We start from the raw sequence: 107,646 nt of genomic DNA on the forward strand, positions 1-107,646 counted from the left end.
GTGCCCAAGGCGGCGGCCTCTCCGGGCCGGGACTGTGGCGGCGTTGCCAAGCAGCCTGCAGCTGCGGGGCTCAGTCCAGGCTGCGGGGCTTGAAGCGGCGATCCTCGTCGAACAAGAAACTCTCGGTGAAGCGCCAAGGCTCGGGCATGCGGCGCACGTCGCCGAAGGGCGCGGCGCGGTGCACGGCGTCGATGGCCATCTGCAGCGTCTCAGGCCCGAAGCGGGGCGGCCGCAGCACGTTGATCTTGCGCACGCTGCCGTCGGACTTGAGCTCCACGTCCAGCACGACGACGGTGAGCAGGTGCGAGGGCGCGGGCGTCATGTAGGTGCGCTCGGGGTTGGCCATGACGATGCGGTCGGCCGCCTGCCGACGCAGCTCCTCGTGCGTGCGCACGGCCTTGGGCGCTGGCAGACCCTTGGGCTTGTTCAGCGCCGCCGAGGGCTGCGGCGCGGCCGGCGCCACGGGCGCAGGTACAGGGCTGGCCACCGGCGCCGGTGGCGGCACCACGGCAGCGCCCGGGGCCGGCGCACGCGGCGCGGCCCCGCAGGCCGCCAGCAGCGGCGCGATCAGCCATGCGGTCGCACGTTGGCAGGCAGTGGCGAGCGTCATCACAGGTTCTCCGGTGGGGTCGGGGTGGCACCGCCCAGGCAGTGCGCGGTGGCTATCTTCGGCGAGTTCCAGTGCGCTGCCTGTCAGTGCAGCGCGCGGTAGATCTCTTCGGCCAGATCACGCGAGATGCCTTTCACGCTGCACAGCTCGTCGACGCTGGCGCCGGCCACGCCGCGCACACCGCCGAAGCGCTGCAGCAGCTGTGAACGCTTCTTGGGCCCGACACCCGGCACATCCTCCAGCCGCGAGCCGCCGGTGCGCGTGGCGGCACGCTTGGCGCGCATTCCGGTGATGGCGAAGCGGTGCGCCTCGTCGCGGATCTGCGCAATCAGCATCAGCGCCGCCGAGTCGCGGCCCAGGTAGACCTTCTCGCGACCGTCGGCAAACACCAGCTCTTCAAGCCCGACCTTGCGGCCTTCGCCCTTCTCGACGCCAGCGATGAGGCTCAGGTCAAGCCCCAGCTCCTCGAACACCTCGCGCGCCATGCTGACCTGGCCACGGCCACCGTCCACCAGCACGAGGTCGGGGAGGCGCCCGGTGCCCAGCTGCGCAGCCTCGGCCATCTTGGCGTAGCGGCGCGTCAGCACCTGACGCATGGCGGCGTAGTCATCGCCACCAGTCACGCCCTCGATGTTGTAGCGGCGGTACTGGCTGCTCTGCATCTGGTGCCCTTCGAAAACGACGCAACTGGCCATCGTCGCCTCGCCCGCCGTGTGGCTGATGTCGAAGCACTCGACGCGGAACTTGTCGATCTCGGTGACGGACAGTTCCAGCGCATCCACCAGTGCGCGCGTGCGCGCCTGCTGCGAGCCCTCTTCGGCCAGCAGCCGCGCCAGCGCCAGCTCACCGCCCTTCACACACATCTCCAGCCAGATGCGCCGCTGGCCGCGTGGCTGGGCCTGCACGGTGACACGGCTGCCGGCCTGGCTGCCCAGCACCTCGCCCAGACCGGCGTCGACCGGCTCGCTGACGATGACGAGGCCGGGCGCCGGCGAGGCCAGGTAGTGCTGGGCCATGAAAGCCTCCAGCACCTGCCGCTCAGGGGACACCGCCTCCTCGTCATCCAGGTGGATGGCCGTCGCGTCGTCAACATGCTTGGGGAAGAAGGCCCGGTCACCCAGGTGCCGGCCACCTCGAACCATGGCCAAGTTCACGCAGGCCTTGCCGCCCTGCACCTTGACGGCCAGGATGTCCACATCACGCTCGCCGCCCGTGGCGCTGCTCTCGTCGACCACCTGCTGCTGCAACACCTTGGCCAGCGCCTGGATCTGGTTGCGAACCTCGGCGGCCAGTTCGTATTCGAAGCGTTCGGCGTAGGCCGCCATCTGCTCCTGCAGTGAGGCCATGACCTCGTCGGTCTCGCCGCGCAGAAAGGCCTGGGCGCTCTTCACGTCACGCGCGTACTCGCCCGTCTGACCGGCCGGCACGCAGGGGCCGGAGCAGCGCTTGATCTGGTGCAGCAGGCAGGGCCGGCTGCGATTGTTGAAGACGCTGTCCTCGCAGGTGCGCAGCTTGAAGACCTTCTGCATCAGCTGGATGGACTCCTTCACCGCCCAGGCACTGGGAAAGGGGCCGAAGTACTGATGGCGCCTGTCCACCGCGCCGCGGTAGTAGGCCATGCGCGGGTAGTCGTGCGAGCTGATCTTCAGGTAGGGGTAACTCTTGTCGTCCCGGAACAGGATGTTGAAGCGCGGGTTCAACGTCTTGATCAGGTTGTTCTCGAGCAGCAGCGCCTCGGCCTCGGTGCGCACCACCGTGGTTTCCATGCGGGCAATGCGCGCCACCATCATGCCGATGCGCGTGCCGCCGTGGTTCTTCTGGAAGTAGCTGCTGACGCGCTTCTTCAAGTCCTTGGCCTTGCCGACGTAGAGCACCTCGTCCTTGGCGTCGAAGTAGCGGTACACGCCCGGCAGCGCCGGCAGCGCAGCCACCTCGACCAGCAGCTTGTCGCGCATCTCGCGGGCGGCCACCTCCATCTCGGCGGCGCGCTGCTTCTCAGCGGCTTCGATGGCGGCACGCTCGGCGCGGAACTGCTCGACGGGATCGGGGCTGGAGGGCGACGTGCTGGACATTGCCGGCATTCTGGCCTGGGACAATCGACCCATGAGCGAACCAATGCTTTGGGACATCTTCTGCCGCGTCATCGACAACCATGGCGACCTGGGCGTGTGCTGGCGGCTGGCGCGGGACATCGTCGCTCGTGGCCATCAGGCCAGGCTGTGGATTGATGACGCCTCGGCGCTGGCGTGGATGGCGCCCGAGCGGCCCGACCGGCGCCACGGCGTCGAGATCCGCGCCTGGCCCGAGACCGATGTGGAGACCCGCCCGGGCGATGTGGTCATCGAGGGTTTCGGGTGCGAACTGCCGGCCTTCTTCGTCGCCCGCATGGCCGCGCGGCAGCCCGCACCGCGCTGGATTAACCTCGAATACCTCAGCGCCGAGGACTACGTCGAGCGCAGCCATGGCCTGGCCTCGCCACAGTTCCACGGCCCCGGCGCGGGCCTGAGCAAGCATTTCTTCTATCCCGGCTTCACACCCCGCACCGGTGGCCTGCTGCGCGAGACGGGCCTGCTGGAGCGCATCGAGAATTTCGACGGCGCATCCTGGCTGGCGGCGCGCGGCTGGGCGCCCGAGGAGGGCGAGCGCGTCGTCAGCCTGTTCGCCTATGCCAACGAGCGCCTGCCCGCCCTGTTGGCCAGCCTGGCCGAACAACCCACGCTGGTGCTGGCCTGCCCCGGGCCGCTGCAGTCTCTGATCACCGCCCGCCCCGGACTGCGCAGCATCGCCCTGCCCTACCTGCCGCAGGACGACTTCGACCGGCTGCTGTGGGCCTGCGACCTGAACTTCGTGCGTGGCGAGGATTCGTTCGCGCGTGCGCAGTGGGCCGGCAAGCCCTTCGTATGGCACATCTACCCGCAGCCCGAAGACGACGCCCACCACGCGAAGCTCGAAGCCTTCATGGCCCGCGCCGGGCTGCCGCCGGCCTGGCAGGCGGTGTGGCGCGGCTGGAACGGCCTGGGCGCCCTGCCCACCTCGATCGCCAGTCTGGCGGAAGCTTCGGACCACGCCCGGCACTGGCGTGCGCAATTGGCAGCCCAGCCCGACCTGCTGACGCAGCTGCGGGGCTTCTTAGGGGTTTCCAGCTAGAATGTTGGGCTTTGCCGCGCCATACCGGATCAAATCCGTTGGAGTTCTGGTGCGCAGCTCCTGACTAATCCCGAGAGACCACCATGAAACTCGCTCAAGAAATCCGCGCCGGCAACGTGATCATGCACGGCAAGGATCCGATGGTCGTGCTGAAGACCGAATACAGCCGCGGCGGCCGGGGTGCCGCCACCGTGCGCATCAAGATGAAGAACCTGCTCAACGGCGCCGGCGCTGAACTCGTGTTCAAGGCCGACGACAAGATGGAGCAGATCATCCTCGACAAGAAGGAGTGCACCTACTCCTACTTCGCCGACCCGATGTACGTGTTCATGGACACCGAGTACAACCAGTACGAAGTCGAAGCCGAGAACATGGGCGACGGCATCTCCTACCTGGAAGACGGCATGGCCGCCGAAGTCACCTTCTACGACGGCAAGGCCATCTCCATCGAGCTGCCCACCAGCGTCGTGCGTGAGATCGAGACCGAGCCGGCCGCCAAGGGCGACACCTCGGGCAAGGTCATGAAGCCCGCCCGCATCGTTGGCACCGGCTTCGAGATCTCCGTGCCGGCGTTCGTCGAGAACGGCGACAAGATCGAAATCGATACCCGCACTCACGAGTACCGCAAGCGCGTCTGAGCGCCGGCAACCTCGCCAACAAAAACGCCCGCATTGCGGGCGTTTTTGCATTCAGAGTGCGTCGTCGGACAGGTCAGGCACCTCGGGCTCGGCGTCGATAGCGCGATCGAAGTCGGCCGCACCGCTGCGCAGCGGAATCCACGGGCGGTCCAGCGGCCGGTAGACGCGGCGCTGCAAACGGGCCAGGCGGTCGGAACGCTCGATGGCGGTCATCACCGCATCGGGCGAGATCAGCATCGCGAAGGGATCGGCCAGGTTCGGGGTGTTGGACAGCATGGTGGGCCTCGTGAGGAGTCGATGGCCTCACTGTAGGCAGCCAGCCCGGGCCGCAACAGTCGGCACAGCACGCTGCGGGCTGTCAGGTTTTTTCCTACACGGTCGCTGCGGCGCAGCGCTCAACGCCCGGCGTCTGCCGCGCGCTGGCGCTCAGCCATAGCGCGCCGCAACTCGACGGCCATCGCATCGCGCCCACCGCGCACCGCGAAGTCGGCCGCAGTCAGCTCCTGCTCGTTGGCCGCGCGCGGCTCGGCGCCGGCCTTCAGGAGCAGCGGCACCAAGTCGCCGCTGCCATAGCGGGCCGCCATCATCAGCGGCGTCGTGCCATTGTCGGAGCGCGCATTCAGCGCCGCGCCCTGCGCGATCAAGAAGGCGGCCACACCGTTGTCGGGCCCGCTGCAGGCGTAGTGCAGCGGCGTCCAGCCCTGGCGGTTGATGGCTGCGCCCCGCGTCACCAGCGCCTTCACGGCAGCGAGCTCACCGCGGATGGCGGCCAGCATCAGCGGCGTCTCGCCGTCGGCGTTGGCCGCATCGACCTGCAGCGCCGGCTCGGCTAGCAAGACCTGCAGCGCCTGCAGCGAACCCTCGCGCACGGCCGTAAACACAGCCGTGCGGCCGCGTGCATCGGCTTGGTTGGGGTTGACGCCTCGCACCAGCAGCGCCTTCACGGTGCGTGGGTCGTTCATCTCGGCCGCCTTGACGAAGTCGTCGATGGGCGCGGCCTGTGCCAGCAGCGTGCCGGCCAGGGCCAGGGCGGTCAGCGCGCGCTTCATGCTGCCTCCGGCAGCTGGAACAGGCGTCGCGTGTTGACCGCCGTGCAAGCCGCCAGCTCGGCCACCGGTAGGCCCACAGCGTCTGCCACCGCCTGGGCCACGTGAGGCACGTAAGCCGGCGTGTTGGTCTTGCCGCGGAAGGGCACGGGCGCCAGATACGGGCTGTCGGTCTCGATCAGCACGCGGTCCAGCGGCAGCAGCTTCAGCAGGTCGCGCAGGTCCTGCGCGTTCTTGAAGCTGACGATGCCAGAGAACGAGATGTAGTAGCCGCGCTCCACCGCCGCCAGCGCCACCTCGGCCGTCTCGGTGAAGCAGTGGAACACGCCGCCCGCCTGCTCGCCGCCCTCCTCGTCCAGCACGCGCAGCGTGTCGGCGGCGCTCGACCGGGTGTGGATGACCAGCGGCTTGCCCGCCTGCTTCGCCGCGCGGATGTGCGTGCGAAAGCGCTCGCGTTGCCATTCCATGTCGGCGATGCTGCGGCCGTTCAGCCGGTAGTAGTCCAGCCCTGTCTCGCCGATGGCGACCACCCTGGGCCGTGCGGCCAACGCCACCAGCTCGGCAACGTCGGGCTCGCGCATGTCCTCGGTGTCGGGGTGCACGCCGACGGTGGACCACAGTACGTCATGCGCCATGGCCAGCGCGTGCACGTCCTCGAACTCCTCCATCTGCGTGCAGATGCAGATGGCCTGCTCGACTTGCGCGTGACGCATGTCGGCAAGGATGTCGGGCAGGCGCTGGCGCAGCTCGGGGAAGCTCAGGTGGCAGTGGGAATCGATGAACATCGGTCACGGCGCCCGCGTGGCGCGGGCGAATCAGGTCAGAGCGTCTGCGTGGGCTTGCTGGAGGACACGGCCGTGCCCAACACTTCCTCGATGCGCACGCGGATCAGCCGGGTCTTCTCGTCGCCGGGGAAGCGCACGCCCACGCCCTGGGTGCGGCCGCCGGATGCATTGGCCGGCGTCAGCCAGGCCACCTTGCCGGCCACGGGGTAGCGCTGGTTGTCGTCCGGCAACGCCAGCAGCAGGTAGATGTCCTCGCCCAGCCGGTAGTCGCGCGTCGTCGGCACGAACAGGCCGCCTTCGGTGAAGGCCGGGATGTAGGCCGCATACAGCGCCGACTTCTCGCGGAACACCAGCTGGATGACGCTAGGCCGCGCGCCGGAACTGGCGCCGACACCACCCACGACGGGCAGCGGCAGCGCACCACCAAGCTGGCTGGGCTGGAACTGCAGGGAGGCCGGGCCCTGCTTGGAAGTGGCGTCGCTCATAGCCTGAGTGTATTCAGCGAACGGCCGCCACGATGGCTGCCTGGGCCTGCGCCACCAGCGACTCAATCCACAAGCTGGCGTTCAGCGGGTGGTCTGCATGCCGCGAGGCGCGGCGCAACTCGGCCTCCCAAGCCAGCAGCGGGCCGGCACGCTTGGGCGTGGGCAGCGACGCCGGCGCAAAGAACTGCCCCCGCTGGCCGTGGCTGCGGCGCACGAGGTCATGGCACAGACGCTGCAGCGCGTCGATGGCGCGCGGCGGCGCGAGCTCAGACAAGGCCTGCACCTCGCCCCGCGCCACGCGCTTGGGCAAGGCCTGCCAGGCGGCGTCGCTGAGGCCGCCGCGAGCCCAGTCCAGCGCCTGCTGCGGCCGGCCGCCAGTGGCGGCCAGCAGGCCTTCGGCGCCTTCCACGCCCTTGGACGCCAGCCAGGCCAGCGCCGCGTCGCGCTCGGGCAGCGGCAGCGGCAGCGGCTGGCAGCGGCTGCGAATGGTGGGCAGCAGGCTGGCGGGGTCGAAGCTGGCCAGCACGAAGCGCAGCACGCCCGAGGGCTCCTCCAGCGTCTTCAGCAGCGCATTGGCCGCCACGCCGTTCAGCGCCTCGGCCGGGAAGATGACCACCACCTTGGCCCTGCCACGCGCCGACGTCGCCTGCGCGAAGGACAGCAGGCCGCGCACGGCCTCGACTTTGATCTCGCGGCTAGGCTTGGCCTTGCCGGCCTTGACCTCGATTTCCTCGAACGGCAGGCCCAGCGACTCGCGCATGGGCGCGTCGAGCGCCTCAGGCAGCAGCAACTGGAAGTCGGGGTGCGTGCCGCTGGCGAACAGCTTGCAGCTGGCGCAGTGGTTGCACGCTGGCTCGCCCGGCGCGGTGGCCTCGCACAGCCAGCTCTGCGCCAGCTTGACGGCCAGCTCCAGTTGCCCGACGCCCGCCGGCCCCTGCACCAGCAGCGCATGCGAACGGGCCCGCGCCAGCGCCTCGGCAAGTGGCGCCTGCAGCCAGGGCAGATCGGCGTTCAGCATGCCGGATACCGCTGCGCGAGCACGGCCTCGACCTGCTGCCAGACGGCATCCGGGCTCAGGCTGGCGTCGATGCGCACGACGCGCTGCGGCGCCTGCGCAGCGCGCGCGGCGAAGCCGCCGCGGGCACGCTCGAAGAAGTCCAGCTGCTGGGCCTCGATACGGTCGGCCTCACGGGCGCCGGCACGGCGCGCGGCGGCCACGGCGGGCGGCAGGTCGAACCAGAAGGTCAGCTCGGGCTCGGTGCCGGCCTGCACCCAGTCGGCCAGCGGTTCCAGCATGCTCAGCGGCAGGCCGCGGCCGCCACCCTGGTAGGCGAAGCTGGAGTCAGTGAAGCGGTCGCACAGCACGGTCTTGCCAGCAGCCAGTGCGGGCTGGATCAGCGCCTGCAGATGATCGCGGCGGCCGGCAAACATCAGCAACAGCTCGGTCAGCGCATCCATGGGCTGGTTCAGCACCAGCGCGCGCAGTTGTTCGGCCAGCGGCGTGCCGCCGGGCTCGCGGGTCAGCACGACCTCGTCGCCACGCGCCCGAAACCAGCTGGCGATGGACGCGATCTGCGTGGACTTGCCGGCACCGTCGATGCCCTCGAATGAAATAAATCGCCCCGTCACTTGCCGCCGCGCTGGTATTGGTTGACCGCGCGATTGTGCGCGGCGAGGTCATCGCTGAACTGGCTGCTGCCGTCCCCGCGCGCCACGAAGTACAGCGCCTGCACCGGCGCCGGGTTCAGCGTGGCCTGCAGCGCGGCCGCGCCGGGCATGGCGATGGGCGTGGGCGGCAGGCCGCCGCGGGTGTAGGTGTTGAACGGTGTGTCCGTCTGCAGGTCGCGCTTGCGAAGGTTGCCGTCGAAAGCCTCGCCCAGGCCGTAGATGACGGTGGGATCGGTCTGAAGCGGCATGCCGATGCGCAGCCGGTTCACGAACACGGCGGCCACGCGGCTGCGATCCGCCGGCGCGCCGGTTTCCTTCTCGACGATAGAAGCCAGGATCAGCGCGTCTTCGGCCGACTTCAGTGGCAGACCCGGCTGGCGCTGCGCCCAGGCGGCGGCCAGGCGCCTGGTCATCGCCTCGTGCGCCCGGCGTAGCACGGTCAGATCGCTGACGCCACGGCTGTAGGCATAGGTGTCGGGGAAGAAACGGCCTTCGGGCGCCAGGCCGGGCGCGCCCAGCGCGGCCATCACATCCGCATCGCTCATGCCGGCCGTCCTGGGCTGCAGGTGCGGTGCGGCAGCGAGGGCCGCCCTCACCTGACGCCAGTTCCAGCCCTCGATGAGGCGCAACTGCTCCAGCACCTGGTCACCGCGCACCATCTTGTCCAGCAGCGCGCGCGGCGTGACGCCAGCATGCACCTCGTAGCTGCCGGCGCGGATCTGCCGCGCCTGACCCGACCACTTGAACCACTGATACAGCAGCCGCGCGTCCGTCTGCACGCCGGCCGCCACCCAGGCTCGCGCCACCTCGGCCGGGTTGCTGCCGGGTTCTACGGACAGCTCCACCGACGGCGCGGCCAGGCCTAGCGGGCTGCGCAGCCACTGCCAGGCCGCACCGGCCGCCAGGGCCACCATCAACAACAACGCGAGCAGCGCCCGCAACAACCATTTCATGCCCGATATACCCAGAGAGACGGCCCGGTGAAAAGGGCGCTGATGATAATTGCGCCCATGCCTGAAGCCTCCCACGCCTCCCAACTCCGCCTCCATGACTGGGGCGTGATCCGCGCCGCCGGCGCCGACGCCGCCAGCTTCCTGCACAGCCAGCTGACCCAGGACTTCGCGCTGCTAGGCCGCGACCACGCGCGCCTGGCCGGCTTCTGCACGGCCAAGGGCCGGTTGCTGGCCACGCTGGTCGGCTGGAAGCAGGCGGATGACGAGATCCTGCTCGCGCTACCGGCCGAGACGCTGGCCGCCACGCTAAAGCGGCTGTCCATGTTCGTGCTGCGCGCCAAGTGCAAGCTCAGCGATGCGAGTGCGGAGTTCGCCGTCTACGGACTGCTGGGCACGCCCGCCGCCGAGGCCTGGACGCTGGCGCGCGACGGCGATGCCGTGCAGATCGCGCTGCCCGGCACCACCCGAGCGCTGCGCGTGCAGCCGCTGGCCGCGCCCGCGCCGGCCGGCGCCGACATCACCCCCGACGCCTGGGCGGGTGCCGAGGCCGAGGCCGGCATGGCTTGGGTGCGCGGCGCCACCGTCGAGGCCTTCGTGCCGCAGATGATCAACTTCGAGGTGCTGGGCGGCGTGAGCTTCAAGAAGGGCTGCTACCCCGGCCAGGAGATCGTGGCGCGCAGCCAGTACCGCGGAACGCTGAAGCGCCGGCTGCAGGTGTTCGAGACCGATGCCGCCGCCAACGTGGGCCAGGAGATCTTCCACAGCGCCGACCCCGAGCAGCCGGCCGGTGTCGTGGCCGGCTGCGGATCGCGCGACGGCCGCACCGTCATCGCCGCCGAAATCAAGCTCGCCACGCTGGAAGACGGCAGCCTGCACCTGGGACAAGCCAGCGGCGCGGTGCTCACGCCCCGCACCCTGCCCTACGACATCCCGCCGCAAGATTGATGCAGCTCTACGTCTACTACAAGGTCGCGGCCGACAACACCGACACGGCCCTTGTCGCCTTCCGCAAGGCGCGCGTCGAGGCGCCCATCGAGCTGCTGCAGCGCCCCGAGCCCGACGCCGAAGGCCGCTGGACCTGGATGGAGATCTATCCCGAGGGCTGGACGCACCGCGAGCCGCAGGTGGCGGCCGCAATGGCGTCGTGGATCGACGGCGAACGCCGGGTCGAACGCTTCGAGATGCTCGGTTAGAGCGCCCGCACCATCTCGACGTGGCCGATGCCGGCCTCCTCGAACGGATCGCCCCGGCGCTGGAAGCCGGCGCGCAGGTAAAAGTTCTCGGCCGACAACTGCGCGTGCAGCAGCACTTCGCGGTAGCCCTGCTGCCTGGCCTCAGCCATCAGCGCATCCAGCACCAGGCGGCCGATCTGCGCGCCGCGCATGGAGCGCCGCACGGCCATGCGGCCGATCTTGGCCACACCCGGCACGTGCTCCAGCAAGCGGCCGGTGGCCAGCGGCAGGCCGAAGCGGTTGCGTGCCAGCGCATGCAGGCAAGTGGCATCGGCGCTGTCCCATTCCAGGTCGGCCGGGATGTGCTGCTCCTGAACGAACACCTCGCGGCGGATGGCCGTGGCTGCTGCGCCATGCTCGGCCCAGCTGCCCAGGCTCACGTCCACCACGGGGCGACCGGCCTCGAAGTCGTGGATCAGGCCGCGCAGCGCGTCAGGCACCGGCAGCGGCGACTGTGTGGCCGGGTCGGCGAACACGTAGACCATCTCCGCCTGCACCAGCATGTGCTCGCCGTGGAAGACGGCGCCGTCCACCTTCATGGAGCTGTTGCCGAACTCGCGGACGCGGATGCCGATGTCCAGCCGGTCGTCGTAGCGGGCCGAGCCACGGTAGTCCAGAGTGGCGCGACGCACGTAGAGGTCGCCGCCCAGGCCCTTCATGGTCTCGGCATAGGGCATGGCCAGCGCGCGCCAGTAGCCGCTGACGGCGGTGTCCAGGTAGGTAAGGTAATGGCCGTTGAAAACGATGCCCTGGGCATCGATCTCGGCCCAGCGCACGCGTAGGGGTTCGTGGTGACGGAACTCGGTCTTCTTCATGTCGTCTCCCTGAGATGGTCGGCAATGGCGGCCGCGCAGAAGTCAAGCGCGGCAAGCGCCTCGGGCAAGCTGCGGCCCATTTTGATGAAGTCGTGCGTGACGCCACGCGCCAGCTCCAGCTGCACCGGCACGCCGGCCGCGCGCAGCGTGTCGGCATAGGCCAGACCCTCGTCCACCAACGGGTCGGCCTCGGCCAGCAGCACGGCGGCCGGAGCCAGGCCGGCGTGGTCCTCGGCCAGCAGCGGCGCAAAGCGCCAGTCAGTGCGCTGGCCGGGGTCAATGTAGTGGCCGAAGAACCACTCGATGCCCTTGGCGTCCAGCAGAAAGCCTTCGGCGAAACGGCGATGGGAGTCGTGGCTCGCATGGGCGTCGGTGCCAGGCGTGATGAGCAGCTGCCCCTTCAGCGGCAGGCCGCGATCGCGGGCGAAAAAGGCACAGCCCGCCGCCAACGTGCCGCCAGCGCTGTCGCCACCCACAGCCAACCGGCTGCCGTCCAGCCCCAGCGCATCGGCGTGCTCGTGCAGCCAGGCCAGCGCGGCCCAGCTGTCCTCCACCGCCGCCGGGAATCGGTGCTCGGGCGCCAGCCGGTAGTCCAGCGACAGCACGGCCGCGCCACTGCGCAGACTGAGCTGTCGGCACAGGCTGTCGTGGGTCTCCAGGTCGCCGATGGTGAAGCCGCCGCCGTGCAGATAGAGCAGCACCGGCAGCCGCGCATCGCTCGGCGCGTACAGCCGCGCCGGCAGGCCGGCGGCAGTCAGGTCCTGCACGCGAGGCAGCGGCGCACGCGGCAGGTCCAGGATCTCGGCACCCATGCGATAGGCGATGCGCGCCTCTCGCGGCGTGAGGGTGTGAAAGGCCGGGCGCTTGGCACGCTGGATGCGTGCCAGCAGCTCGGCCATGCGGGGAGACAGCGGATGGGTCATTGAGGCCGGATTGTCCGGCCAGCGGCGTTGCCAAGCGAGTCGCCCGCACGACGCGCGGGCCGGGGCTGCCGCAATACCATCGCCCCGACACGGCGGAGACCACGCATGGCCCAGATCCTCTACCTGACCCGCATCGAACTCGAGTTCGGCGCCAGCCGGCTGCTGCCCGCGGAATGCGAGCGCGTCGGCATGCGCCGGCCGTTGGTGGTGACCGACGCGGGCGTGCGCGCTGCTGGCGTGCTGGACCAGGCGCTGGCCGCCTTCGCCACACCGCCCGCGGTGTTCGACCGCACGCCACCCAACCCCACCGAGGCCGCCGTGCGCCTGGCTGTTGAGCAGTTGCGCGAGATGGGCTGCGACGGCCTGATCGCCGTCGGCGGCGGCTCCAGCATCGACCTCGCCAAGGGCGTGGCCCTCGCCGCCACCCACGAGGGGCCGCTCAAGCGCTGGGCCACTATCGAGGGCGGCGCCGTCGACATCACGTCCAAGGTGCTACCCGTCATCGCCGTGCCGACGACGGCCGGCACCGGCAGCGAGGTGGCGCGCGGCGCCATCCTCATCGTCGACGACGGCCGCAAGCTGGGTTTCCACAACTGGGAGCTGTGCCCCAAGGCCGCCATCTGCGACCCCGAACTGACGCTGGCGCTGCCGCCGCATTTGACGGCTGCCACCGGCATGGACGCCATCGCACACTGCATCGAGACCTTCCTCGCGCCGGCCCTCAACCCGCCGGCCGACGGCATCGCGCTGGAGGGGCTGCGGCGTGGCTGGCAGAGCATCGAACGCGCCACGCGGGACGGCCAGGACCGCGACGCGCGGCTGGACATGATGTGCGCCAGCGTGCACGGCGCGCTGGCCTTCCAGAAGGGCCTGGGCGCCGTGCATTCGCTGAGCCACGCGTTGGGTGGCCTGGCGCCACGGCTGCACCATGGCACGCTGAACGCGGTGTTCCTGCCGGCCGTCATCCGCTTCAACGCCGAGGCCGCCAGCGTGCAGCGCGAGGGCCGCATCGCCCGGCTGGCGCAGGCCATGGGCCTGGCGGTCGGCAGTGCCGACGCCGTGGCCAACGCCATCACCGCGCTGAACGCTCGGCTGGGCCTGCCCGTCGGCCTGGACGCCATGGGCGTGGCGCCCGCGCTGGACGACGCCATCATCGACCGCGCACTGCTGGACCACTGCCACAAGACCAACCCACGCCTCGCCAGCGCCGACGACTACCGCGCACTGCTCGCCGCCTCGCGCTGATGGCGTGGCACCGGCGCGAGCTGCTGGCGCGCCCGCTGGCGCTGGCAGATGCGGCCTACCCGGAGGCCGCCGGCCTGCGCCGGCTGAAGGCTGAGGTCGACCCGCAGGGCCGCTTCTCTAACGAGATGTGGCGCCGCTACTTGCTGGCGTAGCGCCCCGCCACGACATCGTTTTCATCGCGGCAAGCGTGATCGAAGTCCCGCTTTGGCGCTGACGACTGGGCGGCTGCGGCCCTAGCATGCTCCGTTGCTCCGCGTGCACGAGGTACCGGGGGCTTGAAGACAAGAAGACAAGGGGCACATTTCATGATCAAGCTATCCATCGGCCAGCGGTTGGCGGCGGGCTTTGCACTGGTGCTGGCACTCGCTGCCTGCGTGATCGCGGTGGCGTCATGGCGGCTGGCGTCCACGGCCGCGGCCACGCAGCAAATGATGGCCGAGCCGCTCGCCAAGGAACGGCTCATCTCGGACTGGAGTCGCAACATCAACGCTGGTGTGCGCCGCACGATGGCCATCGCCAAGAGCTCCGACGCGTCGCTGGTGGAACTGTTCAAGGACGAGGCGGCGCAGTCCACCAAGGCCTCCGGCGAGATGCAGGAAAAGCTCAAGGCCCTCGTGCGCTCGCCCGACGAGCAGCAGCTGTTCGACGCCGTGGGCGAGGCACGCAAGGTCTACCTGGCCTCACGCGACAAGATCACCCAGCTGAAGAAGGACGGCGACGCCGAGGGCGCCGACAAGCTGCTGACCGAGGTGTTCGTGCCGGGCTCCAAGGTCTACCTGCAACGCATGCAGGAGTTCCTGGACCATCAGCGCGAGAGCATCGACCAGACCGCCGCCGGCATCAACGATGCCAATGGCAACAGCCGCGTGCTGCTGATCGCGCTCGGCCTGGCCATGCTGGCGCTGGGCGTCGTGGCAGCGTGGGTCATCACGCGCAGCATCACCCTGCCGCTGGCGGCCGCCAACGAGCTGGCCGAGCGCGTCGCCAACGGCGACCTGACGCGCTCGGGCAAGGGCATGAAGGCCGGCTCCGACGAGATCGGCCAGCTGCAGATGACGCTGCGCCGCATGCGCGATTCGCTGTCGTCCACCATCACCGGCATCCGCGACACGGCCGAGTCCATCGGCAATGCGTCCGCTGAGATCGCCAGCGGCAACCAGGACCTCAGCGCCCGGACGGAGAAGGCAGCGTCCAGCCTGGAGGAGACCGCCAGCGCGATGGAACAGCTGACGGGCACCGTACAGCAATCCGCCGCGTCGGCCGGCCAGGCCAATCAGCTGGCGCAGTCGGCCGCCAACGTCGCGCAGCGCGGCGGCGAGGTGGTGGCCCAGGTGGTGCACACCATGGACGAGATCAACGGCAGCTCGCGCAAGATCGCCGACATCATCGGCGTCATCGACGGCATTGCGTTCCAGACCAACATCTTGGCGCTGAACGCGGCGGTGGAAGCCGCGCGCGCCGGCGAGCAGGGCCGCGGCTTCGCGGTGGTCGCGGGCGAGGTGCGCTCACTGGCCGGCCGCTCGGCCGATGCCGCCAAGGAGATCAAGAGCCTGATCGGCAGCAGCGTGGAGCGCGTGGAAGCCGGCTCGCGGCTGGTGGCCGAGGCGGGCAAGACCATGGACGAGCTCGTCGGCGCCGTGCAGCGCGTCAAGGACATCATGGGTGAGATCACGACCGCCACGGCCGAGCAGTCTGACGGCATCGCGCAGGTCAACATCGCCATCGGCCAGCTGGACCAGGTCACGCAGCAGAACGCCGCCCTGGTGGAAGAGTCCACCGCGGCGGCCGAGAGCCTGCGCGAGCAGGCCATGACGCTGAACAGCGCCGTGGGCACCTTCCAGGTCGCCGGCCGCTGACACGGCCGCACGGGGCACACAGATAAAAAAAGGCCCGCATCTGCGGGCCCAAAGCTCGGGGAGTTGACTTTCCCTGATCTGATTAACGGTCTCGGTGTGCTCAACCGTGTTTGGCGTCGAAGAACTGTTCGTCTTCGGTCGAGCCCTTCAGCGCCGCGGTAGAGGCCTGGGCTTCGATGGTGGTGGTGACGGCGTCGAAGTAGCCCGTGCCGACCTCGCGCTGGTGCTTGACGGCGGTGAAGCCCTTCTCGGCGGCGGCGAACTCCTTCTCCTGCAACTGGACGAAGGCGCTCATCTGTTGACGCGCATAGCCGTGGGCCAGCTCGAACATCGAGTAGTTCAGGCTGTGGAAGCCGGCCAGCGTGATGAACTGGAACTTGTAGCCCATCGCGCCCAGCTCGCGCTGGAACTTGGCGATGGTGGCGTCGTCCAGGTTCTTCTTCCAGTTGAACGACGGCGAGCAGTTGTAGGCCAGCAGCTTGCCGGGGAACTTGGCATGGATGGCGTCCGCGAAGGCCTTAGCGAAGGCCAGGTCGGGCTTGCCGGTCTCGCACCAGATCAGGTCGGCGTAGGGCGCGTAGGCCAGGCCGCGGCTGATGGCCTGGTCCAGACCGTTGCGGGTGCGGTAGAAGCCTTCGACGGTGCGCTCGCCGGTGCAGAAGGGCTTGTCGTTGTCGTCGATGTCGGCGGTAACGAGGTCGCCGGCTTCAGCGTCGGTGCGGGCCACCAGCAGCGTGGGCACGCCCATGGTGTCGGCCGCGAGACGCGCCGCGACGAGCTTGGCAACCGCTTCACGCGTCGGCACCAGCACCTTGCCGCCCATGTGGCCGCACTTCTTGGCGCTGGCCAGCTGGTCTTCGAAGTGCACGCCGGAGGCGCCAGCTTCGATCATGGCCTTCATCAGCTCGAAGGCGTTCAGCACGCCGCCGAAGCCGGCTTCCGCGTCGGCCACGATGGGGGCGAAGAAGTCGATGTCGTCCTTGCCTTCGCTCCACTGGATCTCGTCGGCGCGCTTGAACGTGGCGTTGATCTTCTTGACGACCTTGGGCACCGAGTCCACCGAGTACAGCGACTGGTCGGGGTACATCTCGCCATTGCTGTTGGCGTCACCGGCCACCTGCCAGCCCGACAGGTAGATGGCCTTCAGGCCGGCCTTGACCTGCTGCATGGCCTGGTTGCCGGTCAGCGCGCCCAGCGCGTTGACGAAGGGCTCAGTATTGACGAGGCCCCAGAGCTTCTCGGCGCCACGCTTGGCCAGCGTGTGCTCGATCTCGACGGAGCCGCGCAGGCGCACGACGTCGGCGGCGGTGTAGCCGCGGGTGATGCCCTTCCAGCGGGGGTTCTCGGCCCAGTCTTTTTCGAGGGCGGCGATCTGTTGTTCACGGGTGAGGCGGGTCATGGAGGGCTCCTTGCTAAACATCAAAAACCGATGGCTCAAGCCTAGTCCTCGCCCCTACAGCTGCATAGCCCCAAGTCTTCTACAAGACAAAATTCTTATCCCATACAAAACAACAACTTACGTTTCACTTTTCAAATCACAAAACAACATTACCCATAATGAGAAATTATGCGGCAGCGCAGCAAGCCTTGTTTTCACGATATGGGAAGGAACTTTCGAATCGTGAGACCGCAGCGCCAGAATCGCGCAATGACTCTGTTGCTCACCCCCAGGCTGCGGCTGGAGCCGCTGGACGACCATCACTTCGACGGCCTGCATGCCCTCAACCGTGACCCGGTGGTGATGCGCTTCATCACCGGCAGGCCGGACACGCCGGATGACACACGGCTGATGATCGAGCGCGTGAAGGTGCGGTGGGCGGAGTTCGGGTACTCCTGGTGGGCGTTCGTGTCGCGGGACAGTGGCCAGCTGCTCGGCAGCGGCTGCATCCAGCATCTGAACCGCGACCCTGACGGCCCGCTGGAGACCGGCTGGCGGCTGCGCCAGGACGCCTGGGGCCAGGGCTATGCCAGCGAGGCCGCCCGCCACATGGTGGGCTGGGCGTTTGCAACCCTGCAGCCGGAACGCGTCTGCGCGGTCTGCCAGCCCGAGAACCACGACTCCGCCGCCGTCATGCAACGCCTGGGCATGAGCTTCACCGGCCTGGGCCGCTGGTACGACATGGATTGCGCGCGCTACGACATCACGGCAGAGCAATGGCTGCACGGTGACGCGCGGGTGCGCTACGCCGCTGAGGCATAGTCCGGATTTCCTGCATTCACTCTTTGCCCGGAGGACGTATGGCCAACACCGAACAACGCAGCAACAAGATGACGAAGAAACCCAAGAAGGACGCGCCTCAGGGCAAGGCAGCGAGTTCCGACCGCCCTGTCGCCCCGATGACCAGCGTCATCCCCAAGGGCAAGGAAGCCAAGAAGAACAAGTAAGCCCGCGCGGGCTTCACAAAATGGGGTCGGAGTTGATTTTTTTCAAATCGACTCCGACCCCATTTTCATAGCCCGCCGATGAAGTAGCGCTTCAGGCCAGCGAGCACCATTTCCACAGCGATGGCCGTCAGCACCAGGCCCATCAGTTTTTCCAGCGCAGACACGACGGAGTCGCCCAGCAGCTTGCGGATGCGATCCGCCATCACCAGCACGATACCGCACACCAGCATCGCCGCCGCCAGCGCACCGATCCACTCGTAGATGCGGTCCGGCTGGCGCGAGGCCAGCAGCAGCACGGTCGCCATCGCCGAGGGCCCAGCCAGCAACGGCACGGCCAGCGGGAAGATCAGCGGCTCCTTGCCCGACTCCAGCCCGTAGGCCGACTCCGGCGAGCCGCCGAAGATCATGCGGATTGCGATGATCATCAGAATCACGCCGCCCGCCACTTCCAGCGAGCGCTCCGACAGGTGCATCACCCGCAGAAAGCCTTCACCGAGGAACATGAAGGCGAACAGCACGCTGAAGGCAATGCCCACCTCGCGCACCGCCACCCGCGTGCGCCGCTCCTTGGGCACGCCGCGCATGATGGGAATGAAGATGGGGAGACTGCCCAGCGGATCCAGCACCAGCAGCAACAGGATCAGGGCGGAGAGGAAACTGTGGTCCATCCGCCCGGATTGTCCCTGAGCTCGTCAGAACCGGTAGTGGGCCCGCGCGTAGTACGAGGCGCCGTTCAGGCCGAACTGCACGCTGTCGTAGTAGAAACCGTTGTCGGTCTCGTACGGGTCCTGGCGCGTCGGCTTCACATTGAACACATTGTTGCCGCCCACGCTGAACTTCAGCGCCGGGCTTGCCTGCCAGGTCAGGCCCAGGTCCATCGACGTCTTGGGCTTGTAGTGCAGATAGAGCCCCTCCGTGAACGCGCCCTGCGTCTGCTTGCCGAAGTGGATGAGCCGCGCCTCGCCCGTCCATGCACCCTGGCTGTACTCGAAGCCCAGCGTGGCCTTGGTGCGCGGGCCGGCCTCCTCGATGAACAGGCGCTCGCGCGTGGACAGCAGCACGTCTTCGAAGCCCTTCAGCGACGCCGGCGCATGCATGGCCGAGACCGTCGTGCGCGTGACGTTCAGCGCCAGGAAGGTGCTGAGCCGCCCAGCCCCGAGCCGGGTGCGCTGCGAGGCCGTCAGGTCCAGCCCGCGGGTGCGCGTGTTGACGGAGTTGACGAAGAACTGCGCCTGCCCCACACCCAGGCCTTGCAGGATGACGCCCAGCGCGGGGTAGTTGCTGTCGTCGAAGCGGCCCGATAGCACGATGCGGTCCCGGATGTTGATCTGGTAGAGGTCAGCCGTAAAGGCCGTGTCCGCACCGGGTTTGAAAGTGAAGCCGGCAGTGAAGTTCTTCGACTTCTCCTGCTTCAGCGCCGGCACGCCGGCCGCATTGGTGATGGCGCTGCCATTGGGCGCCAGCACCACATCCAGCGGCTGCTGGTTGATGAAATCGGTGAAGGTGGACGAGAAATACAGCTGCTGCAAGCTGGGCGCGCGGAAGCCCGTGCTGGCCGCGCCGCGCAGCAGCACAGCCTTGCCGAGCTTGTAGCTGACAGCCAGCTTGGCTGTCGTCGTAGAACCGAAGTCGCTGTAGCGCTCGCCGCGCACGGCAGCGCTGACGGTCAACGCTGACGTCGGGCTGGCCTCCCAGTCCAGGTACAGCGCCTGGCTGTCGCGGCTGCGCCGGGTGGCGTCCGCCGGCTGGAAGCCCGGGAAGCCCTGGCTGCCGGCGTTGCCGCCCTGCCCCACGCCGTCGGCGTCGATGTAGGAGCCGGGCTCGCCGGCGGCGATGTCGTATTTCTCCTTGCGGTACTCGGCGCCAAAGGCGATGTTGCTGCCACCCAGCAGCTCGGGGAAGTAGCGGCTCACGTCGACATTGGTCGTCGCCTGGCTGAAGCCGAAGCTGCCCGCGTCGAAACTGCCGGGGCTGATGCCCTTGCCACCCGCGAGCAGGTCCTTGTTCGCGATGGAGGCGTTCAGCGTGTTGCTAATCACATAGCGCATCTTGTTGCTGCCGTAGGTCTGCGACAGGTCGGTGTCCCAGCCCGCGACAGAGGACTTCCAGCCCACGATGACGTAGCGGTCGCGCACGTCGCCGTTGATGAAGGGCACGAAGCCGCCCGGATACATCGCCGCGGAGTTGCGGCTGGGGATGTCGTCACTGCCCACGCCGCCCCGCGCCCAAGCGGCGGACGACGCGTCGCGGTCCTGCGCGCCGGCCACGAGGTACAGCTTGTTGTCGCCCGTGATGGGGAACTCGCCGTTCAGGTAGACCGTCTTGTTTTTGACGGCCGTGTCGCCGATGGTGCGCAGATCCCCCGGATCGGCGCGATTGGAGCGGCCACGGTCCTGCCATTCCCCGGTGACGGCCAGCGTGCCGCCGCCCAGCTTCACGCCGCAGTAGGCCGAGGTCAGGTAGTTCTTGCCGTCGCCGGCCGAGTACTGCCCGTAGCCCGCCACTCCTTCACAGCCGGCGCGCTTCTTCAGCTGGATGTTGATGACACCCGCGATGGCGTCCGAGCCGTACTGCGCGGCCGCACCGTCGCGCAACACCTGCACGTTGTCGATGGCCAGCAGCGGCAGCGAATTCATGTCCGTGCCCGTCGAGCCACGGTTGCGCGCGCCGAAAAGGTTGACGAGCGCCACCGTGTGGCGGCGCTTGCCGTTGACCAGCACCAGCGTCTGATCCGACCCCAGGCCGCGCAACGCGGCGGAGTCGATCAGGTCGGCGCCGTCCGCACCGGTCTGGCGCGTCGAGTTGAAGGACGGCGACAGGTACTGAAGGCTCTGCGCCAGGTCGAACTGCCCGCCGCCCTCGGCCACCTTGCCCATGGCGTAGATGTCCACCGGCACCAGCGTCTCGGTGGCGGACGTGGCCGGCAGGGTCTTGCGTGACCCCACAACGGTGACGCGCTCCAGACTGCTGGCCTCCTGGGCCAGGACGGCGGAGCTGCCCAGCAGGGTCAGCGCTGCGAGCGCGGTGGGCAACAGGCGGATGGCATGCATGCGAGGAGCTCCGGGCGAACAGGTGATGGCCGCGGAGTTTGCGCTTCACCGCACCGGCCGGGTGACGCGGTGTTGTGGCACGCCGACAGCAGGCGCGGGATGGTGCGCCCGCGGGAAAACACTGGTGCAGCGGGCTTAGCCCCGGGGATGGTGCGCCGCGTGCAACAGTTTGAGGCGCTCGCGCGCCACATGGGTGTAGATCTGCGTCGTCGACAGGTCGGCATGCCCCAGCAGCAGCTGCACGGCCCGCAGGTCGGCGCCGTGGTTGAGCAGGTGCGTCGCGAACGCGTGCCGCAAGGTGTGCGGCGACAGCGGCGCCGTGATATGCGCGAGCACGGCGTAGCGCTTGATCAGCATCCAGAACATCTGCCGCGTCATGCCCGCGCCGCGTGCGGTGACGAAGAGGTCGTCGCTGCTCTGCCCGGCCAGGATCTCGGCGCGGGCCTCGCGCACATAGCGCGCCATCCAGTCGCGCGCATGCTCGCCGAACGGCACCAGCCGCGCCTTGCTGCCCTTGCCAGTGATGTGCAGCACGGCGTCCTTGAACGCCACATGCGCACTCTTCAGCGTCACCAGTTCGCTGACACGCAGCCCGCTGGCATACATCAACTCCAGCATGGCGCGGTCCCGCAGGCCCAGCGCCGTGTCCACATCGGGCGCGGCCAGCAGCGCACCGACCTGCGCCTCGCTGAGCAACTTGGGCACCCGCAGCGGCGCCTTGGCCGCCTCGAGCTTGAGCGTCGGGTCGGCCGTGATTCGGCCCTCGCGCAGCGCCCAGCGGAAGTAGCGCTTGAACACCGACAGGCGCCGGTTGGCCGTGGTGGTCTTGAGCGCCGGCCTCTCCACCGCATAGGCGAACAGCTGCGCTTCGGTGCAGGCGTCCAGCGACGCTGGCCGCAGCCACGCGGCAAGCGCGGCCAGGTCGCGCCGGTAGGCCGCCTGCGTGTTGGCGCTCAGGCCATCTTCCAGCCAGAGCGCCTCGATGAAGGACTCGATGCCTGGGTCAGTCAAGCTTCAGCTTCTGCTGCGCCACGACCTTCCTGTAGACCTCCAGCTCGGCCGCGATCTGCGCAGCGAACTCGGCGGGCGAGTTGGCCACGATCAGCGAGCCCGTGTCCTCGATGCGCTTCTTCACCTCGGGGATCTCGACGGCCTTCTTCACCGCCGCGCTGATGCGCTCCACCACCTCCTTGGGCAGGCCCTTGGGGCCATGGATGCCGTAGAAGGCCATGCGATTGACAGCCTCCAGGCCGACCTCCTTGAACGTCGGCACCTGGGGCAGCGAGGCCACCCGGTTGGGCGCGGCGACGACGATGGGCACCAGCCGGCCGTCCTTGATGAAGGGCAGCGCCGACGGCAGGTTGTCGAAGATCATCGGCACCTGGCCGGCCACGGTGTCGTTCAGCGCCGGGCCGGCGCCGCGGTAGGGGATGTGCAGCACGAACACCCCGGCCAGCGTCTTGTACAACTCCATCTGCAGGTGGCCGATGCCGCCGGTGCCCGAGGTCGCGAAGCTGTACTTGCCGGGGTTCTTCTTGAGCTCGGCCAGGAAGCCCTTGTAGTCACGAGCAGGGAAGCTGGGGTGCACCGCGATGACGTTGGGCGTGGCCGCGACGTTGATGATGGGCGTGAAGTCCGTCAGCGGGTTGTAGGCGATCTTGGGGTTGATGGCCGGGTTGGCCGCTGTCGTCGACACGGTGGCCACACCTAGCGTGTAGCCGTCCGCCGCCGCTCGCGCGATCTCATTGGCGCCGATGGTGCCGCCGCCGCCGGCCTTGTTGTCCACCACCATGGTCTGGCCCAGCAGCGTCGGCATGCGCTCGGACAGGATGCGGGCAATGATGTCCGTCGTGCCGCCCGGCGCGAAGGGCACGATAAGGCGCACCGACTTGGCCGGGTAGGCCTGGGCAAGGGCCAGCTGCGACAGGGGGCTCAGGCCAGCCAGCGTGGCGGCCTGCAGAAGGGAGCGGCGTTGCATGCGGAAGTCTCCTCGGTATGGGATGCGTCGATGCTAGCCCGGCTGGCCCAGCAGTCCGGCGCGCAGGTGGGCATCGCTGTTGCGATCGCCCAAAAACACTTTGAGGAAGGCGCTGTAGAAGTCCTGGCCCGGGATAGGGTTGCCCCAGGTCTTGCCGTTCACCGTCAGTACCGTGCCGCCCTGGGCCGGCAGGTAGTCGATGACCAGCAGGTCGCCCTTCTTCACGCGACCCACCTCGGCGATGGCCGCATTGAACTGCGCCACGCGCTCGGCCACGGCGGCCTTCTCGGCCTCGGTGCTGTTGCGGTTCACACCCTTGTTGATGGCCTTGACGAACTCCTGCGTAGAGACATCCTTGACCAGCGGGATCACGATGCGCAATTCCAGCCGCTTTGGGCCCGCCAGACCATAGATGGCCTGCGGCGTGCCGGCCTTGGCAGGCAGGTACAGCGCCGCCAGGTACATCGGATAGATGGCCACCTGGCGCTTTCCCACGCCGTTGAGCACCAGCGTGCTGCCGCCAAGCGGCAACGTGTCGGCGAAGTCCTGGCCTTCGTAGCGCACGGCTTGCGCAGGCAGCACGGCAGCAGCAGCCAGCGCGACGGCGGCCGCGCGCAGGCGGACGGAAAAACTCATGCGGAAGCTCCCTGGCAAGACATGGACGGTGACGATAACGCGGCGCCCGGTGCCATCGCCGACAAGGCCCAGCCGATGTGCTCCGCCACCAGCGCATCGGCGCCCTCCAGCGCCCGCTGCAGCGCGGCGCGCAGTTCGGCGTCATCCTGCTGGCTCAGCGCATTGCCGGCCGCCACGGCCAGGTTGCGGCGCCAGCGCACAAAGCCGATGCGCCGGATGGCCGAGCCCTCGGTGCGGCGCAGGAACTCGGCCTCGCTCCAGCCCAGCAGCGCCGCGATGGACGTGCCCGCCATACCCGGGCGCACATCAAAGTCGGCCAGCATCGCCGGCTTGGCAAATTTGTTCCAGGGGCAGGCCAGCTGGCAGTCGTCACAGCCGTAGACCCGGTTGCCCAGCAGTGGCCGCAAGTCCTCGGGAATCGGCCCGTCGTGCTCGATGGTGAGATAGGAGATGCAGCGCCGCGCGTCCACGCGGTAGGGCGCGACGATGGCCGCTGTAGGGCAGACGTCCAGGCAGGCGCGGCACTCGCCGCAATGGGCGCTGGTGGCCTCGGTCACGGGCAGCGCGAGGTCGATGAAGATCTCGCCGAGGAAGAACATCGAGCCGGCCTCGCGGTGCAGCGTCAAGGTGTGCTTGCCACGCCAGCCCAGGCCGGAGCGCGTAGCCAGCTCCACCTCCAGTACCGGCGCCGAATCGGTGAACACGCGGTAGCCCAGCGGGCCGACCTCGGCTGCCAGCTTCTCGGCCAGCTTCTGCAGCCGGTTGCGCAGCACCTTGTGGTAGTCCCGTCCCCGCGCATAGACCGAGATCTGCGCCTGCGCCGGCCTGGCCAGGCCGGCCCATTCGACGGCCTGCCAGCCGGGCTCGGTGGCGGGCGGCAGGTAGTCCATGCGGGCGGTGATGACGCGCAGCGTGCCCGGCACCAGCTCGGCCGGTCGAGCCCGTTTCATGCCGTGAGCGGCCATGTAGTGCATGCGGCCGTGGTGGCCCGCGTCCAGCCAGGCCTGCAGGCCCGGTTCGGCACTGGCGAGGTCCACATCGGCCACGGCGATCTGTGAGAATCCCAGCTCACGCGCCCAGCCGCGCAAACGGTTGAACAGCGCGGCAGCATCGACAGTGGACGGGACCTCTTGCATTTGCCTGCGATTCTAGAAAGCGATCTCCTGTGGCCCGACGAGGCCGCAGCCCAGGCCACCGCCGAGCAACTGGCGGCGGCACTGCTCCCGACCCCTGACGCCGTGATCGAGCTGCATGGCCCGCTGGGTGCCGGCAAGACGACCTTCACGCGCCTGTTGCTGCGGGCGCTAGGCATCACGGGGCGCATCAAGAGCCCCAGCTACGCCGTCATGGAAAGCTACGAGCTGCCGGGCGGCGGCGTGGCCAGCCACTTCGACTTCTACCGCTTCGGCGACCCGCGCGAGTGGGAGGACGCCGGCTTTCGCGACGTCTTCGCCGCGCCCGGCCTGAAGGTGTGCGAATGGCCCGAGAAGGCCGCCGGGCAGCTGCCGCCGCCGGATCTGCAGCTCTTCATCGAGCTGCTGCCCGACGACAGCCGCCGCGTGCGGGCCGTCGGCGCCGCCAAGCTGGTGGAGGCGTTGTCATGACCCGCAGGCCCCCACGCTCGCCTGCGGCTCACTGCCTCCCCGGGGGGCTGTCAGTGCCTTCGGGCGACCGGGCGGCACTGACGCGCCGCGAATCCCTGGGCCTGCTGGCCCTGCTGCTGCAGGCGCCGCACACGCTGGCCGCCAGCAGCGAGGCCCGCATCCTGGCCGTGCGCGTGTGGCCGGCGGCAGACTACACCCGCGTCACGCTGGAGTCCGACCGGCCGCTCGCGGCCAAGCATTTCCTCGTCGACTCGCCGCACCGCCTCGTCATCGATGTCGACGGCCTGACGCTGAGCCCGGGGCTGCGTGAGCTCATTGGCAAGGTCAAGGCTGACGACCCCTACATCGCCGGCGTGCGCGTGGGCCAGAACACGCCCACTGTCGTGCGCATCGTGCTGGACCTCAAGCAGCCGGCGGCGCCGCAGGTCTTCACGCTGGCACCGGTGGCAGCCTACAAGCACCGCCTCGTGCTGGATCTGCACCCCAGCACCGAGGTCGACCCGCTGGCCGCGCTCGCGCAAGCGCAGCCGCCAGCCGCCACCGCGGCCCGCCGCGCCGAGGACGCGGCCAGCGCCGTCAATGATGCGCTGGGCGAGCTGATCCAGAAGATCGAGCGCCCTGCCCCGCCGGCGCTGCCACCGACGGCCGCCACGAAGCCGCCCACGCCCGCCAGCGCGCCTGCCGTCGCCACGGCGCCTCGTCCCGCGCCGGAGTCCAAGCCCGGCACACCCGCGTCCATGGACAGCCTCATCGTCATCGCGCTGGACCCCGGCCACGGCGGCGAGGATCCCGGCGCCATCGGCCCGACCGGCCTGCGCGAGAAGGACGTGGTGCTGGCCGTGGGCCTGAAGCTGCGCGAACGGCTGCAGGCCAACCCCAACATCCGCGTGCTGATGACGCGCGACGCCGACTTCTTCGTGCCGCTGCAGGAGCGCGTGCGCAAGGCGCGGCGCGTGCAGGCCGACCTGTTCGTGTCCATCCATGCGGACGCTTTCTTTACGCCGCAGGCCCGCGGCGCGTCGGTGTTCGTGCTGTCTGACGGTGCCGCCACCAGCGCCGCCGCGCGCTGGATGGCCAACAAGGAGAACGCGGCGGACCTGGTGGGCGGCGTCAACGTCGGCGCAGCCACCAAGGACGCCCAGGTGCTGCGCGCGCTGCTGGACATGAGCACCACGGCGCAGATCAAGGACAGTCTCAAGCTCGGCGGCGAGGTGCTGGGCCAGATCGGCAAGATCGGCCGCCTACACAAGCCGCGCGTCGAGCAAGCGGGCTTCGCCGTGCTGAAGGCGCCAGACATCCCCAGCATCCTGGTCGAGACGGCCTTCATCTCCAACCCCGAGGAGGAGAAGAAGCTGCGCGATCCCAACTACCAGGATCAGTTGGTCGACGCGCTGGCGTCCGGCATCGCGAAGTACTTTGCGAAGAACCCGCCCATGGCGAGGAAGCGCAGCACAACGCTGTGACGCGTCAGACGGCCTGATGCCAGCGCAGCCCCAGTAGCAGCTCGCGCGGCCCGAACAGCACATGCAGCACGCGCCGCCGCCCTGACGGCGCGGTCGCCTTGGACGACGCATGCAGCGCCAGCGGCCGCATCAGCAGTGCGTCACCGGCCCGGGCATCGACGGCCACCTCGCCCCGCTGCTGGCGCCAGGTCGCCACGGCGGCGTCGTCGAGCACGCCCGCCCGGTGCGAACCCGGCACAAAGCGCAGGCCGCCATCGGCCTCGGTCGCGTCGTCCAGGTGCAGCCGCAGTGCCACCATCCGCGCCAGCAGTGCGGCGGGTGCCAGCACGAAATGGCGTCCGCCCTTGACGGACCAGCCGCTCAGCGCGGCGTGCTCGACGCGCTCGGCGACCGGCACGGCCAGGTCCTGGTGCAGTGCCACCAGCCAGTTGCGGTCAGGTGACTTCTCGAACAGCGTGCACTGCACGGCCACGCCGTCCGTCGGCAGGAACGGCTGCAAATGCGGCAACGCCTTCAGCCACCACGCCAGCGCCTGGCACCAGGGCTGATCCAGCAGTTCACGCTGCCCTGCCGCACCGGGCGGCAGCGCGGCCAGTTCGGCGACCAGCGCCTGGCGCCGCTCGGGCGTCAGCAGGCCGGGGAGGAGGAAAAAGCCTTCGGGCAGGGCGTCGTCGTGCGGGACCGGCATGGCCCGCGCTTGTACCTCACCAGCCGGGCACCTCGTTGACCGCTAGCAGGTCCGTCGCCGACGTCAGCCCGCGAGTGGCGCGCGTCCACCACTGCGAAAAGGAGTCGCAGCGGCGCTCGACCGGCGGGAACAGCGCCGGCGCGGGCAGGCAGTCGGCCCAGCGGGTGAGCCAGGGCGCCAGGTGCGGCTCGGCCACGCAGCACACGCGGGCCGCGCCCTGCAGGGCCGCGGCGATGGTCGCGGCGTCGCCGTGCCAGACCTCGGGCGCCAGCGCAGACAGCCGCTGGCCGACGAAGCGCCACCGGCGCTCGCTCCACGGCCAAGAACGGTGGAAGTCGGCCACATAAAGACCGATGACGCGCGTGCCGGCCGGCAATTCGGCCGGCAGATCGCCCAGGCACCAAGGGTGGACCAGCCACACGTCGGCGCCAGCCACGCAGGCCGGGTCGGGGGCGATGGCGCCCAGGTCGGCAGGCGGCACGTGGCTCAGGCCGGGTTCGACGGCATTCGCCACCGGGCGGCCCTGCGAGGCAGCCAGCCGGCGCTCACGGGCCATGCGGTCCAGCGCTTCATAGGACGTGTCGATGACGCTGCCCGGGCTGTGCCACTGGGACGGCGCAAACCGCGCCACGTTGTCGGCATTGAACAGATAGGGCTTGTGGCTGCCCGTGCCGGCCACCCATTGCCAGCTGAGGTGATTGCTGGCCAGGTCACCGTCCAGCAGATGGGCGTAGAGCCAGTCGGCGCCGGCCCGCCAGTGCACCTGGCGCACATGCACCAGGTAACTGGCCAGCCACATGCGCGCATGGTTGTGCAGCATGCCGGTGGCGTAGAGGGTGCGCACGGCCTCGTCCACCACCGGCACGCCGGTGCAGCCCTGCCGGATGTCCTCCGGCAACGCGCGGGCATAGGCCTCGTCGGGAAGCGGGCCGTCGTGCAGCGATTGCAGGATGCCCTCCCCCCGGTGCGCCCACACATGGCGGAAGTATGCGCGCCAGCCCAGTTCGTAGACGAACTTGTGCTGCACATCCATCGGGTGACGCGCCACCACGCCGGCCAGCACCTCGGGCAGCGTCACCAGGCCATGGGTGAGATACGGCGACAGGCCGGTCACCGCACCGTCCAGCGCGTTACGTGTGCGGGCATAGGCCGACGGCCGCACGGCGGCGATGCGCGCCCGCGCGGCCTCCAGCGTGGGGTCGAATGCGTCAGCCATGGCCCACCTCACCGCGGCGGATGGCGCCGGCACGCTCCAGCACCGCCTGCCGGTCCGCATCGCTGAGCCGGGCCACGTTCTTCACTTGCAGCGCCATGCGTGGGTTGCGCGCCAGTGCCTGCTCGTGGCGCATCAGGAAGTCCCAGTACAGCGTCGTGAAAGGACAGGCGCGATCGCCGGCCCGCTGCGCGGGGTCGTAGCGGCAGCCCTGGCAATGCGGGCTCATGCGCTGGATGTACTTGCCGGTGGCGACATACGGCTTGCTGCCCATCAGCCCGCCATCTGCGTACTGGCTCATGCCCAGCGTATTGGGCAGCTCCACCCACTCGACCGCGTCGACGTACACAGCCAGATACCAGGCATGCACCTGCTGCGGTTCGACACCGAGCATGAGCGCGAACAGGCCGGTCACCATCAGGCGCTGGATGTGGTTGGCGTAGCCGTGCGCCAGCGTCTGCGCCAGTGCGTCACGCAGGCAGGCCATGTCGGTGGCGCCGGTCCAGTACCACGCGGGCAGATCCTCGTGCGCGTCCATCGCGTTGCCGTCGGCATAGGCCGGCATGCGCGTCCAGTAGATGCCGCGCACGTACTCGCGCCAGCCCAGGATCTGGCGGATGAAGCCTTCCACGCTGGCCAGCGGCACGTGGCCGGCGCGCCAGGCAGCCTCGGCGGCGGCCACCACCTCGCGCGGGTTCAGCAGCTTGAGGTTGAGCGCGGCGGACAGGTGCGAGTGGTACAGCCAGGGGTCGCCGGGCCACATCGCGTCCTGGTAGCGGCCGAACAGCGGCAGGCGGTGCGTGATGAAGTCCTGCAGCGACTGCAACGCCTGCTCGCGCGTGACCGGCCAGGCGAAGCTGTCCAGGCGGCCGGGGTGGTCAGCGAAACGGGCCTGCACCAGCGCGATGACGTCGCGCGTGATGGCATCGGGCTCAAAACTCGCGCGCGGCGGCAGCAGGCCCGGGCCAGCTGAGCCAAAGGCCTCCCGGTTGTCGGCGTCGAAGTTCCACTGGCCGCCCTCGGGCTGGCCGTCCTGCATCAGCACGCCGTGCCGCTGGCGCTGCTCGCGGTAGAAGTACTCCATGCGCAGCGACTTGCGGCCCTTGGCATGGGCGGCGAACTCGCGCACGGTGACGAAGAAATGCCGGTCCTCGCGGATATCCAGCGGCAGGCCCGCTGACGCGGCCACCGCCTTGATGGCCTGCAGCACGCGCCAGTCTCCCGGCGCGGTCATCAGGAGGCCGACGGGCCGCAGCCGCGCGATGTCGGCCGCCAATTGCCCGGCCAGCGAACCCGCATTGCCCGCGTCTTCCAGCCGCGTGTAGTGCAACGGCCGGCCCGCGGCCTGCAGCGCCAGCGCGAAATGGCGCATCGCGGCGAGGAACACCGCCGTGCGCGGCTGGCTGCTCCAGACGTGGGTGGACTCTTCCGCCACCTCGGCCATCCAGACGGCATCGGTCGTGGCGTCGAAGCCGTCGAAGCCGGATGCGTGCAGATCCAGCTGGTCCCCCAGCACGATGACGAGATGGCGCAGCTCAGCCACGCGCGTCTCCGCGGCGGCGGCAGGCGTCGGAGCAGTACTTCACCTCGGACCAGGTCTTGGCCCAGCGGCGGCGCCATGTCATGGACAGCCCGCAGGCCACGCAGGGCTTGCTGGGCAGAGCGGCCTTGTTGCCGCGAAAGGCCTGGCGTTCGCGCGGGCTCATGCGGCCTGCGCCGCACCGAACGCCCGGCCGCGCACCGCGGCCACCAGCGACTGCGCCGACAGCCAGGCGCCCTCCACGCCCGCCCCCCCCAGAAAGTCGCCGCACACGCCGAGGCCTAGCGCGCCATCCCACCAGAAGGACTCGCCCGGTGCCGTGAGGCGCGGCTGTGGCGTGGCGTAGCGCCAGCGGTGCACGGTAGCGTGCTGCCAGGCCACCGCGTGGCCGAACAGCTCGGCGATGGCAGCTTGCAGCTGCTGCTGGACCCACTCGGGCGACTGCTCCAGATGCTGGCGGCTCCAGCTCGCACGGGCATGGGCCACCCAATGCGCCTGACCCGGCACACGCTGCCGGCCGGGCCTCGCATCGTTGCGCATCACCCAGGCCAGCGGGCCGGCAGCGGGCCTAGACAGCGTCCAGTCCGGCGCGCCCTGATCGGCGGCCACGCCCATCAGCGTCCAACAGGGCTGCATGGGGGCGAGCGCGGCGTGCCGCGCCCAGTCGTTGCGGTGCGGGGCGAGCAGCGGCGCCGCCTGGGCCGGCGGCAGCGCCAGCAGCACGGCATCAACCGGCGCGCCCTGGGCCTCGCCAGCCGCCTCCAGCTGCCAGCCGGCGGGCGTCCAGCGCAGCTGATCAATCGCGCACGACCAAGTGGTGCTCACCCCGCTCAGCAGTTGGCGGCACACCTCGGGGTTGTCGGGCACTGGCACGTGGAACACCGCGTCCTGCAACGCCGGCCCGCTGCCCTCGGCCAACACCGGGTGCCACTGCGCAAGCCAGCCGGCCCGTTGCCCGTGGCCGATGAACGCATCGAACGCGTCGCCCTGGACGGTGAGGCCGGGCGTGCCGTGATCCAGTGGCGTCTCGGTGGGCTGGCCGGCGCCGTCCATCCAGGCCATGCGCCGTGTGGCCAGCCGCCCGCCGGGCCCACGGGCCTTGTCGAACACCTGCACCGCCAGCCCGGCCTGCGCAAGCGCCTGCGCGCAGCTCGCCCCGGCCATGCCGGCGCCAATGATGGCCACGCGCCTGATCGAACTCGTCAACATGGCGGCATCGTAAGCATTTCGAACTCATTTCAGATTCAAGCGAACGAAATTGCCCACAATATCCACATAATCCGATTCAAATCCGATTCATTCAGGAGCCCCATGACCCGGTCCTCACGCACCGCCAGCCATCACCGCAGCGGTGCCGTCGCCCGCATGCTGGGCGTGCCGGTGGCCACGCTGCGCAACTGGGAGCGCCGCTACGCGCTGACGCAGCCAGCCACCTCGCCGAGCGGCCAGCGCCTGTATTCGGCGGACGATGTGCGGCGGCTCACCCTCATCAAGCAGCTCAATGACCTGGGGCACGCCATCGGCCAGCTCGCGGCGCTGGACATGGCGCAACTGCAGCAGGTGGCGGCCACGCATGCGAGCACGCTGGCCGCCACCCAGCCGGCCGGCGACCGCAAGGCCGCTTTGGCGCCACGGCCGCCGCTGCGCCTGGCCGTCATCGGCACCGCGTTGGGCGAACGGCTGCGTCGCCCGGCGCTGCTGCAGCGGCTGGGCACGGCGCTGGTGCTGCTGGGCCCGTTTGAGGACGCAGCCCAAACCGCGGCGGCGCTGGCCGATTCGCCGGTGGATGCCGTGCTCGTGCAACAGCCGCAGTTGCACCCGGACTGGCTGACCGCCTTTGACGCCGCCGCGCCGGCGCTCGCCGCCACGCCCAAGGGGGTGCTGTACCGCTTCGCCGCCGATGCGGTCAGCGACGCGCTGGCGGACGCCGGCCTGCGGCTGCTGCGTGAACCGCAGCCCGACAGCGTGCTGGCGCAATGGCTGCATGATCTGAGCGTGCTTCACGCAGGCGCCGCGCCCACGCTGCGGCTGCTACCGACGCCGGCCCTGCGCCGTTGGAGCGACGCCGCGCTGGCCGACTTCGCCAGCCTGTCGTCCACCATCGCCTGCGAATGCCCTCGCCACTTGGCCGAGCTGCTGGTGCAGCTGTCGCACTTTGAGGCCTACAGCGCCGACTGCGAACACCGCAACGCAGCCGATGCGGCACTGCACGGCCACCTCGTCCGCGTCACTGCGGCCTGCCGCAACAGCCTGGAAGCGGCGCTGGAACACGTGGCCCGGCACGAAGGCCTGCTGCTGCCGCTCTGAGCGAGCACCGCCAACCACGCATGCGCTCGCCCCGCCGCGCTACACCGCTGCCAACGGAGAGACACTGCCGCACGCCATGACTCGAACACTGGACCACCCGATGCGCGCACTTCGAGGGCTGCTGGGTCTCATGACCGCCGCCACGTTGGCTGCCTGTTCACCGAGCCCGCAGGTTTCCGCGCGCATCGGCGCCGAAGCGGCCAAGGCCGAGACTATTGACCTCGCAGCACTCACACCGTTTGCGTGGGATCGCGCGTTGGTGTTCAGCCCCTACACCTCGACGGACGACATCTGCAGCGCCCTGCCAGCGTCGTTCACGTCCTGCGCGAACGCCTACCCGCAGGGCGTCGATGAGGGCAGCTTCCTGCTGGTCTTCGTCCGCGCCGGCAACGTGGTTCACCATGAACTGCACGGCCGCCACAACGGCGAGTTCTGTTCACAGAGCTGCAGGCTTGAACTCAGGCCGGAGACGGCACGCTTCACGGTCACGTCTTCAGCGTCCGACCAGGACAGAAAGCATTTCTCGCCAGCGGCTCCCTGAAACCGCACTGCAGGCAGCGCCGGCGGGTGGTCTTCAGGAAGAGGCGTGTGGTTCGCGCTGCGGGGTCAGCAGCACTTCCCGGCACGCGCGCTGTAGCGCGCGGCCTGCCTCTCCCTGAAGAACTCCTCATAGCTCATGGGCTCACGCTCCGGGTGCGTGGCCTGGTGGTGGGCCAGGTAGCTGCCGTAGTCCGGCACGCCCACCATCAGCCGCAGGCTCTGCGTGAGGTAGCGACCGGCCTGGGCCAGCTCGCGGCCCAGCTCACGCACCCTGGCCCGCCGGCAGCGCCACGAAAGGCGTTTCCTGCGCCGTGACCTTGCCGGTGCGGCGCGCGGCCAGGATGGACTTGACGCTGTAGATCAGCACGCTGATCACCACGCCCATGAACAACGCGCACAGCGCCGCGTCCAGCCGGTCGTTGAACACCACGCGCGACATCGCGTCCAGGCTCTTGGCCGGTGCCAGCACCTTGCCCTCGGCAATCGCGGCGGCGTACTTGTCGGCATGGGCCAGGAATCCCAGCTTGGGGTCGGCCGAGAAGATCTTCAGCCAGCCGGCGGTCATCGTGCAGACCAGCAGCCAGGCGGCCGGCACTGCCGTGACCCAGGCGTAGCGGTCCTTCTTCATCTTGAACAGCACGACCGTGCCCAGCAGCAGCGCCACGGCAGCCAGCATCTGGTTGGCGATGCCGAACAGCGGCCACAGCGTGTTAATGCCGCCCAGCGGGTCGACGACACCCTGGTACAGGAAGTAGCCCCAGGCCGCCACGCACAGGCCGGTGGCCAGCAGGTTGGCCACCCAGCTCTCGGTGCGCTTGAGCGAGGGCACGAAGCTGCCCAGCAGGTCCTGCAGCATGAAGCGGCCGGCGCGCGTGCCGGCGTCCACGGCGGTCAGGATGAACAGCGCCTCGAACAGGATGGCGAAGTGGTACCAGAAAGCCATCATGGCCTTGCCGCCCACCACCTGGTGCAGGATCTCGGCCATGCCCACGGCCAACGTCGGCGCACCGCCGGCACGGGCCAGGATGGTCTTCTCGCCCACATCGGCCGCGGCCTGCGTCAGCATCTCGGGCGTCACGACAAAGCCCCAGGTCGACAGCGTCTGGGCGACGGTGGCCGCGTCCTTGCCGACCACGGCAGCCGGGCTGTTCATCGCGAAGTACACGCCTGGCTCGATGCAAGAGGCGGCCACCAGCGCCATCACGGCGACGAAGCTCTCGGCCAGCATGCCGCCGTAGCCGATGTAGCGGGCGTGGGTCTCGTTCTCCAGCAACTTGGGGCTGGTGCCCGATGCGATCAGCGAATGGAAGCCCGACACCGCGCCGCAGGCAATGGTGATGAACAGGAAGGGGAACAGGCTGCCGGCCCACACCGGGCCGTTGCCGGCGGCGAACTGCGTCAGCGCGGGCATCTTCAGCGGTGGCGCCACGATGATGATGCCGATGGCTAGCGCGACGATGGTGCCGATCTTCAGGAAGGTGCTGAGGTAGTCGCGCGGCGCCAGCAGCAGCCACACGGGGATGCAGGCGGCCACGAAGCCGTAGCCGATCAGCGCCCACACCAACTGCACCGGCGTGAAGGTGAACAGGTGCGACAGCGTCGGATGCTCGCTGACCCACTGGCCGCCGAAGATGGCGGCCATCAGCAGCGCGAAGCCGATGACGGACACCTCGCCGATGCGGCCCGGGCGGATGAAGCGCAGGTACACGCCCATGAACAGCGCGACCGGAATGGTCGCCGCCACGGTGAATGCGCCCCACGGTGACTCCGCCAGCGCCTTCACGACGATGAGCGCCAGCACCGCGAGGATGATGATCATGATCATGAACGCGCCGAACAGCGCGATCAGGCCCGGCACTGTGCCCATCTCCTGCTTGACGAGGTCGCCCAGCGACCGGCCGTCACGACGCGTGGAGATGAACAGCACGATGAAGTCCTGCACTGCGCCGGCGAACACCACGCCGGCCAGGATCCACAGCAGCCCAGGCAGATAGCCCATCTGCGCCGCGAGCACCGGACCCACCAGCGGGCCGGCGCCGGCAATCGCCGCGAAGTGGTGGCCATACAGCACGTGCTTGTTGGTGGGCACGTAGTCCAGGCCGTCGTTGTACTTCCAGGCCGGGGTCTGCCGCCTGGCGTCCAGCCCCAGCACCTTGTCGGCGATGAACAGGCTGTAGTAGCGGTAGGCGATGAGGTAGACGCACAGGGCGGCGGACACGACCCACAGCGCGCTGATCGTCTCGCCACGGCTCAAGGCCACGGTGGCAAGCGATGCAGCGCCCAGGATCGCGACGCCCGCCCACGCGAGGTGGCGGCGCAGGTTCATGAGGCTTGTCTCCAATGCGGCGCGCACGTCGGGATGGGCGGCGCTGCCGGGCCGGTCAGTGTCGAAAAACCGCCCCGGCCGGGCATCGGTCAAGCCACGCGGGCCAGGCGCGCGGGATTACCTAAGGGTCAACCCCAGCGTCCCGCGCGTGTTCCACCGCATACCGGATCAGCTCGGCCTGCCCCTCCAGGTCCAACTTGCGCTTGATGCTCTGGCGGTGAGCTTCCACCGTGCGCACGGACAGGTCCAGATCGCGCGCGATCTGCTTGCTGGACGCGCCCTGCCCCAGCTTGGCGAGGATCTCGCTCTCGCGCGGCGTCAGCACCGGCTTCGGCGCCTGGCTGCGGAACAGCCGGCCCGACACGGCCGCGCTCAGGAAGGTGCCGCCGGCCGCCACCGCATCGATGGCCGACACGATCTCGGTGGCCGGCGCGTCCTTCAGCACATAGCCGCGCGCGCCCGCCTGCAGGGCGCGCTGCACGTACTCGGGGTTGTCGTACATGCTGAACATCAGCAGCTTGATGGCAGGCCGCGCGGCCAGCATCTCAGCCCCCAGCGTGATGCCGTTGACATCCTTCAGCCCGACATCCATCAGCACGACGTCGGGCGCCACCCGCGCCAGCAGCGCCAGTGCCTCGTCGCGGTTGCCGGCTTCGCCCACCACGGCGAAGCGCGGCACGCCGGCCAGGCGCGCCACCAGGCCCTCGCGCACCATGGGGTGGTCGTCGACGAGCAGGATGCGGATGGGGGCGGCGGTCATGGGGCAATGCGGGCGAGGTCGGCAGCCGAGAGTGTGACGCGCAGGCGGCAGCCCACGCCCGGCGCGGTCACCAGGCTCAGCACCGCGCCCAGCGCGTCGGCCCGCTCGCGCATGCTGCGCAGGCCCAGGCCCCGGTCGGCCACGGCCTGGGCAGCGTGGGCATCGAAGCCTCGGCCGTCGTCCTCCACCTCCAGCGCCACGCCGCCCCGCGGCTCAAAGGCCAGCATCACCGTCACGGCCGTGGCCTGCGCGTGGCGGGCCGCGTTGCTGAGCGCCTCCTGCGTGATGCGGAACAGCGCGGTCTTCACAGACTCGGGCAGCGCCAGCTCATCACCGCGCACCCGCGCGGTGAAGCGCGTGCCGCCGGCCGCGTCGAACTCGCCGGCCAGGTGCTGCAGCGCTGCGGCCAAGCCCAGCGTGTCCAGCAGCGCCGGGCGCAGCGCATGCGACAGGTGGCGCACCTCGGCCAGCGTGCTGTTGAGCCGCTTCAGTGCCAGCGCCTGCAGCCGCTCAGCCTCGGCCGGCGCCTGCTGGGCTGACTCGATGAGCAGCTTGGTCGCAACAAGCGCCTGGCTGACGCCGTCGTGCAGATCGCGGGCCAGACGCGCGCGCTCATCCTCCTGGCTCTGCACCACCTCGCGGGCCAGCGCGCGCAGCTTGGCCTCGGCGCTGCGGTGTTCGCTGAGGTTGAGCGCCAGCGCGCCGGCACTGATCAGCGCCACGCCGATGACGGCCACCGCGCCCACCCACAGCAGCGTGACCGTGATGTTGTGGCGGGCGCCGCGCGCCAACTCGGCCATGGTGGCCTCGATGCCGTCCAGGTACAACCCCGTGCCCAGCATCCAGCCCCACTCGGGCACGGCCACCACATAGCCCAGCTTGGGCGCCAGCAGGCTGCTGGACGGCTTGCGCCACTGGTACTCCACATAGCCGCCGCCGGCCTTGGCCTGCGCGATCAGCTGCTGGATGGTGGGCCGGCCCTGCGGGTCGCGCAGCTCCCAGAGGTTCTGGCCGGTCAGCTCGGGCTGGCGCGAATGCATCAGCACACGACCCTGCAGGTCGTAGACGAAGAAGTAGCCGTCGCGGCCGTAGTCCAGCGACTGCAGGATGTCCATCGCGCGGCGCTGGCCGTCGGGTTGCCCCAGCAGCGGCCGAACCGTGCTGACGGCCAGGTCGACGTAGTGCTTGAGCTCGGTGCGGCGCGCGTCCAGGTAGCTGGCACGCACCAGCGCCTGCTCGCGCTCGGCCAGCGACTGCTCCTGGTGGCGCACTGCGAACGCGATCAGCGCCAGCGACGCCAGCAACGGCAGCAGGGCCAGCAGGAACAGCCGGCCCCGCAGGGACAACGCCGACCAGGCTTTCATCGGCCCAATGTTGCCGGCGCGGGCGCCGTCTTGCGTTGCACGGGCTTCCACGTGGCCAGCCGCTTCATGACGTCGGCGATGGCCGCGTCAAGCTGCGTGTCCTCGCCGCGGTTGACGGCCGCGGGGTCCAGCTCCACGTCCATGTCCGGTGCCACGCCCTCGTTCTCGATGCGCCACTCGCCCTCGGGCGTGTAGAAGCGGAAGTACGGCACCGTCAGGAAGCCACCGTCGATCAGCGGCGGGTTGGCCGAAATGCCGATCAGCCCGCCCCAGGTGCGCTTGCCGATCAGCGGCCCCAGGCCCACGCGCTTGAAGGCGTAGGGCATGAAGTCGCCGCCGGAGCCGGCATCCTGGTCGATGAGCATGGCCTTGGGGCCGTAGATGGCACCGCCGGGTGTCTCGAACACCAGGCCGTCGCGGTCCTTCCAGCCCCCCAGGTAGGGGCGGGACAGCAGCTCGATCACGTAGTTCGCTGCTTGGCCGCCGCCGTTGCGGCGGTCGTCCACGATGAGGGCGGGCTTGTCGATCTGTGCGAAGAACATGCGGTTGAAGTGCTCGAAACCCTGCCCCGCTGTGTCCGGCATGTAGACGTAAGCAATCTTGCCGCCGCTCCTGGCCTGCACCTTTTCGCGGTTGCCCTCGATCCACGCCCAGCGGCGCAGCAGCGCGTCGCTGGCCACAGGCTCCACGGTCACATCGCGCTTGCCCGTCCCGGCAGCGTCCTGCGCGACGGTCAGCACGACCTGCTTGCGCAGCGTGTTCTCCATCAGCGCATGCACGTTGGTCGCAGCATCCAGCTCGCGGCCGTTGATGGCGAGCAGGAAGTCGCCCGCCTTCACGCCCAGGCCGGGAGCGGCCAGCGGCGCGCGCAGGTGCGGGTTGAGGCGGTCACCGGCGTAGATACGCGTGATGCGGTGGCGGCCGCCCTCCAGCGCGAAGTCCGCGCCCAGCAGGCCCACGGGCACGGTGGGCTCCTGCAGCACATCCCCCCCGCCCACGCGGTTGTGGCCCACCTGCAGCTCGGCGATCAGCTGCACCAGCAGGTCGTTCAGGTCCTCGCGACGCTGCACGAAGGCCAACTGCGGCAGGTAGCGGTCGTAGACGGCCTGCCAATCCATGCCGTGCAGGGCGGCGTCATAGAAGAACTCCTTCTGCATCCACCAGGTCTCGTCAAAAATCTGCCGCCATTCCGCACGCAGGTCCACGCGCATGCGCAGCGACTGCTCCACCGGCTTGCCGTCGAGCTTGTCATTGGCGTCGCCCACTTCCAACACATTGCCGGCCAGCGTCAGCAGCAACTTCTTGGCGTCGCCGCTCAGAGAGAACTCGGCCACGCCCTCCTTCAGCCGCTTGGCTTTGCGCTCCTGCGGGTCGTAGCGCCACAGCTCGGCGGTGGCGCGGCGCTCAGCCTGCGGCGCCTCGTTACTGGCTCCGGGCTGCGGGCGCTGCAGGTAGAACAGTGCGCCGTCCGCGCCCACGGCCAGGTTGTCGTAGTTGCGCTCGGCCAGCGGCAGCGCCACCAGCCGGTGCGGCAGACCCTCCAGGTCGATCCGGATCGGCTTGGGCGCGGCCGGCTTCTTCGCCTCCGGCTTGGTGTCGTCAGGCTTCTTGGCGGCGGGCTTGGTGGCCTCGTCGTCGTCCTTGCGGCCCTCCTCGTCACCCGGGCGAGGCGCCAGCGGTGACTTGCCATCGGCCGCCAACACCAGCGCGTACAGCCCGGCGCGGCGCGGCCGCTCCTGCGTGGACAGGTCCAACCCCACCTGGCCAGGGCCTGAGTTGATGGACGCGCTGAAGTACAGCACGTCGCCCTTGGGCGAGAACGCCGGATTGCCCGCGTGCGACAGACCGTCGGTGACGGCGTGATGGCGCCCGCTGCCCAGCTCGTGCAGCCAGATGCGGCCGAAGTAGTTCTCGCCCGAGGTGGTGTAGGCCAACCAGCGGCTGTCCGGCGAGAACGACACGGAGAAGCCCTCGGAGCCGAAGCGCCGCGCGTCCGACGCCAGCTTCACCAGCTGGCCGCGCTGCGCGCCGGGCGCGAGGCCGAGCGTGTAGAGGTTCAGGTGGTTGTCGTGCAGCACCAGCGTCTGACCGTCGGGCGACCAGTCCAGCAGCGTGAAGTAGCTGCCCTTGCCCAGCGCAAAGCGCTCGCGCGGGCCCAGGCCGTTCTGCGCCTGCAGGATCAGCTCATGCCGCATGCCCGGCGCGTCCGACACATAAGCCACGCGCTGGCCGTCCGGACTCCACAGCGCGTCCTTCTCGCGCACGCCGGCGCTCTCGGTGAGGTTGCGCACGCTGCCGTCCTTGACCGGCAGCGAAAACACCTCGCCACGCGCACTGGCCAGCACGCGCTTGCCCGTGCTGGACAGGCGCGCCGAGCTCAGCGCCCGGGCGGCGTCGCGCCACTGCGGGCGGGCCAGCGCGCCGCTGTCGGCCACGCGAATGTCCAGCGTCACCGGGGTGCCGCCGGCAAGCTCGATCTGCTTGAGGCGGCCGCCGCTCTCGTACACCAGCGTGCCGCCCACGGCGTCCACGCTGCGCACGTCCCAGCGGGTCTCGCGCGTCAGCTGGCGCAGCGCCTGGGTGGCCGGGTTGAACGCAAACAGGTTGGCCACGCCGGTCGCGTCGCCGTCGCGGTCGGAGATGAACACCACCTCGCGGCCGGCCCACACGGGCGCAGAATCCGTCGCATTGACGTGCGGGATCTGCTGCCAGCGCTGGCCGGCCTGCGGGCCCTGCATGTCCATGATCCACACCGGCGGCGTCGAGCCGCCGCGGCTCTGGCGCCAGCCGCTGGGGCCGCTGTAGGCCGCGTTGTAGGGCCGATAGGCCAGCTGACGACCGTCGGACGACCAGGCGCCCTCGAAGGCCACGGCTGCCATCAGCCGCTTTTCAAAACCGCCCGTGGCGCTGACCTCGAACAGCTGGTTGCTGCGGTTGTTCAGCACCTCGCGCGGCGACGCGAAGAGCACGCGCTGGCCGTCCGGACTCCAGCCGTTGACGATGTCGGGCGCCGGGTGCCAGGTCAGCCGCTTCGCATCGCCGCCGTCCAAGCCAATGACGTAGACATCGGTGTTGCCGTCGTAGCTGGCCGAAAACGCGATCTGCCGGCCATCCGGCGAGAAGCGCGGCGCGAACTCGCTGGCCGCGTGGCTGGTGAGCCGGCGCGGGTGGGCACCGCTGCGGTCGGCCAGCCACAGGTCGCCGCCATAGACGAAGGCGAGATGGGTCTTGGAGACGGCGGGCTGACGCAGCATCAGCGTCGGCTCGGCCACGGTAGCGGCCTGCGCCAGGCCGGAGGTCGTCCAGGCCAGGGCAAGCGCCGCCCGCGTGAGGGGGGACAGAGTCATCGGGATCTCCGACTAGAGTCGCAAAGCTCGCGACTCTAGTCCCGCAGTACTGTCCGTTCGGAAAGTCAGCCCGGCTGACCCTTGAATCGCGCCCGCAGGCCGCCGGCGATGACGATCAGGCCCGGGATGACGATCATGGCCCAGATGATCTTGCTCAGGTGCGTCTGCACCCACGGCAGGTTGCCGAACAGGTAGCCGGCCACGCACAGGCCTACCACCCAGATGACAGCGCCCACGACGTTGAACAGCGTGAACTTGCCGCGGCTCATCTCGGCCACGCCGGCCACAAAGGGCACGAAGGTGCGCACAAAGGGCATGAAGCGGGCAATGATGATGGTGATGCCGCCGTGCTTCTCGTAGAAGGCATGGGCTGCGTCGAACGCCTTCTTGTTGAAGAAACGCGACTGCTCCCACTGGAAGACCTTGGGGCCGATGTAGCGGCCGATCATGTAATTGCACTGATCGCCCAGGATGGCGGCGGCCAGCAGCACCGCGATTGCCACCGGCAGGCTCATCAGCCCCGCGCCGCACAGCGCGCCGACGACGAATAGCAGCGAATCCCCCGGCAGGAAGGGCATCACCACCACGCCGGTCTCGGTGAACACGATGACGAACAGCAGCGCGTACACCCAGATGCCATAGGCAGCCACGAAGGTGGCCAGGTGCTTGTCCACATGCAGGATGAAGTCGATCAGGAAGGTCAGCAAGTCCATGGCGCGGCATTATCCCGACGCCACCATGACACCCCGTCGATAATCCCGCGGATGGATGTGCCCCTGCCAGAACTTGCCCCGCCGCGCGTGATCCGCGAGCTGCCCGATGAGCTGATCAGCCAGATTGCCGCCGGCGAGGTGGTTGAGCGGCCGGCCTCGGTGGTGCGTGAGCTGGTGGACAACGCGCTGGACGCCGGGGCGAAGAACGTGCTGGTCAAGCTGATGGCCGGCGGCGTGCGCGCCATCGTCGTGGAGGACGACGGCTGCGGCATCCCCGTGACACAGCTGCCGCTGGCGCTGAAGCGCCATGCCACCAGCAAGATCGCGTCGCTGGGTGAACTGGAGTCCGTGGCCACCATGGGCTTTCGAGGCGAGGCGCTGGCGGCCATCGCTTCGGTGTCCGAGATGTCGGTGGCCAGCCGCACAGCCGACGCCGCCCACGCCCACCGGCTGGACGCCCGCAGCGGCGAGCTGTCCGCCGCCGCCCGCTCGCGCGGCACCAGCGTGGAGGTGCGTGAGCTGTTCTTCGCCACGCCCGCGCGCCGCAAGTTCCTGAAGACCGACGCCACCGAGCTGGCCCACTGCGTGGAGGCCGTGCGCCGCCATGCGCTGGCGCGGCCGGACGTGGGCTTTGCGATCTGGCACGAGGGCAAGCTCGTCGACCAGTGGCGGGCCGCGTCCGTCGAGCAGCGCATCAGCGACGTGCTGGGCGAGGACTTCGTGCACGACAGCCGCGCCTTCGAGCACAGCGCCGGCCCGCTCGGAGTCATCAGGCCCCCAGGCCAGGCCAATGTCCTGGCCGCCCCCCGAGGGGGTCAAGGAAATTTGGGGCGGCCCGGCATTTCCTTGACCGGCCGCGCCGGCCTGCCCGAGGCCTCGCGCTCGCGCGCCGACCAGCAGTACGTCTGGGTCAACGGCCGCTACGTGCGCGACAAGCTCATCAGCCACGCCATCCGCTCCGCCTACGAAGACGTGCTGCACGGCCAGCGCCAGCCCAGCTACGTGCTGTTCATCGAGATCGCGCCCGAGCTGGTGGACGTGAACGTGCACCCGACCAAGATCGAGGTGCGCTTCCGCGACGGCCGCGCCATCCACCAGGCCGTGCGCCGCGCCTTCATCGACGCGCTGGCGCAATCGCGCAGCGCCGAGGTGGCCGGCGGCGAGGCCATCGAGTCGGCGATGGCGCCGCTGGCCTTCGAGCCGACGGCCGCCGCCACGCTCTACGTGGCCGAGCCGCGCCCGGCCTACGCGGCGCCGGCCGCCTTCACGCCGCCCGTGCCGCCCACGGCCGAGCAGGTGCGGCTGTCGCTGGTGCAGACCGAGGCGCTGTGGCAACCCGCCCGGCCGGTCGTGCCCACCTCGCATCCCGACAGCCGGCCCGCGCTGCTGGTCGACCTGCCCGTGCTGCCCAAGAACCAGGACTGGCCGCTGGGCCGCGCGATCGCGCAGATCCAGGGCGTCTACATCCTGGCCGAGAACAAGCAGGGCCTGGTCATCGTGGACATGCACGCGGCGCATGAGCGCGTCGTCTACGAGCGGCTGAAGGCCAAGCTGGGCTCCACGACCATCGAGAGCCAGCCGCTGCTGATCCCGGTCAGCTTCGCGGCCACGGCCGAAGAGGTCGCCGCCGCCGAGCAGCATGCCGACACGCTGAGCCAGCTCGGGCTGGACGTGTCGCCGCTGTCCACGCGCACGCTCGCCGTGCGCTCGCGGCCGGCGCTGCTGGCGGCCAGCGACCTTGTCGCGCTGACGCGCGAGCTGCTGGCCGAGATGGCACAGTTCGACGCCAGCTCGGTGCTGGAACGCGCCCAGCACGAAATCCTGGCCACCATGGCCTGCCATGGCGCCGTGCGGGCCAACCGGCAGCTGACGCTGGACGAGATGAACGCGCTGCTGCGCGACATGGAAGCCACCGAACGCGCCGACCAGTGCAACCACGGCCGCCCCACCTGGCGCCAGCTCGACATGAAAGAGCTGGACGCCCTTTTCCTCCGCGGACGCTGAACCATGGCCACGCTCACCCTCAAGAACAAGAAACCCGCCGCCAAGACGGCCCGTACCGCCGACGGCGAGAAACGCGGGCCGCTGCGCGGCAAGGGCGTCTCCAAACCCCGCCCCACGCTGGCCCAGGCCCAGGCCGACCGCGCCGAGCGCGAGGAGCAGTTTCAGAAGGCGCAGGCGCAGCGCAATGAACGCCCCGCGACGCGGCGCGACGAGCGCCCGGCCCGGCCGAAGCCCGAGGGTTTCCGGCCCGAATACCCGCCGCAGCGCGGCGAGCCTTTCCGCCGCGATGACCGCGATGATCGTGGCGACCGCAGCGACTGGCCGCGTGACCACCGCCCCGGCCCGCGGCCCGGCGGCTTCCACCCCGACGGCCCACAGCGCGCGCAACGCGGCGAGCCGGTGCGCCGCAACGAGCACCGCGACGAACGCCCCGCCGACCGCCCGCGCGACGACCGTCCGCCGCGCGTCGACCAGCGCCGCGTGGCCAACCGCGGCCCCGGCTTCGAGCCGCCGCAGCGCCCGCAGCAGCGCCTGAACCCGGCGCGCCAGGTGGACGCCGAGGACGGGGACCGCCTGTCCAAGCGAATGAGCGAGCTCAAGCTCGCGTCGCGCCGCGAGGCCGACGAGTGGATCGCCGCCGGCTGGGTGCGCGTCAACGGCAAGGTGGCCGTGCTGGGCCAGCGCGTCATCGGCGATGTGCAGATCGACATCGACCCCGCCGCCCGCCAGGCGCAGGCCCAGCTCGTCACCGTACTGCTGCACAAGCCCATCGGCTATGTGTCAGGCCAGGCCGAGGATGGCTACGAGCCCGCCGTCGTGCTGTTCCAGCAGGAGAACCGCTGGAAGGACGACCCGTCCGGCATCAAGCCCCACCCCAACCACCACCGCCACCTGGCGCCTGCCGGCCGGCTGGACATCGACTCCACCGGCCTGCTCGTGCTGACCCAGGACGGCCGCATCGCCAAGGCCCTGATCGGCGACGACTCCGACATCGAGAAGGAGTACCTCGTGCGCGTGGAGTACGTCGGCCTGCCCGGCGCTGAAGCCGTGCCCGAGGGCACGCTGCCCAATGCGGCTCTGTCCAACAACAAGCTCGCGCTGCTGAACCACGGCCTGGAGCTGGACGGCGAGGCGCTCAAGCCCGCCAAGGTCAGCTGGCAGAACGAGCAGCAGCTGCGCTTCGTGCTGCGCGAGGGCAAGAAGCGCCAGATCCGCCGCATGTGCGAGCTGGTCGGACTCAAGGTCGTGGGCCTGAAGCGCGTGCGCATCGGCCGCATCCCGCTGGGCCATCTGCCCGTCGGGCAATGGCGTTACCTGGCGCCGTGGGAGCGCTTCTGACCCCGATTTGTTTGGCTGGCCCCACCGGCTGTGGCAAGACGGCGGCAGCCTTGGCCATCGCCGAGGTGCTGCCGGTCGAGATCATCAGCGTCGACTCGGCGCTGGTGTACTGCGGCATGGACATCGGCACCGCCAAGCCCACCGCCGCCGAACAGGCCGCGGTGCCGCATCACCTCATCGACATCCTCGACCCGACTGACAGCTACTCCGCCGCCGAGTTCGTTCGCGACGCGAAGCGGCTCGCGGGCGAGATCGCCGCGCGCGGCCGGCTGCCGCTGCTGGTGGGCGGCACCATGCTGTATTTCAAGGCGCTGTTCGACGGCCTGTCGACGCTGCCGCAGGCCGATGCCGAGTTGCGCACCGCCATCGACGCCGAAGCGGCCCAGCGCGGCTGGCCGGCGATGCATGCCGAGCTGGCCAGCCTCGACCCCGAGACCGGCGCGCGCCTGGCCCCCAACGACAGCCAGCGCATCCAGCGCGCGCTGGAGGTCATCCGCCTGACCGGGCAGCCGCTGAGCACGCTGCACGCAGCGTCGCGCGACGACGGCGTGGACTGGCCGCTGTTCTCGCTGGAACCCACCGACCGCGCCTGGCTGCACGCGCGGCTGGCGCAGCGGTTCGACGTGATGCTGGATGCCGGCCTGATCGACGAGGTGAAGGCGCTGCGCGCGCGCGGCGACCTGTCACTGGCGCTGCCGTCCATGCGCTGCGTGGGCTACCGGCAGGTGTGGGAGGCGCTGGACGCCTATGACTTCGGTGATTTGCGCGAGCGCGGCATCGCCGCCACGCGCCAGCTCGCCAAGCGCCAGGTCACCTGGCTGCGCAGCATGCCCAGGCGCCGCGTCATCGCCTGCGATGGCGCGCAGCCCTTGGCTGAACTGCTGCCCGGATTGCAGAGGTTGATGAACGCATGACAGTGCTTTGCGCGCGCGGCTTGGCCAAGCGTTACGGCGATGTGCCGGTGTTCTCAGGCATCGATCTGGACCTGGCTGCGGGCGAGATCGTCGCGCTGCTGGGCGAATCGGGCAGCGGCAAGTCCACGCTGCTGAACTGCCTGGCCGGGCTGGACGAGGCCGATGCCGGCGCCATCACGCTGGCCGGGCAGGACCTGCGGCCGCTGGGCGACGAGGCGCGCTCGGCGCTGCGGCGGCAGTCGCTGGGCTTCATCTTCCAGGCCTTCCACCTGCTGCCGCACCTGAGCGTGGCGGACAACGTCGCGCTGCCATTGCGGCTGCTGCGGCAACGGGACGACGGCCGCGTGGCGGCGATGCTGGACGCGGTGAACCTCGGCGCGCTGGCGGCGCGGATGCCGCGGCAGTTGTCGGGCGGTCAGTTGCAGCGGGTCGCGATTGCGCGCGCCCTGGTGCACCGGCCGCGGCTGGTGCTGGCGGACGAGCCGACGGGCAACCTGGATGCGCGGCATGCGGCCGAGGTGCTGCACCTGCTGCGGCGTTGCACGCAGGACGCGGGCGCGGCGTGTCTGCTGGTGACGCACTCGGACGTGGCAGCGCAGGCGGCAGATCGGCGGTTGCGCTTGGATGGCAGCGGGTTGCATGCGGTTGCGTAGGTGTGGCTCGGCGCCACCGGCCGTGCCGGTAGGGCGGGTCTCGACCCGCCGGCATGGGCGGCAGCTCACCAGCAAGCGGCGGGTCATGACCCGCCCTGCAGCGCTCTTTGGGGTCGCTCAAAAAGAAGGTCGCCCGCCGGGGCGACGTCCCCGCTGGGCCTCCCGCGGCAACCAACACCAGCGCGCAGGCCGCACCCCATGACATCCCTCTGGCGCCACCTCACCTGGCCCACCTGGCGCGACCAGCCCGGCCGTGTGGTGCTGGCCGTCATCGCCGTCATGCTGGGCGTCGCCCTCGCCTTCGGCGTGCACCTGCTCAACGGCGCCGCGCTTACCGAGTTCGCGCGGGCGGCGCGCAGCGTCAATGGCCAGCCCGACCTCGTACTGCGCGCCCGCAGCGGCCCGCTGACCGATGCCGACTTCATCGCCCTGCTCCAGCAGCCCGAGGTGGCCGCCGCCAACCCCGTGCTGCAGGGCCAGGCCGTCTGGCGCGGCAAGACTGGCGCCGATGAGCGGCCGCTGCTGATCCGCATCACCGGCGCTGACGTGCTGGCCCTGCTGGCCTCGGCCGGCGGCGCCCGGCCGCTGGCGCCCGACCTGCTGCCCCAGGTCGACGGCGGCGGCCCCGGCGCGCTTCTGGGCGCGCGCACGCTGCACCTCAACGCCGCCGCGCGCCGCCACCTGGCCGAGGGCCAGACCACGCTGACGCTGCGTATCGCCGTGCCCGGCGACCCCACCCCGCGCGATGTCGAGTTCGCCGTCGGCGGCCGTATCGCCGCCGGCAACGCCCCGCTGGCGCTGCTGGACATTGCCGACGCCCAGCAGCTGCTGGGCCGCCTGGGCGCGCTGGACCGCATCGACGTCCAGCTCGCCGATGGTGTGGACGCCCGCGCCTGGGCCGCACGCCAGCCCGCCCACTGGCGCGCCGAGCCGCCGGCCGATGAAGGCGAGCGCCTGTCGGACATGACGCGCGCCTACCGCGTCAACCTGGGCCTGCTGGCGCTGATGGCGCTGTTCACCGGCAGCTTCCTCGTCTACGCCGTACTGTCTCTGGCCACCGCACAGCGGCAGCCGCAATGGGCGCTGGTGGGCGTGTTGGGCGTATCGGCACGCATGCGCTGGCGGCTCATCCTCATCGAAGGCGCGGCCATCGGCGTCGTCGGCACTGCGCTGGGCCTGGCGCTGGGCGTGGGCCTGGCGGCCGGCGCGCTCAAGCTGCTGGGCAGCGACCTGGGACTGCATGGCGAGGGCGGCTCGTCCGTCGGACTGCTGTTCAACCAGCCGCTGCTGGGACCAGGGCTTGCCTATGGGGCACTGGGCCTGGTGGCGGCACTGGCCGCGGCGCTGGCGCCGGCACTCACCGTGCGCCGCATCGCACCAGCCCTGGTGCTCAAGGGCCTGGGGCTGCCGGCCGGGCGCACGCTGCCGGCCTGGGTGGGCCTGGGGCTGCTGGCGCTGGGCGCGGCGCTGGCCACCCTGCCGCCGCTGGACGGCACGCCGGTGGCCGCCTATCTGTCGATGTTCGTGCTGTTGATCGGCGGCATGGCGCTGGTGCCGGCGCTGGTGCGAGGGCTGGCGGCGCTGCTGGCGCGCCTGCCGTCGGGCGCCCTGCTGTTGCTGGCCCGCGAGCGCAGCCGCGATCAGGCCACCGAAGCCCGCCGCTCGCTGGCCGGCGTGCTGGTGGCGCTGGCGCTGGCCGTCGCGATGACCGTGATGATCGGCAGTTTCCGCGCGTCCCTGATGCAGTGGCTGGATCACGCGCTGCCGGCCGACCTCTATGTGCGCTCTTCGCTGCGCGGTCCCGACGGCCTGCCCGCCCCGCTAGCGCCGGCCTACCTGCAAGCCGTGGACCAGCTGCCCGCCATCGCCCGCAGCGCGCCGCAGCGCAGCACCCGCGTGCGGCTGGCGCCGGGCGCCGAGCCGGTGTCGCTGACCGCCCGACCCCTAGACGAAGGCGGCCTGCCGTTGCTGCAGCGCTGGCAAGGCGAGCGGGCGCCGGGCGCACTGGCGGTGTGGGTCAACGAGGCCGGGCGCGACCAGAACGGCCTGCAGCCCGGCCGGGTGCTGACCGTGGAGCTGGTGGACAGCGGCCGCCGCGTCAGCGTGCAGGTGATGGGCGTGTGGCGCGACTACTCCCGCCAAAGCGCGGCGCTGTGGATGGCGCTGGCGGATTACCGCGCCGCCAGCGGCGATGAGCGCATCACCGAACTCGCGCTCTGGCTGCACCCCGGCCAGCCGCTGGACGCCGCCCGCCAGGCCGTGCGTGCCGCCGCCGCGCAGGCCGAGGACATCGACACCGCCGCCGCCGGCGAGCTGCGCGCCCTCTCGCTGAACATCTTCGACCGCAGCTTCGCCATCACCGTGTGGCTGCAGGCCGTGGCATTGGCGGTGGGGCTGTTCGGCGTCATCGCCAGCCAGTCGGCGCAGGCGCTGGCGCGCAAGCGCGAGTTCGGGCTGCTGCGCCACCTGGGCCTGTCGCGCCGCGCGCTGATGAAGCTGCTGCTGGTAGAAGCCAGCCTCACCGGCGGCGCCGGCGCGCTGGCCGGCCTGGGGTTGGGACTGGGGCTGAGCGCGGTGCTGGTGTTCGTCGTCAACCCACAAAGTTTTCACTGGAGCATGGAGATGCACCTGCCCGTCGCGCGCCTCGCCGTCCTCGTGGGCCTCGCGTTCGCGGCCGCCGTGGGTGCGTCGCTGCTGGCCGGACGGCGCGCGCTGGGCGCCGATGCCGTGCGCGCCGTGCGGGAGGACGCATGAAGCGCCGCGCCCTGCTGCTCGCCGCCCTGCCGCTGCACGCGCGCGCGGCGCTGCGCTTCCCCGCCGACTTCGGCGCCCACCCGGCGCAGAGCATCGAGTGGTGGTACGTCACCGGCCTGCTGGGCACGCCCGGCCAGCCGCCGCGCTACGGCTACCAGCTCACCTTCTTCCGCGTGCCCGGCCCGGCACCGAGCGACCACCCCAGCCCGCTGGCAGCAAAGCAGCTGCTGCTGGGGCATGTGGCGCTGTCGGACCTGGTCGCCCGCAAGCAACGCCACAACCAGCGGCTGCTGCGCGCGCTGCCCGGCGTGGTGGAGGCGCGCGTGGGCGACTGCGCGCTGAAGCTGCGCGACTGGACGCTCGCGCGCACGGCCGAGGGCTACCGCGCCGCGTTCACCGGCCCCGGCTTCACGCTGGAGCTGCAACTGGCCACCTCCGCGCCGCCGCTGCTGCAGGGCGAGGGCGGCGTCTCGCGCAAGGGCTCGGACGAAGACCAGTTCAGCCACTACTACTCCCGCCCCCAGCTCGCGACGACGGCCGACCTCATGCTGGACGGACGCCCGCAGCGCCTGGCCGGCCGCGCCTGGCTGGACCACGAGTGGAGCGACAACTACCTCGGCGACACCGCAGGCTGGGACTGGCTGGGTATCAACCTGCACGACGGCCGCGCGCTCACACTCTTCCAGCTGCGCCGCGAGGACGGGCAGCGCGACTGGGCCGGCGGCAGCGTGCGCACGCCGGGCCAGGCCGACCGCAGCTTCCGCCCCGACGAGGTGGTGATGACGCCGCTGCGCCACTGGACCAGCCCCGTCACCGGCGGCCGCTGGCCGGTGGCCTGGCGGCTGCAAAGCCCGGCCGGAGAGATGCGGCTGGAGGCTGCCTTCGACGCGCAAGAGGTAGACGCCCGGCGCAGCAGCGGCCTCGTCTACTGGGAAGGTGCCGCACGCCTGCTGGACGCCGCCGGCCAGGAGATCGGCTGGGGCTACCTGGAGCTGACCGGCTACGTCGGCAAGCCGCCCATGGTCTGAGAGGTTGACAGTCTTTCACCCATGCCCGCCTTGCACGCCAAAACGCCCTCGCCCGTCGTTGCAAATGCTCGCCATAGCCCGAGCTATGGCTGCGCTTTGCGCCTCGTTCGAGGGCGCTTTGCCGCGCCTTTCTGGCACGGCCGAAAAACTCTCAACCTCTGAGCCACGCGCCGCGCGCCTGCGCCAAGTCAAGCCCTGGCCCCGCGCGATGGCCGAGACTGCGGCCATGCCTGCCCTGCTCACCGACCTCGGCACCGCCGTCACCACCCTGCTGGCCCGCGTGGACGGCCCCGTCCATCTGGCGCTGCCGCTGGGCATCGGCAAGCCCAATGCGCTGGTCAACGCGCTGTACGAGCGCATGGCCGCCGATCCGTCGCGGCCGCTGACCATCCTGACCGCGCTGTCGCTGGAAAAGCCCACGGGCGCGAGCGACCTGGAGCGCCACTTCCTCGCGCCGCTGGTGGCCCGCGTGTTCGGCGACTACCCCGACCTCACCTACGTGAAGGCCGCCCGCGCGCAGGCGCTGCCGGCACACATCGCCGTGCGCGAGTTCTTCCTGAAGACGGCCGACTACCTCGGCAACGACGCCGCGCAGCAGGGCTTCATCTGCAGCAACTACAGCCTGGCCGTGCGCGACATGCTGGCCCAGGGCGCCAACGTGCTGGCCCAGGCCGTGGCGGTGGGTCGCGAGGCCGATGGCCGGCGGCGCTACTCGCTGTCCAGCAACCCCGACCTGACGGCCGACTTCGTCGACCAGTGCCGCACGCTGGGCCAGCCGCTGCTGGTGGTGGCGGTGCTGAACGAGCACATGCCCTTCATGCCCGGCCCGGCTGAGGTGGGGGAGGACTTCTTCGACCTCATCGTGGACGTGCCCCAGGGCCACCACGCGCTGTTCGCTCCGCCCAACCCGGCTGTGTCCAAGGCCGACTACGCCATCGGCCTGCACGCCGCCAGCCTGCTGCCCGACGGCGGCACGCTGCAGATTGGCATCGGCTCGCTGGGCGACGCCATCGCGCAGGCGCTGCTGCTGCGCGAACGCCGCAACGGCGAGTTCTGCGCGCTCATCGAGACGCTGGACCACGCCGCGCCGCTGGCCGGCCGGCACACGGGCCGCTTCGAGCAAGGCCTGTACGGCTGCTCCGAGATGTTTGCCAACGGCCTGCTGCAGTTGCTGGATGCCGGCCTCATCCGCCGCCGCGTCTACCCCGACCTCGCGCTGCAGCGCCTGGCCAACGCCGGCCGCCTGCCCGCTGCGCCCAGCCTGGCCGCCGTGCAGGCGCTGGCCGACGACGGCGCACTGGCGACGCAGCTCACGCCAGCCACGCTCGCGCACTGGCAGCGCCTGGGCCTGCTGCACCCCGCGCTGCAGCTGGACGGCGACCGCTTGCGCTGCGGCGAGCTCAGCTGCGCCAACGACGTGAACCTGCTGCCCGCCGGCATGCTGGGCACCGCCTGGCGCGACACGGCCACGATGCATGGCGGCTTCTTCCTCGGGCCGCGCGCCTTCTACCAGCGGCTGCGCGACAAGACCGGCGACGAGCTGGCCGACATCGCGATGACCCGCATCGCCTTCGTCAACGAGCTGTACGACAGCCCCGGCGCGCCCGAAGCGCTCAAGCGCGCGCAGCGCCGCGATGCCCGCTTCATCAACACCACGATGAAGATGACGCTGCTGGGCGCCGCGTCGTCCGACGCACTGGGCGACGGCCGCGTCGTCTCCGGCGTGGGCGGGCAGTACAACTTCGTCGCGCAGGCGCACGCGCTGGCCGGTGCCCGCTCGGTGCTGGCGCTGCGCGCCACGCACGACAACGCGGCCGGCCTGCAGTCCAACCTCGTGTGGAGCCACGCCAACTGCACCATCCCGCGCCACCTGCGCGATGTCGTCGTCACCGAGTACGGCGTGGCCGACCTGCGCGGCGCCACCGACGCCGAATGCGTGCAGCGCCTGCTGTGCATCGCCGACTCGCGCTTCCAGCAAGGCCTGATGCACGAGGCCCGGGCCCACGGCAAGCTCGCGCCCGACTGGCAGCTGCCCGAGGCTGCGCGTCACAACACGCCCGAGGCGCTGAAAGAACTGCTGCGCCCGGCCCGCGAGGCCGGCGCGCTGCCCGACTTCCCGTTCGGCACCGACCTGGACGAAGACGAACTCCGCATCGTCCGCGCGCTCAAAAAACTCAAGCACGCCAGCCAGCACCCGCTGGAGCTGCTGCAACTGGCGCTGGCCAGCCTGGGCCCGCAGCGCGCCGTGCCCGCCGCCTACCTGCAGCGGCTGGGGCTGGACGAGGCCCAAAGCCTGAAGGACGTGGTGCTGCGCCGCCTGCTGGCCGCCAATCTCTGAGTAACCTGGCCGGGACACCAGCTGTCCCTACACTGCCCCGATGCCCGAAACCTCCCAACGCCCGGCCGCGCGCCAGGCCCGTTCGCTGTCCGGACTCGCCCCCTTCCTCAAGCCCTACCGCGGCCGCATCGCGCTGGCGCTGCTGACGCTGGTGCTCGCCGCGCTGGCGACGCTGGCCTTCCCCATCGCGCTGCGCGGCCTCATCGACGCTGGCTTCGGTGCCGCCAATGCCGGCGAGCGGCTGATGGCGCTGCGTGAGCACTTCCTGGCGATGTTCGCCGTGGGTGCGGCGCTGGGCCTGTTCTCGGCCTCCCGCTTTTACATGGTTACCTGGCTGGGCGAGCGCGTCACGGCCGACCTGCGCAACGCCGTTTACACCCACGTGCTGCGCCAGGCGCCTGAGTTCTTCGAGACCACGCAGACCGGCGAGGTGCTGTCCCGCATCACGACGGACACGACGGTGGTGCAGACGGTGGTGGGCTCCAGCCTGTCCATGGGCCTGCGCAACACGGTCATGGGCATAGGCGCTTTGGTGATGCTGATCGTCACCAACCCCTACGTGATGGGCCAGGTGCTGGGCATCCTCGTGCTCATCGTGGCGCCGGCGCTGTACTTCGGCCGCCGCGTGCGCAAGCTGTCGCGCGCCAGCCAGGACCGCGTGGCCGACACGTCGGCCATCGCCGCCGAGGTGCTGAACGCCGTCACCGTGGTGCAGAGCTACACACAGGAAGGCGCTGAGGCCAAACGCTTCGCCGACGCCAGCGAGGCGGCGTTCGACACCGCCCGCAAACGCACCACGGTGCGCAGCTTCCTCGTCGCCTTCATCATCACCACGGTCTTCGGCGCCATGCTGTGGGGGCTGTACCAGGGCACGCAGGCCGTCATCGCCGGCAGCATCACCGCCGGCCACCTGGGGCAGACGGTGGTGTACGTGACGCTGCTGGTCAGCAGCGTGGCCGTGCTGGCCGAGGTGTGGGGCGATGTGCTGCGCGCGGCCGGCGCCACCGAGCGGCTGGTGGAGCTGATGGAGGCCAAGTCCCCCGTGGCCGAGCCGGTGTCACCGCAGCCGCTGCCCGCCACGGCCGGCGGCTCGCGCGTGGAGTTCAGCGACGTGCTGTTCCACTACCCCTCCCGCCCGCAGACCGCAGCGCTGGACGGCGTGCAGCTCACCATCCAGCCCGGCGAAACCGTGGCGCTGGTAGGCCCCAGCGGCGCCGGCAAGACGACGCTGTTCCAGCTGCTGCTGCGCTTTTATGACCCGCAGGCCGGCGTCATCCGCGTGAACGGCCAGCCCACGCAGACGCTGCGCCTGGCCGACCTGCGCGCCGCCATCGGCCTGGTGCCGCAGGACAGCGTCATCTTCTCCACCACCGCGATGGAGAACATCCGCTACGGCCGGCCCGAGGCGACCGACGAGGAAGTGATGGCCGCCGCCAAGGCGGCCTTCGCCGACGACTTCATCCGCGCGCTGCCTGAGGGCTATGCCAGTTTCTTGGGCGAGCGCGGCGTGCGCCTGTCCGGCGGCCAGCGCCAGCGCATCAGCATCGCCCGCGCCATGCTGAAGAACCCGCCGCTGCTGCTGCTGGACGAGGCGACCAGTGCGCTGGACGCCGAAAGCGAACGCGTCGTGCAAGCCGCGCTGGAAGCGGCGATGCAGCACCGCACGACGCTGGTCATCGCGCACCGGCTGGCGACGATCCAGAAGGCGGACCGCATCGTCGTGCTGGAGGCCGGGCGCATCGTCGACATCGGCCGCCACGACGAGCTGGTGGCGCGCGGCGGGCTGTATGCGAAGTTGGCGGCGATGCAGTTTGGGTTGGAGGCGGTGCCAGAAAACCTAAGCTAGCCATTTCGCAACAGCAATCCATGCTAGAACTTCGCCCCAAGCGAATGCTTTGTGACACGCACAAGAGGCATCAATGACTTTACTTGACCAAATCAATACAAAGCGCCGAGAGATTAAGACCGACGGCTATCCCATGTCCATCGGCGAATGGACTGGAATGTATGAGCGAGATGAACTCGACATCCATCCCGAGTTCCAGCGATTCTTTCGCTGGACACCCGCGCAAAAAGCCGCACTGATCGAATCAATTCTACTTGGCATTCCACTCCCTCCAATTTTCGTGAGCCAACGCGAGGACGGCGTCTGGGATGTCGTCGACGGACTCCAGCGACTTTCGACAATATTGCAGTTCATGGGCCTGCTTAAGGATGAACATGGAAAACCCATGAAGCCACTGCGACTCACTGGCACCAGATACCTTCCAGCACTAAAAGACGTTTGCTGGGAAGATGCCAATGAGAAAAACAGCCTACCCAAAGATCTACAACTCGTCATCAAGCGCTCGAAGATTTCCGCGAGCATTGTGTTGAAAGAGAGCGATCCATCAGCGAAGTACGACCTTTTTCAGCGACTGAATACTGGCGGATCGGAACTGAGCCCGCAAGAAGTGAGGAACTGCCTTCTCGTAATGCTCAACAAGGGGCTTTTCGAATGGCTCAGGGATTTACCCAATCACGAGCCTTTCATTGAAACAACCGCGTTGAGTGATCGTCCACTTGAAGAGGCATACGATATTGAATTGGCGTTGCGCTTTGTTCTGCTAGCGGAGATCTCGGAAAACAATCTAAAGGGTGTCGGAGATATTGGCACATTCCTTACCGACAAAATGACGGAACTCGCCCGCAACAAAAAGTTTCGCAAAGGTGCGGCCAAGGATCTATTTCAAGACACATTTACCGTCTTGAACGAAGCCATGGGCGATACCGCGTTCAAGCGATACTCACTAAAGAAAAAGCGCCATGAGGGCGGCTTCCTGCTGTCGTTGTTCGAAGTAGTTGGACTTGGCGTTGCCTTCAACATTGCTGAGGACACTCTCTGTGACGTTGACGAAATAGAAATGCGAGCGCGATCGGTATGGCGAACCAAAGAATTTACTGACTGGGCGTCATCAGGCGTTAATGCAAGCAGCCGCTTTTCCAGGCTGATTCCATTTGGCCGCAAGCTTTTCAAAGCTTAGTAGTTGACCATGATTCGAACCACTTCAGATTTAATTGATCGAATAGCGCAAGATCTAATATGGCGCAGAAAGGAACTCACCGATCTGAAGGCGCTGATTCACGAGTCAGAAGGCGAAATCAGATCCCGCGTTGTCATCAGAGCAGCAGTGGCTCTTCTGTACGCACATTGGGAGGGATTTGTTAAGAAGGCCTCGTCCTACTATCTGGAGTTCGTAGCATCCCATCGATTGCCATATGCGCAACTCGCACCAAATTTTGTCGGAATAAAGCTACGGACAATGTTCAATACATTGGGCGCAAGCAATAAGATATCAGCAGGAAATGAAATAGCAGACTTCTTTTGCACCAACATTAATCAACAATCAAATATCCCCTACAAAAGCGCCGTTGACACAAAGAGCAATCTTTCATCGACTGTTCTCCTCGATATATTAGAAGCACTTGGACTAGACAAAGCCCCCTTCGCCACGCGACTTGCTTTCATAGACACCAACCTTGTGAATCCTCGCAATCACATAGCACACGGAGAGGATGTGGGATTAACAATGGACGAATATTTAGAGCTTCATACGGCCGTAATAGCGCTGATCGAAACATATCGCAACGAGGTAGAAAACTCTTCCGTACTTCGACGCTACGCCCGCGTTTGAGACTGCGCGCGCGGATCGCAATTTCGGGTTCAAGCAATTTCTGAGCCAGGCCTCAAATCTGAAGGGAATTCGGGGGCAGGTCTTTAATCTAAGTCCCTCCATCCAACGCCAATCTAGAAGTTCAGCCTAGTTCCATAAACCCTGTCGACATGTCCCTTTCAGTCCACGCCAGCCCCACTCGCGAAGCCCTTCAGCTCGCCGATTTGGATGCCGTATGCCGCGATGAATTGGCAGAGCACGCACGCTCCATGGTTGACGTGGCCAAGGAAGGGTTCGGGGTCGAGCTGGACGGGAGTCGTGCCAGTCTGGAAGGGTTGGAGCAGGTGCTTGCCGAATGCGCCGAGCACATGGCGCAAGCTGGAATCAGCGCGGCGTCGGAACAGTCGCAAATGCTGATCGCCATCGCGGGCGCCTATTTGGGCGAGGTGTTTCGCCAAGCGATGGGTGGCAACTGGTACACGCTGAGAGCCGCCGGGCCGGACGACGGCCAGCTCTGTCTACGGACGGGCGGTGACAAGCCGGCCGTGCTGCTTCCGCTGAGCCGGGTCACCCGCCGGCTGACTGAAGGGCCTGAGTTCAATGTCTGGCACTACGCCCAAGTGGCTTGGTCCGTCGCCGACTGAAGACATTGCCGGCTTGCGCCGGATGGTCAGATCGATGGTCTCAGGTATGCACGCCCGCCCAACAACACCACCCCATGCGCCCGCCTCTCGCTGTCCTGCTCCTGCCGCTGGCACCCGCCCTGACCGGCTGCGCCGTCTTTGAAGCGCTGGGCGGCATGCCCTACGCCGAGAAGACGGTGACCCTGCCGCCGGCCATCTCCGGCACGACGGCGCTGGACTGCGTGCTGTCCTCGGTGCAGTCGCTGCGCGAGCGCAACAGCTTCTGGATGGCGGTCAGCCGGCGGGACGATGGGCAGGGCGTGCTGGAAACCGGCCAGTACCCGGAGTCCAACCTCGCCGGGTTCCGCCTTCGCGCGCGGGTCGACGAGCCCCGGCGGCAGTTGCGCCTGCAGCTGAAGGCAGGCGGGCCGTACTACGTGGACCTGGGCGCCAAGCCGGGCGTGGCCGCGCTGGCGGCGGCGGTGGACGCCTGCCTCGCCAGCCCCGCCCCGCACGATCCACCAGGCTCGGCCGCGGCGCGCTGAACCGTTCGAGCAGCTCCTGGAGCGCTGCCGGGCTTGGTGCCCCCCACGGCCCGCGCCGGCGGCACCACGTGCCCTCACCGGTCAGCCCGGCGGCGGGCACGAACGCCGCCACAGCTTCTGCTGAAGCCCTCGCACACCGTTCGCCCCGTCGCTAGCATCACAGTTCCACGGCAGCAACCCGAGGCAACACATGGCATTGAAACCTCTGCAGGGCCTGGCGCTGGCCGGCGCCTGCGCCCTGAGCCCGGCGGCGTCGGCCCAGAACTTCCTCCTCAACGAGGGCGGGATCATGTTTCAAATGCTCCCGCGGTGTGCCGAGACGGTGCCGGTCTCAGGCATGTACACCCAGGCGTCGGCGTTGAAGATGGAGGCGGCGCAGGCGCAGGCGATTGCCGAGAAGCTCGTGGCCACGCTGACGGCCCGCTGTCCCCAGACGCGCACGCTGAGGCTGGACCTGTTGCGCGGCCAGCACATGATTGCGCTGGACGGCACGGCGGTGGGCGCCGTGGCGTTGGCGCTGGCGCCGCCGTCCGCCGCGCCGGTTCCGCAGGGGCCGAACCTGCTCGCGCCCACGAGCCCGCTGCCCAGCCTGGCCAGCGCCAGCAGCCCCGCGGCCCGCTGCGGCGTACTGGCGCAATGGATGGAGACCACGCTGCTGGACGGGGCCGAGCAGGAGGCCTTCCGCGATGAGCACATGCGCGCCGTGTTCGGCCGCACGTTCGATGACGACAACACGCTGCGCATGGTGGTGCACGACACGGAAGTGGCCGCCTGCGTGCGCCCCAAGCTGCGGCCTGCGCAGCCGGTGTCGGCCATCGGCATCCTGCGCCGCGTGATGCCGGACGACAGCCCGGATGTGAGCAGCAGCCCGCAGGCGCAGCGCGTCAAGCGCCTGGAGCCGGTGCTGCGGGAGGTGATGGGCTACACGTCCGGCCCGCGCCTGCGCGGCACCATCAGTGCCCATGTGCGGCAGGTGCGGCAGCAGTACGCCACCGCCAACCAGCTCGCCAACATGGCCAACCGCGGCAACGCGGAACAGGTGCTGTCCAAGGAGCTGGCGCCGGAACGTCAGACGGTGCGGGAGCTCACGCTGCTGCTGCCCGCCGACCGCGAGCGGCTGTTGGCCACCCTGACGGAACAGCGCGCCCGCGTTGCGATGGACAGGATCAACGCCTGGCTGGACAAGGCGCAGGCCTTGCCGCGCAACCTGGCCGGCGCGGGCGAACTGCACAAGGGCCGGCAGCAGCTGGCGGAGGTCATGGGCATGCTGACGCCGGACCGCCACGCCACCGTTCGGGGCCGCGTGGAAGGCCTGCTGGACGAGATGCTCGCCCCCACGCTCAGCGACGTGACGCAGCGCGTGGCCCGCGTTGCCGCCACCCGCGAAGGCGCGCGCACGCTGGTGACGCTGCAGCAGGACTTCGAGCGGCAGCTGCACAGCTATGGCGACCTGCCCTCGGTGCAGCGCGCCTACCAGGCCCTGCTTGACGCCCGCAACCGCGTGCTGCCGCCGCTGCTGCCGGCCTGGCAGGCGCAACTGGCGGCCACGCCCGCACGCCGTGCCGAGCTGGACGAGCGTCGCGATGAGCTGGTGGCGCTGTTCGGCGCCCATGTGGCCGTGGACGACGCGCACTACGCCGCCTTCAAGGCGCCGCTGGACGCCAGGGCCGACGAGCTGGTCCAGCGGCTGAATGCCGAGGAAAAAGCCCGCCGGGCCCGGGAGCGGCAGGCCGCGCGGGCCGCCGCCGCAGCGGCCGGGCTGGCGCTGAAGGCCGAGGATTTCAAGGCTCCCGGCGGCCCCGGGTCGACAGCCATGGTGGCGCTGTACACCGGAGATTTCCAGCGCGTGGGCGCGACTCGCGGCAGCGCGGCGCTGGGGGCCCTGGCGGATGGCTACATCGCGGAGTTCTCCGGTCGCTGCCGCCAGCATCTCGTCGATGCCGTGGAGCTGACGGAGCCGAAGTGCACCTTGTGGCAGACGCAGGAGCAGAACTACCGGGAGGTGTCCCGCCACTGCATTCATTCCATCAATGTGCCGACCGGCGTGTTCGCCGAGCGCAGCCTGCTGGACGCCAAGGCCTCACGCCATGGCGAGCGCGGCATCCAGACCCTCGGCGCCATCTTGAGCCTCAACACCAAGGCCATGATGGGATTGCTGGAGGCCGATGCCTGGGACGGCACGGCCAGGAAGGCGGTGGCGGCGCATGCCTGCACGGCGCCGGCCCTGAAACGGCTGCGCGTGAACCTGGAGGCCTACTTTCTGGGCAAGCCCGCAGTGATGCTGGACGGCGTGACGGCGGGAGACGACTGACACGCCCCGGCTCACGGGCACCCCGCCGCAAACAGCGCTTCCACCCACGCCGGGTAGTCCACGAACGGATTGCGGTTGCCCTGCCGCTCGACGATGCGGGCGTGGCGGCGGAGTTCGTTGGCGTCCACCGGGTCTGCGCGGTGCCAGGCCACCAGCGTGCAGCGCTTGCCGAACAGGTTGCCGCTGGTGCCGACGGTGTCGGACAGCTCCAGGTTGCCCACGCCGGTGCTGTCGTTGCCCTCGTAGCGGATGGCCATGTAGAACATCATGCGCGCCACGTCGCCCTTGACCGCCGCGCGCGGCTCGAAGCTGTCGGCGTCGGTCAGGTTGCCGGGCGCCTCGCCGATGGCGCTGCCGCCCCAGTCGAAGTCCTTGTTGCCCCGGGTGCTGTTGACGGACACGTCGGCCGGGCGCAGGTGGTGGATGTCGGTGTGGGCCCATTGCCCTTCGTCGGGGAAGCCATGGCTCTTGGCCCAGACGTGCTCGCGGTTCCACGCATCCTGGTCGCTCGAATTGCCCGATGCGTTGTGCGTCTTGGGCTCGGAGCGGCCGGTGTAGATCAGGATGACGTTGGCCGTGTTGGCGGGGTCCTCGTCGGTGTACTTCAGCGCGTCCCACACGGCCGAGTAGCTCATGCGCGCGTGGTTGCGGGCCGCGGCCTCGTTCAGCGCCACGCGCAGCGCGGTGCCGGTCTTGCCGATGGCCTGCGCGTAGTAGGCGTTGAAGCCGCTCCAGGTGGCGCCGCCGGACGGCGGCTGCGTGAATGACGCGGTCAGCGTGACGCCGGCGAAGGCCTTGTAGCCGTACAGGCCGATGTAGTAGCTGCCCGCCTGGGGCTGGGCGAAGGTGCAGGTTTCCTCGTTGCCGTTGACGAGGGGGCGGCAATCGAACACGGCGGAGGTGGGCTCGGCGCCCGAGCGCACGTAGAGGTCCACCGCGCCGGTGCCGCCGCTGGTGCGCACGACGAGGTTGGTGCCGCCGGCGGGCACGTCGAGGCGGTAGCGCAGCCAGGCGCTGGCGGCGGCGGACTGGTTGGTCACCGGCACGCCGGGCTGCAGCACGACGGTGGCGGGCGTGCCGCTGCCGGCCGGCGTGTAGCTGCCAGCCAGGCTGGCGCCGCTGTAGCTGCTGTAGCCCTGCACGCGCACGTGGTAGGTGGCGGCCGTGGGGCTGGCGAAGCTGCAGGTCTCGGTGTTGGTGCTGCTGGTGGACGCGCAGTCGTTGCTGCCGCTGCTGGCTTGCGCGCCGCGGCGCACATAGAGGTCGGCATCCCCGCTGCCGCCACTGAGTTTGAAGCTCAGCTGCGTGGCTCCCGAGGGCACCACCAGCGTGTAGTCGCGCGTGCTGCTGGCAGCGCCCGACAGGCCGGTGGCGGCCACGCCGTTGGCCAGCGCGGTCTGCGCCTGCGCGGCCGGGGCCAGCACCACCCATGCGGCCGCAGCCGCCCACGTTGCGATCCAGCACCCACCACGCATGACGACACCTTTCAGTTTTACGGAGGCGTCAGACTAGCGGCGACAGGTGCGCGCCCCCAGTCGGGGTTGCCTGAAGCCGGATTGGTGTGCAGGCGGGCGCTGATGACGGGCAGGCACCGGCCCGGCCGGCGGCGCCGCAGCCGTCATTCGGCCCGCCTGCTGTCGATTCGTCGCAAGCGGAGAGCTCGTCGCGCGGCGCGTCGGCACAGTGCGGTCCATCGCCACCGCACCCCGAGCCACCGCCATGAACACTGCCGCCCACCTCCCCGTCTGGCCCTTCGCCCTGCTCGCCGTGCTGCTGGCCGTGGGCTATCGGCAGTCGCGCAGCCGCCTCGTGCGGCCGGCCACACTGGTGACGCTGGCGGCGGCCATGCTGGCGCTGTCCTTCTTCGGAGCCATCGCCACCTTCGGGGCCGGCGCCGTGCCGGTGCTGGCCTGGGCAGCGGGCTTTGCGGCCACGGTGAGCTGGGGCGCCCCGCTGCTCACGCCGCGTGGCCTGGCACGGGAGGGCGGCGCTGTGCGCATGCCCGGCAGCTGGGTGCCGATGGGCCTGATGCTGGGCATCTTCATGACGAAGTTCGGCCTCGGGGTCGCGGCCGGCGTGCATGCCGAGGTGCTGCACCAGGCGTGGTTCATCGCCGCGGCCTGCGCCGCGCTAGGCCTGCTCAGCGGCGCGTTCGCGGCCCGCGCCCGGGCCGTGCGTCACTTCGAACGGGCGGCTGCCGCGGCCTGACACGGCCGGTAAGGCGCCCTGGGCTGGCAGGCACTCGCTACCAGGATTCGGGGCCCGGTCTTCAAGCCAAATCCTGGTTAAACGTCACGCGGCCCCACTGGCCTGCGTGGATCATCTTCGCCAGCCCCGACACCCGGCAGGCGTGCCCCCCTCGCAAGCCACAGTCCGACCTCGCCGCTGAAGCAGCGCGCATTGTTCGTGCAGCCTGTTCATGCCCAGAACCGTCGACGCCCCAAAACGCGCAGCCAATCTCAGCCTGAACAGCAAGGTGCTGGACATGGCCAAGGAGTTGGGCATGAACGTCTCGGCCACGGTCGATGCGCTGCTGACAGCCGAGGTGGAGAAGCGCTACTGGGAGCGCTGGAACGAGCGGAACCGGCAAGCCATCGAGGACTACAACGCGCGCATCGAGCGTGAAGGGCTGCCGCTGGCCGCCTACCGCAGCTTCGCGAAGAAAGATTGATGCCGCGCTTTGACGTCTACGCCAACCCGAGCGTGCGCGAGCGCAAGACGACGCCCTTCCTTCTGGATGTGCAGAACGACTACATCGAGGGGCTGGCAACGCGCGTGGTGATTCCGCTGCGCACGCAGGCCTACTTCGGCACGCGCGCTGATCGGCTGAATCCATTGGTGCATGTCGCCGACGAAGCGGTCGTGCTGGACACGGCCGCCATCGGTGCCGTGCCGCTGAACCTGCTCAAACGCCCGCTGACCAAGCTGCGCGCCGAGCAAGGCAACATCACGGACGCGCTGGTCACGCTCTTCGGCGCGTTCTGAATCGGCCGGCTTACTCGCCATTCTTCGCCAGCCGCGCCACCAGCTTCATCAGCGTCGGCACGCGCTTGCGGCCATGCATGCCGCGCACGCGCACCTTGGCGGCGCCGATGTCCAGGCCCGCGCTGGTCACCGTCAGCGGCTTGGCTTCTTCCTCTCGCATCACCTCGAACTGCGCTGTGAGCCCCGGCCGGCTGGCCTTGGCCACGCCGATGACCGGCACGCGACCGCCCAGTGCATGGAACAGGTGCTGACCCGGGCCCGGCGTTTCGTCAGCGTCGAGGTGAACGAAGCCGTCGAGGAGGATGAGCTCGGGGGCCAGCGCATGCTCGCGCAGCAACTGCATCACGCAATGCAGCTCGCGCAGGTCAGGCTCACCGCGCGCGGGCTTCTCGAGCTGGGCGATGAGGGTGACGAAGCTGCGGGTGGCTTCGGGCGCGTCCCAGGCGTCGAAGGCGACGGCGGCAACGCGGGCCTGCGGGCCGTCGAAGTGAACGGTGATGGCGAGTTTCATGCGGCATTTTGAGGCTCCCCGGCCACCGGAGTCCTGCCGACCTATTCGGTATGCACGAGCGACACCGTGCCCCAACGCTGGGACGCCTCGCGAGCCGGGCCCCGGTTCGAGACGAACTCGGCGCTGCGCAGAGTATGTGTGTACATCACGCGCCAATGCCGGCCAAGCGGGAGGTTGGCACCCAGCTGTAACGCTGCCACGCCACGCCGCAGGCGCAGCTCCGGGTCGCCCGAGACCGTGCGGCCCGTGATGAAGCGGTTGTGGCCCACGGCCGTGGCGCTCACATTGGCAAACACCAGCAGGCGGCGCAGCGCCTGCGTCTCGCCGAGGTCGTGCACCACCAGATCGCCATCGTTGCTCACGGCGAAAACAGGGTTGCGCCCCGCCTGCCAACCCAAGCTCAGGCCTGCCAGCAGGCTGGCGTAGCTGCGATGGGTACCGACAGCCGCCGCGTAGCCGGTGTGAAAGCCCCAGCGGTCCGAGGCGCCGCCGCGGTCGCCGAAGCTCCGCAAGGCCATGTGCTGCGCCTGCACAAAAGGCCGCGAGGGCTGCTGGTGCTCCCAGCCCGCCGGGTAATCGGCCCCGATCAGCCGGTGCCACTTGCGCTGCACCCAGGCCGCCTTGCTGCCACGCCCGGCCACGCCCAGCTTGAGGTCCGTGCTCTCGAACATCTGGCTGCGGTAGCCGAACACCGTGGCGCCCGCGTAGAGGGCTCCCGACCACGGCCGATCCAGGTGTTGAGGGGCCGAGATGGTGATGTCGGCCGGCGTGTACATCAGCTGGCCGACGTTGTAGGCGATGCCCTGCCCGGACTTCTCGCCCTGGGCGGGTGCGGCCAGCAAGGCCTGCCCCAGCAACAGCGACCTGGCATCGAGCAGCCGGGCACTGATCGGGTCGGCCTCCCGGTGCGGCCGCTCCACGACCCAGGAGACGCGCATCGCATTCGTGAACCAGCGATCCGTGCGGGCGAACATGTCGTTGTCCCAATCGAATTGCCAGCCGCGGTAGCCGGACTTGCCGGGCGCCGATTCGACCTCAGGGGCTGAACCGGGCGCTGCCCAGCAGGTGGCACACATCGACATCACAACGAACAAAGGAGAGAGCATCGGGCGCATGGGAAACCTCCACCCTGATGCTGTCACTCCGTTGCGCGGCCAGCCTCATCAACTCTGCGTAGCGGGCAGCACGTCTCAGAACTCCGCGCTTACGCTGAGCGCGAACGTGCGCCCCGGCGCCGTGGCCAGCTCGATCTGCTGCTGGTCGCGCGCGCCGGCGGGCTGCAGGCTGCGGGTGCTGGCGTAGCTCCAGTAGCGCTTGTCACCGACATTGAGCACGGCGGCATTCAGGCGCAGCTGCGGCGTCAGGCGCCAGTAGCCGGCCAGGTCGAAGCGGGCAAAGCCTGGCACGCGGTAAAGCTGCGTGGTGGCATCGGCCAGCTGGGCACCGGGGTTGTTGCTGAAGGACTGGCGCGTGGTGGCCACGGCCTGCTTGGCGCGCACGAAGGTGCCGGTGAGCTGGCCGCCCCACACCTTGCGCTCGGCCTCATAGCCCAGGCCCAGCACGGCCTTGGCGGGCTGCACGGTGTCGAGGTCCACATCCTTGTCGCCCGCGTAGTTGGACTTGGACGTGCCCTGGCTGTAACCCAACGCCCAGCTGCTGTAGAGGCCGCGCAGCGCGGGCGTCCAGGTGCCGTGCTCCAGGCGCAGCTTGAGCTCGGCGCCGTAGATGCTGGCCTCGTCGCGGTTGCTGGCCTGGTAGAGGATGGACAGGCTGGGCTGGATGTTGACGAACTTCTCCGGGTTGTTGGCGCGCGTGTAGCGGGTGTAGGAGATGAAGTCCTCGTACTGTGTGTAGAACACCGAGCCGGCCAGCGTGACGCCCGGCATGGGCGAGCCCTTGAGCCCGATGTCGAAGGCGTTGCTGGTTTCGGCCTTGAGGTTGCGGTCGCCCAGCAGCGCGTAGCTGCCGCCGCCGCTGTTCCAGTAGCCAAAGATCTCGCCGTTGGTGGGCACGCGGCCGCCGCGCTTCCATTGCGCGTACGCGCTCAGGCCGGGCTGCAGTTCGTACAGCAGCGCCAGGCTGGGGCTGGCGATGGTGGTGGCAGGCGCGTTGCCGTACATCGCCTCCAGTTCCGCCTGCGTGATGCGCGTGCTGCCGAAGCGCGCGGTGTTGCGGATGCTGGGGTCCACGCGATCCACGCGCAGGCCCGGCACGATGGTGAGGCGCTTTCCTGCCAGCGTGAAGTCGATGCTGTCCTCGATGAAGGCGCCGGTGCGCAGCGTCAGCGTGTCCGGGAAGGGCTGGCCCACGGCGCCCAGGCCGGTGTCGGTGGTCGTGAACGGGTGTTCGTTCTCGGTGCGCGAGTGGTTGAGGCCGAACTTGAGGCCGTGACGGCCGAGGCGCTTCTCGCCCACGGTGGAGAAGCCGACCTGCGTGGTGCTGTTGCGCGAGGTTTCCAGCGTCTGCGCGTTGGTGGCGAGCGTGACGGTGCGGGTGGCGTCGTCCATGTCGGTGTTCTGCGCGAAGACGCGGGTGTCCAGCCGGTCCAGCAGGCCGCCGGCGCCGGGTGTCCAGCGGTGGGCCAGCGAGACGGTGTCGCGGCGCGTGCTGGCGTCCTGCACCGAGCGGCCGGTGATGGCGGTGGCCGCCGTGTTCCAGCTGTCGAAGGCGGAGTCGCTCTGCTTGCGATAGAGGTCGGCGGCGAGTTCGAGCTGGTGCGCCGGGTTCACGCGCAGCACGCCCTTGAGCAGCAGCGCGTCGGAATGCCAGTCCTCCGGGTAGGCGGCGACGCTGGCGCTGTGGTTCTCGGTCTGCTGGCCGTCGCGGCGGGTGTAGCTGAGCAGCAGGCCCAGGTCGCCGGTCTGGGCGGCCAGCGTGGTGCCCTTGGTCCAGGTCCGGTTGGCCTCGCTGTAGCCGAGCTTGGCGCCGGCGTAGAAGGGCTTGGTCGCGCTGACGTAATCCTGCGGCGACTTGCTGCGAAAACTCACCGCGCCGCCGATGCCGCCGGCCGAGCGCTGGGCGTTGGTGGTGCCGGACTGAATGTCCACGGCAGCGTACTGGTCGGGGTCGATGAAGTCGCGGCCCATGCCGAAGGTGCCGTCCTCGGACCGCGCGGTCAGCGGCGCGCGGCTGACGGCGTCGGGCATCTCGATGCCGTCCACGTCCAGGCCCACGCGGTTGCCCTCGACGCCGCGGATGTTGTAGTTGGTCGTGCCGCCACGGTCGTAGCGGCTGGCGCCGCGGGTGGAGCCCAGCGTGGTGCCGGGCGCCTCCACCAGCGGCTGCTCACGCATGACGTCGGCAATGCCGGTGCCGCCGCTGCGCTCGACATCGGCCGCCGTCACGACGCTGCGGCTGCCGGCCTCGGGGCGCTCGGCGGCGGCCTTGACGCGCACGACGGGCAGCGCATCGGCGTCTTCAGCGGGCTTCTTGGGCGGGGTCTGTGCCTGCGCGGTGGCGCCGGTCACGGCCAGCGCGATCAGGGCCTGGCGTGCGGCTTGTGCGAGCGCCAAGGCACGGGGAGCGCGAACGACAACGCGCGAATGGATCTTCTTGTGCATGCGAAACCTTGTGGGGTGAGCCTGGCTGGCTTCGCGATGCGATGGCTGGCGACGGCGGGCCGCACGCCGGCCGCTGGGCGGCGGCGCGCTGGCCGGGAGGGCAAACAGGGATGGGAAATGGCGCGGCCGCGCTGGCCGCCGCCGTCACAGCGGCGTCAGCGCGGCGGGGATGGGCCGCGCGAGGCTCAGGGCGACACGAAGCCGGTCTTGCCGGCCTTGCGCTCTTCTTCGGCGAGCTTGATGTCGACCTCGTCGACGCCGTTGTCCTGGTTGCGGTCGTGCAGCTTGAACATGCGCAGGCCCGTGGCCTGGAACTCCTCCAGGCTGATGCTGCCGTTCTTGTCGGCGTCCAGCACACCGAAGCGCACCTTGGCCTGGCGCATCTGGCGCTGCAGCTCTTCCTTGCGCTTTTCGGGGTCGGCCATCTTGCCGACGCGCTGCATCAGGCGGCCCTCGAACTCGCCCAGGTATTCGGCCTCGCTGAGCTGGCCGTCGGCGTTGAAGTCCATGCGCGTGAATTCGACCTGGCGGCCCAGCTTGAACTCGTCCAGCAGCACGCGGCCGTCGCCGTTGAGGTCCTGCTCGGTGATGAAAGTGGTGGAGGAATGCGAGGCAGCTGCGGCGGGCAGCGCGGCGATGGCGAACAGGACGGTGGCGAGGGCGTGCTTCATGGCAATGGCGGGTTTCACGGCTGGGGCTGGACTTCGACGGTGAGCGTAGCGGTGTGGCTGAGCCACAGCGCGGGGTTGTCGGGCGAGGCGCGGCGCACGCGCACCTGCAGCAGGTACAGGCCGGCGGTCTTGGGCTTGAAGCTGACCTCGCCGGCCGCGTTGCTGGTGTAGTCCTGCTCGGGCTGCTTGTGGCTGGCGTAGTTTTGGCCATCGGCGATGACGGTCAGCGCCTGGCCGGCCAGCGGCTGGCGGCCGTCGCGCACGCGCACGGTGACGGTCTCGCCGGCATACAGCGCATAGGGCTTGCTGACGGGCTGGATCTGCACGCCGTCGATGCTGAAGTCTGGCGCCGTGGGCGTGCCGCGCGTCACGTAGACATCGGCGCGCGTGAGGCTTTGCACCTCGATGGGCTGGTCACCGGGCTGCACGTCGTCCTTGCGCTCGGCGAAATGCACCTGGCCCTGGCGCAGCACGCCCTTGGCGAGGCGCCCCTTGCGCAGGCCGCTGGACACCAGGTAGGTGCCGTTGCCGGCGGCCAGCGGCACTTCCAGGTAGCTGGCGTCCTTCAGCACAGCGGCGGGCGTCAGCGGCTGTTGCTTGCCATCGGGACCGACGAGGTGGAAGGCGTCGGACTTCATCGCCACGTCGGGGCGCAAGTCGCCCTCGGCGAACGAGGCCTCGACGGTCACGTGCTTGCGCTGCGCCGAGGGGTTGAAGTCGTTGGGCTTGAGGTAGGGCGAATGGGCCTGGGCCGCAGCGCTGAGCAGCAGCGGGGTCAGGCAGGCGGCAAGCGGGCGGAGCCGGTAAGGGGACATGGCGTGTGGGGTCAAAGACAAGGGATGGCGGCCGCGCTGCCGTGGTAGCAGCGGTCTTTTTCATCATAAATGCGAACAAATCGCATTTGAGAATTATTCCCATCAAAACCCTGCTGGCGCTGCGGCTGATCACCCGCGCTCGGCCCGGCGGCCGTTGTGCTCACAGCCTGTGCGGGATGTCACGACAGCGCCCGCAATGTCCCCATAAGACTGAATGGTCATTCAGATTTCGCTTGCTGCGGCGCAGCAGAAAAATAGAATGAACGATCATTCAATATTCAAGGCGCTGCAGGCAGCGGCTCCGCCACCGAGGTTCACGATGTCCAAGTCCCCTTCCCGTCTTTCATTCGGCATGCCGGTGTTCACCGCGCTGACGCTGGCGGTCGCCGTGCTGGCCGCGCTGTCGCTGACCGCCTGCGGCAAGGCCGGCTCCCAGACCCAGCCACAGGCCGGCGCAGCGCAGGCGGCCCAGGTGAGCGTGCTCACGCTGCAGCCGCAGCGCGTCACGCTGGCCACTGAGCTGGCCGGCCGCACCGTGGCCACGCAGACCGCCGAGGTGCGGCCGCAGGTGACCGGCATCGTCAAGACCCGCGCCTTCACCGAGGGCAGCGACGTCAAGGCCGGCCAGTTGCTCTACCAGATCGACCCCGCCAGCTACGAGGCTGCGTTGGACAGCGCCCGCGCCACGCTGGCCAAGGCCGAGGCCGCCGCGACGACCGCGCGTCTGAAGGCCGCCCGCTATGACGAGCTGGCCGGCATCGACGCCGTCTCCAAGCAACTGCGCGACGACACCCAGGCGGCGCTGAAGCAGGCGCAAGCCGACGTGGCGGCCGCCACCGCGGCAGTGCGCACCGCACAGATCGACCTGGACCGCACCCGCGTGACGGCGCCCATCGCCGGCCGCATCGGCCGCTCGGCCGTGACACCCGGCGCGCTGGTGACCGCCAACCAGACCACCGCCATGGCCACGCTGCAGCAGCTGGACACCATCTATGTCGACGTGCAGCAGACCAGCGCCGAATTGCTGCGCCTGCAGCGCCAGCTGGCCGACGGCACGCTGCAGCGCGACGCTGCCGGCCAGGCACGCGTGACGCTGCTGCTGGAAGACGGCAGCACCTACCCGCTGGCCGGCAAGCTGCAGTTCAGCGAGCTGCAAGTGGACCCGGCCAGCGGCAGCGTGACCTTGCGCGCCCAGTTCCCCAACCCCAAGCGCCAGCTGCTGCCCGGCATGTATGTGCGCGCCCAGGTGCAGAGCGGCGTGCAGGCCGAGGGCATCCTGGCGCCGCAGGCCGCCGTGCAACGTGATGCCAAGGGCAACGCCACAGCCATGGTCGTCGACAAGGACGGCAAGGCCGAGGCCCGCGTGCTGCAGACCGGCGCCGTGGTGAACGGCCAGTGGCTGGTGACCTCGGGCCTGGCCGCGGGCGAGCACCTCATCGTCGACGGCCTGCAGCGCCTGCGCCCGGGCGCACCGGTGCAACCGGTGCAGGCCCCAGCGGCCGCCGCCACCGTCCCGGTCGCTGCCGCGCAAGCCCGCTGATCGAAAGGCTCTCCCATGTCACGCTTCTTCATCGACCGCCCCATCTTCGCGTGGGTGCTGGCCATCGTCGTGATGCTGGCCGGCGCGCTGTCCATCCGCACGCTGCCGGTCTCGCAATACCCGAGCATTGCGCCGCCGCAGGTCTCCATCAATGCCACCTACCCCGGCGCCTCGGCCAAGACGCTGGAAGACACCGTCACCCAGGTCATCGAGCAAAAGCTCAAGGGCATTGATGGCCTGACCTACATGTCCTCCACGTCGGACTCGCAGGGCAACGCCAGCATCACACTGACCTTCGCCGCCGGCACCAACCCCGACACCGCCCAGGTGCAGGTGCAGAACAAGCTGGCCGCCGCCACACCGCTGCTGCCGCAGGAAGTGCAACGCCAGGGCGTGCAGGTGGTGAAGTCCACGATCAACTTCCTGATGGTGGTGGGCTTCGTGTCGGAGGACGGCAAGCTCTCCGGCACCGACCTGTCGGACTACGTGTCCACCAACGTGCTGGACCCGTTGAGCCGCGTGGAAGGCGTGGGCGAGGTGCAGCTGTTCGGCGCGCAGTACGCGATGCGCATCTGGCTGAACCCCAACCAGCTCAACCAGCACGGCCTGACGCCGGCCGACGTGTCCGCCGCCATCCAGGCGCAGAACGCGCAGGTCTCCGCCGGCCAACTGGGCGCCGCGCCCGCCAACGTGGGCCAGCAGCTCAACGCCACCGTGACGGCGCAGAGCCGGCTGCAGACCCCCGAGCAGTTCCGCAACATCGTGCTGAAGACGGCCGCCGACGGCGCCACCGTGCATCTGCGTGACGTCGCCCGCGTGGAGCTGGGCGCGGAGAGCTACGCCACCGTGTCGCGCTACAACGGCAAGCCCGCCGCAGGCGTGGCCGTGAAGCTGGCCACCGGCGCCAACGCGCTGTCCACGGCCAAGGCCGTCGAGGCGGAACTCCAGCGCATGGAGGGCTTCATGCCCGCCGGCGTGAAGGCCGTCATCCCGTACGACAGCACGCCCTTCGTCGAAGTCTCCATCCACGAGGTGGTGAAGACGCTGATCGAGGCGGTGATCCTCGTGTTCCTGGTGATGTATCTGTTCCTGCAGAACTTCCGCGCCACGCTGATCCCGACGATCGCGGTGCCGGTGGTGCTGCTGGGGACCTTCGGCGTCATGGCCGCGGCGGGCTTTTCCATCAACACGCTGACGATGTTCGGCCTGGTGCTGGCCATCGGCCTGCTGGTGGACGACGCCATCGTCGTCGTCGAGAACGTGGAGCGCGTGATGACGGAGGAAGGCCTGTCCCCGGTAGAGGCCACGCGCAAGTCCATGGGCCAGATCACCGGCGCGCTGGTGGGCATCGCCCTCGTGCTGTCGGCCGTGTTCGTCCCGATGGCCTTCTTCGGCGGGTCCACCGGCGTCATCTACCGCCAGTTCTCCATCACCATCGTGTCGGCCATGGTGCTGTCGGTGTTCGTCGCCCTGGTGCTGACGCCGGCGCTGTGCGCCACGCTGCTCAAGCCGGGCCACGGTCCGGCCACGCGCGGCTTCTTCGGTGCCTTCAACCGGCGCTTTGACAGCGCCACCACCGGCTACCAGGGCGTCGTCGCGCGCATGCTGCGCCGCTGGGGCCGTCACCTGGTGGTCTACGGCGCGCTGGTGCTGGGCATGGCCTGGCTGTTCATGCGGCTGCCCACGTCCTTCCTGCCGGAAGAAGACCAGGGCATCCTGTTCTCGCAGATCCAGCTGCCGGCCGGCGCCACGCAGGCGCGCACGATGGACGTCGTTCAACGCGTGGAGAACCACTTCCTGCAGAACGAGAAGGACAACGTCGAGTCCGTGTTCGCCGTCACCGGCTTCAGCTTCGCCGGCCGTGGCGAGAACATGGCCATCGGCTTCGTGAAGCTCAAGGACTGGGGCGAGCGCAAGAGCGCCGCCCAGCAGGTGCAGGCCATCGCCGGCCGCGCGATGGGCGCCTTCATGCAGTTCCGCGACGCCTCCGTCTTCGCGTTCGCACCACCGGCCGTGCTGGAGCTGGGCAACGCCAGCGGCTTCGACATCTACCTGCAGGACCAGGGCGGCGTGGGCCGCGACGCGCTCGTCGCTGCGCGCAACCAGTTCCTGGGCCTGGCCGCCAAGGACCCGACGCTGGTGGCCGTGCGCCCCAACGGCCTGGCCGACGCGCCACAGCTGCGCCTGGACGTAGACACGGCCAAGGCCGGTGCCCTGGGCCTGTCGGTCGCCGACATCAACAGCCTGCTGTCCACCGCCTGGGGCGGCGCCTACGTGAACGACTTCATCGACCGCGGCCGCGTGAAGAAGGTCTACCTGCAGGCCGACGCTGCCTACCGCATGCAGCCCGACGACCTGAACAGCTGGCGCGTGCGCAACGCGCAGGGCCAGATGGTGCCGTTCTCGGCTTTCGGCACGGCGAGCTGGGAGCTGGGCTCGCCCCGCCTGGAGCGCTACAACGGCCTGCCCGCACTGGAAGTGCTGGGCCAGCCGGCGCCGGGCCAGAGCTCGGGTGCGGCGATGAAGTCGGTGGAAGCCATCGTCGCCCAGCTGCCCCCGGGCATAGCCGTGAGCTGGACGGGCCTGTCCTACCAGGAACGCCTGACCGGCGACCAGGCACCCATGCTGTACGCGATCTCGCTGCTGGTGGTGTTCCTGTGCCTGGCCGCGCTGTACGAGAGCTGGAGCATCCCGTTCTCGGTGATGCTGGTGGTGCCGCTGGGCGTCATCGGCGCGCTGCTGGCAGCAACGCTGCGTGGCCTGTCCAACGACGTGTACTTCCAGGTCGGCCTGCTGACGACCATCGGCCTGTCGGCCAAGAACGCCATTCTCATCGTCGAGTTCGCCAAGGAGCAGATGGAGGCCGGCCGCGACGCCGTCACCGCCACGCTGGAGGCCGTGCGCCTGCGGCTGCGCCCCATCTTGATGACGTCGCTGGCCTTCGCGCTGGGTGTGTTGCCGCTGGCGATCGCCACCGGCGCCGGCTCGGGCAGTCAGAACGCCATCGGCACCGGCGTGCTGGGCGGCATGTTGAGCGCGACGGTGCTGGGCATCTTCTTTGTGCCCGTGTTCTTCGTCGCCGTGCAGACCTGGTTCCCCAAGAAGACTTCCCCGGCGCACGCCCCGAAGGCGGCACCCCAAGCCCTGGAGGGCGTGTGACATGACCAAGTTCCTGACCATCCTCGCCGCGAGCCTCGCGCTGGCCGGCTGCGCCAGCATGGCGCCCACGTATGAGCGCCCTGCCGCCCCGGTGGCGACGCAATGGCCGGTGCCCCAGGGCAGCGCCACGCAAGCCAAGGCCGCCGACCTCGGCTGGCGCGAGTTCTTCACTGACGCGCGGCTGCAAGCCCTGATCGAACAGGCGCTCGCGAACAACCGCGACCTGCGCGTGGCGGTGCTGAACGTGCAGCGCGCCCAGGCGCAATACGGCGTGCAGCAGGCCGACCGCCTGCCCAGCGTCAACGCCGCCGCGGCTCAATCGGCCACGCGCTCGCCCGGCGGCAGCATCAGCCGCCAGTACACCGCCACGCTGGGCGTCAGTGCCTGGGAGCTGGACCTGTTCGGCCGCGTGAAGAGCCTCAACGACGCGGCGCTGCAGCAATACCTCGCCACCGACGACGCCCGCCGCAGCGCGCAACTCAGCCTCGTCGCCGAAGTGGCGGGCGCCTACCTGACGCTGGCCGCCGACCAGGAGAAGCTGCGTCTGGCCGAGCAGACGCTGCTGTCCCGCCAGGACGGCCTGCGCCTCACGCAGCGGCTGCAGGCGGCCGGCGTGGCCTCTGCGCTGGACCTGCGCCAGGCCGAGATCGCTGCCGAGACGGCGCAGACCGACCTCGCCGGGCTGACCACCCAGGTCGCGCAGGACCGCAATGCGCTGGCGCTGCTGGTGGGCCAGCCGCTGACGCCCGAGCAACTGCCCATGGCCGGCACCGCCACGGCCGTCACGCAGACCGCCGAGCTGGCCGCCGGCCTGCCCAGCGAGGTGCTGCTGGCCCGCCCCGACGTGCAGCAGGCCGAGCGCACGCTGCAGGCGGCCAACGCCAACATCGGCGCGGCACGCGCGGCCTTCTTCCCGCGCATCAGCCTCACGGCCAGCGCCGGCAGCGCCAGCGGCGAGCTGGACGGCCTGTTCCGCTCGGGCTCAGGCCTGTGGACCTTCATGCCGCAGGTGTCGCTGCCCATCTTCGACGCCGGCCGCAACCAGGCCAACCTGAGCATCGCCCAGGTGGACCGCGACATCGCGCTGGCGCAGTACGAAAAGGCCATCCAGGCGGCCTTCCGCGACGTGGCCGATGCGCTCGCCGCACGCGCCACACTGGGCCAGCAGATCGCGTCGCAGCAGCGGCTCGTGGCGCAGACGCAGGACGCGCTGCGGCTGGCCGAGGCGCGCTTCCGCCAGGGCCTGGACGACCGCCTCGCCACGCTGGACGCCCAGCGCTCGCTGTACGCCGCCGAGCAAGGCCTGATCAGCAGCCGGCTGGCGCAGCAGGTCAACCGCGTGACGCTGTACAAGGTGCTGGCCGGCGGCCAGGCCGGCACACAATCCAGCTCGTGACTGTCACCACCACTCCCTCCGACCGCACGCTGGCCCGACGCCAGCAAGTGCTGGACGCCGCGGCCGACTGTTTTCGCCGCCGCGGCTTCCACGCCGCCAGCATGGCCGAGATCGCCAAGACGGCGGGCATGAGCCCGGGCCACATCTACAACCTGTTCGAGAACAAGGACGACATCATTGCGGCCATCGTCGAGCGGGACTGCGAGGACGTGCTGGCCCGCATCGCCGAGTTCCGCCAGGCCGGTGACCTGCTGGAGACGCTGCTGGCCGGCACCGAAGAGGCCATCGACGAGCACAGCCAGGTGGCCGAGGCCGCACTGCAGCTGGAGGTGCTGGCCGAAGCCAGCCGCAACCCCAAGCTCGCGGCCGTCGTGCAGCAGAGCCAGGCGCTGGTGAACGCAAAGGCCCAGGAGCTGATCCGCCAAAGCCTGGGCGAGCAGGCGGACCGCCTTCCCGCCGGCGAGATCCAGGGCCGCGCGCTGATGCTGGGCGCGCTGTTCAACGGGCTGACCGCGCTGAGCGTGCGCGATCCGGCGATGTCGCAGCGCGTGCCGGCCATGGCGCCGGTCATGCGGCGCGTGCTGCAGGTGCTGCTGGCACCGTAGCGGAGACAATGCGGGGCATGAGCACCCTGCCCCGCCCTCCGCAGCAATACGAAGATTTCATGCGCCATGTGTTCGAGCATGGCGTGCGCAAGAGCGACCGCACTGGCACTGGCACCCGCAGCGTGTTTGGCCACCAGATGCGCTTCGACCTCGCCCAGGGCTTTCCGCTGGTGACGACGAAGAAGGTGCACCTGAAGTCCATCATCCTGGAGCTGCTGTGGTTCCTGCGCGGCGACAGCAACGTCCAATGGCTGCAGGAACGCGGCGTGACGATCTGGAACGAATGGGCGCGCGAGGACGGCGACCTCGGCCCCGTGTATGGCGTGCAATGGCGCAACTGGCCCACACCCGACGGCGGCCACATCGACCAGATTGCCGAGGTCGTGCAGACGCTCAAGAGCAACCCCGACAGCCGCCGCATTATCGTCAGCGCGTGGAACGTGGCCGACCTGTCCAAGATGGCCCTGATGCCCTGCCACGCGTTCTTCCAGTTCTACGTGGCGGACGGGAAGCTGAGCTGCCAGCTCTACCAGCGCTCGGCCGACATCTTTCTCGGCGTGCCGTTCAACATCGCGTCCTACGCGCTGCTGACCATGATGCTGGCCCAGCAATGCGACCTGGCACTCGGCGACTTCATCTGGACCGGCGGCGACTGCCACATCTACGACAACCACGTGGAGCAGGTGCAGACACAACTCGCCCGCGAGCCGCGCGCCTACCCATTGATGACGATCACGCGCCGCCCGGCGTCCATCTTCGACTACGCCTTCGAAGACTTCGAGCTCAGCGGCTACGACCCGCATCCGGCCATCAAGGCGCCGGTGGCGGTATGAGCACGATCACGCTGGTTGCCGCCGTCGCCCGCGACGGTGCCATCGGCCGCGACAACGCGCTGCTGTGGCATCTGCCGGAAGACCTGGCGCGCTTTCGGGCGCTGACCACCGGCAAGCCGGTCATCATGGGCCGCAAGACCTGGGACTCACTACCGGCCAAGTTCCGCCCCCTGCCCGGCCGGCGCAACCTGGTTGTCAGCCGCTCGGCGAGCGCACTGCCCGGTGCCGAGGTATTCGCCAGCCTGGACGCGGCGCTGACCGCCTGCACGGAGCCCGAGATCTGCGTGATCGGCGGCAGCGAGATCTATGCGCTGGCGCTGCCCCACGCCCACCGGCTGGCGCTGACCGAGGTGGACGCAGCGTTTCCCGACGCCGACCGGCACTTCCCGGCCTGGCCGCGCCAACACTTCACCACGGCAAGCCGCGAGGCGCACACGGGCGCCAACGGCCTGAGGTTCGAGTTCGTCGACTACGTGCGCTGCGCGGGCTGAGTCGCGGCCGCCCCTGCGGCGCCAGAAACGACAAACCTGGCGCAAGGCCGGGTTGATGATGCCAACGCCAATCATGGCCCCTTGGGGGTGTCTGCACGCCCGTGCGATGGATGCAGCGCTCAGGCCATGCGCTGCTGGTTCGCTTGGATGGCCGCACACAGGGTCTTGACCGTCATGGGCCGAATCGCATGACGCTTCGCGCGCGTGGCAACAGTTTGCGCCACGGCCAAAGCCCGGTCCACGACGGCCTGCGCGACATCAACGTCGACGCCACCTTGCTTCGCCAGCTTTAGCATGTGGTTGCGCGTGATGTGGCAGCCCTCTCCACAGCCTCCATCTGGTGTTCACCGCCCGGCCCTTCGTTGAAGGTCAAGTCGTAGGCCGGCGCGAGCCGCCAGCTGCGGTCCCGCCCCAGCCGGTAGGAGAAGTTTTTGGCATGGTCGTCGCGGTTATTGAAGACCACGTTGAACACCGCGCGCTCATAGGCCTTGTCCACCTCGACCTGACTGCGGGTGATGAAGCGCGTGGCACGCAGGAAGGTGAGGTAGTCCACCGAGGAAGGCAAGCGGAAGTTGGTATGCATGAGCCCGGCAAGGGTGTGTACGGGAACGCGCATCCCGTCTTCCACGTCGAAGCGCCGGATCCCGAAGGCCGCGAGCTTCTTGTCCAGGTCGAAGTAGCGGGTGGTCGGCATGTTCAGTCCTGACGCGCCAGCGAGCTCCGCATAAAGCACCTCGATGGCGCAGGCCTCCTTGTGCTCGTCCTGAGCCTGGAACTTCACCAGCCATGCTTCTGAGCCCTCGAACGGGACGGTGCTCATGAAGCCGGTGGCGGGGTTGTAGTGCACCAGGACTTTGGGGCGAGCGCCGTGAGGCGAACCACCCATCACCGCCAGCCTGCGCAGCGCGTCACTGTCCTTGTCCGAGATGATGACCCTGGCTTGCTGCGCCAACTCCAGCAACTGCACGTCCGCGGCTGGCAGATCCATGTTCTCTGCCGGCTCGAAGTACAGCGCTCCGATCGCCCGGCCGTTGATGAACGCCAGCCGGTCCAACGGCGACACGCTGGCGGGGTTGCGACCGTGCTGGCGAAACAGTCGGTCCATCAGCAGCAGCCCCCAGCCATCGGGCAGCGCATCCGCCACGAGCCCGGGCAGGCGCATCTGGTGGGCGGAGAAGTCGCCGTACGCCGACGCGCGCAGGGCCAGATGGCGGGGAGACAGTTCCAGTCCCTGCCGCAGCGCTTCGGCGGAGTATTCGAAGAGCAGGTGCTGCCCATCATCGGCCAGCGTGCCCAACAGCCATCGCTCACCCCAGCCCTCGTAGTAGACGAAAAGCTTCTTCATGGGTCAGGCCTTGGAGGTTGCTGCGCCCGTGCCCGTACCTTTGGGCTTGCGGGGCGCCCGCTGGCGCTGCGCGCGCTGGGCTTGTTCCATCTGTGCAATCGAGCGCACCTCCAGCACGAACGCTTGCTGCAGGTGCTGGGTCAGGCCCAGTGCCTGCACCACACGAATGAGCGAGGTCACGGTGCTCTGGCCACTCTTCTCCAGCGCCTTGACCGTGCCCGCGGAAACGCCAGCACGCAGCGCCAACTCAGACTGTTGAACCCCCTGGGCCAGCCGAGCCGCCTTCAGACGGCCGGCCAGTTCCTGAGCGATTTCGTCGGCCGTTGCGAAGCTGAAGTCCAGCATGCTGTCTCTTAACTGATGAAATCCGTGTTTAATGCATAGAAATCTATCCTTTAGAACAACAAAAATCAAGGCATCGACAGGCAATAAGGGGCAGCGATCTATCCTTTAAAACGACAGAAATCATTTAATGGATAGAAAGCTGACCACAAAATCGCAACCAACCACGCCAGCATGGCGTGCGTCAGTCTTTGCGAGCAGCTGATGCAGCCCGGCGGGCGCTCACGGGAACTACTTGCCCGCGGCCTGTTTTGCTGCGACCAAGCTGGTGTTGAGTTGTCGAAGTCGCTCTAGGTCGATGTCGTTCAGCGCCTTGTACTTCGCGGCGACCGCTTGCATTTCCGCGCTGATCGACTGCTCATAGGTCGCGTCCGCAAGGTTGTTGTTTGCGAACTGCTTGCGGTTGCGCAGGTCCACTAGCTCGCGATCCATTGCACCGCTTCGGCCGGCAATGCTTGATTCGGCGGCGCGTATCTCCTGTTCGAGCTCTCGGACACGCCGGTCAGCTTCCATCTGCTTCACGATGCGCGGTTCTCCGGTCACAACATCCCGGAGTGTTGTGATGCCATCGCTCGGGCGATTGGATGCCGCATCGGGCGGTGGCGTTTTCAGCACTAGCGCTTGCTGCTTCCCGCCGGCGGCACAGGGCATCTGCTGGAAGCTGGCCTTTCCATCGGCGCCTGTGCACTTGAACTGCGCCATGACCACGGTCGGCGCAAAGAGCAGCACCGCTGCGAAATGGCGCAGGTGACTGCCCCCACAGCACCGTACAGAGCGATGCCGACTAGGGCGAGCAGCTACAGCGCGCGGTGGTTCGGGCAAGCAGTGCAGCGCCTGCCATGAAGCCCAGAATGGGGCCGGAAACGACAAACCCGGCGCAAGGCCGGGTTTGGTGGGTGTTTGGTGGGCGGTGAGGGTTTCGAACCCCCGACCCCGACAGTGTGAATGTCGTGCTCTACCCCTGAGCTAACCGCCCGATTTTTTACAGGGATCGGACCCTGTTTTTCCCAGAAACCAGCGCGTTGTCAGGACCCATCAGGCGCTTGAGGCCTGAAGTTGGTGGGCGGTGCAGGGTTCGAACCTGCGACCCCTGCCGTGTGAAGGCAGTGCTCTACCGCTGAGCTAACCGCCCGACAACGCTTCCGTTTGCGGGAAGCCCACGATTATGCCACGGTTTCTGAAGGTTCAAACGCTCGCCACTTGCAGCTGCCACCTGCCGCCTTGTCCAGGTCAGTCAGCATCTTGGTGTGCGCCGCCAACTCGGCCTCGTCGGCACGCAGCACCGGCAGCTCGAAACGGCTGAGATCGACGACTTCGACGGCCGCCTCGGACTCGCCGGACGACGCATCGCCGTGGTCGTCCATCAGCAGCGCGTCCTGCCCGCGCGTCAAGCGGATGTAGACATCGGCCAGCAGCTCCGCGTCCAGCAGCGCGCCGTGCAGCACGCGCTTGGTGTTGTCGACCTCCAGCCGGCGACACAGTGCGTCCAGCGAGTTGGCCTTGCCGGGGAACTGGTCGCGCGCCATGAGCAGCGTGTCGCGCACGCTGGCCACGTGATCGGTCAGCACGCCGCGCTTGAGCCGCTTGAGCTCGGCGTTGACGAAGCCAATGTCGAAGGGCGCGTTGTGGATGACGAGTTCGGCACCCGCCAGGAACTCAAGCAGCCGGTCCACGATCTCGGCGAACTTGGGCTTGTCGGACAGGAACTGCTCGGTCAGCCCGTGCACGCGCAACGCGTCTTCATGGCTGGCGCGCTCGGGGTTGATGTAGAGGTGCAGGTTGTTGCCGGTCAACTGCCGGTTCACCATCTCCACGCAACCGATCTCGATGATGCGGTCGCCCTTGTCGGCCTCCAGGCCGGTGGTTTCGGTGTCGAAGAAGATCTGTCTCATGAGCAGCTCAGGCGGAACGCAGGTTGCGCCGGGTAGCCCAGAGGAAGATGGCCAGGCCGGTCAGGATCATGGGCAGACTGAGCCACTGGCCCTGGCTCCAGTTCAGCGCGCGCAAGCCCAGGAAATCGTCCGGCTCGCGGAAGTACTCGGCCACGAAGCGCAGCGTGCCGTAGCCCATCATGAAGACGCCGGAGATCTGGCCCGTGGCGCGTGGCTTGCGGGCGTACAGCCACAAGATCACGAACAGCAGCAGCCCCTCGCCCATGGCCTGGTAGAGCTGTGAAGGATGGCGCGCAATGCCGCCGTCAGCCGCCTGCGGGAACATCATGGCCCACGGCAGATCGGCCGGTGCCGGACGGCCCCAGAGTTCGCCATTGATGAAGTTGCCCAGGCGCACGGCCATGATGCCGGTGGGCACGCAGGGCGCGATCAAGTCAGCGACCTCGAAGAACCCGCGCCCACGCCGCCGCCCGAACCACCACAGCGCCAGCAACACGCCGAGCAGGCCGCCATGGAAGGCCATGCCGCCCTTCCAGACGGCGAACACTTCGGCCAGGTTGTGCAGGTAGTAGTCGGGCTTGTAGAGGAAGCAGTAGCCCAGCCGCCCCCCGAGCACCACGCCCAACACGCCATAGAACAGCACGTCGTCCACATCGCGACGCGTCCAGCCGACGGCGGCATGCTGGGGCTGGCCCACGCGCTTGCCGGCCAGCCACAGGAACAGGCCGAAGGCGATCAGGTAGGTGATGCCGTACCAGTGCACGGCCAACGGGCCGAGACGGAGGGCGATGGGGTCGAACTGGGGGTGGACCAGCATGAGCTCGGCAAGAAAAAGAGGCGGCCGGCATCATAGCCAGCGCCCCGGCGCGCGCCCTTCAGCGGCGCTTCTTGTTGCCCGGCCGGGCCTGTCCCAGGCCCTCCATCAACTGCTCGCGCCGCTCGGCCTTCTTGGCGTCCAGTGCCTGCATGGCCTTCTTCTGCGTCAGGCCGGTGCTGTCGGCGAACCACCACCACAGCACCGCCAGCGGAAACGGTGACAGCACCCACACCCAGGCCCAGAACTCGTCCTTGTGAAACTGCACAAAACCGCCGACCTTGAGCACGATCAAGAGCACGCCGATCAATACGAACGCCATGCGGCATCTCCTTCAGGTATCTTTACGGCCACTGTAGTTCACGCTTCCTTTAGAAAGGTTCTCATGAAAGCCCTGGTTCTCGGCCTCGCCCTGATCGCCCCCGCCGCCTTCGCCAGCCAAGAACTGGCGCAAAAGAAGAACTGCATGGCCTGCCATGCGACGGACAAGAAGCTGGTGGGCCCGTCCTACAAGGACGTTGCCGCCAAGTACGCCAAGGAGAAGGACGCCTACAAGAAGCTGGCCGAGAAGATCCAGAAGGGCGGCTCCGGCGTGTGGGGCGCCATGCCCATGCCGCCCAATGCCGTGACGCCGGCCGAGGCCGAAACGCTCGCCAAGTGGGTGCTGACGGTCAAGTGACCGGCCCTGCCGCCCCCGCGAGGCGGCACGACACGACAGGCCCTGCGGGGCCTGTTTGTTTTTTTGTCGATGCGTTGCCGCTCAGGCCTGACGCGACCCAAAAAACAACAAGGCCGCCGGGCACTCGCCCGGCGGCCTGCGAACGAAACGCGCCGATCAGGCCTGCACGAATCAGTACGCCTGACCCAACTGCTCAAGGATCGCAGGATTTTCCAGCGTGGACGTGTCCTGCGTGACGGACTCGCCCTTGGCCACCGAGCGCAGCAGCCGGCGCATGATCTTGCCGGAACGCGTCTTGGGCAGGTTGTCGCCGAAGCGGATGTCCTTGGGCTTGGCGATCGGGCCGATCTCCTTGGCGACATGGTCGCGCAGCTGCTTGGCGATGGCCTTGGCCTCGTCGCCGCTGGGGCGCGGGCGCTTGAGGACGACGAAGGCGCAGATGGCCTCGCCAGTCGTGTCGTCGGGGCGGCCGACGACGGCGGCCTCGGCCACCAGCTCCGTGCAGCTGACCAGCGCCGACTCGATCTCCATCGTGCCCATGCGGTGGCCCGACACGTTCAGCACGTCGTCGATGCGGCCGGTGATCGTGAAGTAGCCCGTCTCGGCATCGCGGATGGCGCCGTCGCCGGCCAGGTAGTAGCCCTTGAGCTCGGACGGGTAGTAGCTCTTCTTGAAGCGCTCGGGGTCACCCCAGATGGTGCGGATCATCGACGGCCACGGCTTCTTGACGACCAGGATGCCGCCCTGACCGTTGGGAACGTCGTTGCCGGTCTCGTCGACGATGGCCGTCGTGATGCCCGGGAAGGGCAGCGTGCAGGAGCCGGGCACCAGCGTCGTCACGCCGGGCAGCGGCGTGATCATGTGGCCGCCGGTCTCGGTCTGCCAGAAGGTGTCGACGATGGGGCAGCGGCCGCCGCCCACGTGCTGGTGGTACCACTCCCAGGCAGCTGGGTTGATGGGCTCGCCCACCGAGCCCAGCAGGCGCAGGCTGCTCAGGTCGTACTTCTTCGGGTGGACCGCTTCGTTGCTCTCGGCCGCCTTGATCAACGAGCGGATCGCCGTCGGTGCCGTGTAGAAGATGGTGACCTTGTGCTTCTGGATCATCTGCCAGAAGCGGCCGGCGTCGGGATAGGTGGGCACGCCCTCGAAGACGATCTCGGTGCCGCCCAGCGCGAGCGGGCCGTAGGTGATGTAGGTGTGGCCGGTGACCCAGCCGATGTCTGCCGTGCACCAGAAGATGTCGTCGTCCTTCAGGTCGAAGGTCCACTTGGTCGTCAGCGCCGCGTGCAGCAGGTAGCCACCGGTGCTGTGCTGCACGCCCTTGGGCTTGCCGGTGGAGCCGGACGTGTAGAGCAGGAACAGCGGATGCTCGGATTCGACCCACTCGGGCGCGCAGCTCGTCGGCTGCGCCGCGGTCAGCTCGTGCAGCCACAGGTCGCGGCCCTCGACCCAGCCGATCTTGCCGCCGGTGCGCTGGTAGACGATGACATCCTTCAGCGTCGGGCAGCTGTTGTCAGCCAGCGCCTCGTCGACGATGGCCTTCAGCGGCAACGCCTTGCCACCGCGCTGCTGCTCGTCAGCGCAGATCAGCGCCACGGCGCCAGCATCCTGCACGCGGTCGCGCAGGCTCTGGGCCGAGAAGCCACCGAATACGACCGAGTGCGTCGCGCCGATGCGGGCGCAAGCCTGCATGGCCACGACGCCTTCGACCGACATCGGCATGTAGATGACGACACGGTCGCCCTTCTGGATGCCGCGCGCCTTCAGCGCGTTGGCGAGCTGGCTGGTCCTGGCCAGCAACTCGGCATAGGTGACGCGGGTGACGGTGCCGTCGTCCGCCTCGAAGATCAGCGCCGTCTTGTCGCCCTTGCCGGCTTCGACGTGGCGGTCCAGACAGTTGTAAGAGACGTTCAGCTTGCCGTCCTCGAACCACTTGAAGAACGGGGCGTCGCTGTCGTTCAGCGTCTTCGTGAACGGCGTCTGCCAGCTCAGCAGCTCGCGGGCCAGGCGGGCCCAGTAGCCGGCGTAGTCCTTCTCGGCCTCGGCCACCAGCGCCGCGTACCCGGCCTCGCCCTTCACATGGGCGTTGGCCACCCACTCGGGGCTGGGGGCGTAGGTGTTCAGCGTGCTCATCGTCTGTCTCCTGGAGTTGCTTGGCGCGGACTGTGCTTTGGGCGTCTGACGATGTGCTGACGGCGTGACGTCATTCACGCCACCTAGAATTTCGTTTGATTTCGCTCAAGCTCCCGCCATGTCCACCCCTCCCCCGATGCGCCCCCTGCCCCGCCTGATCTTCGCCAGCCGCTGGCTGCAGCTGCCGCTGTACCTCGGCCTCATCCTCGCTCAGGCGGTCTACGTGTTCCAGTTCTGGACCGAGCTGGTGCACCTGATCGAGGCCGCCTTTGGCAACCAGGCCGCGCTGGAGATGCTGGTCAAGAGCATCGGCTACAAGGGCGACGGCCTGCCCGGCAAGCTCAACGAGACCATCCTGATGCTGGTGGTACTGGGCCTGATCGACGTGGTGATGATCAGCAACCTGCTGATCATGGTCATCGTGGGCGGCTACGAGACCTTCGTGTCCCGCATGGACCTGGACGGTCACCCCGACCAGCCGGAATGGCTGAGCCACGTGAACGCCTCGGTGCTGAAGGTCAAGCTGGCCACCGCCATCATCGGCATCAGCTCCATCCACCTGCTCAAGACCTTCATCAACGCCAGCAACTACACCGAGCAGACGCTGATGTGGCAGACGCTGATCCACGTCGCCTTCCTGCTGTCGGCCATGGCCATCGCCTACACCGACCGCCTGCTGGCCCACAACGACAGCGCCGGCAAGCACTGATCCCGGGCCTGGCGGCTCTGTCGCCAGGCGCCATCAACGCGAGCCCCTGTCAGCGCCATGTCGGATGCGCGCTGCAGCATGGGCGTCCCGCCGCGCGCGCCGTCTTTCAGCGCCGCCGATAATTCCGCGCAACCCTCACACCGCTCCAGGCTCGCCATGACCACGATCCGCCAGCAAGACCTCATCGACAGCGTTGCTGCCGCCCTGCAGTACATCAGCTACTACCACCCGGCCGACTACATCGCCCACCTCGCCCGCGCCTACGAGAGCGAGCAGAGCCCGGCGGCCAAGGACGCGATCGCGCAGATCCTGACCAACAGCCGCATGTGCGCCGAAGGCAAGCGGCCCATCTGCCAGGACACCGGCATCGTCAACGTGTTCCTGAAGATCGGCATGGATGTGCGCTGGGAAGGCTTCAGCGGCAGCATCGAGGACGCCATCAACGAGGGCGTACGCCAGGGCTACAACAACCCCGACAACAAGCTGCGCGCGTCCGTGCTGGACGATCCCATCTTTGCCCGCAAGAACACCAAGGACAACACGCCCGCCGTCGTGCAGATGGAAGTCGTGCCCGGCAACACGGTGGACGTCATCGTCGCGGCCAAGGGCGGCGGCTCCGAGAACAAGAGCAAGGTCTACATGCTCAACCCCAGCGATGACATCGTCGACTGGGTGCTGAAGACCGTGCCCACCATGGGCGCCGGCTGGTGCCCGCCGGGCATGCTGGGCATCGGCGTCGGCGGCACGGCCGAGAAGGCCGCGCTGCTCGCCAAGCAGGCGCTGATGGAAGACATCGACATGTACGAGCTGCTGCAGCGCGGCCCGCAGAACAAGCTCGAGGAGATGCGCATCGAGCTGTACGAGAAGGTCAACGCGCTGGGCATCGGCGCGCAAGGCCTGGGCGGCCTGACGACAGTTCTCGACGTGAAGATCAAGACCTTCCCGACGCATGCTGCCAGCAAGCCCATCGCCATGATCCCGAACTGCGCGGCCACCCGCCACGCGCACTTCGTGCTGGACGGCAGCGGCCCCAGCTATCTGGACGCCCCCAGCCTGGACCTGTGGCCCGATGTGCACTGGGCGCCTGACTACAACAAGAGCAAGCGCGTCGACCTGAACGCACTGACGCCGGCCGAGGTGGCCAGCTGGACGCCTGGCCAGACCCTGCTGCTGAACGGCAAGATGCTGACCGGCCGCGATGCCGCGCACAAGCGCATCCAGGACATGCTGGCCAAGGGCGAGAAGTTGCCGGTGGACTTCACGAACCGCGTCATCTACTACGTGGGCCCGGTCGACCCGGTGCGTGACGAAGTCGTCGGCCCGGCCGGCCCGACGACGGCCACGCGCATGGACAAGTTCACCGACATGATGCTCAGCCAGACTGGCCTCATCGCGATGGTGGGCAAGGCCGAGCGCGGCCCGGTTGCCATCGAGTCCATCAAGAACCACAAGAGCGCCTACCTGATGGCCGTGGGCGGCAGCGCCTATCTCGTCAGCAAGGCCATCAAGGGCGCCCAGGTCGTCGGCTTCGCCGACCTCGGCATGGAGGCCATCTACGAGTTCGACGTGGTGGACATGCCCGTCACCGTGGCCGTGGACGCCACCGGCACCAGCGCCCACATCACCGGCCCGGCCGAGTGGAAGCAGCGCATCGCGGCGGGCAAGCCCGTGGCCATCCCGGTCAACGCCGTCTGAGCGCCGGGGCCACCGGCCCCGCCTCCTCTCTGCGCCGCGGTGTCGCCAACGCGCACCCGCGCGGTGCCGGCTTGCTGAAGAATGCGGGGCTCTCGTCGAGGAGCCCCGTCATGACCCACATCCGCGCGTACGCCGCCCACACCGCTGGCGGCCCCCTGCAGCCGTTCGACTTCGACCCCGGCCCGCTGGGTGACGAGGACGTCGAGATCACCGTCGAGCACTGCGGCATCTGCCACTCCGACCTCGCGATGATCGACAGCGAGTGGTTCCCGGCCAGCTATCCCGTCGTGCCCGGCCACGAGGTCGTCGGCCGCATCACCGCACTGGGCCCGCACGCCAAGGGCCGGCAACTGGGCCAGCGCGTGGGCGTGGGCTGGCACACCGGCAGCTGCACGCACTGCAACTTCTGCCTTGGCGGCGAGCAGCACCTGTGCGGCCAGCGCCAGCCCACGCTGATCGGCCGACACGGCGGCTTTGCCGACCGGCTCCGCGCGCACTGGTCCTGGGCCATCCCCATCCCCGACGCGCTGGACCCCGCCGCTGTCGGCCCGCTGATGTGCGGTGGCGGCACGGTCTTCCTGCCCTTCGTGCTGCACGCCGTGAAGCCGACCGACCGCGTGGGCGTCGTCGGCATCGGCGGGCTGGGCCACCTGGCCGTCAAGTTCGCGCGCGCCTGGGGCTGCGAAGTCACGGCGTTCACGTCGTCCGCCAGCAAGCGCGACGAGGCGCTGGCGCTGGGCGCGCACAAGACGGTCTCCAGCGTCGACAAGGCCGAGCTCAAGGCCGCCGCCGGCAGCCTGGACTTCCTGCTCATCACGGTCGGCGCCGCGCTGAACTGGGACGCGCTGATCGGCACGCTGGCGCCCAAGGGCCGCATGCACCTGGTGGGCGTGGTCACGGAGGCGCTGAGCCTGCGCAGTGGCGGCCTGCTGAGCTGGCAAAAGGGCCTGTCCGCCTCGCCCACACCGCCGCCCTCGGTGCTGGCGACGATGCTGGACTTCGCCGCGCGGCACCAGGTGCTGCCGCAGGTCGAGCGCTTCCCGATGAGCCGCGTCAACGACGCGATCGACCACCTGCGCAGCGGCCGCGCACGCTACCGCGTGGTGCTGGACTCCGACTTCAGCTGACGCTGCACCTGCTGCGGGTAGGGAATCTCCACGCCCAGCTCACCCAGCGTGCGCAGAATGGCGAGGTTGACGTCGGAGCGCACGCCGCCGGCCCCGTTCTCGGGGTCGGCAATCCAGAAGAACGCCGTCAGCTCCAGGCCGCTGTCGGCGAAGCGGCTGAGTTGCACCGCAGGCCTTGGCTCGACCAACACGCGTGGCACGGCGGCCACGGCCTTCGCCAGCGCGGCGATGACGGCCTCCACATCGCAGCCGTAGTCCACCTGCACGACGGTGGACAGCAGCACGCGCGGGTCGGCCAGCGAGGAGTTCTCCACCCGCTGCGTGATCAGCATCTCGTTGGGCACGATGGCTTCCTTGCCACCCAGCGAGCGGATCACGGTGTAGCGCGTCTTGATGTCGGTCACCCGGCCCTCGAAGTTGTCCACCTTGACCATGTCGCCGATGCGCAAGCTCCGCTCGGCCAGGATGACGAAGCCGCTCACGTAGTTGGCCGCCAGCTTCTGCAGGCCGAAGCCCAGGCCCACGCCCAAGGCGCCACCCAGCACGCCCAAGGCCGTCAGGTCGATGCCCGCGGCCGACAGCGCAAACAGCAGGCCCACGAACAGCAGCAGCGCGCGGATGGCGCTGGCAGCGATCTTGCGCATGGACAGGTCCATGGACTCGCGCTGCAGCAGCCGAGACTCGATGGCCGCTGAGATCCACAGCGCCACCACCAGCACCAGCGCCGCTGTGAGCCCGCCCTCGATGAGGTTGCGCAGCGTCAGTCGCACGGTGCCGAACTTCCAGCCGATGTCGTCCAGCTCGTCCAGGATGATGGGCAACAGGCCGGTGATCCACAGCACCGCGCCCAGCCACATCAGCCAGGAGCCGATGCGCTCGACCAGACGGATGGGCGCCGAGTCGGGCCAGGCCGCCCGCAGCACGCGGGCGATGACGCGGATGACGGCCAGCGACACCAGTACCGGCAGCGCCAGCTTGAACAGCGCCGGCGCCAGCTCCCACAGCGGCATCAGGCGGCGTGCGCCGAAGGCCAGCGCCAGCGCCAGCAGCGGGAACAGCGCGCCGTCGATGACGCGGTCGCCGAACAGCACGCTGTGGTCACGGCGCGTGACAGCGCGCGACAGCGCCCAGCTGACCAGCCCGGCCACTGCCAGGCAGCCCAGCAGCAGCGCCCATTCGGCCAGCGCCTCGGCGCTGAACACGCGGCCCAGCAAGGCCTGCAGTTCGTTCAGGCTCAGCGGTTGATGCATTGAATTCATGTCAAGACGCGGGCCGAACAGTGCGGCCGCGAAGGTCGGAAAAGAAGATCAGGGAAGGATGGCTCAGAGATCGGCCAACACCCGCAGGTGCACGCCCACGCTGCGCGCCAGCGCGCCGAGGTCGTAGCCACCCTCCAGCACCGAGACGATGCGGCCCTTGGCATGGCGGGCGGCCACGTCCTTGAGCTTGAGCGTGATCCACTCGTAGTCGGCCTCCACCAACCCCAGTTGCCCCAGTTCGTCGTCGCGGTGGGCGTCGAAGCCGGCCGAGATGAAGATCATCTGCGGCTTGAAGCGCTCCAGCGCCGGCAGCCACATGGCCTCGATCATCTCCCGCACCTCGGCCCCCCGTGTGTAGGCCGGCACCGGCACATTGACCATGTTCGTGCCCTTGGGGACAGCGCCGCTGTACGGGTACAGCGGGTGCTGGAACAGGCTGACCATCAGCACGCGGTCATCGCCCGCGACGATGTCCTCGGTGCCATTGCCGTGGTGCACGTCGAAGTCCACGATGGCCACGCGCTGCAGGCCGCGGTCGTCCAACGCGTGGCGCGCCGCGACGGCCACGTTGTTGAAGAAGCAAAAGCCCATGCTCTGGTCGCGCGTGGCGTGGTGGCCGGGCGGGCGCACGGCGCAGAAGGCGTTGTCAGCCTGGCCGTCGATGACGAGGTCGGTGGCCTGCACCGCCGCGCCGGCCGCCATCTGCACGGCCGCCCAGGTGTGGGCATTGGCCGAAGTGTCAGGGTCCACCGCGCAGCGCTCGCCGCGCTCGGCACAACCACGCAGCAGCTCGCCGATCTCGGCCACATAGCCATGCGTGTGCGCGCGCTCCACGGCCTTCAGGTCCACCGGCCGGGTGTCCACATGCACCAGTGCCGGCGCCACGCCGGACGCGATCAGCCAGTCATCGATGGCGGCCAGCCGCTCGGGGCATTCGGGGTGGCCGTCGCCCATGTCGTGGCGACGGCATTCGGGGGGATTGAAGTACGCAGTGGGCATGGGCCGGAGTCTCTTGATATGGTCTGGGCCCATGACGCAAGCACGAACCTTGGCAACGCAACTGCAGGCGCTGCAAAACCAGATTAGCACGGTCATCAAGGGCAAACCCGCACAGATCGCCGATGCCCTGGCCTGCCTGATGGCCGGTGGCCACCTGCTCATCGAGGACCTGCCCGGCGTCGGCAAGACGACACTGGCCCACGCGTTGGCCATCTCGCTGGGCCTGCAGTTCTCGCGGCTGCAGTTCACGGCCGACCTGCTGCCCAGCGACCTGCTCGGCGTCAGCGTCTATGAGCGCGAGAAGAACGGCTTCGTCTTCCACCCCGGCCCGGTGTTCGCGCAGGTGCTGCTGGCCGACGAGATCAACCGCGCCGGCCCCAAGACGCAGAGCGCGCTGCTGGAGGCGATGGAGGAACACCAGGTCAGCGTGGAAGGCGTGAGCCACCCGCTGCCCCAGCCCTTCTTCGTCATCGCGACGCAGAACCCCAGCGAGCAGCTGGGCACCTTCCCGCTGCCGGAGTCGCAGCTGGACCGCTTCCTGATGTGCATTTCGCTGGGCTACCCCGACGCCGCCGCCGAGCGCGAGCTGCTGATGGGTGGCGACAGCCGCGAGCAGCTCAAGACGCTGCAGCCCGTGATGACACCGGCGGAGCTGATCCAGGTGCAGGCCATGGTCAAGACCATCCACGCCGCCCCGTCGCTGCTGGACTACCTGCAGGCGCTGATCGCCGCGACCCGCTCGGGCCAGTGGTTCGTCGAAGGCCTGTCGCCGCGCGCGGGCCTGGCCTTGCTGCGCGCCGCACGGGCGCGGGCGCTGCTGCTGGGGCGGGACTACGTGTCGCCCGACGACATCCAGGCCATCCTGCCGCAGACCATCGCCCACCGGCTGCAGCCCCGCGCCGGCGCGGGGCGCGGCGCGCGCGAGCAGGTGCGGGCCATGGTGGAGGCCATCCCGTTGCCTTGACGACGCGGAACAGCCCGTCGGGCCGTGCCTACCAGATGCGCACGCGCTGCTCCGGCGGCAGGTAGAGCTTGTCGCCCGGCTTCACGTCAAAGGCGCGGTACCACTCGTCGAGGTTGCGCAGCGGCCCGTTGACGCGGAAGGTCGGCGGCGAATGCGGCCCGACCTTGAGCTGGTTGAGCATGGCCTCGTCGCGGTACTTGGACTTCCAGACCTGTGCCCAGGCGAGGAAGAAACGCTGGTCGCCGGTCAGTCCGTCGATCACCGGCGCTTCCTTGCCATTCAGGCTCAGGCGGTAGGCCGTGTAGGCCACGGACAGGCCGCCGAGGTCGCCGAGGTCGCCGATGTTCTCGCCCAGCGCCAGCTGGCCGTTGACGCATTGGTTGGGCAGCGGGCAATAGCCGTTGTATTGCGCCACGAGGGCCTTGGTGCGGGCCTCGAAGCGCGCGCGGTCTTCGTCGGTCCACCAGTTGCGCTGGATGCCGGCGGCGTCCGACTTGGAGCCCTGGTCATCGAAGCCATGCCCCATCTCGTGGCCAATCACGCTGCCGATGGCGCCGTAGTTCACGGCCGGGTCGGCGTTGAGGTCGAAGAAGGGCGGCTGCAGTTCCTCGACGATGGCGCGGGTCTGCTCCTCAGCGCGACCGGACAGCGCGTTGAACGAGCCGTAGCGGGTCTCGTAACATAGCTGTCCGACCACGCGCCGTTGGCGTAACGGTCGAAGTCATCGCCCGGCTTCATTGAGGTGTCGCGGTTGGCCAGTTCGACGCCGAAGCTGCCGAGCTGCGGCTTGCTGCCGGCAGCCAGCGAGGGCGCGGCGCCGACGCTGAAGGCAAGGCTCAAAGCGACGGTGAGCGTGGAGGGGATGTGCTTCATCGGTGAATCACAAAGTGAATGTTGGTAATTCAGGCTGGCGCAAAACAGACGCTGGCGAGACGTGCCGGAGGTCTCGGCGCTGAGGGGCCTGGGCGAGTACAAGCCCGCACCCGCCAGCGGCTGAACAGAAGGGCTTGCTGCCGCGCCGCGTCGGCTTTCCGGATGCGCATGTGCTTGACGCGGTGGGCGGGGGGGGACGGATGGGATTTATGTTCGTGCCCCCCATTTCCGGCACGTCGCTGTTCGCGGCCGCTGCGGTCTGCCTGGTGGCCGCCGTGCTGGTCATGCGGCTGCGGTCTTCCGCCACAAGCGGTCTGGGCCTGCGTGCGGGCTGTCGGATTGCTTTACATCGCGGCGACGAGCCCGCTGTGCCATCTTGGCAACGCGTTGATTCCACGGGTGATTTTCCTGTGGCATGACTGTTGCACCGGTGCTGCGGATCACAACCCAATGACCGCCATGGAACTCAAGCTCAACCGGATCGCTGCAGCGGGTGCACTGCTGCTGGGCATTGCATCGCAAACCGCATTTGCCGGTGTTGTCTTCATCAACTTTGACGGCGCCGGCGCCGTCGCAGGCGCTGCCATTGGCAGCTTCTACAGCGCACAGGGCGTCACGTTCACGAACGCACAGTGGAATCTGCGGAACGGCGACTTCGGCAGCTCATCGCCCTTCATCGCGATCGGCATCACCAGCTCGTTCAACCCCAAAGCGAATTCGCCGATCGTGATGACGTTCTCGAGCGCGATCTCCAGCTTCTCCCTGGACGCGATCAACGCCGGCTCGCTGGGCGCCCGCATCGATGCCTACGACGCGGAAATCGGCGGAAACCTGATTGCGACCGACGACTTCTTCGGCGTCGGGGCTGGCGGCACCGTCGACATGCTCAGCCTGACCGGCAGCAACATCCGTCGCATTGCCTTCTACCAGCCCAACGCCGGGCAGTCCGAAGGTGTCGGTTTCGACAACATCACGTTCAATGTGAGCCCGGCGGGCACGGTGCCTGAGCCGGCATCGTGGGCGCTGGCCGGCCTGGCGCTCGCGGGCTTGGCCGCGACGCGCCGGCGCGTCGCGCAACGCCAGCCCAAGTAAACCCTGGCACCGCGCTCGGGGCACGAGGTTCGCCCGATGCAAGCCTTCCCCCCGCCCGCCATGGGCAGCGATGCGTCCTCCAACGGCCTGAGCCACGCTCAGGCCGTTGTCGTTTCAGGGGCCGTCGGCGCTGATGCGCCACATCAACGGCGTCTACACGCTGGCGATCAACCGGCGGCATGGCAAGGTGGGACATCTGTTCCAGGAGCGCTTCAAGGCGATCCTGGCGGACCGCGAGGCCTACTTGCTGGAGGTGTGCCGGTATGTGGAACTCAACCCGGTGCGGGCCAGCGTGGTGGCCACGCCGGTCGATTGGTCCTGGTCCAGCTACCGGGCGGCTGGCTGGGCAGCGAGGAGCTGTGGAGCTACCTGCTGGGAGTGCCCGCTGACACTGACGCGCAGCGTGTGCAGGCCCAGCAGGCCTACGCGCAACTGGCGGCCGACGGGTAGGGCGTGGCGCTGTGGGCGGAGCACCTGAACCGGCAGATCTATCTCGATGACGACGAGTTTGTCGGGCGCATGCAGGACACCGCATTGCCCACGGCCCCCAGGTGCCCAAGGCGCTATGCAGTTCGACCCACAGCCGGGCCGGCTGGCTGGCACTATGCGACAGCCGCGAGCAGGCCCTGCACCGCGCATTACACCGAGAGTGGGCTGACGATGACGGCGATGGCCGCCGAACTGGGGCTGACGGTGGTGCGGGTCAGCCAGTTGATTGCCAAGGCCGAAAAACAGACCTCGCCCACGGATGGCTCTGAGCAGGCAAGATCCACCTGATGAACCCCCTGCAGTTGGCACGCCGGCGCTGGCAAGCCTGGTGGCAGGCCCGCCAGCCGGCGGCTGATACCCACCACACCACGCAGCGCAACACCTACATCCTGCCCACGCCAGCCGGCTTGGCTTTCTGCGCCACGCTGGGCGTGCTGCTGCTGGCCAGCATCAATGAACAGCTCAGCCTGGGCTACGCGCTGACCTTTGCGCTGACCGGCGCGGGCCTCGCGTCCATGCACACCACGCACGCCAACCTGCGCGGCCTGCAGATGGACCTGCGCGCGCCAGAGGGCGTGCATGCCGGGGACGACTACGCGCTGGAGCTGCGCCTGCACAACCCGGGGCGCGAGCGCTTCGGCATCGCCGTCAGCGCCCAGCTTGACGACGGCGCCAGCGAGCCCGCCTGGGTCGACGTGCCAGCGCGTGGCCACGCCGTACTCCAGCTGCGCCTGCCGTCCCCGCAACGCGGGCTGCGGGTGCTGCCCCGGCTGGTGGTCGCCACGCGCTTCCCGCTGGGCTTCTTTCGTGCCTGGAGCTACTGGCGGCCGGCGGCGCAGGTGTGGGTCTACCCGCGCGCAGAGACACAGCCGCCCGCCTTCCCTGCCCAAGCCGAGGCCGGCTCCGGCGAAGCAGCCTCGACGCGGCAGTCCACGCAGGGCACGGATTTTTCCGGCGTGCGCAGCTACCGCCGCGGCGACTCGCTGAAGCAGATCCTGTGGCGCAAGTCCGCTCTGGCGCTGGACCAGGGCCTGCCGCTGTGGGTACGCGAGACCGAGGCCCCGCTGGCGCGGGACCTGTGGCTGGACTGGCGCGACACTCCAGGCCGCGACGTCGAGGCCAGGCTGTCACGCCTGACGGCCTGGGTGCTGGCCGCCGAGCGCCTGGGCCAGCCCTACGGCCTGCGCTTAGGCAGCCGCGAGATGGCGCCCGCTCTGGGTGCCGCCCACCGCCAGGCCTGCCTGCAACTGCTCGCAGGGTTCAGCGCATGAACGGCCTGCAACGCTGGTGGAGCCGCCTGCCCCGCGACACGCGCGACAGCTTCTTCCTGCTGGCCGTCATCACGGCCGTCATGGCGCCGCACGCCAGCCACCTGCCGTTGTGGGCCACCGGCCTGACCGGCCTGGTGCTGGCCTGGCGCGCCCACATCGCCTGGCGCCAGCGGCCGCTGCCCAGCCGCTGGGCGTTGCTGGCCATCGCGCTGGTGTACGCGGTGCTGACCTGGCTGACCTTTCGCACGCTGGTCGGCCGCGAGGCCGGCATCACACTGCTGACCGTGCTGATGGCGCTCAAGACGCTGGAGCTGCGCGCCCGGCGCGACGCCTTCGTCGTGTTCTTCCTCGGCTTCTTCCTGGTGCTGACGCAGTTCCTGTACTCGCAGTCGCTGCTGACGGCGGCCGGCGCGCTACTGTCGCTGTGGGGGCTGCTGGCGGCGGTGGTGCTGGCGCAGATGCCCACGGGCGTGCCCAGCATCGCCATCGCCGCGCGCCGCGCCGCCAGCACCACGGCGCTGGGCCTGCCGGTGATGGTGCTGCTGTTCGTGCTGTTCCCACGCATCGCGCCGCTATGGGGCGTGCCCACCGAGCAGATCGGCAAGACGGGCCTGAGCAACCAGCTGGAGTTCGGGGCGATGAGCGAGATCGCCAACGACGACAGCATCGCCATGCGCCTGAAGTTCGACGGCGCAGTGCCGCCGCCCGACCAGCGCTACTTCCGCGGCCCGGTGTTGACGCGCTTCGACGGCAAGACCTGGCGCGCTCCCGACACCCGCCCCGCCCAGGGCTGGCTGCGCGGCCGCGACGACCTGCTCACCCAGGGCCCGGCGCTGCGCTACGAGGCGACGCTGGAGCCGCTGCGCATTCCCGTGCTGCCGCTGCTGGAGATGAGCCCCGGCACCGAACTCGCGCTGCCCGACTTGGCCGTGCAGCGCGGACCCGAGCTGCAATGGCTGGCCCCGCGCCCCATCACCGAGCGGCTGCGCTTCACGGCCACGGCCCACATGGGCTGGCGCGCCGGCCAGCAGCTCAACCGGCTGCAATACGCGGCGCTGACCGAGCTGCCGCCCGGCGCCAACCCGCGCACGCTGGCCTGGGCCCTGGCGCTGGCCACGCAGCCGCGCTTCACGGCGCTGCCGCCGGCCGAACGCGCCGAGGCGCTGGCCGCCGCGCTGCTGGCCCATGTGCGCACCGAGGACTTCACCTACACGCTGTCCCCCGGCCGCTACGGCGAACAAACGCCGCATGTCATCGACGAGTTCTGGCTGGACCGCCGGCTGGGCTTCTGCGAGCACTTTGCGTCGGCCTTCGTCGTCCTCATGCGGGCCATGGGCGTGCCGGCGCGCATCGTCACCGGCTTCCAGGGCTGGGACGCCGAACCGCAGGACGGCTACCTCGTCGTGCGCAACGCCAACGCCCACGCCTGGGCCGAGTACTGGGTGCAGGGCAAGGGCTGGCTGCGCAGCGACCCGACCGCCGCCGTGGCGCCCAACCGCGTCACGCAAGGCCTGGCCCTGCAGCCGCAGCCCGGCCTGGTGGGCCAGCTCAACCCCACGCTGTGGCGCGCGCTGCGCAACGGCTGGGAGACGGTCAACAACCGCTGGCAGCAGATGGTGCTGAACTACTCGCGCCAGAACCAGTTCGACCTGCTCAAGCAGCTCGGCTTCGAGCGCCCTGACTGGAGCGCACTCGGCCAGGCGCTGGCCGGCGTCATCTTCCTGACGGCGCTGCTGGGGCTGGCCTGGCTGCGCTGGAGCAGCCGCCCGCACGATGCATGGAGCCGTCAGCGGGCGCGCATCACCGCCCGGCTGGCCGCCTTGGGTGTTGAAGCACCGCCGCACGAAAGCCCGGCCGGGTGGGCCCAGCGGCTGCAGCAAGGCCACGGCCCGGCTGCCCAGGCCGCCTGCGACTGGCTGCTGCAACTGCATGCCGCGCGCTACGGCGAAGGCCGGCCCGCGCCGGCCTGGGCCGACTTCCGGCGTGCGCTGGCGGCGCTGCCGGCGCGACGCTGAGGGCGTGAAAACTCACCGCCCTGCGCGCCTGCGCCGTGGTGTGGGCCCCGACACTCCCGGCCCATGCTCAAGCACACCCCCCCACCACGGCGCGCCATCTCCACGCTGCTGATCGCCCTGGGCCTGGCCGCCGGACCGACCCTGGCCCTGGCCCAGCCCTCGCCCACGCAACTCATCCGTGAGCTCGGAGCCCAGACCCGCGCCGCCGCGGACGGCCGCGTCGACCACGCGCAGGCCGCTGAGGCTGCAGCAGCAGCGCAGGTGCGTGCGCTGGTCGAGCAGAACCCCGGCCACGCCGCGCTGACCGACCCCGACGCGAGCGGCGCCACCCCGTTGATGCAGGCCGCCGTCAACGGCTACGCCGAGGTGGTGGACGCCCTGCTCGCCGACGCCGGTGTTCGGGCCGGCATCGACCGCCTCGACCGCCAGGGCGCCAGTGCCTGGATGCTCAGCCAGTTCGCGCGACCGCTGACGCTGCTGAGCTGCCACCCACAGGCGGCCACGCGCGAGCGGGCGCTGCTGTGGCTGCCGCTTCAGCGGCGCGCGGCTTACTTCGTGCACGGGCAGACCACGGCGTTCGAGCGCATCGGCGCGGCCCTCGTCAAGGCCGGCGCGCGGGCCGACATGGCCGCTGCCAAGGCCGCCTGGCTGGCACGCTGCCCAGGGCACGATGCCGCCACCGCTGCCCGCATCGCGCAGGCCGACAACCTGCTAGTGCCGCTGCTGCGTGACAGCGAGTCCAGGCTGTCAGCCTTCCTGCAGGCCCTGCGGGCCAATGAACTGCCGACGCTGCCGAACACCGCCAGCCCCATCGTGGCGCGCCCGCCCAAGCCCGCCAACCCGGCCGCATCCCCAAAGGCCGGCATGGTCTGCACGAAGATGGCGCGCCCGCAGGTGCCGACCCTCAACTGGCGCGGCGAGGTCACCCTGCACCTCACCGCCGAAGTCCACGCCGGCCTGCCCGCCGTGGCGCAAATCCGCGTCATCGACGGCCGCCTCGATGCACGCACCGAGGCCCTGCTGCACACCATGCTGTTGCAGGCACTGTCGGGTTACGACTGCCCGGGCGACCACCTGTTCGACCAGGAGTTCCGCTTCAAGGTCCAATGAGCGCCGCCGCCAACTGACCACCGACCGTGCCATGCCGGACCTTGCCCAGACCCTCGCCTTCCTCGCCGCCGCCCTGCTGCTCACCGCCTCGCCCGGCCCCGACAACCTCATGGTGCTGAGCCTGGGCATGGCGCGGGGTCGGCGGGCCGGCATGGTGTTCGGCCTGGGCTGCGCCTTGGGCTGCCTGAGCCACACGCTGCTGGCCGTGGTGGGCATCGGGGCGCTGGTGGCCGCGTCGCCATGGGCGCTGCAGGCACTGACCTGGGCCGGCGGTGCCTACCTGATCTGGCTGGGCGTGGGCGCCTGGCGCCATGCCGGCCGCGCGGCGGCGGGCGACGCCGGCCACGACGCCACGCCCCTGCGCCGGCTGTTCACGCAAGGCCTGGTGGCCAATGCCATCAACCCCAAGGTGGCGCTGTTCTTCCTGGCCTTCCTGCCGCAGTTCGTCGTCCCCACGCAGGGGCCGGTGGCCACGCAGCTGGGCCTGCTGGGCCTGCTGTTCACGGCGCAGGCGGCCGTGCTGTTCGGGCTGCTGGGCTGGTTCTCCGGCCACGTGGGCGCCTGGCTGCAGCGCGTGCCCGGCAGTGCCCGCGTGCTGGACCGGCTGGCCGGCACGGTGTTCATCGGGCTGGGCCTGCGGCTGGTGATCAGCCGCTGACGGCCGCCCGGGTAAATTTCACCCGGCCCATGCGCTCGGAGAAACTGCGCCGCGTTGGCCCCTGTGCCCCTGCTGCCGCCATGAAACACGCCGCCCTGTTTGCCCTGAGCCTCGCCCTGACTGCCGCCGCCCATGCCGGCACGGCGCCACGCCTCTTGATCGACCGGCTGGGCCTGCAGACCCGCCAGGCGCTCGCTGCCCCCAGCGCCGACCGCACGCCCCAGGACGTCGAGCGCGAGGTTGCGGGTGAGATCGCGGCGCTGGTCCATGCCAGCCCGGGCCATGTGTCGCTGACGGAGACCGACGCGCACGGCCGCACGCCGCTGATGCTGGCCGTCAGCGGCGGCTACCTGCAGATCGTGCAGGCGCTGCTGACCGATGCCAGCGTGCGCCGGCAGATCAACCAGACTGACCCACGTGGCGAGACGGCGTGGATGCTGGCCCAGTTCGCCCCGGGCATGACGCTGGCGGCCTGCCAGCCCGGCGTGCTGACGCTGGACCGCTACCCGCTGCTGGCGCCCTATCTGCGACGCATGGCGATGCTGATGACGGCGCGCAAGTCCGTCGTCGTGGCCATCGCCCAGGCGCTGGAGGAGGCGGGCGCACAAGCCGTTCCCGAGGCGGCCCGGGCTCGGTGGCTGGCACGCTGCCCTAACAGCACACCTGCGCTGCGTGAAGCACTGGCCACCGACGGCGATCTGCTGAACACCCTCGTCAACGAGGCGCTGGCGCGTCAACTGAGCTTCAACAAGGCCTATGCCGCCGGCCTGGCGAGCATCCCGCAACGGCCGCCGCAGCACATGCGCTTCATCGACGCCGCCGCCACCCCCGCGCAAGCGCGGACACTGCGCTGCCCGCGCATGCCGGCACCGGCGATGCGGGGCGCGCTGGGCTGGGCTGGCAACCTGCGCCTGAAGGCCGTGGCCGCCACACGCGCCGGCGTCGTGGAGGTCGTGGACATCAGCGTGCTGTCCGACGCCCCGCCCGACACCGCCGTCGTGGACCATTTCCGCGGCGCCATCGTGCGGGCGCTGGCCGGCTACCACTGCGAAGGCGACCAGGTCTTCGAACAGGAATTCAGCTTCAGGATCGAATGACAGCCATGCCCTTTGCTTTCTTCCGCGCGGCCGTGCTGGCGCTGGCCTTGCTGGGCGCCCTGCCCGGCGCCCATGCCGACACCCCGCGCACGCCGCGCCAGCTGATCGAGCAACTGGGGCTGGAGATCCGCCAGATCCTCGAAGCCACCCCGTCCACTCGCACGCCCGACGACGCTGAGCGCGCCGTCGCCGAGCAGATTGGCGCCCTGATCCAGGCCGACCCCCATCACCTGTCGCTGACCGAGAACGCCGGCCGGGGCGGCACGCCGCTGATGCTGGCAGCCAGCCACGGCTATGTGCAGGTGGTGCGGGCCCTGCTCGCCGCGCCCGGTGTGAAGCTGACGGCGGACGTCGCGGACGCCCAGGGCGAGACGGCCTGGATCAAGGCCAGCTTTGCACAGCCCATCACGCTGGCGGCCTGCCAGCCCGGCACCCTGACGCGCGAGCGCTATGTGCTGATGCCGCCCTATGTGCGGCGCATGGCCTACCTGATGAATACGCAGGCCTCGGCCTTCATCGAGACCCTGTCCGCCTTGCAAGACGCCGGCGCCGAACCGCGTGAGGACGAAGCCCGCCGGGCCTGGCTGGCCCGCTGCCCCAATGCGACACCGGCACTGCGCGAGTCCCTCGCGGGCCAGGCGCTGATGCCCGCGCTGGTCAACGCGGCCGTGGCCCAGCAGATCGCTTTCGCCAAAGCCACCCGCGAGACCTTCGGCGAGTTGACCGAGCGGCCGCCGAAGGACATGCGTTTCGTGCCGCTGGAGCGCCGCGCTCGCGGTGCCGCCCAGCCGTCACCGTTGCTGCAGGTGCATCAGCTGCACTGCCCGCGCATGCCCAAGCCGGAAATGCCGCCAGGCATCCGCTGGACGGGTCATGTGCTGTTCAAGGCCACCATCGCAACGCGGGCCGGCATCATCGAGGGGGCTGACTTCGACGTGCTGTCGAGTTCGGGAGCCCAGCGAGGCGCCGCCACCGACTTCTTCCGCCACATGGTGCTGAAAGCGCTGGCCGGCTACCAGTGTGTGGGCGACTTCATCTTCGAACAGACCTTCGAGATCAAGGTGTCGTGAGCAGGCCTCGTATGCTGCGCCCGTGAACCCACGCCGCTCCCTGCCCTGCCTCGCCGCCGCACTGCTGCTGGCGCTGCTGCCCGCTCACGCTGACGCCCGCGCCCGCCGCGAACCGCCCCTGAAGCCGCTGGGCACGCGGCCGGCGCTGGTGGCCTTTGCCAACGAGCTGGCGGCCGCCGAGGGCTGGAACGCCGCCGCGCTGCGTCGCCAGCTCGCGGCCGCCCGCCACCTGCCCAAGGTGCGCCAGCTCATCCTGCCCGCCAGCGCGCCCAGCGCCAAGAACTGGGGCGCCTACCGCGACCGCTTCGTCGAGCCCGCCCGCATCGAGGCCGGCCTGGCCTTCTGGCGCCAGCACGAGGACGCGCTGGCCCGCGCCCAGGCGCGCTGGGGCGTGCCGGCCGAGGTCGTCGTCGGCATCGTTGGCGTGGAGACGTACTACGGCCGCATCACCGGCGGCTTCAAGGTGCTGGACGCGCTGGCCACGCTGGCCTTCGACTTCCCCGCCGCCCACCCGCGCGCGGCCGAGCGGCAGGCCTTCTTCCGCGCCGAGCTGGCCGAGTTCCTGCGGCTGACGCGCGAGCAAGGCCTGACCCCGGAGGACGTGCGCGGCAGCTATGCCGGTGCCTTGGGCTGGCCCCAGTTCATGCCCGGCAGCTGGCGCAAATACGCGGTGGACTTCGACGGCGACGGCCACATCAACCTGATGGCCAGCCCGGCGGACGCTATCGGCAGCGTGGCCCACTACCTGGCCGCCTTCGGCTGGCAGGCCGGCCAGCCCACGCACTACGACATCGCGCTGCCCGAGGACCCTGCCGAGCGCGCGCGCCTGCTGGCCCCTGACATCAAGCCCAGCTTCAGCGCCGCCGAGCTGCTGGCCGCCGGCGCCACGCTGCCCGAAGCCGCCCGCAGCCACGCCGGCCCGCTGGCCGTCATCGAGCTGCAGAACGGCGGCCAGGCCACCACGCCGCTGCTGGGCACGCAGAACTTCTGGGCGGTGACGCGCTACAACTGGTCGGCCTACTACGCGCTGGGCGTCATCGAGCTGGGGCAGGCCGTGGCCCGGGCGCGCACGGCCGCGCAGGCAGCGCCTCAGTAAGCCGGCCAGGCGTCCGCGTCCGGCATCTCGACCTCGGGCACCGGGCCCATGGGGGTGACGGCGCTGGCGCTGCGCCGGTCCTGCCAGTAGCGCGGGCGCCGCTCGCGCTCGCACTGGCCCGCCGATGGCGGCACGTCGCTCTGCCAGCGCCAGGCCCCGCAGGACGCGCTTTCCACGACGGCGATGCCGGCGGCCTGGTAGCGCGCCAGCACGGCGGGCGCAGGGTGGCCGAAGCGGCTGCGGTAGGCGGCCTGCACCAGCGCCACCGCCGGCTTCACGGCGGCCAGCAGGGGCTCGCTGGACGAAGTCTTGCTGCCGTGGTGCGGCACCAGCATCACGTCGGCCCGCAGGTCGGCGCTGCGCTGCACCAGCGCACGCTCCTGCCCCGCCTCCAGGTCGCCCAGCAGCAGCGCGCGCCGGCCCGAGGCGGCGGTGATGCGAAGCACGCAGGACAGATCGTTGGGCTTGAGGCCGGCGCCAAAGTCCTGCGGGCGCGGGTGCAGCAGCTCGAAGCGCACGCCGTCCCACACCCAGCCCTGGCCGGCCTCGCAGCGCCGAGCGGCGGCCGGCGGGCGCTGCAGCGGGTGATCGGGCGCCAGCGAGCTGCGCAGCTCGACCACCGGCACCGCCTGCATCAGCGTCGCGGCGCCGCCGACGTGGTCGGTGTCGCGGTGACTGAGCATCAGCAGGTCCAGCTGCCGCACGCCCAGGCCCCGCAACAGGGGCAGCAGCACGCGCTCGCCGGCATCGGCGCCGGGCGAGTAGGCCGGGCCGGTGTCGAACAGCAGCGTGCGCCCGGCGGTGCGCACCAGCACCGCATTGCCCTGCCCCACGTCGGCCGCCAGCAGCTCGAACTCGCCCGGCGGCGGCCGCAGCACGGCGGGCCACAGCAGCGGCACCAGCAGGGCCAGCCCCACCAGCCGCAGCCGCCAGGGCAGCCGCAGCACCACCAGCCCCGCGCCCAGCAAGGCCAGCGCCTGCGCCCAGGCCGGCGCCGCCGGCAGCCACCACACAGCGCCAGGCAGCGCCACCAGCAGTTGCAGCCAGGCCATCAACCCCTGCGTGATCCACGCGGCCAGCGCCCACAGCGGCGGCGCCAGCCCGCCCAGCAGGGCCAGCGGCGTGATCAGGAAACTGATGACAGGGATGGCCACCAGGTTGGCCAGCAGGCCCACGGCCGACAGCTGCGCGAAACAGACCAGGCTCAGCGGTGCCAGCCCCACTGTGGCCACGGCCTGGGTGTGCAGCGCCGCCTGCAGCCGCGCCCGCCAGCCCTCGGCGCGCAGCTCACCGGCCGCCATCAGCAGCGCCACCGCGCCGAACGACAGCCAGAAGCCCGGCTGCACCAGCGCCCAGGGGTCCACCGCCGTCACCACCACGGCGGCCGCCAGCAGCACCAGCGGCCAGGGCCAGCGCAGCGCCAGGCCCTGCAGGCCGGCCACCACGGCCAGCATCAGCACCGTGCGCTGCGCCGGCACGCCCCAGCCCGAGAACAGCCCATAGCCCAGCGCCGCCAGCACGCCCGCCCAGCGCGCCGCCGTGGGCGCCGGCCAGGCCAGGCACAGGCGCCCGCCGCGCCGCCACAGCGCCCCGGCCACGGCGCTGGCCAGCCACGCGAACATCGTGACGTGCAGCCCGCTGATGCTGAACACATGCGCCACGCCGGTGTCGCGCAGCAGCGCCCAGTCGGCATGGGTGATGGCGTTCTGGTCGCCCAGGCTGAGCGCAGCCAGCACGCCGGCCATGCCGGGGTCGGCCACCTCGGCCTGGATGGCCGCACGCAGGCGCTGGCGGGCGGCGTCGATGTGCCAGGCCGGCGCGACCGCCAGGCGCTCGCCGCCACGCACCACGCCGCTGGCGCGCAGGCCCTGCTCGAACAGCCACAGCTCGGCATCGAAGCCGCCCGGGTTGGCCAGCCCGTGGGCGCGCTTGAGCCGCGCGGTGAGGCGCCAGCGCTCGCCGGCCCCCGGAGGGCGATCGGCCATCCCCGGGCTGGCGTACGCCAGCAGCATCAGCCGCGGCGGCACCTCGGGCGGCAGCGCCGTGCCAGTGGGGCCGACCGATTCCACCGCGAACTCGAAGCGCCAGCCCGGCACGCCGCCCTGGCCGGTGATGGCCACGGGCAGGGAGTCGATGCGGCCCGTCAGCACCAGGTCGCGCCCTTCCCAGGCCGGGTGCAGTTCAGACGCCAGCCGCCATTCCGCGCGCAGCGCGCCTTGCGCGAAGGCCAGTGCGGCGATGCCGACGGCCAGGCCCCACCAGCGCCGCCGCAGCGCGAAGCCCACCGCCAGCAGCCCGGCCAGCAGCGCGACCTCGCCCGGCGCCGGCAGCCGGGCGCACTGGTGCAGCAGGGCCAGGCCGGCCAGCCAGGCCAGTGCCGCCACCGTCAATTCCTGCACGCGCCAGCGAACCTGCGCCAAAACCCCTCCCGCGCCCCGCTGCATGGGGGGCGGGGTGTAGCATGCCGCCGTTTTTCCGCTGCGCCATCGCGCTTCTACCCATGAGCTCCACCGCCATCCAGGCCAAGCTGGCCGAACTGGGCATCACCCTGCCGCCCCTGGCCATCCCGGCCGCCGCCTACCTGCCCTTCACCCGCACGGGCAACCTCGTCTTCCTGTCCGGCCACCTCGCCAAGAAGGACGGCAAGGTCTGGGTGGGCCAGCTGGGCAAGGATGTCGACACCGCCACCGGCCAGGCCGCCGCCCGCGCCGTCGCGGTCGACCTGCTGGGCACGCTGCAGGCCGCCACCGGCGACCTGGGCAAGGTGGTGCGCATCGTCAAGGTGATGAGCCTGGTGAACAGCACGCCCGACTTCACCGAGCAGCACCTCGTCACCAACGGTTGCTCCGAGCTGCTGGCCGCCGTGCTGGGCGACGCCGGCAAGCATGCGCGCAGCGCTTTCGGCGTGGCGCAGATCCCGATGGGCGCCTGCGTCGAGATCGAACTGATCGCCGAGGTGCGCGACTGATGTTCGTCAGCTCCCCCTCCCGGCTGCCCGGCCTGGCGCTGCTGGGCATGGCGGTGGCCAGCTTCGCGGCTGTCGGCGTGGCGCTCGTGGCGCAGCACCAGTTCGGCGTCAAGCCTTGCCCCTGGTGCGTGCTGCAGCGCGGCATCTTCCTGCTGATCGGCGCGTTCGCGCTGCTGGGCTGGCTGCTGCGCGGCACGCGTGGGCTGCGGCAGGCGGCACTGGTGCTGGTGCTGACGCTGTGCGCGGCCGGCCTGACGGCGGCCGTGTTCCAGCACGAGGTGGCCTCGCAGACGGCCACCTGCGCCATGGGCCTGGCCGACCGCATCGTCATGGCACTCAATCTCGAGGAGCTGTGGCCGGCGGTGTTCATGATCACGGCCAACTGCGCCGAGGCCGCGGCCTACCGGCTGCTGGGCCTGCCCTACGAGGTCTGGAGCGGCCTGCTGTTCGCCGGCTTCGCGGCGCTCAGCGCCGTGGCCCTCGGCAAGCGCTGAGGCCTCACTCGCCCAGCACCACGCCCTCGCGGCGCGGGTCGGCGCCGCCGACCCAGCCGCCTTTCACACGCTGCAGGACCTGCAGGCCGCTGGTGAGGTCGGTCTCCACGACCTGATGCCCGCGCCCGCGAAGCGCCGCCAATTGCCCGGCCGTCAACGCGTTGCGCTCCACGATGAGTGCGCCGCCATTGAAGTGGCCAAAGTTGGGCAGGTCCACCGCCTGCTGCACCGGCAGGCCCCAGGCCAGCGCGCCGGTCAGCACCTTGGCCACGTAATGGATGATGACCGGCCCGCCCGGTGAGCCGGCCACCATGACGAGCTGCCCGCGGCGGTCGAACACCAGCGTGGGCGCCATGCTGGAGCGCGGGCGCTTGCCGGCCTCCACGCGGTTGGCCACCGGCTTGCCCTCAGCGCCGGTAGGCTGCAGCGAGAAGTCGGTCAGCTGGTTGTTCAGCAGGAAGCCGCCGGCCAGGCCCGTGCCGCCGTCGCTCATGATGCGGTTGCCAAAGGCGGACTCGACGCTGGTGGTCATGGCCACCGCCCGGCCCTCGGCATCGACCACGCTCACATGGCTGGTGCCGGACTCCCGTTGCGGCGCCTGCGGGGCCAGGGCTTGCCGCAGGGCACCGGGGTCCCCCGCCGTGGCGGGCGGCATCGCACGCTCGCCGATCAACGCCGCGCGCGCCTTCAGGTAGGCCGGTGCCAGCAGCAGCTGCCAGTCACCGCCCGGCGCGGTGACGAAGGCCGGGTCGGCAATGAACTGCGCGCGGTCGGCAAACGCCAGCTTGGCGGACTCGGTGTAGGCATGCAGCCAGTCGCCCGTGAGGCCCTGGGCCGCCACGGCAGCGGGCTGGCCGTCGAGCAGGCCGAGGATCTGCATCAGCGTCAGGTGGCCCGAGGTGGGCGGGCCGAAGCCGCAGACGCGGTAGCTGCGCCAGTCGTTGCACAGCGGCGGGCGCTGCACGGGCTGGTAGCCGGCCAGGTCGGCAACGGTCAACCGGCCGGGCCGGGCATGGGCTTGCACGCGGCGAACGATGTCCTCGGCCACCGGCCCCGTGTAAAAGCCCGCAGCGCCCTGTTTCGCGATGCCGCGCAGCACGGCCGCATAGGCCGGGTTCTTCAGCATGGTGCCAACGGGCTTGGGCACCCCGACTGCGTCGAAGAAATACGGCCCCGCCTGTGCGTCGCTGCGCAGCGCTGTCTCGCCGGCCGCCAGCTCGAACAGCCGCGGGCTGATCGCAAAGCCCTGCTCGGCCAGCGTGATGGCGGGCTCGAACAGCCGCGCCCAGGGCAGCCGGCCGTGCGACTTGTGGGCCTCGGCCAGCATGGCCACCACACCGGGCACGCCGGTGGACAGGCCGCTCAACACCGCGTCGCGCATGGCCATCGGCTTGCCGTCGGGCTTCAGGAACAGCGCGGGCGTGGCGGCAGCCGGCGCGGTCTCGCGGCCGTCGAAGGTCTGCACCTGCCGGCCGTCCCAGTGCAGCAGGAAGGCGCCGCCACCGATGCCGCTGGACTGCGGCTCCACCAGCCCGAGCACGGCCTGCACCGCCACGGCGGCGTCGACGGCCGAGCCGCCCGCGCGAAGAATCTTCATGCCGGCCTGCGCCGCGAGCGGGTTGGCGGCGGTCACCGCAAAGCGCTGGGCGGGTGTGGTCAGGCTGCCCTGCCGAGCGGTGCGGGTGGTGGCCGCCTCGGGCTGGTCGAGGGCATGGGCGGGCACCAGCAGCGCGGCGAGCGCAAGGGGGATCAGGCGGCGAGGCATCGGCGCATCTTAGGCAGGCCGTGCCATCACCTCGGCGGCCAGTTGCCCCACCAGCGGCCGCGCGCGCGAACCGTTGGCCAGCACCACCACGCCACGGCCGCTGGCCGGGTGGATCTGCAGGGCCGCCGCCACGCCGGGGTCGCGTCCCATGTGGGCCCAGACGCCCTGCCCCAGCCCTCGCCAGGCCAGGCCCTGCCGGTAGCCAGCGCGCTCGGCCACGGGGGCGCCCTGGTCGGCCAGCATCTCGGCCACGCTGGCCGCGCGCAGCACGCGCCGCCCCTGCAGCTCGCCGCCGCCCAGCACCGCCCGTGCGAAGCGGGCGAGCTCCAGCACCGAGCTGCGCAGCAGCCCGTCCGACACGGTGGCAAAGCTGTACAGGCACAGCGGCACTTGTTGACCGGCACCACCATCAGCCTCCAGCGGCGGCTCGGGCGAAGTCAGCGCCGTCGGCAGCGGCTTGCCGGCCGGCACGAACTCATAGGGCGTGGCGTGACTGGCGCGGTCCAGCCCCGCGATGGACACGCGGCTGCGCCGCATGCCCAGCGGTGCCAGCAGTGCCTGCTCGCAGGCCACCGGGAAGGGCTGCCCGCTGAGGCGTTCCACCGCCAGGCCGAGCAGGCCGTAACCCACATTGCTGTAGGCATGCCGCTCGCCGGGCGGCGTGGCGTGGAACTGCACGTGGCCCGGCTGGCTCAGCCAGGCTTGCAGCGGGGTCTGGGGGTCGCCACAGGCATAGCTCGCTGCGTAGGCCGGGCCGTCGGCGATGGCGGCGGTGTGCGTCAGCAGCTGGCGCGCCGTGACCGCCGCACCGGATGGATGGCGCATCTCGAATGGCAGGTGCGCGTCCAGCGGGCCGTCCAGGTCCAGGCGACCGCGCTCGTGCCATTGCAGCACCGCAGCGCAGGTGAAGACCTTGGTGACCGAGGCGATGTTGAGCAGGGTGTCCGCCGCCATCGGCCGGCGCGCGGCCAGGTCAGCCCAGCCGAAGGCAGTCGCGTGCAGCACCTGGCCGCCCTCGATGACGGCCAACGCTAGGCCCGGCACCTGGGCCTGCTGCATGCGCTGCCGCACGCTGGCCACCTGGGTGGGCGAGCGCAGCCATTCGAGCAGCGGCACTGCGGCAGCGGCCCGTGAAGCGGGAATCCAGGCGGCTGCGCTGGCGCAGGCAAGCAGGTGTCGGCGGTTCAACGGCATGGGTGCATTGTTCGCCCAGCCGCTGCCACATTCAGAAGTAACCCAAGTCCCGTTCCGTGTAGTTGCCAATCTGCGGCAGCACCAGCGGCAGGCCGGCGGCGCGCACTTGGCGATCACGAACACGATTGGCGCGGTGTTGTCAGGGGCGAGGTCGGCGCGCAGGTTTAGCGCGGCTCGGCCTGCCACGGCTCTGTTGCACAAATCAGTTCGCGGACGGCATAACCCCAACCCCAGACGGACTCATGCCACGACGGCCACCGGCACGGTTTGAGGACGGCCGATCTGGCTGAAGCGGTTCAGCAAGGCGACGCGGACGTGCAGCTCAACCACTTGACGATCAAACGTCCTGGCGCTGACCCGTTCCCCCAGGCGTTTGAAGCAGTGCATCTTGGTCTCCACCAGGCTGCGCCGGTGATAGCCGCTCCACTGCTTCCACAAGCGTCTGCCAAATC

The 107,646-nt window shown here is 69.6% G+C and carries 99 protein-coding genes, 2 tRNA genes and 2 pseudogenes; 51 read left to right on the forward strand and 52 right to left on the reverse strand.

The window, feature by feature from the left end:
* Positions 1-70: 70 nt before the first annotated feature.
* A complete protein-coding gene (locus tag ACG0Z3_RS11820) occupies positions 71-610 on the reverse strand; it encodes a hypothetical protein (protein WP_394397686.1) in 540 nt (179 codons plus the stop codon).
* Positions 611-693: 83 nt separating this feature from the next.
* A complete protein-coding gene (gene uvrC / locus ACG0Z3_RS11825; RefSeq protein WP_394397790.1) occupies positions 694-2,586 on the reverse strand; it encodes an excinuclease ABC subunit UvrC in 1,893 nt (630 codons plus the stop codon).
* Positions 2,587-2,713: 127 nt separating this feature from the next.
* Between uvrC and earP the strand changes: the two genes are divergently transcribed.
* Positions 2,714-3,757 carry an elongation factor P maturation arginine rhamnosyltransferase EarP gene (gene earP / locus ACG0Z3_RS11830; RefSeq protein WP_394397687.1) on the forward strand — a complete coding sequence of 348 codons (1,044 nt, stop codon included), beginning with the start codon at positions 2,714-2,716 and terminating at the stop codon, positions 3,755-3,757.
* 83 nt (positions 3,758-3,840) lie between these two features.
* Positions 3,841-4,395 carry an elongation factor P gene (gene efp, locus ACG0Z3_RS11835; protein WP_394397688.1) on the forward strand — a complete coding sequence of 185 codons (555 nt, stop codon included), beginning with the start codon at positions 3,841-3,843 and terminating at the stop codon, positions 4,393-4,395.
* A 51-nt stretch (positions 4,396-4,446) separates the two neighbouring features.
* On the opposite strand, the gene ACG0Z3_RS11840 is transcribed toward efp, so the two are convergent.
* From ACG0Z3_RS11840 to mltG, 7 genes are all read right to left on the reverse strand, one after another.
* Positions 4,447-4,671: a hypothetical protein gene (locus ACG0Z3_RS11840; protein WP_394397689.1), complete on the reverse strand. Its 225-nt coding sequence runs from the start codon at positions 4,669-4,671 to the stop codon at positions 4,447-4,449.
* A gap of 119 nt (positions 4,672-4,790) precedes the next feature.
* Positions 4,791-5,444, reverse strand: coding sequence for an ankyrin repeat domain-containing protein (locus ACG0Z3_RS11845; protein WP_394397690.1), 654 nt, complete (start codon positions 5,442-5,444; stop codon positions 4,791-4,793).
* Complete coding sequence (locus ACG0Z3_RS11850) at positions 5,441-6,226, reverse strand: TatD family hydrolase (RefSeq protein WP_394397691.1); 786 nt, start codon at positions 6,224-6,226, stop codon at positions 5,441-5,443. The genes ACG0Z3_RS11845 and ACG0Z3_RS11850 overlap by 4 nt, the downstream gene beginning before the upstream one ends.
* A gap of 35 nt (positions 6,227-6,261) precedes the next feature.
* Positions 6,262-6,711 (reverse strand): PilZ domain-containing protein, encoded by a 450-nt coding sequence (locus tag ACG0Z3_RS11855; protein WP_268165795.1) that lies wholly within the window; start codon positions 6,709-6,711, stop codon positions 6,262-6,264.
* A 13-nt stretch (positions 6,712-6,724) separates the two neighbouring features.
* On the reverse strand, positions 6,725-7,729 hold the full coding sequence (locus ACG0Z3_RS11860; protein ID WP_394397692.1) for a DNA polymerase III subunit delta': 1,005 nt from the start codon (positions 7,727-7,729) through the stop codon (positions 6,725-6,727).
* Entirely contained in the window at positions 7,723-8,340 is a 618-nt protein-coding gene (gene tmk / locus ACG0Z3_RS11865; protein ID WP_394397693.1) for a dTMP kinase, read from the reverse strand. The genes ACG0Z3_RS11860 and tmk overlap by 7 nt, the downstream gene beginning before the upstream one ends.
* Positions 8,337-9,332 carry an endolytic transglycosylase MltG gene (gene mltG, locus ACG0Z3_RS11870; RefSeq protein ID WP_394397694.1) on the reverse strand — a complete coding sequence of 332 codons (996 nt, stop codon included), beginning with the start codon at positions 9,330-9,332 and terminating at the stop codon, positions 8,337-8,339. Before mltG ends, tmk begins: the two co-directional genes overlap by 4 nt.
* Before the next feature lie 57 nt (positions 9,333-9,389).
* On the opposite strand from mltG, the gene ygfZ reads away from it, so the two are divergent.
* Together ygfZ and ACG0Z3_RS11880 are read left to right on the forward strand one after the other, a co-directional pair.
* Complete coding sequence (gene ygfZ, locus ACG0Z3_RS11875; protein WP_394397695.1) at positions 9,390-10,277, forward strand: CAF17-like 4Fe-4S cluster assembly/insertion protein YgfZ; 888 nt, start codon at positions 9,390-9,392, stop codon at positions 10,275-10,277.
* Positions 10,277-10,525 (forward strand): DUF4936 family protein, encoded by a 249-nt coding sequence (locus ACG0Z3_RS11880; protein ID WP_394397696.1) that lies wholly within the window; start codon positions 10,277-10,279, stop codon positions 10,523-10,525. Before ygfZ ends, ACG0Z3_RS11880 begins: the two co-directional genes overlap by 1 nt.
* Here ACG0Z3_RS11880 and ACG0Z3_RS11885 read toward each other — a convergent pair.
* Together ACG0Z3_RS11885 and ACG0Z3_RS11890 are read right to left on the reverse strand one after the other, a co-directional pair.
* Entirely contained in the window at positions 10,522-11,379 is an 858-nt protein-coding gene (locus tag ACG0Z3_RS11885) for a YbgC/FadM family acyl-CoA thioesterase (RefSeq protein ID WP_394397697.1), read from the reverse strand. The two genes, ACG0Z3_RS11880 and ACG0Z3_RS11885, sit on opposite strands and share 4 nt — an antisense overlap.
* Positions 11,376-12,302, reverse strand: coding sequence for an alpha/beta hydrolase (locus ACG0Z3_RS11890; protein WP_394397698.1), 927 nt, complete (start codon positions 12,300-12,302; stop codon positions 11,376-11,378). The genes ACG0Z3_RS11885 and ACG0Z3_RS11890 overlap by 4 nt, the downstream gene beginning before the upstream one ends.
* A 105-nt stretch (positions 12,303-12,407) precedes the next feature.
* On the opposite strand from ACG0Z3_RS11890, the gene ACG0Z3_RS11895 reads away from it, so the two are divergent.
* The 3 genes from ACG0Z3_RS11895 (at position 12,408) to ACG0Z3_RS11905 (ending at position 15,403) form a co-directional block, all read left to right on the forward strand.
* On the forward strand, positions 12,408-13,547 hold the full coding sequence (locus tag ACG0Z3_RS11895) for an iron-containing alcohol dehydrogenase (RefSeq protein ID WP_394397699.1): 1,140 nt from the start codon (positions 12,408-12,410) through the stop codon (positions 13,545-13,547).
* Positions 13,547-13,699, forward strand: coding sequence for a hypothetical protein (locus tag ACG0Z3_RS11900; RefSeq protein ID WP_394397700.1), 153 nt, complete (start codon positions 13,547-13,549; stop codon positions 13,697-13,699). The genes ACG0Z3_RS11895 and ACG0Z3_RS11900 overlap by 1 nt, the downstream gene beginning before the upstream one ends.
* 153 nt (positions 13,700-13,852) lie before the next feature.
* Entirely contained in the window at positions 13,853-15,403 is a 1,551-nt protein-coding gene (locus ACG0Z3_RS11905) for a methyl-accepting chemotaxis protein (protein ID WP_394397701.1), read from the forward strand.
* Between the two features lie 100 nt (positions 15,404-15,503).
* Here the strand turns inward: ACG0Z3_RS11905 and aceA are convergent, their stop codons facing one another.
* A complete protein-coding gene (gene aceA / locus ACG0Z3_RS11910; protein WP_394397702.1) occupies positions 15,504-16,802 on the reverse strand; it encodes an isocitrate lyase in 1,299 nt (432 codons plus the stop codon).
* Between the two features lie 249 nt (positions 16,803-17,051).
* Here aceA and ACG0Z3_RS11915 point away from each other — a divergent pair, with 249 nt between their 5' ends.
* Positions 17,052-17,603, forward strand: a complete 552-nt coding sequence (locus ACG0Z3_RS11915; protein ID WP_394397703.1) for a GNAT family N-acetyltransferase — start codon at positions 17,052-17,054, stop codon at positions 17,601-17,603.
* A 250-nt stretch (positions 17,604-17,853) separates the two neighbouring features.
* On the opposite strand, the gene ACG0Z3_RS11920 is transcribed toward ACG0Z3_RS11915, so the two are convergent.
* The 6 genes from ACG0Z3_RS11920 to queG form a co-directional block, all read right to left on the reverse strand.
* Positions 17,854-18,456: a MarC family protein gene (locus ACG0Z3_RS11920; protein WP_394397704.1), complete on the reverse strand. Its 603-nt coding sequence runs from the start codon at positions 18,454-18,456 to the stop codon at positions 17,854-17,856.
* A gap of 24 nt (positions 18,457-18,480) precedes the next feature.
* The gene (locus tag ACG0Z3_RS11925; RefSeq protein WP_394397705.1) at positions 18,481-20,838 is read right to left on the reverse strand and encodes a TonB-dependent receptor plug domain-containing protein; all 2,358 of its coding nucleotides are present in this window, start codon (positions 20,836-20,838) and stop codon (positions 18,481-18,483) included.
* 135 nt (positions 20,839-20,973) lie between these two features.
* Positions 20,974-21,849, reverse strand: coding sequence for a site-specific tyrosine recombinase XerD (gene xerD / locus ACG0Z3_RS11930; protein ID WP_394397706.1), 876 nt, complete (start codon positions 21,847-21,849; stop codon positions 20,974-20,976).
* Entirely contained in the window at positions 21,842-22,816 is a 975-nt protein-coding gene (locus ACG0Z3_RS11935) for a tripartite tricarboxylate transporter substrate binding protein BugE (RefSeq protein ID WP_394397707.1), read from the reverse strand. Before ACG0Z3_RS11935 ends, xerD begins: the two co-directional genes overlap by 8 nt.
* 33 nt (positions 22,817-22,849) lie before the next feature.
* Entirely contained in the window at positions 22,850-23,452 is a 603-nt protein-coding gene (locus ACG0Z3_RS11940) for a chalcone isomerase family protein (RefSeq protein WP_394397708.1), read from the reverse strand.
* Complete coding sequence (gene queG, locus ACG0Z3_RS11945) at positions 23,449-24,588, reverse strand: tRNA epoxyqueuosine(34) reductase QueG (RefSeq protein WP_394397709.1); 1,140 nt, start codon at positions 24,586-24,588, stop codon at positions 23,449-23,451. Before queG ends, ACG0Z3_RS11940 begins: the two co-directional genes overlap by 4 nt.
* On the opposite strand from queG, the gene tsaE reads away from it, so the two are divergent.
* Both tsaE and ACG0Z3_RS11955 read left to right on the forward strand, forming a co-directional pair.
* Positions 24,583-25,056 (forward strand): tRNA (adenosine(37)-N6)-threonylcarbamoyltransferase complex ATPase subunit type 1 TsaE, encoded by a 474-nt coding sequence (gene tsaE, locus ACG0Z3_RS11950; protein ID WP_394397710.1) that lies wholly within the window; start codon positions 24,583-24,585, stop codon positions 25,054-25,056. The genes queG and tsaE overlap by 6 nt on opposite strands.
* Positions 25,053-26,519: an N-acetylmuramoyl-L-alanine amidase gene (locus ACG0Z3_RS11955; RefSeq protein ID WP_394397711.1), complete on the forward strand. Its 1,467-nt coding sequence runs from the start codon at positions 25,053-25,055 to the stop codon at positions 26,517-26,519. The genes tsaE and ACG0Z3_RS11955 overlap by 4 nt, the downstream gene beginning before the upstream one ends.
* A 4-nt stretch (positions 26,520-26,523) precedes the next feature.
* On the opposite strand, the gene ACG0Z3_RS11960 is transcribed toward ACG0Z3_RS11955, so the two are convergent.
* The 5 genes from ACG0Z3_RS11960 to ACG0Z3_RS11980 are packed head-to-tail and all read right to left on the reverse strand — an operon-like array spanning position 26,524 to position 31,169.
* Entirely contained in the window at positions 26,524-27,207 is a 684-nt protein-coding gene (locus ACG0Z3_RS11960) for a phytanoyl-CoA dioxygenase family protein (RefSeq protein WP_394397712.1), read from the reverse strand.
* 16 nt (positions 27,208-27,223) lie between these two features.
* Positions 27,224-28,423 (reverse strand): FAD-binding domain-containing protein, encoded by a 1,200-nt coding sequence (locus ACG0Z3_RS11965; protein WP_394397713.1) that lies wholly within the window; start codon positions 28,421-28,423, stop codon positions 27,224-27,226.
* A complete protein-coding gene (locus ACG0Z3_RS11970; RefSeq protein ID WP_394397714.1) occupies positions 28,416-29,963 on the reverse strand; it encodes a cryptochrome/photolyase family protein in 1,548 nt (515 codons plus the stop codon). The genes ACG0Z3_RS11965 and ACG0Z3_RS11970 overlap by 8 nt, the downstream gene beginning before the upstream one ends.
* Entirely contained in the window at positions 29,956-30,126 is a 171-nt protein-coding gene (locus tag ACG0Z3_RS11975) for a DUF2256 domain-containing protein (protein ID WP_394397715.1), read from the reverse strand. The genes ACG0Z3_RS11970 and ACG0Z3_RS11975 overlap by 8 nt, the downstream gene beginning before the upstream one ends.
* The gene (locus ACG0Z3_RS11980; protein ID WP_394397716.1) at positions 30,123-31,169 is read right to left on the reverse strand and encodes an NAD(P)/FAD-dependent oxidoreductase; all 1,047 of its coding nucleotides are present in this window, start codon (positions 31,167-31,169) and stop codon (positions 30,123-30,125) included. The genes ACG0Z3_RS11975 and ACG0Z3_RS11980 overlap by 4 nt, the downstream gene beginning before the upstream one ends.
* A gap of 102 nt (positions 31,170-31,271) precedes the next feature.
* Between ACG0Z3_RS11980 and ACG0Z3_RS11985 the strand changes: the two genes are divergently transcribed.
* Both ACG0Z3_RS11985 and ACG0Z3_RS11990 read left to right on the forward strand, forming a co-directional pair.
* Positions 31,272-32,267, forward strand: a complete 996-nt coding sequence (locus tag ACG0Z3_RS11985; RefSeq protein ID WP_394397717.1) for a MerR family transcriptional regulator — start codon at positions 31,272-31,274, stop codon at positions 32,265-32,267.
* Positions 32,268-32,397: 130 nt separating this feature from the next.
* Positions 32,398-32,808 carry a hypothetical protein gene (locus tag ACG0Z3_RS11990; protein ID WP_394397718.1) on the forward strand — a complete coding sequence of 137 codons (411 nt, stop codon included), beginning with the start codon at positions 32,398-32,400 and terminating at the stop codon, positions 32,806-32,808.
* Between the two features lie 65 nt (positions 32,809-32,873).
* Here the strand turns inward: ACG0Z3_RS11990 and ACG0Z3_RS11995 are convergent, their stop codons facing one another.
* The 6 genes from ACG0Z3_RS11995 to ACG0Z3_RS12020 form a co-directional block, all read right to left on the reverse strand.
* Positions 32,874-33,077 (reverse strand): YbdD/YjiX family protein, encoded by a 204-nt coding sequence (locus ACG0Z3_RS11995; RefSeq protein WP_394397719.1) that lies wholly within the window; start codon positions 33,075-33,077, stop codon positions 32,874-32,876.
* Positions 33,070-35,133: a carbon starvation CstA family protein gene (locus tag ACG0Z3_RS12000; protein ID WP_394397720.1), complete on the reverse strand. Its 2,064-nt coding sequence runs from the start codon at positions 35,131-35,133 to the stop codon at positions 33,070-33,072. The genes ACG0Z3_RS11995 and ACG0Z3_RS12000 overlap by 8 nt, the downstream gene beginning before the upstream one ends.
* Positions 35,134-35,254: 121 nt before the next feature.
* Positions 35,255-35,893, reverse strand: a complete 639-nt coding sequence (locus ACG0Z3_RS12005) for a response regulator transcription factor (RefSeq protein ID WP_394397721.1) — start codon at positions 35,891-35,893, stop codon at positions 35,255-35,257.
* Entirely contained in the window at positions 35,890-37,257 is a 1,368-nt protein-coding gene (locus ACG0Z3_RS12010) for a cache domain-containing protein (protein ID WP_394397722.1), read from the reverse strand. Before ACG0Z3_RS12010 ends, ACG0Z3_RS12005 begins: the two co-directional genes overlap by 4 nt.
* Entirely contained in the window at positions 37,254-40,604 is a 3,351-nt protein-coding gene (locus ACG0Z3_RS12015; protein ID WP_394397723.1) for a S41 family peptidase, read from the reverse strand. Before ACG0Z3_RS12015 ends, ACG0Z3_RS12010 begins: the two co-directional genes overlap by 4 nt.
* A gap of 65 nt (positions 40,605-40,669) precedes the next feature.
* The gene (locus ACG0Z3_RS12020) at positions 40,670-41,317 is read right to left on the reverse strand and encodes a DedA family protein (protein WP_394397724.1); all 648 of its coding nucleotides are present in this window, start codon (positions 41,315-41,317) and stop codon (positions 40,670-40,672) included.
* A 51-nt stretch (positions 41,318-41,368) separates the two neighbouring features.
* Here ACG0Z3_RS12020 and mutL point away from each other — a divergent pair, with 51 nt between their 5' ends.
* The 13 genes from mutL (at position 41,369) to ACG0Z3_RS12085 (ending at position 59,478) form a co-directional block, all read left to right on the forward strand.
* Positions 41,369-43,321, forward strand: coding sequence for a DNA mismatch repair endonuclease MutL (gene mutL, locus ACG0Z3_RS12025; protein ID WP_394397725.1), 1,953 nt, complete (start codon positions 41,369-41,371; stop codon positions 43,319-43,321).
* A 3-nt stretch (positions 43,322-43,324) separates the two neighbouring features.
* Entirely contained in the window at positions 43,325-44,659 is a 1,335-nt protein-coding gene (locus ACG0Z3_RS12030; protein WP_394397726.1) for a pseudouridine synthase, read from the forward strand.
* Positions 44,626-45,573: a tRNA (adenosine(37)-N6)-dimethylallyltransferase MiaA gene (gene miaA, locus ACG0Z3_RS12035; protein ID WP_394397727.1), complete on the forward strand. Its 948-nt coding sequence runs from the start codon at positions 44,626-44,628 to the stop codon at positions 45,571-45,573. The genes ACG0Z3_RS12030 and miaA overlap by 34 nt, the downstream gene beginning before the upstream one ends.
* Positions 45,570-46,226, forward strand: a complete 657-nt coding sequence (locus ACG0Z3_RS12040; protein WP_394397728.1) for an ABC transporter ATP-binding protein — start codon at positions 45,570-45,572, stop codon at positions 46,224-46,226. Before miaA ends, ACG0Z3_RS12040 begins: the two co-directional genes overlap by 4 nt.
* Before the next feature lie 198 nt (positions 46,227-46,424).
* Complete coding sequence (locus ACG0Z3_RS12045) at positions 46,425-48,980, forward strand: ABC transporter permease (RefSeq protein ID WP_394397729.1); 2,556 nt, start codon at positions 46,425-46,427, stop codon at positions 48,978-48,980.
* Positions 48,977-50,008 carry a lipocalin-like domain-containing protein gene (locus ACG0Z3_RS12050; RefSeq protein ID WP_394397730.1) on the forward strand — a complete coding sequence of 344 codons (1,032 nt, stop codon included), beginning with the start codon at positions 48,977-48,979 and terminating at the stop codon, positions 50,006-50,008. Before ACG0Z3_RS12045 ends, ACG0Z3_RS12050 begins: the two co-directional genes overlap by 4 nt.
* 226 nt (positions 50,009-50,234) lie before the next feature.
* Positions 50,235-52,346: an acetyl-CoA hydrolase/transferase C-terminal domain-containing protein gene (locus ACG0Z3_RS12055; protein ID WP_394397731.1), complete on the forward strand. Its 2,112-nt coding sequence runs from the start codon at positions 50,235-50,237 to the stop codon at positions 52,344-52,346.
* A 40-nt stretch (positions 52,347-52,386) separates the two neighbouring features.
* Complete coding sequence (locus ACG0Z3_RS12060; protein WP_394397732.1) at positions 52,387-54,192, forward strand: ABC transporter transmembrane domain-containing protein; 1,806 nt, start codon at positions 52,387-52,389, stop codon at positions 54,190-54,192.
* Between the two features lie 73 nt (positions 54,193-54,265).
* Entirely contained in the window at positions 54,266-55,369 is a 1,104-nt protein-coding gene (locus tag ACG0Z3_RS12065) for a DUF262 domain-containing protein (RefSeq protein WP_394397733.1), read from the forward strand.
* A gap of 9 nt (positions 55,370-55,378) precedes the next feature.
* Entirely contained in the window at positions 55,379-56,020 is a 642-nt protein-coding gene (locus ACG0Z3_RS12070) for an MAE_28990/MAE_18760 family HEPN-like nuclease (protein ID WP_394397734.1), read from the forward strand.
* A 149-nt stretch (positions 56,021-56,169) separates the two neighbouring features.
* Entirely contained in the window at positions 56,170-56,643 is a 474-nt protein-coding gene (locus tag ACG0Z3_RS12075; protein WP_394397735.1) for a hypothetical protein, read from the forward strand.
* Between the two features lie 74 nt (positions 56,644-56,717).
* Entirely contained in the window at positions 56,718-57,167 is a 450-nt protein-coding gene (locus tag ACG0Z3_RS12080; protein ID WP_394397736.1) for a hypothetical protein, read from the forward strand.
* Between the two features lie 190 nt (positions 57,168-57,357).
* Complete coding sequence (locus tag ACG0Z3_RS12085; protein WP_394397737.1) at positions 57,358-59,478, forward strand: hypothetical protein; 2,121 nt, start codon at positions 57,358-57,360, stop codon at positions 59,476-59,478.
* 11 nt (positions 59,479-59,489) lie between these two features.
* Here the strand turns inward: ACG0Z3_RS12085 and ACG0Z3_RS12090 are convergent, their stop codons facing one another.
* The gene (locus ACG0Z3_RS12090; protein WP_394397738.1) at positions 59,490-60,953 is read right to left on the reverse strand and encodes an endonuclease; all 1,464 of its coding nucleotides are present in this window, start codon (positions 60,951-60,953) and stop codon (positions 59,490-59,492) included.
* A gap of 244 nt (positions 60,954-61,197) precedes the next feature.
* On the opposite strand from ACG0Z3_RS12090, the gene ACG0Z3_RS12095 reads away from it, so the two are divergent.
* From ACG0Z3_RS12095 to ACG0Z3_RS12105, 3 genes are all read left to right on the forward strand, one after another.
* On the forward strand, positions 61,198-61,686 hold the full coding sequence (locus ACG0Z3_RS12095; RefSeq protein ID WP_394397739.1) for a hypothetical protein: 489 nt from the start codon (positions 61,198-61,200) through the stop codon (positions 61,684-61,686).
* Positions 61,687-61,897: 211 nt separating this feature from the next.
* Positions 61,898-62,149, forward strand: a complete 252-nt coding sequence (locus ACG0Z3_RS12100) for a type II toxin-antitoxin system CcdA family antitoxin (protein ID WP_394397740.1) — start codon at positions 61,898-61,900, stop codon at positions 62,147-62,149.
* A complete protein-coding gene (locus tag ACG0Z3_RS12105) occupies positions 62,149-62,463 on the forward strand; it encodes a CcdB family protein (RefSeq protein WP_394397741.1) in 315 nt (104 codons plus the stop codon). The genes ACG0Z3_RS12100 and ACG0Z3_RS12105 overlap by 1 nt, the downstream gene beginning before the upstream one ends.
* 10 nt (positions 62,464-62,473) lie before the next feature.
* On the opposite strand, the gene ACG0Z3_RS12110 is transcribed toward ACG0Z3_RS12105, so the two are convergent.
* The 5 genes from ACG0Z3_RS12110 to ACG0Z3_RS12130 form a co-directional block, all read right to left on the reverse strand.
* Positions 62,474-62,974: an endonuclease V gene (locus ACG0Z3_RS12110; RefSeq protein ID WP_394397742.1), complete on the reverse strand. Its 501-nt coding sequence runs from the start codon at positions 62,972-62,974 to the stop codon at positions 62,474-62,476.
* A gap of 41 nt (positions 62,975-63,015) precedes the next feature.
* Entirely contained in the window at positions 63,016-64,056 is a 1,041-nt protein-coding gene (locus ACG0Z3_RS12115) for a lipid A-modifier LpxR family protein (RefSeq protein WP_394397743.1), read from the reverse strand.
* Positions 64,057-64,164: 108 nt separating this feature from the next.
* Positions 64,165-66,534: a TonB-dependent receptor domain-containing protein gene (locus ACG0Z3_RS12120; RefSeq protein ID WP_394397744.1), complete on the reverse strand. Its 2,370-nt coding sequence runs from the start codon at positions 66,532-66,534 to the stop codon at positions 64,165-64,167.
* 185 nt (positions 66,535-66,719) lie between these two features.
* Positions 66,720-67,205, reverse strand: a complete 486-nt coding sequence (locus ACG0Z3_RS12125) for an EF-hand domain-containing protein (protein WP_394397745.1) — start codon at positions 67,203-67,205, stop codon at positions 66,720-66,722.
* Positions 67,206-67,219: 14 nt separating this feature from the next.
* A complete protein-coding gene (locus ACG0Z3_RS12130; RefSeq protein ID WP_394397746.1) occupies positions 67,220-68,020 on the reverse strand; it encodes a DUF4198 domain-containing protein in 801 nt (266 codons plus the stop codon).
* 319 nt (positions 68,021-68,339) lie between these two features.
* Between ACG0Z3_RS12130 and ACG0Z3_RS12135 the strand changes: the two genes are divergently transcribed.
* The 6 genes from ACG0Z3_RS12135 to ACG0Z3_RS12160 are packed head-to-tail and all read left to right on the forward strand — an operon-like array spanning position 68,340 to position 76,044.
* A complete protein-coding gene (locus ACG0Z3_RS12135) occupies positions 68,340-69,560 on the forward strand; it encodes an efflux RND transporter periplasmic adaptor subunit (RefSeq protein ID WP_394397747.1) in 1,221 nt (406 codons plus the stop codon).
* Positions 69,561-69,575: 15 nt separating this feature from the next.
* A complete protein-coding gene (locus ACG0Z3_RS12140; protein WP_394397748.1) occupies positions 69,576-72,719 on the forward strand; it encodes an efflux RND transporter permease subunit in 3,144 nt (1,047 codons plus the stop codon).
* A gap of 1 nt (position 72,720) precedes the next feature.
* On the forward strand, positions 72,721-74,115 hold the full coding sequence (locus tag ACG0Z3_RS12145) for an efflux transporter outer membrane subunit (RefSeq protein ID WP_394397749.1): 1,395 nt from the start codon (positions 72,721-72,723) through the stop codon (positions 74,113-74,115).
* Entirely contained in the window at positions 74,112-74,720 is a 609-nt protein-coding gene (locus ACG0Z3_RS12150) for a TetR/AcrR family transcriptional regulator (protein ID WP_394397750.1), read from the forward strand. Before ACG0Z3_RS12145 ends, ACG0Z3_RS12150 begins: the two co-directional genes overlap by 4 nt.
* Positions 74,721-74,737: 17 nt before the next feature.
* Positions 74,738-75,553 (forward strand): thymidylate synthase, encoded by an 816-nt coding sequence (locus ACG0Z3_RS12155; RefSeq protein ID WP_394397751.1) that lies wholly within the window; start codon positions 74,738-74,740, stop codon positions 75,551-75,553.
* Complete coding sequence (locus tag ACG0Z3_RS12160; protein ID WP_394397752.1) at positions 75,550-76,044, forward strand: dihydrofolate reductase; 495 nt, start codon at positions 75,550-75,552, stop codon at positions 76,042-76,044. Before ACG0Z3_RS12155 ends, ACG0Z3_RS12160 begins: the two co-directional genes overlap by 4 nt.
* Before the next feature lie 119 nt (positions 76,045-76,163).
* Here ACG0Z3_RS12160 and ACG0Z3_RS12165 read toward each other — a convergent pair whose 3' ends face one another.
* The 9 genes from ACG0Z3_RS12165 to ACG0Z3_RS12205 form a co-directional block, all read right to left on the reverse strand.
* Positions 76,164-76,340 carry a hypothetical protein gene (locus tag ACG0Z3_RS12165; protein ID WP_394397753.1) on the reverse strand — a complete coding sequence of 59 codons (177 nt, stop codon included), beginning with the start codon at positions 76,338-76,340 and terminating at the stop codon, positions 76,164-76,166.
* Positions 76,334-77,389, reverse strand: a complete 1,056-nt coding sequence (locus ACG0Z3_RS12170) for a type II toxin-antitoxin system HipA family toxin (protein WP_394397754.1) — start codon at positions 77,387-77,389, stop codon at positions 76,334-76,336. Before ACG0Z3_RS12170 ends, ACG0Z3_RS12165 begins: the two co-directional genes overlap by 7 nt.
* Before the next feature lie 3 nt (positions 77,390-77,392).
* Entirely contained in the window at positions 77,393-77,734 is a 342-nt protein-coding gene (locus ACG0Z3_RS12175) for a helix-turn-helix domain-containing protein (RefSeq protein ID WP_394397755.1), read from the reverse strand.
* A 228-nt stretch (positions 77,735-77,962) separates the two neighbouring features.
* Entirely contained in the window at positions 77,963-78,460 is a 498-nt protein-coding gene (locus tag ACG0Z3_RS12180; protein ID WP_474101440.1) for a DUF4124 domain-containing protein, read from the reverse strand.
* 172 nt (positions 78,461-78,632) lie between these two features.
* Positions 78,633-78,707 (reverse strand) — tRNA-Val (locus ACG0Z3_RS12185).
* Between the two features lie 81 nt (positions 78,708-78,788).
* Positions 78,789-78,863, reverse strand: a tRNA-Val gene (locus ACG0Z3_RS12190).
* A 31-nt stretch (positions 78,864-78,894) separates the two neighbouring features.
* Entirely contained in the window at positions 78,895-79,623 is a 729-nt protein-coding gene (gene dnaQ, locus ACG0Z3_RS12195) for a DNA polymerase III subunit epsilon (RefSeq protein WP_394397757.1), read from the reverse strand.
* Between the two features lie 7 nt (positions 79,624-79,630).
* Entirely contained in the window at positions 79,631-80,440 is an 810-nt protein-coding gene (gene lgt / locus ACG0Z3_RS12200; RefSeq protein ID WP_394397758.1) for a prolipoprotein diacylglyceryl transferase, read from the reverse strand.
* 58 nt (positions 80,441-80,498) lie between these two features.
* Positions 80,499-80,759: a TIGR04438 family Trp-rich protein gene (locus ACG0Z3_RS12205; protein ID WP_394397759.1), complete on the reverse strand. Its 261-nt coding sequence runs from the start codon at positions 80,757-80,759 to the stop codon at positions 80,499-80,501.
* Positions 80,760-80,822: 63 nt separating this feature from the next.
* Between ACG0Z3_RS12205 and ACG0Z3_RS12210 the strand changes: the two genes are divergently transcribed.
* Positions 80,823-81,116, forward strand: a complete 294-nt coding sequence (locus ACG0Z3_RS12210; RefSeq protein WP_394397760.1) for a c-type cytochrome — start codon at positions 80,823-80,825, stop codon at positions 81,114-81,116.
* Between the two features lie 171 nt (positions 81,117-81,287).
* Here the strand turns inward: ACG0Z3_RS12210 and acs are convergent, their stop codons facing one another.
* Entirely contained in the window at positions 81,288-83,249 is a 1,962-nt protein-coding gene (gene acs / locus ACG0Z3_RS12215; protein ID WP_394397761.1) for an acetate--CoA ligase, read from the reverse strand.
* Positions 83,250-83,367: 118 nt separating this feature from the next.
* Here acs and ACG0Z3_RS12220 point away from each other — a divergent pair, with 118 nt between their 5' ends.
* The 3 genes from ACG0Z3_RS12220 to ahr all read left to right on the forward strand — a co-directional run bounded on the left by ACG0Z3_RS12220 (position 83,368) and on the right by ahr (position 86,780).
* Positions 83,368-83,958 carry a TIGR00645 family protein gene (locus ACG0Z3_RS12220; protein WP_394397762.1) on the forward strand — a complete coding sequence of 197 codons (591 nt, stop codon included), beginning with the start codon at positions 83,368-83,370 and terminating at the stop codon, positions 83,956-83,958.
* A 156-nt stretch (positions 83,959-84,114) separates the two neighbouring features.
* Positions 84,115-85,653 (forward strand): fumarate hydratase, encoded by a 1,539-nt coding sequence (locus ACG0Z3_RS12225; RefSeq protein WP_394397763.1) that lies wholly within the window; start codon positions 84,115-84,117, stop codon positions 85,651-85,653.
* 110 nt (positions 85,654-85,763) lie between these two features.
* Positions 85,764-86,780: an NADPH-dependent aldehyde reductase Ahr gene (gene ahr, locus ACG0Z3_RS12230; RefSeq protein ID WP_394397764.1), complete on the forward strand. Its 1,017-nt coding sequence runs from the start codon at positions 85,764-85,766 to the stop codon at positions 86,778-86,780.
* Here ahr and ACG0Z3_RS12235 read toward each other — a convergent pair.
* The gene (locus ACG0Z3_RS12235) at positions 86,747-88,030 is read right to left on the reverse strand and encodes a mechanosensitive ion channel family protein (protein WP_394397765.1); all 1,284 of its coding nucleotides are present in this window, start codon (positions 88,028-88,030) and stop codon (positions 86,747-86,749) included. The genes ahr and ACG0Z3_RS12235 overlap by 34 nt on opposite strands.
* Positions 88,031-88,102: 72 nt before the next feature.
* On the reverse strand, positions 88,103-89,038 hold the full coding sequence (locus ACG0Z3_RS12240; protein WP_394397766.1) for a histone deacetylase family protein: 936 nt from the start codon (positions 89,036-89,038) through the stop codon (positions 88,103-88,105).
* Between the two features lie 31 nt (positions 89,039-89,069).
* On the opposite strand from ACG0Z3_RS12240, the gene ACG0Z3_RS12245 reads away from it, so the two are divergent.
* Positions 89,070-90,002 (forward strand): AAA family ATPase, encoded by a 933-nt coding sequence (locus ACG0Z3_RS12245; RefSeq protein WP_394397767.1) that lies wholly within the window; start codon positions 89,070-89,072, stop codon positions 90,000-90,002.
* Positions 90,003-90,030: 28 nt separating this feature from the next.
* Here ACG0Z3_RS12245 and ACG0Z3_RS12250 read toward each other — a convergent pair.
* Positions 90,031-90,606, reverse strand: a pseudogene (locus ACG0Z3_RS12250) (M13-type metalloendopeptidase); the annotation flags it as partial.
* A gap of 478 nt (positions 90,607-91,084) precedes the next feature.
* Between ACG0Z3_RS12250 and ACG0Z3_RS12255 the strand changes: the two are divergent.
* The 10 genes from ACG0Z3_RS12255 (at position 91,085) to mltB (ending at position 100,773) form a co-directional block, all read left to right on the forward strand.
* The gene (locus ACG0Z3_RS12255) at positions 91,085-91,294 is read left to right on the forward strand and encodes a hypothetical protein (RefSeq protein WP_394397768.1); all 210 of its coding nucleotides are present in this window, start codon (positions 91,085-91,087) and stop codon (positions 91,292-91,294) included.
* Between the two features lie 40 nt (positions 91,295-91,334).
* Positions 91,335-91,967, forward strand: a complete 633-nt coding sequence (locus tag ACG0Z3_RS12260) for a PEP-CTERM sorting domain-containing protein (RefSeq protein WP_394397769.1) — start codon at positions 91,335-91,337, stop codon at positions 91,965-91,967.
* A gap of 312 nt (positions 91,968-92,279) precedes the next feature.
* On the forward strand, positions 92,280-92,417 hold the full coding sequence (locus ACG0Z3_RS12265) for a hypothetical protein (protein WP_394397770.1): 138 nt from the start codon (positions 92,280-92,282) through the stop codon (positions 92,415-92,417).
* 326 nt (positions 92,418-92,743) lie between these two features.
* Positions 92,744-93,727, forward strand: coding sequence for a DUF58 domain-containing protein (locus ACG0Z3_RS12270; RefSeq protein WP_394397771.1), 984 nt, complete (start codon positions 92,744-92,746; stop codon positions 93,725-93,727).
* Positions 93,724-95,742 carry a transglutaminase TgpA family protein gene (locus ACG0Z3_RS12275; RefSeq protein WP_394397772.1) on the forward strand — a complete coding sequence of 673 codons (2,019 nt, stop codon included), beginning with the start codon at positions 93,724-93,726 and terminating at the stop codon, positions 95,740-95,742. The genes ACG0Z3_RS12270 and ACG0Z3_RS12275 overlap by 4 nt, the downstream gene beginning before the upstream one ends.
* A gap of 63 nt (positions 95,743-95,805) precedes the next feature.
* On the forward strand, positions 95,806-96,852 hold the full coding sequence (locus ACG0Z3_RS12280; protein WP_394397773.1) for a hypothetical protein: 1,047 nt from the start codon (positions 95,806-95,808) through the stop codon (positions 96,850-96,852).
* A gap of 31 nt (positions 96,853-96,883) precedes the next feature.
* Positions 96,884-97,510 (forward strand): LysE family translocator, encoded by a 627-nt coding sequence (locus ACG0Z3_RS12285; protein WP_394397774.1) that lies wholly within the window; start codon positions 96,884-96,886, stop codon positions 97,508-97,510.
* 80 nt (positions 97,511-97,590) lie between these two features.
* Complete coding sequence (locus ACG0Z3_RS12290; RefSeq protein WP_394397775.1) at positions 97,591-98,607, forward strand: hypothetical protein; 1,017 nt, start codon at positions 97,591-97,593, stop codon at positions 98,605-98,607.
* 5 nt (positions 98,608-98,612) lie between these two features.
* Complete coding sequence (locus ACG0Z3_RS12295) at positions 98,613-99,677, forward strand: hypothetical protein (protein WP_394397776.1); 1,065 nt, start codon at positions 98,613-98,615, stop codon at positions 99,675-99,677.
* A gap of 22 nt (positions 99,678-99,699) precedes the next feature.
* Positions 99,700-100,773, forward strand: coding sequence for a lytic murein transglycosylase B (mltB, locus tag ACG0Z3_RS12300; protein WP_394397777.1), 1,074 nt, complete (start codon positions 99,700-99,702; stop codon positions 100,771-100,773).
* On the opposite strand, the gene ACG0Z3_RS12305 is transcribed toward mltB, so the two are convergent.
* Positions 100,767-103,172, reverse strand: a complete 2,406-nt coding sequence (locus ACG0Z3_RS12305) for a DNA internalization-related competence protein ComEC/Rec2 (protein WP_394397778.1) — start codon at positions 103,170-103,172, stop codon at positions 100,767-100,769. The two genes, mltB and ACG0Z3_RS12305, sit on opposite strands and share 7 nt — an antisense overlap.
* A gap of 101 nt (positions 103,173-103,273) precedes the next feature.
* On the opposite strand from ACG0Z3_RS12305, the gene ACG0Z3_RS12310 reads away from it, so the two are divergent.
* Both ACG0Z3_RS12310 and ACG0Z3_RS12315 read left to right on the forward strand, forming a co-directional pair.
* Positions 103,274-103,741, forward strand: a complete 468-nt coding sequence (locus ACG0Z3_RS12310; protein ID WP_268165724.1) for a RidA family protein — start codon at positions 103,274-103,276, stop codon at positions 103,739-103,741.
* Positions 103,741-104,235, forward strand: coding sequence for a disulfide bond formation protein B (locus ACG0Z3_RS12315; protein WP_394397779.1), 495 nt, complete (start codon positions 103,741-103,743; stop codon positions 104,233-104,235). Before ACG0Z3_RS12310 ends, ACG0Z3_RS12315 begins: the two co-directional genes overlap by 1 nt.
* A 4-nt stretch (positions 104,236-104,239) precedes the next feature.
* Here the strand turns inward: ACG0Z3_RS12315 and ACG0Z3_RS12320 are convergent, their stop codons facing one another.
* The 3 genes and pseudogenes from ACG0Z3_RS12320 to ACG0Z3_RS12330 all read right to left on the reverse strand — a co-directional run.
* Complete coding sequence (locus tag ACG0Z3_RS12320; protein WP_394397780.1) at positions 104,240-106,000, reverse strand: gamma-glutamyltransferase family protein; 1,761 nt, start codon at positions 105,998-106,000, stop codon at positions 104,240-104,242.
* A 9-nt stretch (positions 106,001-106,009) separates the two neighbouring features.
* A complete protein-coding gene (locus tag ACG0Z3_RS12325; protein WP_394397781.1) occupies positions 106,010-107,194 on the reverse strand; it encodes a serine hydrolase domain-containing protein in 1,185 nt (394 codons plus the stop codon).
* 240 nt (positions 107,195-107,434) lie between these two features.
* Positions 107,435-107,646: pseudogene (locus ACG0Z3_RS12330) on the reverse strand (IS5/IS1182 family transposase); the annotation flags it as partial.

The sequence above is a fragment of the Pelomonas margarita genome (genome assembly GCF_043555875.1).
In the GTDB taxonomy this organism is placed as follows: Bacteria; Pseudomonadota; Gammaproteobacteria; order Burkholderiales; family Burkholderiaceae_C; genus Pelomonas; species Pelomonas margarita.

Coding starts and splice junctions, on each gene's coding strand:
- ACG0Z3_RS12145 (WP_394397749.1), top strand. CDS start 72,721: ATGACCAAGTTCCTGACCATCCTCGCCGCGAGCCTCGCGCTGGCCGGC.
- ACG0Z3_RS12240 (WP_394397766.1), bottom strand. CDS start 89,038: ATGCCCACTGCGTACTTCAATCCCCCCGAATGCCGTCGCCACGACATG.
- ACG0Z3_RS11905 (WP_394397701.1), top strand. CDS start 13,853: ATGATCAAGCTATCCATCGGCCAGCGGTTGGCGGCGGGCTTTGCACTG.
- ACG0Z3_RS12165 (WP_394397753.1), bottom strand. CDS start 76,340: ATGCTAAAGCTGGCGAAGCAAGGTGGCGTCGACGTTGATGTCGCGCAG.
- ACG0Z3_RS12110 (WP_394397742.1), bottom strand. CDS start 62,974: ATGAAACTCGCCATCACCGTTCACTTCGACGGCCCGCAGGCCCGCGTT.
- ACG0Z3_RS12255 (WP_394397768.1), top strand. CDS start 91,085: ATGTTCGTGCCCCCCATTTCCGGCACGTCGCTGTTCGCGGCCGCTGCG.
- ACG0Z3_RS12120 (WP_394397744.1), bottom strand. CDS start 66,534: ATGCACAAGAAGATCCATTCGCGCGTTGTCGTTCGCGCTCCCCGTGCC.
- ACG0Z3_RS12070 (WP_394397734.1), top strand. CDS start 55,379: ATGATTCGAACCACTTCAGATTTAATTGATCGAATAGCGCAAGATCTA.
- ACG0Z3_RS12105 (WP_394397741.1), top strand. CDS start 62,149: ATGCCGCGCTTTGACGTCTACGCCAACCCGAGCGTGCGCGAGCGCAAG.
- ACG0Z3_RS12135 (WP_394397747.1), top strand. CDS start 68,340: ATGTCCAAGTCCCCTTCCCGTCTTTCATTCGGCATGCCGGTGTTCACC.
- ACG0Z3_RS11955 (WP_394397711.1), top strand. CDS start 25,053: ATGACCCGCAGGCCCCCACGCTCGCCTGCGGCTCACTGCCTCCCCGGG.
- dnaQ (WP_394397757.1), bottom strand. CDS start 79,623: ATGAGACAGATCTTCTTCGACACCGAAACCACCGGCCTGGAGGCCGAC.
- ACG0Z3_RS12125 (WP_394397745.1), bottom strand. CDS start 67,205: ATGAAGCACGCCCTCGCCACCGTCCTGTTCGCCATCGCCGCGCTGCCC.
- ACG0Z3_RS12220 (WP_394397762.1), top strand. CDS start 83,368: ATGTCCACCCCTCCCCCGATGCGCCCCCTGCCCCGCCTGATCTTCGCC.
- ACG0Z3_RS12040 (WP_394397728.1), top strand. CDS start 45,570: ATGACAGTGCTTTGCGCGCGCGGCTTGGCCAAGCGTTACGGCGATGTG.
- ACG0Z3_RS12055 (WP_394397731.1), top strand. CDS start 50,235: ATGCCTGCCCTGCTCACCGACCTCGGCACCGCCGTCACCACCCTGCTG.
- ACG0Z3_RS12260 (WP_394397769.1), top strand. CDS start 91,335: ATGGAACTCAAGCTCAACCGGATCGCTGCAGCGGGTGCACTGCTGCTG.
- ACG0Z3_RS11850 (WP_394397691.1), bottom strand. CDS start 6,226: ATGTTCATCGATTCCCACTGCCACCTGAGCTTCCCCGAGCTGCGCCAG.
- ACG0Z3_RS12045 (WP_394397729.1), top strand. CDS start 46,425: ATGACATCCCTCTGGCGCCACCTCACCTGGCCCACCTGGCGCGACCAG.
- ACG0Z3_RS12310 (WP_268165724.1), top strand. CDS start 103,274: ATGAGCTCCACCGCCATCCAGGCCAAGCTGGCCGAACTGGGCATCACC.
- ACG0Z3_RS12270 (WP_394397771.1), top strand. CDS start 92,744: ATGAACCCCCTGCAGTTGGCACGCCGGCGCTGGCAAGCCTGGTGGCAG.
- ACG0Z3_RS12095 (WP_394397739.1), top strand. CDS start 61,198: ATGAACACTGCCGCCCACCTCCCCGTCTGGCCCTTCGCCCTGCTCGCC.
- ACG0Z3_RS11925 (WP_394397705.1), bottom strand. CDS start 20,838: ATGCATGCCATCCGCCTGTTGCCCACCGCGCTCGCAGCGCTGACCCTG.
- aceA (WP_394397702.1), bottom strand. CDS start 16,802: ATGACCCGCCTCACCCGTGAACAACAGATCGCCGCCCTCGAAAAAGAC.
- ACG0Z3_RS12160 (WP_394397752.1), top strand. CDS start 75,550: ATGAGCACGATCACGCTGGTTGCCGCCGTCGCCCGCGACGGTGCCATC.
- queG (WP_394397709.1), bottom strand. CDS start 24,588: ATGCAAGAGGTCCCGTCCACTGTCGATGCTGCCGCGCTGTTCAACCGT.
- ACG0Z3_RS12030 (WP_394397726.1), top strand. CDS start 43,325: ATGGCCACGCTCACCCTCAAGAACAAGAAACCCGCCGCCAAGACGGCC.
- ACG0Z3_RS12290 (WP_394397775.1), top strand. CDS start 97,591: ATGAAACACGCCGCCCTGTTTGCCCTGAGCCTCGCCCTGACTGCCGCC.
- ACG0Z3_RS12005 (WP_394397721.1), bottom strand. CDS start 35,893: ATGACCGCCGCCCCCATCCGCATCCTGCTCGTCGACGACCACCCCATG.
- ACG0Z3_RS12015 (WP_394397723.1), bottom strand. CDS start 40,604: ATGACTCTGTCCCCCCTCACGCGGGCGGCGCTTGCCCTGGCCTGGACG.
- ACG0Z3_RS12170 (WP_394397754.1), bottom strand. CDS start 77,389: ATGAAGAAGCTTTTCGTCTACTACGAGGGCTGGGGTGAGCGATGGCTG.
- ACG0Z3_RS12235 (WP_394397765.1), bottom strand. CDS start 88,030: ATGCATCAACCGCTGAGCCTGAACGAACTGCAGGCCTTGCTGGGCCGC.
- mltG (WP_394397694.1), bottom strand. CDS start 9,332: ATGAAATGGTTGTTGCGGGCGCTGCTCGCGTTGTTGTTGATGGTGGCC.
- lgt (WP_394397758.1), bottom strand. CDS start 80,440: ATGCTGGTCCACCCCCAGTTCGACCCCATCGCCCTCCGTCTCGGCCCG.
- ACG0Z3_RS11980 (WP_394397716.1), bottom strand. CDS start 31,169: ATGTTGACGAGTTCGATCAGGCGCGTGGCCATCATTGGCGCCGGCATG.
- ACG0Z3_RS12325 (WP_394397781.1), bottom strand. CDS start 107,194: ATGCCGTTGAACCGCCGACACCTGCTTGCCTGCGCCAGCGCAGCCGCC.
- ACG0Z3_RS12065 (WP_394397733.1), top strand. CDS start 54,266: ATGACTTTACTTGACCAAATCAATACAAAGCGCCGAGAGATTAAGACC.
- ACG0Z3_RS11975 (WP_394397715.1), bottom strand. CDS start 30,126: ATGAGCCCGCGCGAACGCCAGGCCTTTCGCGGCAACAAGGCCGCTCTG.
- ACG0Z3_RS12225 (WP_394397763.1), top strand. CDS start 84,115: ATGACCACGATCCGCCAGCAAGACCTCATCGACAGCGTTGCTGCCGCC.
- ACG0Z3_RS12115 (WP_394397743.1), bottom strand. CDS start 64,056: ATGTCGATGTGTGCCACCTGCTGGGCAGCGCCCGGTTCAGCCCCTGAG.
- ACG0Z3_RS12100 (WP_394397740.1), top strand. CDS start 61,898: ATGCCCAGAACCGTCGACGCCCCAAAACGCGCAGCCAATCTCAGCCTG.
- ACG0Z3_RS12175 (WP_394397755.1), bottom strand. CDS start 77,734: ATGCTGGACTTCAGCTTCGCAACGGCCGACGAAATCGCTCAGGAACTG.
- ACG0Z3_RS12315 (WP_394397779.1), top strand. CDS start 103,741: ATGTTCGTCAGCTCCCCCTCCCGGCTGCCCGGCCTGGCGCTGCTGGGC.
- ACG0Z3_RS11860 (WP_394397692.1), bottom strand. CDS start 7,729: ATGCTGAACGCCGATCTGCCCTGGCTGCAGGCGCCACTTGCCGAGGCG.
- ACG0Z3_RS11940 (WP_394397708.1), bottom strand. CDS start 23,452: ATGAGTTTTTCCGTCCGCCTGCGCGCGGCCGCCGTCGCGCTGGCTGCT.
- ACG0Z3_RS12295 (WP_394397776.1), top strand. CDS start 98,613: ATGCCCTTTGCTTTCTTCCGCGCGGCCGTGCTGGCGCTGGCCTTGCTG.
- ACG0Z3_RS11900 (WP_394397700.1), top strand. CDS start 13,547: ATGGCGTGGCACCGGCGCGAGCTGCTGGCGCGCCCGCTGGCGCTGGCA.
- ACG0Z3_RS11990 (WP_394397718.1), top strand. CDS start 32,398: ATGACCGCCGCCACGTTGGCTGCCTGTTCACCGAGCCCGCAGGTTTCC.
- ACG0Z3_RS11965 (WP_394397713.1), bottom strand. CDS start 28,423: ATGGCTGACGCATTCGACCCCACGCTGGAGGCCGCGCGGGCGCGCATC.
- ACG0Z3_RS11985 (WP_394397717.1), top strand. CDS start 31,272: ATGACCCGGTCCTCACGCACCGCCAGCCATCACCGCAGCGGTGCCGTC.
- ACG0Z3_RS12140 (WP_394397748.1), top strand. CDS start 69,576: ATGTCACGCTTCTTCATCGACCGCCCCATCTTCGCGTGGGTGCTGGCC.
- efp (WP_394397688.1), top strand. CDS start 3,841: ATGAAACTCGCTCAAGAAATCCGCGCCGGCAACGTGATCATGCACGGC.
- ACG0Z3_RS11935 (WP_394397707.1), bottom strand. CDS start 22,816: ATGCAACGCCGCTCCCTTCTGCAGGCCGCCACGCTGGCTGGCCTGAGC.
- ACG0Z3_RS11840 (WP_394397689.1), bottom strand. CDS start 4,671: ATGCTGTCCAACACCCCGAACCTGGCCGATCCCTTCGCGATGCTGATC.
- ACG0Z3_RS12075 (WP_394397735.1), top strand. CDS start 56,170: ATGTCCCTTTCAGTCCACGCCAGCCCCACTCGCGAAGCCCTTCAGCTC.
- ACG0Z3_RS11880 (WP_394397696.1), top strand. CDS start 10,277: ATGCAGCTCTACGTCTACTACAAGGTCGCGGCCGACAACACCGACACG.
- ACG0Z3_RS12000 (WP_394397720.1), bottom strand. CDS start 35,133: ATGAACCTGCGCCGCCACCTCGCGTGGGCGGGCGTCGCGATCCTGGGC.
- acs (WP_394397761.1), bottom strand. CDS start 83,249: ATGAGCACGCTGAACACCTACGCCCCCAGCCCCGAGTGGGTGGCCAAC.
- ACG0Z3_RS12320 (WP_394397780.1), bottom strand. CDS start 106,000: ATGCCTCGCCGCCTGATCCCCCTTGCGCTCGCCGCGCTGCTGGTGCCC.
- ACG0Z3_RS12285 (WP_394397774.1), top strand. CDS start 96,884: ATGCCGGACCTTGCCCAGACCCTCGCCTTCCTCGCCGCCGCCCTGCTG.
- ACG0Z3_RS12050 (WP_394397730.1), top strand. CDS start 48,977: ATGAAGCGCCGCGCCCTGCTGCTCGCCGCCCTGCCGCTGCACGCGCGC.
- ACG0Z3_RS12080 (WP_394397736.1), top strand. CDS start 56,718: ATGCGCCCGCCTCTCGCTGTCCTGCTCCTGCCGCTGGCACCCGCCCTG.
- ygfZ (WP_394397695.1), top strand. CDS start 9,390: ATGCCTGAAGCCTCCCACGCCTCCCAACTCCGCCTCCATGACTGGGGC.
- ACG0Z3_RS12205 (WP_394397759.1), bottom strand. CDS start 80,759: ATGGCGTTCGTATTGATCGGCGTGCTCTTGATCGTGCTCAAGGTCGGC.
- mutL (WP_394397725.1), top strand. CDS start 41,369: ATGGATGTGCCCCTGCCAGAACTTGCCCCGCCGCGCGTGATCCGCGAG.
- ACG0Z3_RS12245 (WP_394397767.1), top strand. CDS start 89,070: ATGACGCAAGCACGAACCTTGGCAACGCAACTGCAGGCGCTGCAAAAC.
- ACG0Z3_RS12210 (WP_394397760.1), top strand. CDS start 80,823: ATGAAAGCCCTGGTTCTCGGCCTCGCCCTGATCGCCCCCGCCGCCTTC.
- uvrC (WP_394397790.1), bottom strand. CDS start 2,586: ATGGAGGTGGCCGCCCGCGAGATGCGCGACAAGCTGCTGGTCGAGGTG.
- ahr (WP_394397764.1), top strand. CDS start 85,764: ATGACCCACATCCGCGCGTACGCCGCCCACACCGCTGGCGGCCCCCTG.
- earP (WP_394397687.1), top strand. CDS start 2,714: ATGAGCGAACCAATGCTTTGGGACATCTTCTGCCGCGTCATCGACAAC.
- ACG0Z3_RS11890 (WP_394397698.1), bottom strand. CDS start 12,302: ATGACCCATCCGCTGTCTCCCCGCATGGCCGAGCTGCTGGCACGCATC.
- ACG0Z3_RS11960 (WP_394397712.1), bottom strand. CDS start 27,207: ATGCCGGTCCCGCACGACGACGCCCTGCCCGAAGGCTTTTTCCTCCTC.
- ACG0Z3_RS12020 (WP_394397724.1), bottom strand. CDS start 41,317: ATGGACTTGCTGACCTTCCTGATCGACTTCATCCTGCATGTGGACAAG.
- ACG0Z3_RS12060 (WP_394397732.1), top strand. CDS start 52,387: ATGCCCGAAACCTCCCAACGCCCGGCCGCGCGCCAGGCCCGTTCGCTG.
- ACG0Z3_RS12090 (WP_394397738.1), bottom strand. CDS start 60,953: ATGCGTGGTGGGTGCTGGATCGCAACGTGGGCGGCTGCGGCCGCATGG.
- ACG0Z3_RS11845 (WP_394397690.1), bottom strand. CDS start 5,444: ATGAAGCGCGCGCTGACCGCCCTGGCCCTGGCCGGCACGCTGCTGGCA.
- ACG0Z3_RS11820 (WP_394397686.1), bottom strand. CDS start 610: ATGACGCTCGCCACTGCCTGCCAACGTGCGACCGCATGGCTGATCGCG.
- ACG0Z3_RS12275 (WP_394397772.1), top strand. CDS start 93,724: ATGAACGGCCTGCAACGCTGGTGGAGCCGCCTGCCCCGCGACACGCGC.
- ACG0Z3_RS11915 (WP_394397703.1), top strand. CDS start 17,052: ATGACTCTGTTGCTCACCCCCAGGCTGCGGCTGGAGCCGCTGGACGAC.
- ACG0Z3_RS12085 (WP_394397737.1), top strand. CDS start 57,358: ATGGCATTGAAACCTCTGCAGGGCCTGGCGCTGGCCGGCGCCTGCGCC.
- ACG0Z3_RS12155 (WP_394397751.1), top strand. CDS start 74,738: ATGAGCACCCTGCCCCGCCCTCCGCAGCAATACGAAGATTTCATGCGC.
- ACG0Z3_RS12010 (WP_394397722.1), bottom strand. CDS start 37,257: ATGAAAGCCTGGTCGGCGTTGTCCCTGCGGGGCCGGCTGTTCCTGCTG.
- ACG0Z3_RS11885 (WP_394397697.1), bottom strand. CDS start 11,379: ATGAAGAAGACCGAGTTCCGTCACCACGAACCCCTACGCGTGCGCTGG.
- miaA (WP_394397727.1), top strand. CDS start 44,626: ATGGCGTTACCTGGCGCCGTGGGAGCGCTTCTGACCCCGATTTGTTTG.
- ACG0Z3_RS12280 (WP_394397773.1), top strand. CDS start 95,806: ATGCTCAAGCACACCCCCCCACCACGGCGCGCCATCTCCACGCTGCTG.
- ACG0Z3_RS11855 (WP_268165795.1), bottom strand. CDS start 6,711: ATGAGCGACGCCACTTCCAAGCAGGGCCCGGCCTCCCTGCAGTTCCAG.
- ACG0Z3_RS12130 (WP_394397746.1), bottom strand. CDS start 68,020: ATGTCCCCTTACCGGCTCCGCCCGCTTGCCGCCTGCCTGACCCCGCTG.
- ACG0Z3_RS11920 (WP_394397704.1), bottom strand. CDS start 18,456: ATGGACCACAGTTTCCTCTCCGCCCTGATCCTGTTGCTGCTGGTGCTG.
- ACG0Z3_RS11895 (WP_394397699.1), top strand. CDS start 12,408: ATGGCCCAGATCCTCTACCTGACCCGCATCGAACTCGAGTTCGGCGCC.